General features: G+C 57.1%; 106 protein-coding genes and 5 pseudogenes (1 of these 111 only partly in view). 59 read left to right on the top strand and 52 right to left on the bottom strand.

The window, feature by feature from the left end; genetic code table 11:
* Positions 1-330 precede the first annotated feature (330 nt).
* Together GA0061101_RS21020 and GA0061101_RS21015 are read right to left on the bottom strand one after the other, a co-directional pair.
* Positions 331-1,689 (bottom strand): sensor histidine kinase, encoded by a 1,359-nt coding sequence (locus GA0061101_RS21020; RefSeq protein ID WP_092574802.1) that lies wholly within the window; start codon positions 1,687-1,689, stop codon positions 331-333.
* Positions 1,676-2,353, bottom strand: coding sequence for a winged helix-turn-helix domain-containing protein (locus tag GA0061101_RS21015; RefSeq protein WP_092574800.1), 678 nt, complete (start codon positions 2,351-2,353; stop codon positions 1,676-1,678). Before GA0061101_RS21015 ends, GA0061101_RS21020 begins: the two co-directional genes overlap by 14 nt.
* A gap of 350 nt (positions 2,354-2,703) precedes the next feature.
* On the opposite strand from GA0061101_RS21015, the gene GA0061101_RS21010 reads away from it, so the two are divergent.
* The gene (locus tag GA0061101_RS21010) at positions 2,704-3,297 is read left to right on the top strand and encodes a YqaA family protein (RefSeq protein WP_092574799.1); all 594 of its coding nucleotides are present in this window, start codon (positions 2,704-2,706) and stop codon (positions 3,295-3,297) included.
* 92 nt (positions 3,298-3,389) lie between these two features.
* On the opposite strand, the gene GA0061101_RS21005 is transcribed toward GA0061101_RS21010, so the two are convergent.
* The 3 genes from GA0061101_RS21005 to GA0061101_RS20995 form a co-directional block, all read right to left on the bottom strand.
* Positions 3,390-4,415, bottom strand: coding sequence for an iron ABC transporter substrate-binding protein (locus tag GA0061101_RS21005; RefSeq protein WP_092574797.1), 1,026 nt, complete (start codon positions 4,413-4,415; stop codon positions 3,390-3,392).
* Between the two features lie 224 nt (positions 4,416-4,639).
* Entirely contained in the window at positions 4,640-5,947 is a 1,308-nt protein-coding gene (locus tag GA0061101_RS21000; RefSeq protein WP_245297529.1) for a sensor histidine kinase, read from the bottom strand.
* 25 nt (positions 5,948-5,972) lie between these two features.
* Complete coding sequence (locus GA0061101_RS20995) at positions 5,973-6,656, bottom strand: response regulator transcription factor (RefSeq protein ID WP_092574794.1); 684 nt, start codon at positions 6,654-6,656, stop codon at positions 5,973-5,975.
* Positions 6,657-6,795: 139 nt separating this feature from the next.
* Between GA0061101_RS20995 and GA0061101_RS20990 the strand changes: the two genes are divergently transcribed.
* From GA0061101_RS20990 to GA0061101_RS20960, 7 genes are all read left to right on the top strand, one after another.
* Positions 6,796-7,467: a response regulator transcription factor gene (locus GA0061101_RS20990; RefSeq protein ID WP_092574792.1), complete on the top strand. Its 672-nt coding sequence runs from the start codon at positions 6,796-6,798 to the stop codon at positions 7,465-7,467.
* A 196-nt stretch (positions 7,468-7,663) separates the two neighbouring features.
* Complete coding sequence (locus GA0061101_RS20985) at positions 7,664-8,809, top strand: efflux RND transporter periplasmic adaptor subunit (RefSeq protein ID WP_280951435.1); 1,146 nt, start codon at positions 7,664-7,666, stop codon at positions 8,807-8,809.
* Positions 8,806-11,901: an efflux RND transporter permease subunit gene (locus GA0061101_RS20980; protein ID WP_092574789.1), complete on the top strand. Its 3,096-nt coding sequence runs from the start codon at positions 8,806-8,808 to the stop codon at positions 11,899-11,901. Before GA0061101_RS20985 ends, GA0061101_RS20980 begins: the two co-directional genes overlap by 4 nt.
* A 176-nt stretch (positions 11,902-12,077) precedes the next feature.
* Entirely contained in the window at positions 12,078-12,338 is a 261-nt protein-coding gene (locus GA0061101_RS20975; protein ID WP_092574788.1) for a DUF1344 domain-containing protein, read from the top strand.
* A 243-nt stretch (positions 12,339-12,581) separates the two neighbouring features.
* Positions 12,582-13,166, top strand: a complete 585-nt coding sequence (locus GA0061101_RS20970) for a phosphatase PAP2 family protein (RefSeq protein ID WP_141694106.1) — start codon at positions 12,582-12,584, stop codon at positions 13,164-13,166.
* Between the two features lie 598 nt (positions 13,167-13,764).
* Positions 13,765-14,019, top strand: coding sequence for a hypothetical protein (locus GA0061101_RS20965; RefSeq protein ID WP_092574785.1), 255 nt, complete (start codon positions 13,765-13,767; stop codon positions 14,017-14,019).
* 35 nt (positions 14,020-14,054) lie between these two features.
* Positions 14,055-14,846: a COG4705 family protein gene (locus tag GA0061101_RS20960; RefSeq protein WP_092574784.1), complete on the top strand. Its 792-nt coding sequence runs from the start codon at positions 14,055-14,057 to the stop codon at positions 14,844-14,846.
* Positions 14,847-15,204: 358 nt separating this feature from the next.
* Here GA0061101_RS20960 and GA0061101_RS20955 read toward each other — a convergent pair whose 3' ends face one another.
* Together GA0061101_RS20955 and GA0061101_RS20950 are read right to left on the bottom strand one after the other, a co-directional pair.
* Positions 15,205-15,747, bottom strand: a complete 543-nt coding sequence (locus GA0061101_RS20955; RefSeq protein ID WP_092574783.1) for a phosphatase PAP2 family protein — start codon at positions 15,745-15,747, stop codon at positions 15,205-15,207.
* 578 nt (positions 15,748-16,325) lie between these two features.
* A complete protein-coding gene (locus tag GA0061101_RS20950) occupies positions 16,326-16,700 on the bottom strand; it encodes a hypothetical protein (RefSeq protein WP_092574781.1) in 375 nt (124 codons plus the stop codon).
* Between the two features lie 242 nt (positions 16,701-16,942).
* On the opposite strand from GA0061101_RS20950, the gene GA0061101_RS20945 reads away from it, so the two are divergent.
* Complete coding sequence (locus GA0061101_RS20945) at positions 16,943-17,602, top strand: response regulator transcription factor (protein ID WP_092574780.1); 660 nt, start codon at positions 16,943-16,945, stop codon at positions 17,600-17,602.
* A complete protein-coding gene (locus tag GA0061101_RS20940; protein ID WP_092574779.1) occupies positions 17,599-18,900 on the top strand; it encodes an ATP-binding protein in 1,302 nt (433 codons plus the stop codon). Before GA0061101_RS20945 ends, GA0061101_RS20940 begins: the two co-directional genes overlap by 4 nt.
* Before the next feature lie 540 nt (positions 18,901-19,440).
* Here the strand turns inward: GA0061101_RS20940 and GA0061101_RS20935 are convergent.
* Entirely contained in the window at positions 19,441-20,454 is a 1,014-nt protein-coding gene (locus GA0061101_RS20935; RefSeq protein WP_092574846.1) for an ABC transporter substrate-binding protein, read from the bottom strand.
* Positions 20,455-21,001: 547 nt separating this feature from the next.
* Between GA0061101_RS20935 and GA0061101_RS20930 the strand changes: the two genes are divergently transcribed.
* Genes GA0061101_RS20930 through GA0061101_RS20915 form a run of 4 tightly spaced genes read left to right on the top strand, consistent with a single transcriptional unit; the run spans position 21,002 to position 25,597 of the window.
* Complete coding sequence (locus tag GA0061101_RS20930) at positions 21,002-21,604, top strand: hypothetical protein (RefSeq protein ID WP_092574777.1); 603 nt, start codon at positions 21,002-21,004, stop codon at positions 21,602-21,604.
* A 12-nt stretch (positions 21,605-21,616) separates the two neighbouring features.
* Entirely contained in the window at positions 21,617-22,279 is a 663-nt protein-coding gene (locus GA0061101_RS20925; RefSeq protein WP_092574775.1) for an ABC transporter ATP-binding protein, read from the top strand.
* Entirely contained in the window at positions 22,272-22,946 is a 675-nt protein-coding gene (locus GA0061101_RS20920; protein WP_245297527.1) for an ABC transporter ATP-binding protein, read from the top strand. The genes GA0061101_RS20925 and GA0061101_RS20920 overlap by 8 nt, the downstream gene beginning before the upstream one ends.
* The gene (locus tag GA0061101_RS20915) at positions 22,943-25,597 is read left to right on the top strand and encodes an ABC transporter permease (protein ID WP_092574771.1); all 2,655 of its coding nucleotides are present in this window, start codon (positions 22,943-22,945) and stop codon (positions 25,595-25,597) included. Before GA0061101_RS20920 ends, GA0061101_RS20915 begins: the two co-directional genes overlap by 4 nt.
* Before the next feature lie 286 nt (positions 25,598-25,883).
* Here GA0061101_RS20915 and GA0061101_RS20910 read toward each other — a convergent pair whose 3' ends face one another.
* The 3 genes and pseudogenes from GA0061101_RS20910 to GA0061101_RS20905 form a co-directional block, all read right to left on the bottom strand.
* Complete coding sequence (locus GA0061101_RS20910) at positions 25,884-26,129, bottom strand: divalent metal cation transporter (RefSeq protein WP_208865022.1); 246 nt, start codon at positions 26,127-26,129, stop codon at positions 25,884-25,886.
* Positions 26,130-26,339: 210 nt separating this feature from the next.
* Positions 26,340-26,477, bottom strand: coding sequence for a hypothetical protein (locus GA0061101_RS39490; protein ID WP_167669581.1), 138 nt, complete (start codon positions 26,475-26,477; stop codon positions 26,340-26,342).
* Between the two features lie 847 nt (positions 26,478-27,324).
* Positions 27,325-28,266 (bottom strand): annotated as a pseudogene (locus GA0061101_RS20905) (IS630 family transposase).
* Positions 28,267-28,534: 268 nt separating this feature from the next.
* Between GA0061101_RS20905 and GA0061101_RS20900 the strand changes: the two are divergent.
* The gene (locus GA0061101_RS20900; RefSeq protein ID WP_141694105.1) at positions 28,535-29,101 is read left to right on the top strand and encodes a hypothetical protein; all 567 of its coding nucleotides are present in this window, start codon (positions 28,535-28,537) and stop codon (positions 29,099-29,101) included.
* Between the two features lie 549 nt (positions 29,102-29,650).
* Here the strand turns inward: GA0061101_RS20900 and GA0061101_RS20890 are convergent.
* The 3 genes from GA0061101_RS20890 to mprF all read right to left on the bottom strand — a co-directional run bounded on the left by GA0061101_RS20890 (position 29,651) and on the right by mprF (position 34,774).
* Positions 29,651-30,694 carry an extracellular solute-binding protein gene (locus GA0061101_RS20890; RefSeq protein ID WP_092574767.1) on the bottom strand — a complete coding sequence of 348 codons (1,044 nt, stop codon included), beginning with the start codon at positions 30,692-30,694 and terminating at the stop codon, positions 29,651-29,653.
* 208 nt (positions 30,695-30,902) lie between these two features.
* Positions 30,903-32,186 (bottom strand): virulence factor family protein, encoded by a 1,284-nt coding sequence (locus GA0061101_RS20885; RefSeq protein ID WP_092574765.1) that lies wholly within the window; start codon positions 32,184-32,186, stop codon positions 30,903-30,905.
* Positions 32,187-32,308: 122 nt separating this feature from the next.
* Positions 32,309-34,774, bottom strand: a complete 2,466-nt coding sequence (gene mprF, locus GA0061101_RS20880) for a bifunctional lysylphosphatidylglycerol flippase/synthetase MprF (protein WP_245297531.1) — start codon at positions 34,772-34,774, stop codon at positions 32,309-32,311.
* Between mprF and GA0061101_RS40220 the strand changes: the two genes are divergently transcribed.
* Positions 34,662-34,904 (top strand): hypothetical protein, encoded by a 243-nt coding sequence (locus tag GA0061101_RS40220; RefSeq protein WP_245297533.1) that lies wholly within the window; start codon positions 34,662-34,664, stop codon positions 34,902-34,904. The genes mprF and GA0061101_RS40220 overlap by 113 nt on opposite strands.
* A gap of 826 nt (positions 34,905-35,730) precedes the next feature.
* On the opposite strand, the gene GA0061101_RS20870 is transcribed toward GA0061101_RS40220, so the two are convergent.
* The gene (locus tag GA0061101_RS20870) at positions 35,731-37,263 is read right to left on the bottom strand and encodes an alkaline phosphatase family protein (protein ID WP_092574761.1); all 1,533 of its coding nucleotides are present in this window, start codon (positions 37,261-37,263) and stop codon (positions 35,731-35,733) included.
* A 793-nt stretch (positions 37,264-38,056) separates the two neighbouring features.
* Between GA0061101_RS20870 and GA0061101_RS41110 the strand changes: the two are divergent.
* Positions 38,057-38,401: pseudogene (locus tag GA0061101_RS41110) on the top strand (MarR family winged helix-turn-helix transcriptional regulator); the annotation flags it as partial.
* 292 nt (positions 38,402-38,693) lie between these two features.
* On the opposite strand, the gene GA0061101_RS20855 reads toward GA0061101_RS41110, so the two are convergent.
* Positions 38,694-39,398 (bottom strand): hypothetical protein, encoded by a 705-nt coding sequence (locus GA0061101_RS20855; RefSeq protein WP_092574757.1) that lies wholly within the window; start codon positions 39,396-39,398, stop codon positions 38,694-38,696.
* A complete protein-coding gene (locus GA0061101_RS20850; RefSeq protein ID WP_425350006.1) occupies positions 39,395-39,757 on the bottom strand; it encodes a hypothetical protein in 363 nt (120 codons plus the stop codon). The genes GA0061101_RS20855 and GA0061101_RS20850 overlap by 4 nt, the downstream gene beginning before the upstream one ends.
* 91 nt (positions 39,758-39,848) lie before the next feature.
* On the opposite strand from GA0061101_RS20850, the gene GA0061101_RS20845 reads away from it, so the two are divergent.
* The 8 genes from GA0061101_RS20845 (at position 39,849) to GA0061101_RS20805 (ending at position 47,484) form a co-directional block, all read left to right on the top strand.
* Positions 39,849-40,145, top strand: a complete 297-nt coding sequence (locus tag GA0061101_RS20845; protein WP_141694104.1) for a hypothetical protein — start codon at positions 39,849-39,851, stop codon at positions 40,143-40,145.
* Between the two features lie 291 nt (positions 40,146-40,436).
* On the top strand, positions 40,437-40,856 hold the full coding sequence (locus GA0061101_RS20840) for an SMI1/KNR4 family protein (RefSeq protein WP_092574754.1): 420 nt from the start codon (positions 40,437-40,439) through the stop codon (positions 40,854-40,856).
* Positions 40,857-41,077: 221 nt separating this feature from the next.
* Positions 41,078-42,319 carry an ankyrin repeat domain-containing protein gene (locus tag GA0061101_RS20830; RefSeq protein ID WP_092574753.1) on the top strand — a complete coding sequence of 414 codons (1,242 nt, stop codon included), beginning with the start codon at positions 41,078-41,080 and terminating at the stop codon, positions 42,317-42,319.
* A gap of 587 nt (positions 42,320-42,906) precedes the next feature.
* Positions 42,907-44,196, top strand: coding sequence for an amidase (locus tag GA0061101_RS20825; protein WP_245297526.1), 1,290 nt, complete (start codon positions 42,907-42,909; stop codon positions 44,194-44,196).
* A gap of 32 nt (positions 44,197-44,228) precedes the next feature.
* Positions 44,229-45,014 carry a transporter substrate-binding domain-containing protein gene (locus tag GA0061101_RS20820; protein ID WP_092574750.1) on the top strand — a complete coding sequence of 262 codons (786 nt, stop codon included), beginning with the start codon at positions 44,229-44,231 and terminating at the stop codon, positions 45,012-45,014.
* An 82-nt stretch (positions 45,015-45,096) separates the two neighbouring features.
* A complete protein-coding gene (locus GA0061101_RS20815; RefSeq protein WP_245297525.1) occupies positions 45,097-45,807 on the top strand; it encodes an ABC transporter permease in 711 nt (236 codons plus the stop codon).
* Between the two features lies 1 nt (position 45,808).
* A complete protein-coding gene (locus GA0061101_RS20810; RefSeq protein ID WP_092574747.1) occupies positions 45,809-46,495 on the top strand; it encodes an ABC transporter permease in 687 nt (228 codons plus the stop codon).
* 38 nt (positions 46,496-46,533) lie between these two features.
* A complete protein-coding gene (locus GA0061101_RS20805) occupies positions 46,534-47,484 on the top strand; it encodes a LysR family transcriptional regulator (protein WP_245297524.1) in 951 nt (316 codons plus the stop codon).
* Between the two features lie 21 nt (positions 47,485-47,505).
* On the opposite strand, the gene GA0061101_RS20800 is transcribed toward GA0061101_RS20805, so the two are convergent.
* Together GA0061101_RS20800 and GA0061101_RS20795 are read right to left on the bottom strand one after the other, a co-directional pair.
* A complete protein-coding gene (locus GA0061101_RS20800; protein ID WP_092574744.1) occupies positions 47,506-48,654 on the bottom strand; it encodes an aminotransferase class V-fold PLP-dependent enzyme in 1,149 nt (382 codons plus the stop codon).
* An 8-nt stretch (positions 48,655-48,662) separates the two neighbouring features.
* Positions 48,663-49,679 carry an ornithine cyclodeaminase family protein gene (locus tag GA0061101_RS20795; protein WP_092574743.1) on the bottom strand — a complete coding sequence of 339 codons (1,017 nt, stop codon included), beginning with the start codon at positions 49,677-49,679 and terminating at the stop codon, positions 48,663-48,665.
* A gap of 285 nt (positions 49,680-49,964) precedes the next feature.
* Here GA0061101_RS20795 and GA0061101_RS20790 point away from each other — a divergent pair, with 285 nt between their 5' ends.
* The 3 genes from GA0061101_RS20790 to GA0061101_RS20780 all read left to right on the top strand — a co-directional run bounded on the left by GA0061101_RS20790 (position 49,965) and on the right by GA0061101_RS20780 (position 52,323).
* On the top strand, positions 49,965-51,095 hold the full coding sequence (locus GA0061101_RS20790; protein WP_092574742.1) for an NAD(P)/FAD-dependent oxidoreductase: 1,131 nt from the start codon (positions 49,965-49,967) through the stop codon (positions 51,093-51,095).
* Positions 51,092-51,442: a RidA family protein gene (locus GA0061101_RS20785; RefSeq protein ID WP_092574740.1), complete on the top strand. Its 351-nt coding sequence runs from the start codon at positions 51,092-51,094 to the stop codon at positions 51,440-51,442. The genes GA0061101_RS20790 and GA0061101_RS20785 overlap by 4 nt, the downstream gene beginning before the upstream one ends.
* A 137-nt stretch (positions 51,443-51,579) precedes the next feature.
* Complete coding sequence (locus tag GA0061101_RS20780; protein WP_245297522.1) at positions 51,580-52,323, top strand: amino acid ABC transporter ATP-binding protein; 744 nt, start codon at positions 51,580-51,582, stop codon at positions 52,321-52,323.
* 173 nt (positions 52,324-52,496) lie between these two features.
* On the opposite strand, the gene GA0061101_RS41105 is transcribed toward GA0061101_RS20780, so the two are convergent.
* From GA0061101_RS41105 to GA0061101_RS20720, 11 genes are all read right to left on the bottom strand, one after another.
* Positions 52,497-52,829: a DUF1636 family protein gene (locus GA0061101_RS41105; protein ID WP_092574738.1), complete on the bottom strand. Its 333-nt coding sequence runs from the start codon at positions 52,827-52,829 to the stop codon at positions 52,497-52,499.
* The gene (locus tag GA0061101_RS20770; RefSeq protein WP_092574737.1) at positions 52,826-53,599 is read right to left on the bottom strand and encodes an ABC transporter ATP-binding protein; all 774 of its coding nucleotides are present in this window, start codon (positions 53,597-53,599) and stop codon (positions 52,826-52,828) included. Before GA0061101_RS20770 ends, GA0061101_RS41105 begins: the two co-directional genes overlap by 4 nt.
* Positions 53,596-54,666 (bottom strand): FecCD family ABC transporter permease, encoded by a 1,071-nt coding sequence (locus GA0061101_RS20765; RefSeq protein WP_092574735.1) that lies wholly within the window; start codon positions 54,664-54,666, stop codon positions 53,596-53,598. Before GA0061101_RS20765 ends, GA0061101_RS20770 begins: the two co-directional genes overlap by 4 nt.
* Positions 54,666-55,802: an ABC transporter substrate-binding protein gene (locus GA0061101_RS20760; RefSeq protein ID WP_245297521.1), complete on the bottom strand. Its 1,137-nt coding sequence runs from the start codon at positions 55,800-55,802 to the stop codon at positions 54,666-54,668. Before GA0061101_RS20760 ends, GA0061101_RS20765 begins: the two co-directional genes overlap by 1 nt.
* 68 nt (positions 55,803-55,870) lie before the next feature.
* Positions 55,871-56,239, bottom strand: a complete 369-nt coding sequence (gene copC, locus GA0061101_RS20755; protein ID WP_092574733.1) for a copper homeostasis periplasmic binding protein CopC — start codon at positions 56,237-56,239, stop codon at positions 55,871-55,873.
* A 145-nt stretch (positions 56,240-56,384) separates the two neighbouring features.
* Positions 56,385-56,978, bottom strand: a complete 594-nt coding sequence (locus tag GA0061101_RS20750) for an SCO family protein (RefSeq protein ID WP_092574732.1) — start codon at positions 56,976-56,978, stop codon at positions 56,385-56,387.
* A gap of 53 nt (positions 56,979-57,031) precedes the next feature.
* Positions 57,032-58,054: a ubiquinol oxidase subunit II gene (cyoA, locus tag GA0061101_RS20745; RefSeq protein WP_245297530.1), complete on the bottom strand. Its 1,023-nt coding sequence runs from the start codon at positions 58,052-58,054 to the stop codon at positions 57,032-57,034.
* 97 nt (positions 58,055-58,151) lie between these two features.
* Positions 58,152-59,105: a copper uptake system-associated protein gene (locus tag GA0061101_RS20740; RefSeq protein WP_092574731.1), complete on the bottom strand. Its 954-nt coding sequence runs from the start codon at positions 59,103-59,105 to the stop codon at positions 58,152-58,154.
* 64 nt (positions 59,106-59,169) lie between these two features.
* On the bottom strand, positions 59,170-60,543 hold the full coding sequence (locus GA0061101_RS20735; protein WP_092574730.1) for a PepSY-associated TM helix domain-containing protein: 1,374 nt from the start codon (positions 60,541-60,543) through the stop codon (positions 59,170-59,172).
* 228 nt (positions 60,544-60,771) lie between these two features.
* Positions 60,772-61,176 carry a hypothetical protein gene (locus GA0061101_RS20725; RefSeq protein WP_092574727.1) on the bottom strand — a complete coding sequence of 135 codons (405 nt, stop codon included), beginning with the start codon at positions 61,174-61,176 and terminating at the stop codon, positions 60,772-60,774.
* A gap of 163 nt (positions 61,177-61,339) precedes the next feature.
* Positions 61,340-62,089, bottom strand: a complete 750-nt coding sequence (locus tag GA0061101_RS20720) for a GntR family transcriptional regulator (protein ID WP_092574726.1) — start codon at positions 62,087-62,089, stop codon at positions 61,340-61,342.
* A 123-nt stretch (positions 62,090-62,212) separates the two neighbouring features.
* Here GA0061101_RS20720 and metC point away from each other — a divergent pair, with 123 nt between their 5' ends.
* From metC to GA0061101_RS20685, 7 genes are all read left to right on the top strand, one after another.
* Positions 62,213-63,376 carry a cystathionine beta-lyase gene (gene metC / locus GA0061101_RS20715; protein ID WP_092574725.1) on the top strand — a complete coding sequence of 388 codons (1,164 nt, stop codon included), beginning with the start codon at positions 62,213-62,215 and terminating at the stop codon, positions 63,374-63,376.
* A gap of 126 nt (positions 63,377-63,502) precedes the next feature.
* Positions 63,503-64,435 (top strand): LysR substrate-binding domain-containing protein, encoded by a 933-nt coding sequence (locus GA0061101_RS20710; protein WP_280951433.1) that lies wholly within the window; start codon positions 63,503-63,505, stop codon positions 64,433-64,435.
* 150 nt (positions 64,436-64,585) lie between these two features.
* Positions 64,586-65,491 carry an ABC transporter substrate-binding protein gene (locus GA0061101_RS20705; protein ID WP_092574724.1) on the top strand — a complete coding sequence of 302 codons (906 nt, stop codon included), beginning with the start codon at positions 64,586-64,588 and terminating at the stop codon, positions 65,489-65,491.
* Positions 65,492-65,566: 75 nt separating this feature from the next.
* Positions 65,567-66,457: an amino acid ABC transporter permease gene (locus tag GA0061101_RS20700; RefSeq protein WP_092574722.1), complete on the top strand. Its 891-nt coding sequence runs from the start codon at positions 65,567-65,569 to the stop codon at positions 66,455-66,457.
* Entirely contained in the window at positions 66,454-67,239 is a 786-nt protein-coding gene (locus GA0061101_RS20695; RefSeq protein ID WP_092574720.1) for an amino acid ABC transporter ATP-binding protein, read from the top strand. The genes GA0061101_RS20700 and GA0061101_RS20695 overlap by 4 nt, the downstream gene beginning before the upstream one ends.
* A 79-nt stretch (positions 67,240-67,318) precedes the next feature.
* Complete coding sequence (locus tag GA0061101_RS20690; protein ID WP_092574718.1) at positions 67,319-68,653, top strand: M20/M25/M40 family metallo-hydrolase; 1,335 nt, start codon at positions 67,319-67,321, stop codon at positions 68,651-68,653.
* Positions 68,654-68,735: 82 nt separating this feature from the next.
* Positions 68,736-69,944 carry an MFS transporter gene (locus GA0061101_RS20685; protein WP_092574716.1) on the top strand — a complete coding sequence of 403 codons (1,209 nt, stop codon included), beginning with the start codon at positions 68,736-68,738 and terminating at the stop codon, positions 69,942-69,944.
* Between the two features lie 201 nt (positions 69,945-70,145).
* Here the strand turns inward: GA0061101_RS20685 and GA0061101_RS20680 are convergent, their stop codons facing one another.
* The 3 genes from GA0061101_RS20680 to GA0061101_RS20670 are packed head-to-tail and all read right to left on the bottom strand — an operon-like array spanning position 70,146 to position 72,750.
* Positions 70,146-70,949: an ABC transporter permease gene (locus GA0061101_RS20680; protein WP_092574715.1), complete on the bottom strand. Its 804-nt coding sequence runs from the start codon at positions 70,947-70,949 to the stop codon at positions 70,146-70,148.
* Positions 70,950-70,951: 2 nt separating this feature from the next.
* Positions 70,952-71,752 (bottom strand): ABC transporter permease, encoded by an 801-nt coding sequence (locus GA0061101_RS20675; RefSeq protein ID WP_092574714.1) that lies wholly within the window; start codon positions 71,750-71,752, stop codon positions 70,952-70,954.
* Positions 71,749-72,750, bottom strand: coding sequence for an ABC transporter ATP-binding protein (locus tag GA0061101_RS20670; protein ID WP_092574713.1), 1,002 nt, complete (start codon positions 72,748-72,750; stop codon positions 71,749-71,751). The genes GA0061101_RS20675 and GA0061101_RS20670 overlap by 4 nt, the downstream gene beginning before the upstream one ends.
* 525 nt (positions 72,751-73,275) lie before the next feature.
* Between GA0061101_RS20670 and GA0061101_RS38765 the strand changes: the two genes are divergently transcribed.
* The 3 genes and pseudogenes from GA0061101_RS38765 to GA0061101_RS20665 all read left to right on the top strand — a co-directional run bounded on the left by GA0061101_RS38765 (position 73,276) and on the right by GA0061101_RS20665 (position 74,834).
* Positions 73,276-73,461, top strand: coding sequence for a hypothetical protein (locus tag GA0061101_RS38765; protein WP_141694103.1), 186 nt, complete (start codon positions 73,276-73,278; stop codon positions 73,459-73,461).
* Positions 73,446-73,641, top strand: a pseudogene (locus tag GA0061101_RS40215) (hypothetical protein); the annotation flags it as partial. The gene GA0061101_RS38765 and the pseudogene GA0061101_RS40215, both read left to right, overlap by 16 nt.
* A gap of 398 nt (positions 73,642-74,039) precedes the next feature.
* Positions 74,040-74,834, top strand: coding sequence for an HD-GYP domain-containing protein (locus tag GA0061101_RS20665; protein WP_092574711.1), 795 nt, complete (start codon positions 74,040-74,042; stop codon positions 74,832-74,834).
* A 158-nt stretch (positions 74,835-74,992) separates the two neighbouring features.
* On the opposite strand, the gene GA0061101_RS20660 is transcribed toward GA0061101_RS20665, so the two are convergent.
* The 3 genes from GA0061101_RS20660 to GA0061101_RS20650 form a co-directional block, all read right to left on the bottom strand.
* Positions 74,993-75,361 carry a DUF4189 domain-containing protein gene (locus GA0061101_RS20660; RefSeq protein WP_092574710.1) on the bottom strand — a complete coding sequence of 123 codons (369 nt, stop codon included), beginning with the start codon at positions 75,359-75,361 and terminating at the stop codon, positions 74,993-74,995.
* A gap of 561 nt (positions 75,362-75,922) precedes the next feature.
* Positions 75,923-76,900 carry a hypothetical protein gene (locus tag GA0061101_RS20655; protein WP_141694101.1) on the bottom strand — a complete coding sequence of 326 codons (978 nt, stop codon included), beginning with the start codon at positions 76,898-76,900 and terminating at the stop codon, positions 75,923-75,925.
* 194 nt (positions 76,901-77,094) lie between these two features.
* Entirely contained in the window at positions 77,095-78,288 is a 1,194-nt protein-coding gene (locus GA0061101_RS20650; RefSeq protein ID WP_092574707.1) for a hypothetical protein, read from the bottom strand.
* A gap of 39 nt (positions 78,289-78,327) precedes the next feature.
* On the opposite strand from GA0061101_RS20650, the gene GA0061101_RS38755 reads away from it, so the two are divergent.
* The 3 genes from GA0061101_RS38755 to GA0061101_RS20640 all read left to right on the top strand — a co-directional run bounded on the left by GA0061101_RS38755 (position 78,328) and on the right by GA0061101_RS20640 (position 79,979).
* Positions 78,328-78,651 (top strand): hypothetical protein, encoded by a 324-nt coding sequence (locus GA0061101_RS38755; protein WP_141694100.1) that lies wholly within the window; start codon positions 78,328-78,330, stop codon positions 78,649-78,651.
* 617 nt (positions 78,652-79,268) lie between these two features.
* On the top strand, positions 79,269-79,550 hold the full coding sequence (locus GA0061101_RS20645) for a DUF1796 family putative cysteine peptidase (protein WP_141694099.1): 282 nt from the start codon (positions 79,269-79,271) through the stop codon (positions 79,548-79,550).
* 15 nt (positions 79,551-79,565) lie between these two features.
* Entirely contained in the window at positions 79,566-79,979 is a 414-nt protein-coding gene (locus GA0061101_RS20640; RefSeq protein WP_092574705.1) for a hypothetical protein, read from the top strand.
* Positions 79,980-80,386: 407 nt separating this feature from the next.
* Here the strand turns inward: GA0061101_RS20640 and GA0061101_RS20635 are convergent, their stop codons facing one another.
* The 4 genes and pseudogenes from GA0061101_RS20635 to GA0061101_RS20610 form a co-directional block, all read right to left on the bottom strand.
* The gene (locus tag GA0061101_RS20635) at positions 80,387-81,745 is read right to left on the bottom strand and encodes an MFS transporter (RefSeq protein WP_092574704.1); all 1,359 of its coding nucleotides are present in this window, start codon (positions 81,743-81,745) and stop codon (positions 80,387-80,389) included.
* Between the two features lie 422 nt (positions 81,746-82,167).
* Positions 82,168-82,613, bottom strand: a pseudogene (aac(6'), locus tag GA0061101_RS20630) (aminoglycoside 6'-N-acetyltransferase).
* Between the two features lie 1,155 nt (positions 82,614-83,768).
* Positions 83,769-84,065, bottom strand: a complete 297-nt coding sequence (locus tag GA0061101_RS20615; protein ID WP_245297519.1) for a helix-turn-helix domain-containing protein — start codon at positions 84,063-84,065, stop codon at positions 83,769-83,771.
* A gap of 776 nt (positions 84,066-84,841) precedes the next feature.
* Complete coding sequence (locus tag GA0061101_RS20610) at positions 84,842-85,249, bottom strand: winged helix-turn-helix transcriptional regulator (RefSeq protein WP_092574698.1); 408 nt, start codon at positions 85,247-85,249, stop codon at positions 84,842-84,844.
* 148 nt (positions 85,250-85,397) lie between these two features.
* Here GA0061101_RS20610 and GA0061101_RS20605 point away from each other — a divergent pair, with 148 nt between their 5' ends.
* On the top strand, positions 85,398-86,357 hold the full coding sequence (locus tag GA0061101_RS20605) for a zinc-binding dehydrogenase (protein ID WP_092574696.1): 960 nt from the start codon (positions 85,398-85,400) through the stop codon (positions 86,355-86,357).
* 92 nt (positions 86,358-86,449) lie between these two features.
* On the opposite strand, the gene GA0061101_RS41100 is transcribed toward GA0061101_RS20605, so the two are convergent.
* Entirely contained in the window at positions 86,450-86,890 is a 441-nt protein-coding gene (locus GA0061101_RS41100) for a hypothetical protein (protein WP_167669578.1), read from the bottom strand.
* 141 nt (positions 86,891-87,031) lie between these two features.
* On the opposite strand from GA0061101_RS41100, the gene GA0061101_RS20595 reads away from it, so the two are divergent.
* Complete coding sequence (locus tag GA0061101_RS20595; protein ID WP_092574691.1) at positions 87,032-87,295, top strand: DUF6894 family protein; 264 nt, start codon at positions 87,032-87,034, stop codon at positions 87,293-87,295.
* Positions 87,296-87,783: 488 nt separating this feature from the next.
* Positions 87,784-89,082 carry an NRAMP family divalent metal transporter gene (locus GA0061101_RS20590; protein ID WP_092574688.1) on the top strand — a complete coding sequence of 433 codons (1,299 nt, stop codon included), beginning with the start codon at positions 87,784-87,786 and terminating at the stop codon, positions 89,080-89,082.
* 207 nt (positions 89,083-89,289) lie between these two features.
* Here the strand turns inward: GA0061101_RS20590 and GA0061101_RS20585 are convergent, their stop codons facing one another.
* Both GA0061101_RS20585 and GA0061101_RS20580 read right to left on the bottom strand, forming a co-directional pair.
* Positions 89,290-89,700 carry a hypothetical protein gene (locus GA0061101_RS20585; protein WP_092574687.1) on the bottom strand — a complete coding sequence of 137 codons (411 nt, stop codon included), beginning with the start codon at positions 89,698-89,700 and terminating at the stop codon, positions 89,290-89,292.
* A 399-nt stretch (positions 89,701-90,099) separates the two neighbouring features.
* A complete protein-coding gene (locus tag GA0061101_RS20580) occupies positions 90,100-90,948 on the bottom strand; it encodes a 5-formyltetrahydrofolate cyclo-ligase (RefSeq protein WP_342587924.1) in 849 nt (282 codons plus the stop codon).
* Between GA0061101_RS20580 and GA0061101_RS20575 the strand changes: the two genes are divergently transcribed.
* A complete protein-coding gene (locus GA0061101_RS20575) occupies positions 90,893-91,798 on the top strand; it encodes a LysR family transcriptional regulator (protein ID WP_092574685.1) in 906 nt (301 codons plus the stop codon). The genes GA0061101_RS20580 and GA0061101_RS20575 overlap by 56 nt on opposite strands.
* 52 nt (positions 91,799-91,850) lie before the next feature.
* Positions 91,851-92,972 (top strand): HPP family protein, encoded by a 1,122-nt coding sequence (locus tag GA0061101_RS20570; RefSeq protein WP_092574684.1) that lies wholly within the window; start codon positions 91,851-91,853, stop codon positions 92,970-92,972.
* A gap of 52 nt (positions 92,973-93,024) precedes the next feature.
* Here GA0061101_RS20570 and metB read toward each other — a convergent pair whose 3' ends face one another.
* Positions 93,025-94,182, bottom strand: coding sequence for a cystathionine gamma-synthase (metB, locus tag GA0061101_RS20565; RefSeq protein ID WP_245297518.1), 1,158 nt, complete (start codon positions 94,180-94,182; stop codon positions 93,025-93,027).
* A 225-nt stretch (positions 94,183-94,407) separates the two neighbouring features.
* Between metB and GA0061101_RS40190 the strand changes: the two genes are divergently transcribed.
* On the top strand, positions 94,408-94,683 hold the full coding sequence (locus GA0061101_RS40190; protein WP_037199815.1) for a DUF6522 family protein: 276 nt from the start codon (positions 94,408-94,410) through the stop codon (positions 94,681-94,683).
* A gap of 75 nt (positions 94,684-94,758) precedes the next feature.
* Here the strand turns inward: GA0061101_RS40190 and GA0061101_RS20555 are convergent, their stop codons facing one another.
* From GA0061101_RS20555 to GA0061101_RS20540, 4 genes are all read right to left on the bottom strand, one after another.
* Entirely contained in the window at positions 94,759-95,106 is a 348-nt protein-coding gene (locus GA0061101_RS20555) for a DUF488 domain-containing protein (protein ID WP_037199816.1), read from the bottom strand.
* Between the two features lie 110 nt (positions 95,107-95,216).
* Positions 95,217-95,486 carry a hypothetical protein gene (locus GA0061101_RS20550; RefSeq protein WP_037199817.1) on the bottom strand — a complete coding sequence of 90 codons (270 nt, stop codon included), beginning with the start codon at positions 95,484-95,486 and terminating at the stop codon, positions 95,217-95,219.
* Positions 95,487-95,560: 74 nt separating this feature from the next.
* Positions 95,561-95,983 carry a MarR family winged helix-turn-helix transcriptional regulator gene (locus tag GA0061101_RS20545; protein ID WP_092574832.1) on the bottom strand — a complete coding sequence of 141 codons (423 nt, stop codon included), beginning with the start codon at positions 95,981-95,983 and terminating at the stop codon, positions 95,561-95,563.
* A gap of 42 nt (positions 95,984-96,025) precedes the next feature.
* Positions 96,026-96,484 carry a MarR family winged helix-turn-helix transcriptional regulator gene (locus tag GA0061101_RS20540; protein WP_037199818.1) on the bottom strand — a complete coding sequence of 153 codons (459 nt, stop codon included), beginning with the start codon at positions 96,482-96,484 and terminating at the stop codon, positions 96,026-96,028.
* Between the two features lie 112 nt (positions 96,485-96,596).
* On the opposite strand from GA0061101_RS20540, the gene GA0061101_RS20535 reads away from it, so the two are divergent.
* The 3 genes from GA0061101_RS20535 (at position 96,597) to GA0061101_RS20525 (ending at position 101,519) form a co-directional block, all read left to right on the top strand.
* Complete coding sequence (locus GA0061101_RS20535; protein ID WP_092574682.1) at positions 96,597-98,417, top strand: chloride channel protein; 1,821 nt, start codon at positions 96,597-96,599, stop codon at positions 98,415-98,417.
* A 93-nt stretch (positions 98,418-98,510) separates the two neighbouring features.
* Positions 98,511-99,140 (top strand): carbonic anhydrase, encoded by a 630-nt coding sequence (locus tag GA0061101_RS20530; protein ID WP_092574681.1) that lies wholly within the window; start codon positions 98,511-98,513, stop codon positions 99,138-99,140.
* 444 nt (positions 99,141-99,584) lie between these two features.
* Positions 99,585-101,519 (top strand): methyl-accepting chemotaxis protein, encoded by a 1,935-nt coding sequence (locus GA0061101_RS20525; protein ID WP_092574679.1) that lies wholly within the window; start codon positions 99,585-99,587, stop codon positions 101,517-101,519.
* A 602-nt stretch (positions 101,520-102,121) separates the two neighbouring features.
* On the opposite strand, the gene GA0061101_RS20520 is transcribed toward GA0061101_RS20525, so the two are convergent.
* Positions 102,122-103,294, bottom strand: a complete 1,173-nt coding sequence (locus GA0061101_RS20520) for a DUF2252 family protein (protein ID WP_051964122.1) — start codon at positions 103,292-103,294, stop codon at positions 102,122-102,124.
* Between the two features lie 317 nt (positions 103,295-103,611).
* On the opposite strand from GA0061101_RS20520, the pseudogene GA0061101_RS40185 reads away from it, so the two are divergent.
* Together GA0061101_RS40185 and GA0061101_RS39480 are read left to right on the top strand one after the other, a co-directional pair.
* Positions 103,612-103,791 (top strand): annotated as a pseudogene (locus GA0061101_RS40185) (DUF2934 domain-containing protein); the annotation flags it as partial.
* A gap of 73 nt (positions 103,792-103,864) precedes the next feature.
* Positions 103,865-104,041 carry a hypothetical protein gene (locus GA0061101_RS39480; protein WP_167669577.1) on the top strand — a complete coding sequence of 59 codons (177 nt, stop codon included), beginning with the start codon at positions 103,865-103,867 and terminating at the stop codon, positions 104,039-104,041.
* 65 nt (positions 104,042-104,106) lie between these two features.
* On the opposite strand, the gene GA0061101_RS20510 is transcribed toward GA0061101_RS39480, so the two are convergent.
* Positions 104,107-105,486, bottom strand: a complete 1,380-nt coding sequence (locus GA0061101_RS20510) for an MFS transporter (protein ID WP_092574677.1) — start codon at positions 105,484-105,486, stop codon at positions 104,107-104,109.
* Positions 105,487-106,081: 595 nt separating this feature from the next.
* Here GA0061101_RS20510 and GA0061101_RS20505 point away from each other — a divergent pair.
* On the top strand, positions 106,082-106,798 hold the full coding sequence (locus GA0061101_RS20505; protein ID WP_037199823.1) for a FadR/GntR family transcriptional regulator: 717 nt from the start codon (positions 106,082-106,084) through the stop codon (positions 106,796-106,798).
* Between the two features lie 325 nt (positions 106,799-107,123).
* On the opposite strand, the gene GA0061101_RS20500 is transcribed toward GA0061101_RS20505, so the two are convergent.
* On the bottom strand, positions 107,124-108,119 hold the full coding sequence (locus tag GA0061101_RS20500; RefSeq protein ID WP_037199824.1) for a LacI family DNA-binding transcriptional regulator: 996 nt from the start codon (positions 108,117-108,119) through the stop codon (positions 107,124-107,126).
* Between the two features lie 172 nt (positions 108,120-108,291).
* On the opposite strand from GA0061101_RS20500, the gene GA0061101_RS20495 reads away from it, so the two are divergent.
* The 6 genes from GA0061101_RS20495 to GA0061101_RS20470 all read left to right on the top strand — a co-directional run bounded on the left by GA0061101_RS20495 (position 108,292) and on the right by GA0061101_RS20470 (position 113,620).
* Entirely contained in the window at positions 108,292-109,239 is a 948-nt protein-coding gene (locus tag GA0061101_RS20495) for a sugar ABC transporter substrate-binding protein (RefSeq protein ID WP_037196945.1), read from the top strand.
* A 125-nt stretch (positions 109,240-109,364) separates the two neighbouring features.
* Positions 109,365-110,486, top strand: a complete 1,122-nt coding sequence (locus tag GA0061101_RS20490; RefSeq protein WP_037199827.1) for an ABC transporter permease — start codon at positions 109,365-109,367, stop codon at positions 110,484-110,486.
* Between the two features lie 2 nt (positions 110,487-110,488).
* On the top strand, positions 110,489-111,283 hold the full coding sequence (locus GA0061101_RS20485; protein ID WP_037199829.1) for an ATP-binding cassette domain-containing protein: 795 nt from the start codon (positions 110,489-110,491) through the stop codon (positions 111,281-111,283).
* A gap of 81 nt (positions 111,284-111,364) precedes the next feature.
* Positions 111,365-112,168 (top strand): TIM barrel protein, encoded by an 804-nt coding sequence (locus tag GA0061101_RS20480; RefSeq protein ID WP_092574676.1) that lies wholly within the window; start codon positions 111,365-111,367, stop codon positions 112,166-112,168.
* Between the two features lie 42 nt (positions 112,169-112,210).
* Positions 112,211-113,203, top strand: a complete 993-nt coding sequence (iolG, locus tag GA0061101_RS20475; protein WP_092574673.1) for an inositol 2-dehydrogenase — start codon at positions 112,211-112,213, stop codon at positions 113,201-113,203.
* A 129-nt stretch (positions 113,204-113,332) separates the two neighbouring features.
* Entirely contained in the window at positions 113,333-113,620 is a 288-nt protein-coding gene (locus GA0061101_RS20470) for a MurR/RpiR family transcriptional regulator (RefSeq protein ID WP_037201447.1), read from the top strand.
* Positions 113,621-113,652: 32 nt separating this feature from the next.
* Here GA0061101_RS20470 and GA0061101_RS20465 read toward each other — a convergent pair whose 3' ends face one another.
* Positions 113,653-113,935, bottom strand: partial view of an NADPH-dependent F420 reductase gene (locus GA0061101_RS20465; protein ID WP_342587923.1) — the 3' end only. The gene runs 485 nt beyond the window's last position; 283 of the gene's 768 nt are visible here — the last part of the coding sequence; the start codon falls outside the window, past its right edge — the gene reads right to left on this strand; it ends in the stop codon at positions 113,653-113,655.

Raw genomic sequence — 113,935 nt, 5'->3', positions numbered from 1 at the left:
CATATAGTGATCGCCGCCGTCGCAGGCAGGAGTGTCGTCACTCTTCTACAATCAGAAGCTGTAGTGGTGACCCGTCGGCCTAGCGGGAGCCGTCATTGGTGTCGGCTGGAACTATCTTTCCAGCTCCATAATTACCTGGCGGCGCAGGGTGACTTGCCAATTTTTGATACGCGAGGCCATCGACGCCGCCCTTTCTTGAAACCTTCTTGTTCATCCTCACCGAGAGGCAGTGACGGTTCAACTCGTTTCGGTCAACGAGACCTGCGACGTCGTGTCTGAACGCTCTGTGACTCCGGGGGTGACCTCGAGTGGAATTCGTCACGGGTGGGATCAAGCTTTTGGAAAATATAATGCAACCCGCAGTCCTGGACTACGGTCCTCAAGCGCAATGCGGGCCGCGTGAAGATCGGCGATCGCCTTGACAAGACTGAGGCCCAATCCGTTGCCTGGCGTCGTTCGGCTCTTGTCCAGTCGGTAGAGGCGCCGGAAGACAAGCTCGCGCTCCTCTTCAGGTATGCCTATTCCGCTGTCAGCGACACACGCGCGATAAAAGCCCGCTTCATAGGTGAGCGACATGATAATCGTGGTGTCGCGAGGACAATGCGTTATCGCGTTTTCGACGAGGTTGACGAAGAGTTGGGTGAGCAATTCTCGGTCGCCATTGATTATGCAGGGACGGGCGACAAGGGGTGCCAATTTCAGCGTCTGAAAGTTATCTTCCGCAACGTCCGTGTAAATCTCAGCGACAGACGTCATCACCTCCCAGAGGTCGACCGCTTTGAAACGGGTCTTTCGCGCGCCTGCTTCAATTTGTGAAATCCGAAGCAGAGCCTCAAAAGTGGCATTGATTCTGGCAATCTCATCCCTGGCGTCGAACATGAGATCTTCGACATCCTTGGATTCGTCCAGTCGTTGAAGCGACTGCTCAATCGTTAAGCCGAGCCGATTGAGCGGCGTCTTCAGATCGTGGGCGATGTCCGCACTGACCTGCCGCATACCTTCGACAAGTCCGGAAAGGCGCGCAAGGGCCTGGTTCATGTGTGTGGAGACAACGTCGATGTCGTCGCCTCTACCAACGATGGGAATGCGCCGGGAGAGATTTCCGGCTGAGACTTCAATCATGGTTTGCTCTATGGAATCAAGCCGTCGTTGCGTGCGTCTCGCCAGCAAGGTTCCCCCAAAAACCACTGTTGCCACTATGATAATCGCCGCCCACGAGAAACTCATCAGCGCAATTTGCTCGATGCGATCGATTTCGCGATAGCTTTGACCAACAACCAGATTGTTGCCACCGACGCTGCCGGCCATGACCCTAATCGGATCTTCTTCTTCCAAGCCCAGCTGCGCCGCGGGTATGGCCGAAAGTCCCGGCTCGATGTGGGCTGCACTGACATTACCTGCAAGCTTCTCCCCCTGGGGATCGAGCAGGAGAAAAACCTGATCTTCCGGCCGCTTCAGGGTCGAATAGGTAGACACGGCTGCAACGAGATCTTCGAGGTCGTTGGCGGAAAAAGTCGATGCGACGACTGAATATGTATCTTTGATCGACACGTCGAGCGACCTTGCGAGCTCGCGCTTCATAAGACCGTAGGCAACCAGTCCGGTAATGAGGAATGCGACAATGAAGAAGAGCCCGAAGGAAAGCGCAAGCCGAAAAGGCGTACTGCGTAACAACCTACCGCGGTGCATGTATGCAGTATCCGGTATTTCGGACCGTGTGGAGAAGGGCCTCCTCGAACGGTTTATCGATCTTCGCCCGCAGCCTGCTGATATGGGTTTCGACGACACTGGTCTTCGGATCAAAATGAAAATCCCACACACGCTCTAAAAGCATTGTTCGTGTCAAAACCCGCCCTTCGCCGCGCATGAGAACCTCTAGGAGGGTAAACTCACGGGGTTGGAGGTCAATGGAAATTCCTTGTCTATGGACCTGGCGCTTTGCGATATCGAGCTCCAGATCCGCGATTTTTAGAACGGTCTTCTGGTCCTGAACCGGCGGTCGGCGCGCCAGTGCATTGAGACGTGCGATGAGTTCGGAAAAAGCAAATGGCTTTGTGAGATAGTCGTCGCCACCGGCCTCAAGTCCCTCGACCCGATCATCGACGCCGCTCAGCGATGTCAGAAAGAGGGCTGGTGTCTTGATCTTTGCCGCCCTTGCGGCCTTCACCAGCGAGAGCCCATCCAGGCCGGGGATCATCCGATCGACGACGAGAATGTCGTATGGCTCCCTGGTTATCTGGAAAAGCGCATCGATACCATCTTTGATAATTTCGCAGCTATGGCCGGCCTCGTTGAGCCCGCGCGCGATATAGTCCGCGGTTTTCGGATCGTCTTCCACCAAGAGAATCTTCATGACCTGTTGGGCCCCTCATCTACGCGACTGCTCTATCGACAAGATGTGCCCTAAGAAAGTGTCCACAACCTGAACGGCATCTTACAAATCCGTAAGATCGCCGTGCGGTCATAAGCCATTCTTACGAAACATTAAGTTCCAGGCAAAGATCTCGTAAGGAGAGTGCCATAGCGTCGCCGGAACTTGCTGCCCCGCGTGCTTAGTACGCAGTATGGCAGGCATCTCTACAGTTTGCACAATATCATCCCGCGATTAAAGGCAAATCGCCTGAATTCCTTGAGGTATCGCAGCTTATTTTTCATCAGCAGCACCCAAAGGCAACCAAACCACGAATATGCCGAAAGAAAAAAATGCTACATCGACTCTATGCGTGGGCAGCCGGCCTAAGCACCAGCAAATCAGCGGAAGCCTGGCTCGCCGGGATCGCCTTTGTCGAAAGTTCCGTTTTCCTGGTTCCCGCCGATGTACTTTTTATCCCGATGGTATTGGCTCGCCCTGAACGGGCCTACCGACTGGCCGCTGTCGCAACGATTGCGTCAGTCGCCGGCGGAATTGCGGGTTGGCTCATGGGATTTTATGCCTATGAAGCAATTGCTCGACCCGTGCTTGCTTTCTATGGAAAGCAGGAGGCCTTCGAACATCTGCGCTCCTATGTCGACACCCGATGGATTGCCTTGCTTCTTTTGAGCTCTGGATTTACACACTTCCCGCCAATCAAGGTTGTGACAATCCTATCGGGCGTGGTGCACGTAAATCTGCTCGTTTTCATATGCCTGGCAACAATCGCGAGAGGCGCAAGATTCTTTCTGCTCGGCGCTTTGCTGCAGCGCTATGGGGCAGTCGCATTGACGTTCATCAAGAAAAGACGCTCATCAATATTCGCCATCTCGGCGGTGGCGGTTGTCGTCGCGTTGCTGGGCTACGGGTTGGTAAGGCAATTGTAGCCACGATCGTTGCTATTTACGAGCGATGAGGCCGCCCTCGAGAAGAGCGGCCAGAGACTTTCAGTCTATCGTTTAATCACACGACTTAGCGGTTACAGGATTCCTGCCGCCGTCATCAGGTCGGTAACCTTCTTGCTGTTCAGCTTGGACGGCTCGACCTTCGGTGCCTGCAGGTCCGTCAGCGGCACCAGCTTCGGGTTGGAAGCGTCGCCATTGCCGACGGCATATTCATAGGAGTCGCCATCGCGCAGAACGGCCTGGCCGCCCTTGCCGGTGATCCACTTCAGAAACGCCTGGGCTTCCTTCTGATGCTGGCTGGAGGCCAGAACCGCACCGCCGGAGATGCTGACAAATGCGCCCGGATCCTGATGCTTGAAGTAGTGGAGGGCAACGTTCTTGCTGTTTTCAGCGGTCTTGGCCTGATCGCCGAACCAGTAATAGTGATAAATCACCGCGCCTTCGATCTCGCCGGCATTGACAGCCTTCATGGCAACGCTGTTGCCCTTGTAGAAGCTGGCGTTTGCCTTCATCGCCTTCAGCCACGAGCGGGTAGCATCCTCGCCCTTCAGCTCCAGAAGCGCGCTGATGATCGCCTGGAAATCGGCGCCAGCCGGAGCGCCGCCCCAGCGGCCCTTCCACTTCGGATCGGCCAGATCGAGCAGCGACTTCGGCAGATCGGCTTCCTTCAGCTTGGTCTTGTCATAGGCGAAAACCGTCGAGCGTGCGGCAACGCCGACCCAATTGCCATCGGCTGACTTGAAGGTTTCCGGCACCTGAGCGAGCGTCGCGGCATCGACTGGCGCAAAGAGCTTGTTGGAATCGACCAGCGTCATGCCAGGCGAATTTTCCGTCAGATAGACGTCTGCAGGGGAAGCGGCGCCTTCCTGGATGATCTGGTTGGCGAACTGCATGTCGCTGCCGTTGCGAATGGTAACCTTGATGCCGGTTTCCTTGGTGAAGCCGTCGGCCCATGCCTGCGTCAGCGTCTCGTGCTGGGCGTTATAGACCACGATGCCCGTGGGTTCGACAGCGTTGGCCACGCTGGAGGAGAGGATTGTCCCGGCAAGCGCTGTCGTGAGAGCAAATAGAGTACGTGTGACAAAGCTAAGAGATTTCATTGACTTATGGCCCCCAATCGGTTGATCTTCGAGCTACAAATCTCATTGTTGACTATTATATTCAAGAATTTTATTTGCCTTGGCCGGATATTTAATTCCAGCATCTTGCGATTGGCTTCAGGTTCCTTTCAGGTAAATATGCGCCGCGCCAACAGCGAGCGATCCTCTTGCCGCCTGCGAGCAGATCGCTGGTTCAAGGCCCGAGCTATCCCAATCTGATTTTTCTAATGGAAGGTAAGACGGACACGCGTTCCTATCGCCGGAGTCGTGATCTCCAGGCGCATCCCGTGGAGCCTGGCAATTGCCGCGACAAGGCTTAAGCCCAACCCGTTGCCAGGGGCGTGTCGGCTTTTTTCGGCTCTGTAAAACCGGCGAAGCACGGCTTCGGCGTCCTCAGCGCGGATCCCTATGCCTGTATCCTCGACAGTCACCGTTGCTAGGTGACCGGTCCCGTCGACGTGGACGGTTGCACGCCCTCCCTTCGGTGTGAACTTGATCGCATTGTCGATCAGATTGGCGATCGCTTCAAAGAGCAGGCTAGGGTCGCCAGAGATGATTGCAGGCTCTTCCGTGCCTGAGGTGCATGTCAGTGTGACGCCGCATTCGTCGGCAGCCGGCTCGAAGAGATCAACTGCATCGCCTGCGATCGCCTTGAGATCAATATCAATGAAGCCAGATCTCCGCAGACCATCCTCCACCTCCGATATCCGCAGAAGCGCGCCAAACGTTTTGAGAATACCGCGAATTTCCTCGAGCGCTTCGTCGACATAGCCATGATACTCATCAATGCTGGTGGCGCGCCGGCGCGCGCGCTCCAAGCTACCCAAGAGGCGCGTCAGCGGCGTTCGCATGTCGTGGGCAATGTTGTCGCAAACGCCCTTCACTTCCTGCATCAGGCGCTCGATTTCGTCGAGCATTTCATTAACAACCTTGGCAAGACGATCGATATCGCCCCCGGCGCGACCTGTCGGCAGTCGGCGCTTGAGGTCACCCTTCATGATCTGCACGGCAGCGCCGGATATTTCGTCCAGCCGCCGAACCGCGCCCAACCCAACGGCGATCGCGCCAACGAGTCCCAGGATGGCTGTCGCCAGCGAGGCAAATAGTGTGGCATTTTCGAGCCGTTCGCGAAATTCGCGTTGCTCATGCAGACTTTGCGCGACGAGAATAGAGCCGCCATCAGGGCGCCGATGCAGATAGCCCCTGTAATGGGCTCCTCTTGATGTGCCATGGTCAACAAAATCGAAGGGGGCCTCAAACGTCGGTTTCTCCGGGTAGGTAAGCTTGTTTCCCGCGACCAGCTTTCCGCTCTGATCGAAGAGCGAGAACGGCCGCTCGATAGTTGTCGAATCCTGGCTTCGCGCCGATAGACGCAAGACGACTTCGTCGGTGGGAAGGATTTGGAGCGATTGCATCTCGCGCGTGAGCCATTCATCGCTTCGCTGATCGAGAAAGTCGCGCATCTGCCAGTCGACAAACAGGAACAACGCACTCGCGGCCGCGCCAAAAACAAGCAGGAAAGCTAGCGCCAATCGGAAGCCGCTTGTCCGAAAAAGTTCAATTGGCCGCATCGAGAACATAACCTGAACCACGCAGAGTTCGGATCAGAGGGGTGAAACCCGGGAGATCGAGCTTCTTGCGAAGTTTGCTGATATGGACGTCTATGACGTTGGTGGCTTCACCATAGCGATAATGCCAAACCTCTTCGAACATCATTGTGCGCGTGACGATCTGGCCGGAATGCCGTGCCAGATATTCGAGCAATTGATACTCTCGAGGGAGAAGATCAATGGCGCGGCCCGCCCGGCTCGCGGTGTGCGTCAGTAGATTGATCTCAAGATCGCCAACTCTCAGAACTGTTTCCTGGGTCGTATTCGTCCGCCGGCGCATCAGGACGTCCAGCCGCGCCGTGAGTTCGAGCGCTTCAAATGGCTTTGTCAAATAGTCGTCGCCACCCGCCTTGAGACCGCGTACACGCTCGTCGACAGCAGAGAGCGCGCTCAGGATCAGAACCGGCGTCTGTACAGAGGCCGCGCGCAAGGCAGCCAGCAAACCAAGGCCATCCAATGTACCGGGCAGCATCCGGTCGAGCACGATCGCATCGAATGTGCCAGAAATGGCATTGATGAGGCCATCGTGGCCATCGATCGCCCGCATGACGGTGCAGCCGTGATCGACAAGTGCTGCCTCGATCTCCGATGCTGTTCCCTGATCGTCCTCCACTACGAGTATCTTCGACACATTTCCTCCAAGAACGCTGGCTACCTTCCCCGCATTATCCAGATAAACAACCTATCGTGAATGCCGGTTCGCCCGGACATTAAATCAATTTCATCTTCGCAAGCGCTGGGAATGACGTGTTGTCTATAATGAGGATTGAATGCGCCTGCTGGTAGTGGAAGATGATGACCGAAGTGCGGCCTATTTGAAGCGGGGGCTCTCGGAGGCGGGCCACGTCGTGGATGTGGCAACCGATGGCGAGCTCGGTCTCGCGCTCGCGATGGAGCTGATTTATGACGGGCTGGTTGTTGATCGGCTCCTGCCCAAGCTTGACGGCGTCGAGCTGGTCAGGCGTCTTCGAGAGATGAAGGTCAATGTGCCTGTGATCATGGTCAGCGCATTGGCCAGTTCGATGGATCGGGTCGAAGGGCTGCGTGCCGGCTGCGATGACTATCTCGCCAAGCCCTTCTTCTTCTCGGAGCTACTTGCCCGCATCGAAGCGATTACCAAGCGCTTCATAGCTGAAGGTCATGAAAGCACATTGGTCGTCGGCGAACTGTCTCTGGATATCAGGCGGCGGATTGCTCGCAGGAAGGAACGCGTTATCGATCTTCAGTTCAGAGAGTTCCTCCTTTTGCAAACCCTCATGCGAAATGCGGGTTCGGTGGTAACTCGTACCATGCTTATGGAAGCAGCCTGGGACTATGCGTTCGATCCCCGTGGCAACATCGTCGATATGCATGTCCACCGTTTGCGCAAGAAGATCGACATGGGGGCGATGACGAGCATGATCACCACGGTCCCAGGTGCCGGGTACCTCATCAAGCCTTGACACGTATTCGCGGCGAAACATAAAAAAAAATTCATGCTGGCGCGAATTACCCGCCATTTGCAATCCGCCAAATTCCAGAGCAACCCTCGGAGGGCTGTCGTCCCGCCGAGCACTTCTAAACGCTTGATGGAGTATTGCAGTGGATCATCCCCGCATAGGGTCAAATGGATCACGTAAAAGATTGTATCTCCTGGGGATGTGCGCTGTCGCGGTTGTCGGGTCGGCTGCCGCGTATCTGGTCTCTTGGCCGCAGCCTGGTCTGAGCAAAACCAGAGCGCCTGCCGTCGAGCGCGCGCCGGTTCCGGTACAGACAGCCAAAGCGACTACGAGGGATTTGCCAGTCATGCGCAGTGGCCTGGGCGTGGTCTCACCTTTGACTGCCGTCGATGTGAAGGTCCGGGTCGAAGGTCAGCTTCAACGCATAGCCTTCGCCGAGGGGCAGGACGTCAAAGCCGGAGACGTTTTGGCGACGATCGACCCGCGGCCCTATGAAGCGGCGGTGGCGCAGGCGCAGGCCGACTATGATAAGGAACTCGCCCAGCTGGAACAGGCCAAAATCGATGACGCCAGAGCGCGGAAGCTCACGACGACGGGCAGCGGCACGACCCAGGCCGCCCAAACCGCGGCGGCTCAGGTCAAAGTCATGGATGCCACGGCAGCCTCGGGAAAGGCGGTACTGGATACCGCGAAACTCAATCTTGAATTCGCAACCATCACGGCTCCGATCAGCGGCAGAGTAGGCTTGCGCCAGCAGCAAGAGGGCGCCATCCTCCATGCCACTGATACGAGCGGCGTGGTAACCGTCACGCAGATGCGTCCCATCGCTGTCGAGTTCTCGCTGACGCAGGATGATCTTCCCGATTTGATCGCGGGCCAGGCGAAGGGGCCGTTGCTCGTACAAGCATTCAGTCGCGACGGCGCCAAACACCTGGCTGATGGGAAACTAAGCGCGGTCGATAGTCAGGTCGACTCTTCGACTGGCATGGTGAAGTTAAAGGCCGTATTTGCCAATGATGACCTAACACTTTGGCCGGGTGAGCTGATAACCGCAAACATAAGATTGCGTACTGATCCGAATGCGACAGTCGTGCCGTCTTCGGCGATTCAGAATGGCCAGACTGGACCGTATGTCTTCGTGGTGAAGCCCGATAACAAGGTCTCGACCGCATCGGTGGCCACGGGCGGCGCCTATTCAGGTCTCGTCGCGATAACGCAGGGCATCGCAAGCGGCGAAACGGTCGTAACCTCCGGTCAATCCAGGCTTTCAGACGGAACGTTCGTCTCGACCGAGAATGCTGACGGCAAAAAGTTGGCAGCGGTCGGCGAGGAGAAGGTCCAATGAACATTTCTGCTATTTTCATAAACCGCAGGATCGGAACATGCCTGATGGCCGCAGGCCTTCTGATCGTTGGTTCCATTGCTTACAACTTGCTGCCTGTCGCGTCATTGCCGCAGGTCGATTTCCCCACGATCCAGATTTCGAGCTCTCTTCCTGGGGCAAGCGCGGAAACGATGGCGACTTCGGTTGCAACACCATTGGAAAACCAACTTTCGACGATCTCGGGTGTATCTCAAATGACGTCGACGAGCTCGTCCGGGCGGACTTCGATTACGCTGCAATTCGATCTGAACAGGGATATAAACAGCGCCGCACAGGACGTTCAAGCGGCAATCAGTGCGACCAGCGGTCAGTTACCCAAGGATCTCCCCGCTGCTCCGACCTTCCACAAGAGCAATCCGGCGGAAGCGACGATTCTCACTTTGGCGCTGACGTCCGATCGAATCCCGACGACCGAACTCGATCACTATGCGGAAGACATCATCGCCCAGCAGGTTTCGCAGATGAATGGCGTCGGGCTCGTGGACTACCACGGGCCGCAGCGGCCGTCGATCCGAATTCAGCTCGATCCGGACAAGGTCGCCGCGCGCGGGTTGACGCTCGAAGACGTCCGAAACGCTGTCGGCGCTCAGACCGTCAACCAGCCCAAGGGGCAACTGGTCGGCAATGGAAGGACCACCGTCTTGGATGCAACCGACCAGATCATGGACGTCCAGGCGTTTCGTTCGATGGTGATCGCCTACAAGAATGGATCGCCCATCCGAGCTGGCGACATCGGGACTGTTGTATCCGGTCCGGAAGATGTCAACCAGGCGGCGTGGTTGCAGGATACCCGTTCGGTCATGCTCGACGTTCATAAAATGGCGGGCTCGAATGTGCTGGACACCATACAAGGGATCAAAGCCAAGCTGCCGCAGATGGAGGCGGCGCTACCAGCGGGCATCAAACTCTCGGTCGTTGCTGACAGGTCGGGCATGATCCAGACCTCGGTGGATGACGTGAAAACAACGATCCTGATCACCATTGGGCTCGTGGTGCTGGTGATTTTCAGCTTCCTGCGGAATCTGTGGGCGACGATCATCCCGGCGGCAACCATTCCGCTGTCTTTGATCGGCACTTTCGCCATCATGTATGTTGCAGGCTATAGTCTCGACAATCTGTCGCTGATGGGACTGACCATCGCAGTCGGGTTTGTCGTCGACGATGCCATCGTTGTCATTGAGAACGTGATGCGTCACGTCGAAGAAGGAAAGTCCACGCTCGAAGCGGCTATCGAAGGGTCGCGGGAGGTGGGATTCACCATCGTCTCCATGACCGTCTCCCTGGTGGCTGTTTTCATCCCCATTCTTCTGATGGGTGGCATTGTCGGCCGACTCTTCCGCGAATTCGCGGTGACGATCAGCGTCGCGATCATCATTTCGGGGCTGGTGTCGCTGACTGTCACGCCGATGATGTGCGCCTGGCTGATCAAGCACGACCATAATCAGCCGCATGGTGCCCTTTTCCGTTGGTCGGAAACCTTCTTTGAAAGGTGCACGGCGGGGTACGGCAAGGTGCTCGATGTCGTCCTGCGCTACCGCGCCGTCACGCTGGCCGTCGCTTTGGCGACCATGGTAGCCACCGGATGGCTTTACGTTTCCATACCAAAGGGATTTATCCCACAACAGGACACCGGATGGGTTCAAGGGCAGGCGCAGGCGGCCACAGACATTTCTTTCGCGGATATGTCGACCAAGATGCAGGCGCTTGCACAGGTCGTGATGGCTGATCCCGCCGTCGACAACGTTGCCTATTGGATCAATCCGAGCCCCTCGGCAAGCGTCGGCCAGATTCAAATAAACCTGAAACCAATCGGCACACGAGACCCCGCCTCAGCGGTGTTGGCGCGTCTGCGAGCGGCAACGGCGGGCTTGGAAGGTTTGACCGTTGGTCTTCAGATTCGCCAGGACATTCAGATCGGCGGGCGCGCGTCGGCCTCGCAGTATCAATACACTCTTCAGGATCCGGATACAGCGGAGCTCGACAAATGGGCCGCGACGATGACCAAGGTGCTGAAGAGCCTGCCAGAGCTTCAAGACGTGATCTCCGATAAGCAAAAGGCAGCCACAAGCGCCACGCTCGATATAGATCGCTCGACAGCCTCGCGTCTGGGTGTAAACGTTTCTCAAATCGATCAGACGCTTTATGATGCCTTTGGGCAGCGGCAGATCGCGACGCTATATACACAGGTCAGTCAATATCATGTCGTGATGGAGCTTGCGCCAGAATTTGCCCTGTCGCCCGAGGCGCTATCGCATCTCTACGTGAAATCGTCCACCACCGGTAAACTCGTACCGTTGAGCATGCTCGGATCGCTGAAAACTGGCGTTTTGCCCGTATCCATAAATCATCAAGGATCCATGCCGGCAACGACGATCTCCTTTAATATCAAACCCGGCAATGCACTGAGCGACGCCGTCACAGCTATCAAATCGGCCGAGACCAGCGCAGGCATGCCAGCGACGGTGATGGGCTCGTTCCAAGGAACAGCACAGGCCTTTCAGGACTCGCTGCAAAGCCAGCCCTGGCTGATCCTGGCGGCCGTCGTGGCAGTCTACATCGTGCTAGGTATTCTCTATGAGAGCGCGATACATCCGCTCACGATCATTTCCACGCTGCCTTCTGCAGGCCTCGGTGCGCTGTTGGCTCTGAAGCTTGCCAATCTGGATCTATCGATCATGGGAATGATCGGAATCATTCTGCTGATCGGGATTGTCAAGAAGAATGCGATCATGATGATCGACTTTGCCCTGGACGCCGAACGAACCCAGAATTTGGCGCCACAAGATGCCATACGCCAAGCCTGCATGCTGAGGTTCCGGCCCATCATGATGACGACGTTCTCGGCATTGTTCGGGGCAGTCCCGTTGGCATTGGGAACCGGGCCTGGATCCGAATTGCGCGTACCTCTCGGTATTGCGATTGTTGGCGGGCTTGTCGTATCGCAGGCGCTGACCCTGTTTACGACACCGGTGATCTATCTGGCGTTCGACAAACTGCAGGGAAGGCGTGCGACTCAGCCATCGCATTTGCAGGCCGCGGTCGGTTCGATCTGACGGAAAATCGCTCCGCGAGCCAATGGCACTCGATATCTCATGCGATATCCAATTTGTAAGAATTAGGCAAAGTGCCGAGAAGAATCGCAGCTTAGATTTCGCGGGCGGTTGGCGATGCCGGCCTAAGGCCGCTCAAGGCTGCAATAGTGAGTCCTGTAAAATCAAAGGAGTGAATTATGCTGAAGAAGTCGTTGGCGATCGCTGTTATCGCCACCTCGACCCTCACTGCGGGAATGGCGATGGCCCGTAATGAAACTGGAACGATCACCAATATCGACGTCAAGGCGGACCAGATTACGCTGTCCACGGGGACAACGGTCAAACTGCCTGAGAACATTGAGGCCGAGTCGTTCAAAGTCGGCGAGAAGGTCTCGGTCCGATACGCGGTCCAGAAATCCGGCGTCTCACAGGCTTCAAAGGTGACTCCCGCAAAGTAGGCGGTGCTTTCAAAGGCGGTTGCATGGCAATGCGATCTCGCCGGGGACCGGGCACGTATAGCCCGGTCCTGTTCGCCAATCCTTCAGGGCTTTGTCAGCGATGTCGCGCATATCAGTATCGATATTGGTAGATCGGCAAGGAAATCAGTGTATCGAGACAGTCGAACCGGCAACGCTCCGGCGTTGGTAAGAATAGCAGCTGTGATTTGCGTGGGTATTGCTTGCGCGCTTGCCGTGGGCGTCATGAGCGGTCAGACTTGGCCTCTCGACAACGAAGTTCTCCTTGCCCTGCGTAGGAGCGCGGATGCGCAGCTTCCTATCGGCCCAACATGGCTGCCCGACGTCATGATCAATCTCACCAATTTTGGCAGTTCAGCGGTCACAGGGTTCGTCGCAGCAGCATTGGCGATGTTTCTGCTCGCAAACGCAGCATATCGAGAGGCTGCATTCATCGGGCTCCTTTTCGGTGGCGCAGAACTGCTGGGCAACGGTATCAAACCTCTGATAGGTCGGGCGCGGCCTGATGTTGTTTCGCATTTGGTGACCGCAAGCGGACAGAGCTTTCCCAGCGGTCACTCTACGCTCTCTTCCGCAGTCTATATTGGCCTCGCGTTGCTCTTTGCCTCGCGGCTGCAGTCAAGGACAGGACGACGGGCATTTCTGGGCTTGGCGATTGTGATGACGGGCTTGGTGGGCTTTTCGCGCGTTTTTCTCGGCGTTCACTTTCCAACCGACGTTATCGGGGGATGGGGCATGGGGGCAGGGTGGTCGCTTCTGCTCTGGAGCATTTGGGTCCGTTGCAGGCCACAAGCGCCTTCGAAAGATTGAATGCGGGCAAGAGGTACGCCGTCACCAGCGTTGCCTCCCGCGTCGGATGCTCGTGGCGAAGAATCGATGAACGCTAAGGCAAATGAAATCCTCTCCATGTTTGTTCCGTCGATGGAAGGAACATAGCGTCAAGAACGTTATCTCGGCTTTATCCTGACAGCAGGCGAGCCGCCCCGCTATAAGGCTGTTCCCCAACATCTTCCCATTTTTGTCAATAGACTGCACAGAATGCTGACCAAGGAGGGATACCCAACAGGGCTCGTGCAGCCAACGTCGTTCCATTGGCAGGTTGCGTCGGCGTTCTTGCAGAGAGCCTTGGGCGCCCAGTCCGAAGTGCTCTCAGGTGATGGCGTTGGGGAGAGATAAATCAGCGAAACGGACCGGGGAGCGGTCCCGCACTATGACATCAATCCGAGCCCAACGCTCGGGAAGACAGGTTCTCTTCGATCGAAAGACATGGGTCGCGCCTATGGACTGCCTTGGCCACTTTACGAAACTGTAAACTGACAGACAGGTGCGGGCGAGAATTGGAGGTTAGCAGTGACCGGGCCTGGCGTCTTAGGGCCTCTCACAAATATCGATCAATAGGACAAATCCGATGAAGAATCTCATTTTGCCAATCATTGTGCTTGCGGCCGGCATTTATGCGGCAAGTGCGGCGCAGGCTGCGAACGTGCCATGCGAGGAAGCGCTGAAGGAGTTACGCGCGGCAGAAGCCTCAGCGAAGCCGAGCGATGCCGACAAAGCAAAGATTTCCGAACTGGAAGCAAAGGGTGTCGAGCGTTGCAACGCTGATGACGACAAACGCGCCGATGAATTCTTCAGCCAGGCGATGAAGATCCTGGGCAAGTGACGTTTGCTCGATCCACGTGAAAGAAGGAGGAGGCTATGCCTTCATCAACGACCTCAAGTGACCCGGCACCCAATCGCGTTCCCGATGTAACGGTCGATTTTTGGATCATAAAGCTCCTGGCGGTCACCATGGGCGAAACGGCGGCTGACTATCTGGCGGTCAATCTCGGCCTCGGCCTGCCGATGACATCGGCCATCATGTGCGGGTTGCTGGCGGTCGCACTCATCCTGCAATTCGCGCAGAAGAAATACGTGCCCTGGGCCTATTGGCTTGCCGTCGTCATGATCAGTGTCGTTGGCACGCTGGTCAGCGATAATCTCGTCGATAACTTCGGGATCGCGCTCGAGACGACAACGATCGGCTTCGGCATCGCTCTCGCGGTTACTTTCTGCGCCTGGTACGCGAGCGAGAACACGCTATCCATCCACACGATCTTCACGACAAGGCGCGAAATCTTCTATTGGTTTGCGATCCTCTTTACATTCGCGCTGGGGACTTCATCAGGTGATCTTGTGGCTGAACGGTTCGATCTCGGTTATTTGACCACGGGCTATATTTTCGCCGGGGTTATCGCTCTCGTGGCGTTGGGATATTACCTTTTCAAGCTCAACGGCATTCTCGCCTTTTGGCTGGCGTATATCTTTACCCGGCCACTTGGCGCATCGTTTGGCGATCTGCTTTCGCAACCCAGGGAGTACGGAGGATTGGGGTTCGGCACCACGATCACCAGCCTTCTCTTTCTCGGTGCCATCGTCCTGATCGTCGCCTACATGACCATCAATCGCCGACGCAGCAAAGATGAATCATTGGTCCTCGACAGCGAATGATCGTCATCTAAGGTGGGTCGGCGTTTGCGGAAAGTCGGTGGGGGAGCCTTCCAACTTGAAGATAGTGAACGCTGCGCAAGATGGTCGACAAGGAATCCCGGTCGGCCATTATACTTGTAACGAGGGTTGCGACCCGGATCGCCACTGAGGGTCTGGAAGATCCGCTTTGCCGGCGATTGGCTCGAATTTTGCGAGGTCGCCGAGCGTCTGTGAGGCGGCGGCAATCGCCGGGGCCGCCGGTAGGAGGGATGCGACGGGCGCGGCAAAAGCCAGCCGAACGATGATAATTGCCTTCTTCGCGAGCCATAATTCGCCGCGAGATCCGGGGTTGTCGTCGACTCTTCGCCCTGTAACTCGACTAGAGAATCGACTTAACCATGCGATCGAATTTCGTGTCTTCACGATAAAAGGCTTGAACGAGCGCGGTCGATAGCAGAGCCATGAAAACTCCACCCACCAGGTCGGAAACATAATGGGTGCCGACATAAACCCGGGACAGGCTGATAAATAGCGCCACCATCATGGCGACGATTGCCCGTCGTCTTAGCCCCTCTGCAAGGAGGGAGAAGGCAATTGCGAATGTCGCTGTGGCATGATCGGATGGAAATGAAGCGTCGGTGCTCCGACCGATGATGAGATGAGTGACCCCAAGCTCATAAGGTCGCAAGCGATCTATGAAAAGAATGACAATCTGATTTAAACCAAGTCCAAGCAAAAAGGCCAGGCCGCAGGCTATGCAGGCATGCCGGACATGGTCTCTATCTTTGCCGGACCACCATTGCAGGACGACAAATAGCACGAGAAGCGGAGCGCCGAATTGTGTCACCGCTATAACCACCGCATCGAGGATATAATTTGATCCGGCCCAGCTGTTGATCCAACGCGTTACAATTTCATCCATATTCAGATCCTGGCTTTGAAGAGGCAATTCAAAGCTTCATTGAGAAGGTATATTGAATCGGCTTGTGCAGAGGCAGTGACCTCTTCGGGCAATTGCAATTCGGCGCAACGCTCTGCGATTGTTTTTCTTAGCAAGCCGAACGAGCCGGGTCCGCTTGACGGATTCCCGAGGGCAAATAAGCATTGCTCCGGTCTGGATAATAACTCGACGACGACATCCTGCCCTGAGAAACTGATGTTTCTGCGCGAGGAGCGCACTCTGGAAAGGTCATTTCTCAACAATTCTCGCAGTGCTTCTCGTCTTCTCAGGAGGCTGTTATAGCCCGATCCGCCGGTCGTTAATTCATTCACAGTCATAAGCCGGTTCGGATCTCCGTCGTCAATGCAAAGGGCATGCTTACTCCGGATAATTAGCGCAGACTTAGGCCTACTCACAGGTAGGGCGCGCCTTGACAAACATAATTCCAGGGTAAGTTTTGCGCTGCATCCTGTTAGCAACCAGATGGAGGTTGCAATGGCAGCTGATCGGATTCATCGCTATTATGTTGATAGACATGGACGCTCCCCGAGACGCGGCGATCAATACGTGTCGGCAATGCGCGCATTTGCCACGCTCGTAGGCATGCTCCTTGGTATCCGGCACTTATCGTCGTCGGCGTTGTCATAGCTCTCTTCCTGGTCACCTATCCATGAATCGAAATTTGCCGCTCGCCCGCTTGCACGCGCTTCCATTGAGCTCATCAGGGCGGATGAATGGCGGCGCGAGACGATCGGTGCAGCAATTTCCCCATCGTCCGCGCCGCCCGCTATTGCCCGATCACCGGAGAGCACCAGCGCGAACGGTCCCGGCGGGTCTGCCGGCACATCACGTTTGCCGTCGACCGCATCCCAGCAACATCCGGCCGCATGGCGCCGGCTCCAAATGAATTGAGCGCTGATCCAAAGGCGTTGCATGTCGCCGCGCTAATCGCGACGCGCGCCCTGTCTCCCCGATAAGTCCTTCACCAGCAAGGCGTTACGCGCAGAGGCTCAAGTCAGCTGCGCGAACATTGTGGTATAAGCCTTGCATCGGGTTGCAAGCGGGGGAAAAGTTGCATCCGATTCTTAGATGCGACTTAGTGATTTTGGTCGGTGCCAACTCCGAACCAAATACTCGAATTCATGAGTTCGGAAAGTGCGCGGGAGATTGAGAGCGGATGAGAATTCTCGTTGTGGAAGATGATCCCATGCTGGCACTCGGCTTGCGACGCGCGTTGACGGATGTCGGCATGTCGGTGGATTGGGTCGCGGACGGTCGATTGGCCGAGGAGGCGATGAGACACGATTCGCACGCGGCAGTTCTTCTGGATTTGTCTTTGCCCGCACCCGACGGCCTGACTTTGTTGCGCGATGCGCGCTTTCGAGGGTCGAGCGTGCCGATCGTGGTCATCACCGCACGCGACGACCTCGATGTCAGGCTGAAGGGACTGGATCTCGGGGCGGACGACTTTGTGCTCAAGCCTTTCGAGCCGTCGGAGATCATTGCCCGACTCCGCGCCGTTATCCGGCGTCGGGCGGGCCATGCCACGTCGAAGATCGGAACCTCAAGCGTTGTTCTCGATCTTGCGACACACGAACTTTCCTACAACAGCGTGACGGAAGTTCTTCCCTACCGTGAATTTGCGCTCATGCGGGCACTCCTTGAGCGGCCCGGTGTAATCCTGTCACGATCGCAACTGGAGGAAAAAATCTACGGGTGGGGAGAGGAAGTCGAAAGCAATGCCGTTGAGGTTCTGATTTTCTACATTCGCAGGCGTTTTGACAAACAAGTCATCCGGAACGTCCGTGGTGCTGGTTGGATGGTTCCAAAGTCATGATCTCGCTTCGGACCGCAACGGCAAGCTCGCTGTCGATCCTTTTCACCATCATCGCTGTCGTCTTTGGCGCAGCATCCTACCTGTTCACGATGAATGAAAGCGGCGATTTTCTCGACCTCCAACAGCGTCAGATCGCCCGCTACGTCGGCGACTTGACGTTCATCGCACCCGATCGGGCAGCCCTGCCTCCTCACGACAGCGAAGACGATTATGTCATAGAAGTGAGCTATGCCGATGGTCGCGTTGCCAAAAGCTCGGACCAATCCATCGTTATTCCAGACCGCGCGGAGACCGGATTTTCCGAATTTTCGGATGGAAAAAGGGAATGGCGGGTCTTTTCGATAATCACACCAGAGAGAACCGTACAAGTGGCCCAGCAGATGGCTGTCCGCAAGGAGTTGGCCACCGATGCCGCGGCAAGGGCTACCATTCCCTTCCTGGTGGCTATTCCTCTTTCCTGGCTCTTGGTCGCCTTCGTAACAGGGCGTATTTTTCGCAACCTGGAGCATCTTGGTAAAGAATTGTCCTTGAAGGCAACCATGGACGCAATTCCAGTCGATCTAAGCACAATGCCTCGCGAGGTCTGGCCTTTCGTCCGTTCGATGAATGAGCTTATAGCCCGTCTTGCCGTCGCGCTACGGCAGCAACAGATGTTTCTTTCAGATGCCGCACACGAATTGAGGACCCCGCTTTCGGCATTGACATTGCAGATTGGCAATCTTTCGCAGAGCAGGGGTCCCGATCTTGAGGAACGGCTCTCCGAGCTGCGCGCGGGCGCCAGACGCGTCTCCGCGCTGACCGATAAGCTTCTCAAGATCAGCAGATATGAGGGGGAGCCCCTTGCAGCTCCGACGCAGGTATTTGACCTGACGGAGACGGTCAAGGACGTGGTTTCCGGGCTCTTGGTCGCCGCCGAGGAGAAGCAGCTCGATCTCGGCTTTGCGGCCCTGGCTGATGGGGCCTGGGTTCGGATCGATAGCGACGACCTGAAGACATTGATCGAGACGATCGTCGACAACGCCGTACGCTACACCCCGAACGGGGGCGCGGTAGACATTACGGTTAAAGGCGGAGCCTCCCCGTTACTGATCGTCTCGGACAATGGCCCTGGCGTTCAGGAGCATGAATTGCCGCGACTTACGGAGCGATTTTATCGCGGCTCGGGCAGGGGCGAGGGCACCGGTCTCGGTCTTGCGATCGTCGAAGCCATATGCGACCGTTATGGCTTGTCCCTGAAACTGATCAACCGCGACGACGGACCTGGCCTTCTCGTGACCGTCGGATTTCCGGCCCCGTAAATCCGGAATGTTTCCATCGATCGGTTCAAGGAACCAATCCTGGCGCGGTCAGGGATGCATGCGCTTGGCGAGATTCATGTGCCTATCAATAGACCGGAGCAATGGTGTCCGCACGAATGGAGAACTGGGTTGCAGATACTGCTCGTGGAAGACAACATTCTCTATGTCGTTCGATGTCATTTGTCTTGACCGGCGGTTTCCGGACTGCGACGGGTTCGACCTGCTGCGTCGCGGATTGGCACAATGCCCGACGATCATCATGTCGGCCTTCGACCAGTTGCCAGATCGGCTCGATGCGAAGCGATTGGGGGGCTTGCTGACTATCTGATCAAGCCCTTTCGCCTGGAAAAGTTGACGCACCGGATCAGCCTGTTACCGGGCTTCCCGGTCGCTATTGCAACTCAGAGCCACTAGTGAAATCGAAGCCCACAAAGCGATAGCTTCATTCGGATTGGCACGTTTACCTGGGGGTCGAGGCGGGAGATCCAGCATAAAAGCCGCCTCCGGGATATCGATCCCGGAGGCGGCTGTTCAGATTGCCTACTTGGCGTTCTTGACGAATTCCGTCGTATAGGTCTTCGACAGGTCGATCGTCTTACCCTGCACATTCTTGGAAAATTCCGAAAGAACGGCAAGAACGGTCTTCGGGCCATCTTCAGGCATAACGCCGTCCGGCGTAAACATCGCTTTGCCGTTTTCGAGCGCCTTCACGTAGCCTTCCTTATCGCCGACATAAAAATCCTTCGGCATCCTGTCGGCGATCTCGGCGGCGGAATGGGTGTTGATGAAATGCAGCGTCTTGACGAAGGCGTTCGCCAGCTTCTGCGTTTCCTCCTTGTGGTCCTTGATCCAGGACGCCTGCATGTAAAGCGAGGCGGCGGGATAGGTGCCCCCAAGGACCGCCTTGGTTCCGGCCATTGTGCGCATGTCGATGAGAACCTTGGCTTCACCGGTCTTCAACAGGTGCGAAATCGTCGGCTCGGTGGTCATTCCGGCCTGGATGGCGTCCTGTTGCAAGGCGGCGATGAAGGTCTGTCCGGCGCCGACCGGAACCGAGGTGAAGTCACTGAGCTTAAGGCCGCTCTTGACGCCGAGATATTGCGTCAGGAAATTGGTGGAGGAACCGAGACCGGTAACACCGAGGCTCTTGCCCTTGAAATCGGCCGGCGACTTGATCTCGGGGTGCTTGCTGGACACCAGCTCCACCTCGCCCGGCGCCTGGCTAAACTGCACCACGGATTCGACGAATTTGCCTTTGCCCTGAAGATCTATGCAATGATCGTAGAAACCGACGACGCCCTGGACGGCGCCCGCGAGCATCTCGTTTTCCGCATCGACGCCGGCAGGCTCGTTGAGAAGCTCGACGTTGAGCCCTTGTTCCTTGAAATAGCCGAGCGCTTCGGCAAGCTTGGCCGGTAGGTAGATTTGTTTCTCGTAACCACCCACCATGATCGAAATCTTGTCTGCCGCATGCGCTGCCGTTGCCGCCAGCGAGCCAGCGGTCATGACGAGGGAAAGGGCTACGGTATGAAAAAGCGCGCGCGATGAACGCATGAAAGTCTCCTCCTGTTTGAATGCCGCGGCAACACCTGGTCGCCGCCTTGGCATAAGCTTCCTCCACGAAGCCAGACACGCTTGCACGAGCAACCTTTCAGTCAGCTTTCAGTGTGCGGGAATCTCACAAGGCGATATTACGATTTTGTTTCGTTGCCGCGAAGGAGACGGCTGGTCAGGAAGGAAGGCACTATTGCGATCACGGAGGCCAGCCGGATGTTTGTCGTCATTGCTATGTAGTGAGGTGTGAGACGAGAGGCACAGCCCCCTAGGTGAAAACATAGTTGAGTGGGAGCCGGCAAATCCTAATGAGCGCGCCAAGAGGAGGCCCCTTCGATATTCTGCCCGCTCTGGAGTTAGCGTTTCGGTGGCCGCGGTCACCGTTGCGTCCGCACACAAGGTGAGGATCACCATAAATCCCGTCTGTCGATTGTTGGTTGGCTCTGACCTTTTTGAGAAACTTTACGATTGTGTATACTTCCAGCGAACCGTTCGTAACCTAACCATTCTACATTGGTGCATCTCTTCACATGAAAGGATCGCAGCAATGGAAAACATTGCCACCAATACGCGCCGGACGGTCATTGCAACCGTTGTTTCGTCGCTAGCCTGCTTTGGCCCGATTTCCATTCTTGCCGAGAGTTCGCCAGCCTTTTCCGCCGAAAAGGTCATTCAGGCAGAAAAGAACCCTCCCGGCGACATTCCTGACACGCAGGTTTTCATCGACTACGCGTCTCCGCATCACTTCATGATGAAGGTTCCCGAAGGTTGGGCGCGCTCTGACCGCGCCGATGGTGCGAGTTTCGTCGACAAGTTGGACGGTGTGATCGTCTCGGTCTCAAAGGCGGCGACGGCGCCGACCATCGAAAGCGTCAAGACCAACGAGGTCCCAAACCTCAAGACCGCCGGGCGGGCGGTGACGATAGCATCCGTCGAAGCCGTGAAGCTGCCTGCGGGGCCGGCGATCCGCATCGTCTACAATTCCAATTCGGAGCCGAATGCGGTGACCGACAAGCAGGTTCGTCTGGAGAACGAACGCTATCTCTATTTCAAGGATGGCGAGCTGGTCACAGTCGAACTCTACGCACCAAAGGGCGCGGACAATGTCGACCAATGGCAATTGATGTCGAAATCGTTCCGCTGGAACTAGGGCTGGGCTCAGATGTCCTTGCTTGTCGCGCATGAACTCTACCGATTTTTCCACACAGGCGAGGACGAGACGTTCGCGTTGCGCGGTGTTAGTCTATGCCTGTCGCAGGGCGAGTTCGTTGCCTTGATGGGACCTTCCGGCAGCGGCAAGTCCACGCTGCTGGCATGCCTGACGGGATTGGACGAGCCGGATGGTGGCCACGTCCTGGTGGACGGCATGCGGCTGACCCGACGATCCGAGGCGGCACGGGCACGCATCCGCGCCAGAAATTTCGGTATCCTGCTTCAGTCCGGTAATCTGTTCCCGCATTTCAGCGTGGAGCAGAACATCCGCTTCCAGATGAGGCTGGCCGATAGGACGGACGATCCGCGCGTTGATGAGCTGGTCGAGATGGTGGGGTTGCGACATCGCGCGCATGCCTTCGCTACACAGCTTTCCGGCGGGGAGACGGCGCGTGCCGGTCTCGCAGTCGCTCTTGCCGCCAATCCGCCGATCCTCGTCGCCGACGAACCTACCGCCGAGGTTGACGCTGACACGGAATCGCGACTGATCGATCATTTCGAAACAAGGCGCCGCGCCGGTCTCACCACTTTGCTTGCAACCCATAGCACGGCATTGGCTCGAAAGGCTGACAGGATCATCCGGCTGCACGATGGGAGGGTGGAGGATGACTGACATACTGACGATCTGCCGGAATATCGGCCGGAAATTTTCAAGCGGCGGCGAACATCTCTCCGTGTTGCAAGACATAAACTGCGAAATCCGTGAAGGTGATCGCATTGTCTTGGCCGGCCCATCCGGCTCGGGAAAGACAACCCTGCTACATATTCTTGGTGGACTGGACCGCCCAACAAGCGGTGAGATCGAATGGCCGTCCTTGGGCACTATCGAGCAGCTTCGTCCCCGTCGGATCGGCTTCGTGTTCCAGTCGCCTAGCCTGTTTCCGGCCTTGACGGCGGCACAGAATGTCGACCTCCCGGCAGTCCTCGCCGGTGTGGAGACAACACCCGGCTACAGCCGCAACCTGCTGTCCTACTTCGGTCTTGGCGAGCTTGCGGACAAGCTGCCTGAGGAATTGTCAGGAGGCCAGGCGCAAACGGTCGTAATGGTACGCGCCTTGGCCCTTCGGCCGAAACTCGTCTTGGCCGACGAACCCACCGGACAGCTGGACGGCACTACGGCCCGGTCCTTCATGGATGCGGTGCTGGAGCACGTGGAAGGAATTGGGGCTGCCCTGGTCGTTGCCACGCATGACGAAGCGATTGCCACCCGGATGGCCACGCGCTGGACGGTGGATCATGGCCGGTTGATTTGCGGTAAAATGAAAGTGGTGGGAACATGATGTTTGTGCTGTGGATCCGAGGCGTCCTTGCCCATCGGCTCGCCCGTGTTGCGGGTTCAGCGGTCGGTATCGCACTCACGGTGGCGCTTCTTGCCATATTGGCACTGTTCCTGGTAAGCGCGGGGGCTTCCATGACCTCCCGCGCGATATCGGCCGTGCCTATCGACTGGCAGGTCCAGCTCGTGCCGGGTGCTGATCAGGACTCGATACAAAAGACACTGGAGCAAACAGCGCTTATCCAGACGACGCATCGGGTCCGCTATGCCAACGTCGCCGGATTCGAAGCCAGCACCGGCGGCACTGCCCAGACGACAGGACCGGGACAGGTGATCGCCTTCGACGAAAATTATCTGCGCGATTTTCCCATGGAAATCCGGTTCCTTTCCGGAAGTCGCGACGGCGTCCTCATCGCGCAGCAGACAGCCGCCAACCTGCATGTCGGGCCTGGAGACAGTGTCACGATCCAGCGGATAGACTTGCCGCCACTGACTGCGAAGGTAGACGGCGTGGTCGATCTTCCCGACGCCGATGCGTTGTTCCAGGCCGTCGGCCAGCCGCCCCAGACAGCTCCGCAGGCGCCTCCGGATAACGTGCTCATCCTGCCATCGGCCGAATGGGAGCAGATCTTCGGTCCACAGGCGAAGGCGCGTCCCGACACCACCCGTCAGCAGTTGCATGTCAGGCTCGCTCACGACGCCCTGCCGCCGGATCCCGTGCCGGCCTTCACTTTCGTCACTGGCGCCGCAAGGAACCTGGAAGCAAAGGTCGCGGGACAGGCACTGGTAGCGGACAATTTGGGCTCCCGCCTCGACGCGATACGCGAAGATGCGCGGTACGCATCCGTCCTGTTTATGTTCCTCGGATTACCCGGTGTTGCATTGGCGCTCGCTCTGACCTTCGCGGTAACGTCATCGGGCGCGGCACGCCGTCGCGTCGAGCGGGCGCTGCTGCGCGTTCGTGGTGCCGCCTCGCGGACGATCCTTGCCTTGTCCGCCGCCGAGGCAACGGTCGCCGCGGTGGCCGGCACCGTGTGCGGAGTTGCATTGGCGTTGTGGTCGAGCCCTTTGGTACCGGGACTGCACATGATTCCAGGCGTGACCGTTCCGATCCTGGGCCTCGTGGCCGCCGTGGGGCTCGTCACGGGTTTTGTCGCCTATCTCTATCCTGCCTGGCGCGACATGCGGTTGAGCACGGTCAGCGCGGCGCGGCGCTCTGTAGACGAGGTCGCACGGCCGCTTTGGCAGCGCTTGTGGCTGGACGCGCTGCTGCTTCTGGCGGCGAGCCTGTTCTTCTGGCAATCGGCAAGCACTGGATACCAGATCGTGCTCGCACCGGAAGGCGTGGCGGCGACGGCCGTGGACTACAAGGCGTTTATCGCGCCCGCCTTATTCTGGCTTGGGACGGCACTGCTGACACTGCGATTGTCGAACAGCGTGATTGCGCGCAACGGTTCATTTCTTCGAGCTCTCATAAGGCCAGCCTGTGGTGTGCTCACGCCGATTGTGGCCGCCGCGTTGTCCCGGCAAACACGCCGGCTCACCGCAGGCATCGCGATGACTGCGCTAGCAATCTCGTTTGCCGTCTCAACTGCAATTTTCAATGCTACCTACAATGCACAGTCGCGTGTGGACGCCGAGCTCACCAACGGAGCCGACGTCACCGTATTCGGCACGTCCGAGAAGCCCGCCGATGCCCATCTGACCGCGCTCGCCGCCTTGCCGGATACGGCCGCCGCCGAACCGATGCAACATCGCTTCGCCTACGTCGGTGCTGACCTTCAGGATCTCTACGGCATCGATCCTCTGCGCATCGGGCGTGCCACTAGTCTTTCAGACGCCTATTTCAGCGGCGGCAACGCCGCAGCCACACTCGCTAAGTTGGCCGCGACACGAGACGGTGTACTGCTGTCGGAAGAGACTGCTCAGGATTTCCAGCTTGAGCAGGGCGACACGATCAACTTGCGTCTGATGAACACCCGCGACCATCAATATCATCCGCTGCCGTTTAAGTTCATCGGAGTCGCGCGAGAGTTTCCGACCGCGCCGAAGGATTCCTTCCTGGTGGCCAACGCCAGTTACATCGCCGAAAAGACCGGTTCGGCAGCCTCGGAATATGTGCTGATGCGAGCGAAGGGCGACCCGGTAAAGCTCTCCGCACAGGCTTCGACCCTCTTTGCGTCCGATCCGTCAATGAAAATCACGAACGTCGGCCAGGCCGCGCATCTTATCGGTTCGAGCCTGACCGCCATCGATCTGGCCGGTCTGACGACGATAGAGCTGGTATTCGCCGTAGTGATGGCTGCTGCAGCAGGCGGACTAATGCTGGCGCTGGGCCTCATCGAGCGGCGCCGGAATTTTGCCATTCTAAGTGCCATCGGCGCTACCCGGCCGCAACTGTCGGCATTTCTATGGAGTGAAGGCCTTCTCGTCATTGCCGGAGGCATCTTTTTCGGCATGCTGTCTGGGATAGCGACGGCATGGATGCTGGTGAAGCTGCTGACCGGCGTGTTCGATCCGCCACCCGAAGCTCTGTCGATACCCTTGGACTATATCGGTATGGTCTTGCTTTTGATGGTTGCAGCCGTCGTCACGGCAGTTCTGGCGGCAAGACCGCCACGAGGGCATGACGCAGAATATCTGCGGGATTTGTAAGCGTCCGTCTGCGCGCCAATGCTCCGTTGGCGATGGCCGGCACGAGCATTGTAGCGTTATCCAGGTCGCCATTGATCTGCGATGATTTCGTATGACCAGGCAGCGCGTGATCCGCTCTATCGCCCTCGTCGTTTTACTGCTGAAGTCATTTCCCACGCCGTATGCCTCCACCTGCGCTCTTCGCATGGCCTGCGAATGGTCGAGGATACCGTTATGGCGATCGCCGAAGTCACATTACTGGACAAACCATATAGCTAATCGATGCTGGCGACACTGATGATTTCCGTCACCATCGTCCGGCCGTTGCCGCCACGAGCCCAACCGCCGCAACCCACGACCAACCTGTGCCAAATTCCTTGCGGATCAGCTCGCCGTGCCCCTGGCCCGTATAGATCCCTAGACGGATGGTCAGTTCCTGGACCATATAGAGCAGCGGGATCACGACAATTAACGGAGGCAAAAGCCGGTAGCCGCATTTGGCGCCGCTTTGCGCTGCCGTGACGACGTTACCGACATCTGTGTCTGCCAGCATGACCAAAAGACCCGGCCCCGATACCGCGGTAGATCGAAAGGCACGTAAAAGGGATTAACCTTGAATAATCGAAATTTTAGTCGTCTCTCGCCACATGGATATTTCAAAAATAAAGCGATGTGGATGAATTTGTCAAAAGCCCGGCGGGATTCACGCACGTGGCAATGCGTGAAAGACGTCTGCTTGTCGCCTTCGATACTTAGGCCCCTGTCAGTCGTCGTCTTCCTCACCATAAGCCCATGCGGCTCGCACAAGTAGGACGGCGAGATAGAAAATGCCAAAGAGGATGACGGCTGCGATCGCGTAATCAATATTCTCCACCAGCTTTGGATGATATTTCTCGAGCATTCGCTCATATTATAGGCTACGATAGCCAGAGCGGTGAGACTACCCGCCAGCACCACCACTACATTTCTTCCGAACAATGTCACAATCTCTCGCCACATTCGAGCCCCCGACGCTTGATTCAGGCCGTGTAAGATTCCGCTGCGACCATAGCAGCGGACTGTCGCTTAAGTCCTATCACAACTCTTGGGAATTGTGGTGCAGGACATGTCGTTGCACAGCGGGGGTCGTTGTAAAAAGACTGCGCAAGGACCCATACTAAACACGCTGGGCAAAACATATTGAACCATACTATACCATGTCTTCATTCGCCGCTGGCCGCCGCCCCAAACGCCATCGAGCCAAGGCCGGTATTGCCATTTGCATTCTTCATCTTTTGACGATGCCATCACTGTCGTCCCACTGCTGACCTCGTCATCATTCCCGTGCTCTAAGGGCTGGTGAAAGCATGGCGGCTGCCAGCAGCGGCTGATGATTGCCTCTTCGAGGGGAGCGAATAAGTAGGGAGGCGGACGAATGAGACTGGGAGACGGTCGAAGATCTGAGGGTTTCTATGGATGACCGATCCTGATCAGCTTCTTGGGATTTATCGACTGTTGTTGAGCTGACACAAAGACCGAGCGCAATTCATGTTTCGGTCTGTCACCACGCCAGGGCGATAGGAAACGAGGTTGGTCACAACAGCAATCGCTCTTCAGTCGATATCGCTAGCGTATTGAATTCCACCGAGATCTGAGCCGTCTTTCTGCTGGGCGCCGACCCGGCCGTGCGGAGGCTGGTCTATGAACTGCTTCACTATTTCGAACTGATCGTGGCCCATCGCGAAATGGCAAACTAGAGCGCGTCCATTTTAATCCGGGTCATATCCGGCTGCTGCGAAATAGTTGGCACATTCCTGCGGTTTGAAGACCGTGACGATTTTGCCAACGGTATGCCACAAGGCCTCAACGGAGCGCTCGGCCCTTGCCCGCAGAAGGGCTTTGAGTTGGAAAAGGCCATTTCGATGGGGTTGAAGTCGGGACTGTTGGGCGGAAGATAGAGCAGCTTGCCGCCAACGGGGTCGATAGCCAGCCGAACACCGTCGGCTTTATGCGCAGGTAGATTATCCATGATGACAGTATCGCCCGTGCTGAGTGTTGGCACAAGAACCTGCTCGACGTAGGCCAAGAATGCTGCGCCGTTCATCGGACCGTCGAGCACCATCGGTGCCGTCATGCCGGAAAGCCTCAGTACACCTGTAAAGGTGGTCGTTTTCCAGTGTCCGTGGGGAACGGCCGAACGACAGCGTTCACCGCATAGGGATCGTCCGCGCAGCTGAGCCATCTTCATGGAAAGGCCGGTTTCGTCGATGAAGACGAGCTTGGCAGGATCAAGATCGAGCTTACCTTCAAACCAGTCCTGATGCCGTTTCAAAAGGTCGTCTCGCTCCTGCTCCAACGCATGGGTGGTCTTTTTTAAAGGTCCAGCCGCGCTTGCGAAGCCACACGTCAAGAGCACTACGGCCGATCGATACGGATTTATCCGTGCTCAGGCGCAGGACCATCTCATTGAGCGAGATGTCTTTCTCCACATCAATCAGACCGATGATAAATGCCTCATGCGCATCCAGCCTGGAGCCAGAACGTCGGCCTTGTTTGCCTGCTGTCAATTGACCCTGTCGCGCATTGGCGATCCAGGCAATCGCTGTCGAAATCCCAATCCAAAATCGCGCAGCCGCCGAGCGTGCGGACATCCGGTCTGCGGAAGCCGCAAGAACACGGCTGCGAAGATCATCACTTAATGCACGTGACATCCCTACCTCCTGATTCGAAGGAAGGAAATCACGGCCAATTGAGCCTGTCACCCAAATTCTGATTCCGCGTTCAATGGACGCGCTCCAGCTAAATTTTTAAGCGAAATTCAACAGGCGGCCACCTATACCTGCCGTTCAGCGCATCAGGCGTTGCACTGCTCTTCCACCCGCTGAGCATCTTCATGGCATTGAAACCATTTTATTCCAGATTTGAACGATCAGGTCGGCAGAAGAGATCATACCGGCTATTGCCACTAGATGAGGGCACATGAAAATCTCGGTCTGTCCGCCGATGAAAACACTCCTCGCGGCGCTCCTCGCCGCAGCGCAACCGTTCACAGCCAACGCCGCTGCAGTATGGCTGGGTTCAGCAAGCCAATGGTCTATCGGATACGTATCAGATAGCTCCCAAAGCTATTGCACGCTCTTATGGGATAGTGAAACAGGAAAGACAGTCGAATTTCGCGAAACCCTGAAAGATGCCACATGGATCATTACGGATGAAGCGTGGTCTTTGCCGGAGCATTTGGCCACCCACGTGGCAATCAAGGGCAGGAGCAACTCAATAGAAGTGCCGGCTGCAGGGGCGGGCGGCAAAAGTCTTCGCATCTGGAATCTTGCGGAGAATTCGAACGCCGACGGCGTGCACGGAATTATTCGCTCTGCACTTGCCGGAATGGCAGACCTTCAGGTTTCGTTTCAAGGCAACGAGCCCGACTGGATAATCCCGACATCCCGTATCTATCCGATGCATGCGACGTTCACGTCCTGCCTCCAACGTCTTTTTGCGAACAGCGCCGTAAAAGCCGAAAGTGCCGCGACGAAACCTTATTAGGTCGCTATCCAGATTGTTGCATACTGCGGCAGTGTGAAATCCCGGCGGCCGCCATGACAAGAAGATCTACGGCTCAACGATGATTTCGATGCAGGCTCGTCCGCCGGGGGCTAGCAGGCATACGGGTATGCACGGAAGAGGACCTTGCTTTTAAGAAGGGTCTGATCCGCCCAAAATAGGATTTGCGTCAGGCGCTCGTTCGCGGAGCATGTAGGGGAAATCCGACAAGCTTCCCATCAAACAAACGAAAGGCTTCTTTTGCCGGTAGCGCCTTGCCAAAGAGACAGCCTTGGCCGAGATTACAGCCCATGGCCATAAGATCGCTCAACAGGTCTTTCGGCAGTCGTGAGGATATCAAGACCTTTTCCAAGACCAACGATTGCTCGCATGATCTTTTCCTTCTTGCGTTAATCACCGAGATCCGACACGAAAGCACGCTCAATTTTAATCTTCTCAAAGACGAGGGCTTTATAAACTTCGCGCCCACATCATACATTTTCATCAATCCAAGCTCATAGCGCACCGAACCCGGCGCGTCTCCATTTTCGGTCAGGATTTTAAATGGAGAGCCCACAGTTTTCGTATGTCGGGCAGAGACTGCAAAATTTCGGGGGCATTTAGGTCCCATAGGTTCTCCGCCTCATGGCCTACCAGTTCGATCTGGCTCGATAGATCTGAATTGAGTTCGACATCCGATACGACGGGGGCCATCCCAAACGTCTCGGCGATTGATTGTTGCGCTTGCCTTGAGAGCACCGCGTCAATGTATTTCTGAGCGCTGGATCGGTTTCTTGAATGAGCCGGCACGGCGGCTTCGACGTTCAGATAGTAAGTCCCTTCGTCGGGAACGTTTTTCTGAAGTGAGAGGCCGAGCTTCTTTAACGCGAAATACCGTGTGAGTGGACCAAACATGACAGCGATTTCGCCTGTTCTCATCGCGGACATCGCGGCATCCGGTGTTTCATAAACATGGACACCAAGATCGCGCCAAGCGCGAAAGCCGGCGTCAGCGTGACTGACGCGCCCCCGAGCACCGCCATGCGCGGCAGATGCAATGAGCGCAGCGTCGATTATGTCCGAAGTGACAATGCCGAGACGCTTGGCCACAGGCCGATCCCAAAGGTCCGCAAGAGAGGTCGGCGTGCGGGGCGCTGCGGGAGTAGACATGATCGCGATCGGTGACCGCATGATCAGGGCTTTCCTTGCGCCCACCTCGTGCCTGACAGAAGCGGCCAGCCTTGGGATATCCTTTGAATTCAGTTCGTTGAACTCACCAAAGCCAGCCAGCTGCTTCATTTCAAAGTCGCGCGCGCAAATGACGTCGGCCCAACTATGGAAGGTCTCGGTTCCGAGATAGCGATCGGCCATGTTCATACTCAATGAGCGATCACTCAAGACTTCGGCGGCCGCCAGGCGCCTGAAGGAGGGGTCTACCTCCTTCTTCAAGGCCGTTTGAACCAGCTCGTCGGAAGCTGAGACCATCAGCGTTGCCGATGCGGCCGCAGCAACTTTGCCAAGGAGCGGCAGGTATAAACTGCTGGCAAGCAGTCCAAGAAGGTGGCGGCGTATGGGTTTCACAAGCGTTGATCTCAAACGTGGTTCTCCTTTTTCTGAACAGAGGTGCTCTCTTTTTTACTCTCCGAGAGAATACGGGCAGCAAAGCACCAATCCTCCCCCTGGTCTTTCAAAAAGGTCGCAGTCGCCGTCATCCCGACTACCATGCCGATCGATGTTAGGGTTGCCGAGCCCCAATCAGGCCGACTTTGCCGTCGAGCTTCTAGCCGCCACCTCACACCGCCGCCTAGTAGCGTTCAGCGGCTACATTGCTGTCTCGATTTCCTGCAACAGCAAGTCGCCGCTTGGCGCCATTGACAATGTCATGCGCCAGCACATCGTAGCGTCCATCGAAATGATGGCCACCGGAGGTTTTGATGAGCTCGCTTCCCGTTCCTTGAAGCTTCAGGCAGACGCTGTCCGTTTCCAATTCCCCGTAGAAGCACTGTATCATCTGCGCCTGTAGTTTCCCCAGGGCTGGCAAGGTCGGAGCGTCGCCGTAGCTGTTGCCGAGAAATGCCCCCACGGAGATCTGATAGTTTGCTGTATTTGAGACGCCGAGAAGCGATATCTCCACGATCTTCTTTTTGTCGCCGACCGGCAGCAGGTCATAGGCTTTCGGCAAAATATCGGCTCCAAAAGAATAGCCCACCAAAATGACGTGCTCGGCACCCCAGAGCTTCGTATAGGTATCGATGATGCGCGCCATGTCCTTCGCCGTCTCATCTGGTTTCTTTTTCGACCAGAAATATCGAAGCGAATCGACACCAACGGTGGGAACGCCGTCCTTCTGAAGGACATCACCTATCGATTTATCGATATCTCGCCAGCCGCCGTCTCCCGAATAAATGATCGCCATCGTTCCAAAGCTCGGTGCAGTGGGCAACTGTATCAGCGGCAAATCGCCGACGGAGTGATCGCTCGCGACCGCCACGCTGAGCGCTCGGTCGACGGCGGACAGCACCGCCTGATGGGGGTTTTCGGTAAGGTCCTTCGTCTGGATCGCGAAGCCTTGCTTCTTCAACTCAAGCACATGGGTGCGACCGTCGGTCGAAGCGGCGGCTGTGTAACCGACATCAACCGGGTTCCTGAGGCCGTGTGGCGACAACCCATAAATCGAGCCGCCGCTAACCGAAACACGTGGCGCATCCGTGCAGAGCGGCTTGACCAATGGAAGTGCTATCGTCGGATCGATGGCCACCGTCTGCTTGATGGTGGCATCCGGAGTTTGGGCGGCGATGGCGAGAACAAGAGCCCCGCTTGTTCTCATGCCGGCAATGATCGGCGACTGATAATGGGTGTCGTCAATGGCCCGCTGTATCTGGCGGCTCAAGGCTTCGATATCGGAAACAAGATAGATGCAGTCATTGGCAGGGCGTGCATTCAGCGTCGCCAGAAGTGTCTTCGTATCGATGCCGACGACGATCATTTGCTTGCTTTGCAGACTTGCCGCGAGAATATCCTCGTCAGCTCCCCAGCCCTCCTTGTCGGAGAACAGGAATACTTCACCTCGGACGGGGCCGGTCGGCAAAATAATTCGGGGTTTGCCCAAAAGGCCCGCGTCTATCGGGACATTTGATAAAGCGGGATTGCTGTCCGCAAACACCGCCGCAGCGCACCAGAAAAGCGCCAGAAAAACCAGGATATATCGTCTCACTTGCGCACCATACCCTTAAAGCCACCGCTGATTAATGCGGTGATGTCGGCAAGGGCGAGGGGCGGGCTGGTTCCGTTCGAAACCGCCAGATATCGCGGTTGCCATTGCGGCTGAAATTTTGCCTTGAAGGTTCTTAGACCGATAAAATGATAGAAGCGCTCTCCACGCTCATAGACGACGCGCGCGATGCGATGCCAAAATGGTGCGGCAGGGCTGTTCGAGAGCCCGGAAAGAGGGGCCATGCCGATATCGAACGAGAGATAGCCCTTGCCTTTCAGGTGAAGTATCAGACTGACGATGAGATACTCCATCGTTCCAGACGGGGCGTCTGACATCGAACGCATCAAATCTATGGTCACCTGGTTTTTAAGCGATGTGCGCAAGATCGTTGCGAAAGCGATGATCTTACCATCACGTTTGATGATTGCGACTGGCTGTGCACAGACGTAATCGGCGTCGAAGGCACCAAGCGAGAAACTTTTCTCCCGTGATTTCTGCGCTGCAAGCCAGCTGTCGGAAATTTCCCGCAGGCTGTGGATTTCATCCGCTACCTCATCAGGTTCCAAGAGGAAGAAGGACAATCCATCTCGTTGCGCGCGATTGACGGCATGCCGCAAGCTTGCTCGTTTCGCTCCACCAAGATCAAATGATTTCAAATCGATGTGGGCTGCCTCTCCGATCTTGTAGGCCCTCAGGCCGGCGTCGGCATATAGGGAGAGATTCTGTGGCTGGACCTGATAAAACACCGCTCTGCCGCCCGCGCGCTGCGCCATCTCGACGAACTGCCAAATGAGGCTCGCGGATGCATCCCGTGGTCCGACAGGGTCGAAGAGGGCGACCCAGGACAGACCATGGCGGCTGAACATGATGAAAGCTCTCCGATCGTTTGAGAATAAGACCATCTTGTCGCCCATCCGTACGAGGTTGGCATCAGGATAAGGTTGGCTTGCGACGATCGCTATCGCCTCATCGATCTCCGCCTTGGAGGGGTAACACGCCTTGCCCTTCGCGGGTCGCAACAGTGTCCAGCCAGCAAGCGCTCCCGCTCCGATTAGCAGACCAAGCAATGCACGAAGGCTGCGAGGCGCCTCGTCGGTGAACTCGAAATCCCACCACAATCCGTTTTGGTAGTCGACGTCGCTGTAAACGAGGAAGAGCACAACAATGGCACTCATCAGCACCGTCGCGATCGCCACAAGCCAGGATGTTGAGAGGGGCTGATGCATCAAGGATGCGGGTCGGGAAAATTGGCGTCGTGAGGCGATCAAGGCCGCGAGTAACAGCAGCAGTATGGCTGATTCACTCAGTGCGATCGCCTTCAGAAGCGAAAGGACAATCGCCGCGCCGACACTTGCGCTCGCGGCCCACCAGGCGCCATCCAAGCGATGCGCCAGCCCTCGCGCTATCACGATCAATCCGAGGCCAAGGACACTCTCGAGGAAGTGAGCACTCTCGACGATCGACAGCGGAAGGTATTTTGCAAGCAGGTCGAGCCTGGCAATCGAGGCTGGCGTCACGCCGGAAACGATCAGTGCCACACCCATCGCAAAGGTCAGTGCGGAAAGAACATTGGGTGACAGACGCAATCCGACTCTGGCCAACCATGACGCTCGCTTCGCCATTCTGCCGCGGCGGAACTCAGCCGTGCCTATCAGTCCGGCCGCCAGGAGGAAGGGGAGGCCGTAATATATCAATCGATAAAGAAGGAGAGCGGAGATTACGTCACCCATTGGGGACGTCCCTCCCAACACGGCGACAATCACGGCCTCGAACGCGCCCAGGCCCGCCGGGACGTGGCTTGCGATGCCCAATGCAATCGCAACGGAGAAAACGGCGACAAATGCAGGAAAGCCGATGTCCATATGGGGCAGGAGAACCCAGAGGGCCGCCGCAGCACTTGCAACGTCGGCAACCGTGGCGGCAAACTGAACGAGCATGATTCTGGGCCGCGGAAGCGCCATTGAACGGCCGCGCCATAGGGGCACAGAGCGGCCGGATGCGGACAGCGTGAACACAGCCGCCAGGCCGATCAGGAGCCCGCCGCCGATCATCGTGAGCGCTTGGGGAGAAACATTAATCGATCCGGCGATATCCGCCGGGTTCGACACGAGTCCAACGGCCATCACTGCGGCGACGCCGAGGCCAAAAGCCAGCGTTATATAGGCTATGATGTTTCCGATATCGGCGGGCTTGAGGCCAAGCCGGCGATAGTGGTGATAACGGATCGCGCCGCCTGACAACGGACCGTAGCCGACAAAGTTGCCCACGGCATATGCGCAAAATGATGTGCGAAAGACGTCGGCACTAGGAATCCGAAGCCGTAGGTGCCACAGAGCCGAAAAATCATAAATGCTGAGGCAAACAAAGCTCAACAGCGTAAAGCACGCCGCAGCGACGACGTCGTATGGTGGTGTCCTAAAAACACTGGCGACTATATCCTCGAAGTTGACGTTTTGCACCAATCCGGAGAAGGAGGCCCACAGAACGACAAGAATGGGGACGCCAATGGCCATGGAAAAAATTGGCTTCAAGGCGGATATCAGCTTGCCAATCAGAGCCGGCGGCGATTTCTCATTGTTTGTCATGGAATGATGTTCAGGGATGGTCAAGCTGCCTCCCACTCTCTAATTTATTGATTCGACGCTTCTTTTTTCAATTGCCTCTCTCCGTTGGCTCTAGCCTTCGAAACAGACACGCACGACCAGAGCCACCCGAGCTGCAAGTGATCTCTGTCTTTCAGGAAGGGTTGAAGCTAAATGACAAAGCTTTCGGCGTAATGGCCGCTTTCATACAGATCGGTAAGGTCTGGGCGAAAACGTATCATCACCCTTCGCGGGCGGAGCAGAAATCGGAAATGGAGCTACATCGCATGGGCGGGAGCTTTGACCAGAAACCGGTTCGGCCATTTCGAAGCCGCATCCGTATCTAAGCGTCAAACAGGCGAACCATTATGTCGTATGCTCAAGACATTTCCGACAGACTCGCCGCGGTCGATGCTCTCTACCGGTGCGGCGAGGACCGGATAGATCTCATTCAGAATGAGGAAGTTTTGTGCCGTTCCTGTCGCCATGCGGCTCCGCCACTAGCTGGTACACCCGCAGGCAGATCAATCAAGCTCGCGAATACACGCTGAATAAGGTGGAGTCCGGCGTCAACAAGGCGATACGCGCGGATGTCGCGGAATCCAGGGTCGCCAAAGGCGAATTCCTTCCTCTGTATAACCTTTGAGGTGTGGGGTGGGTACGACACGGTATTTTGCCTGCCGCTGCGGTAGAGCCCATGCGGCTGCGAACGACCTGTGAAGGACTATTTTCGATCGCAGTCGCATAGAGCGAAAACGTGGAATTTTGATCCATTTACCAATTCTGTCAGGCACGGTCCTGGAGCCAAGCAGCGCTCCAGAACCTGCTATCGAGGCCTAGAAACCAGAGCGCGGCAGTGGCTGTGTGCCCTCCTCCATGACGGCTTGCAGCTCTGCTGGATCGAGGCCTAGCGCACGCAATATTGTCGGCGCGACCTGTGTTGTTTGAACCTGCGCAGTGATTGCCTGGCCCTTTATCGCCGGATTGCTTAGAAGAAGAAGAACATTTCGATCATTTGCGTTACTGCCGCCATGTTCAGCAATCTTTGTCCCAGACGTATAAACGACGCCCGGATTTACAGTGACGATAAAATCAGGCGTACGGCTGTCCTTGGAGGGGTCCTGATAGGCAATCGCCATCTGATTTGGCGTCATGATTTGCCCAACGCCAAGCGTTTTCACCGCCTTATCAAGATATGCCGTTGCATCGGCAGTATTTTTTTCACGATCCTGCGGCTTTAGCCAGATCAGCGCGGCATCGTCGGCGATGTGGAAGCCATAACCAGGCGTTTTAGTATATGGATCATCGTCCAGCGCTTGAAAGGTGGTCGGATCAATCGGCGATTGGCCGTGCTTCGACGCCAAGATTATCAATGTGCTTGCTTCAAGTTTGTTGTCGCGAAGCGCGGATACGAGTTGACCAAGCGCAGTATCGACGTAGTCAAGTTGCAGAGCCAAACCATTGTTCGGCGCAGCCGATGCGTCGGAATACCCGCCGACAAGGCCGGCATCGTCAGCAGGGCCGGATTTCGGTAGCTTCTGTCCAACACTCACAGCTTGAAAGTTCATGCCGAACAGGGTTGGAACCGCCTGCTTGGTTGTGCCAGTGCTATCGAAGCCATGCATCTCATTGATCACAGCTTTGACGCGGGCGTCGTCAAAATCGCGCTCGGCTTTGAAGCTGCCGGTTGTCTTCACTTTTGTGCCGGGGATAACAGAATCCTGCTCCAGCGCAAAAAGGTCATCCAGACCCTTGCCCGACGGGCCGGCAAGCCATTCATAAGCCGGATGTTTGTCAGACCAAGCGGTGCGGCCACCATGCTTCTTCACGATCTCAAACACATTGTTCACCCGCACAAAATCATGCGGATAGACGACCGTGCATTTGCCGTTCACCATCGCCAAAGGCAATTTCACTGGGTCGATCTGCGTCATCGGCAGCCCTGGCTTGCCGCCCGCATCAAGTCGGGTAGAGTCAACATCGATGTTCTCGGCAAAAGCGACCTCTGCACCAGGGGCGCCCTGACAGTTCGAACCCGGAGCGAAGTAAGTCCGGTCATAGCTGTCGTCATAAAAGACGCCGGTGACCGCCGGGGAGCCGCCGGTCACTTGCGCAACCATGCCTGGAAAGGAGTCAGATGGATTGGACGTTAGTGCATTGGGATAAAATAGACCGGTTTGGGCAAGATGAGCGAGAGTGCTCGTCGGGTGACCTGCGACGTAATTTGCCAGATCGATGGCATGCATGCCATCGATGCTAATGAGCAAAACATGCTGATAACTTGCCGGAGCAGCCTGAGCTTGAACCATCCCAAACGTTGGCATCATCGCAGTGGCACCCAGCAGCATCGCGCGGAAAAATTTCCTCATCGGCTCTATCCTCCTCATCATCACTTCACACAAGAGCGCTAACACCGGCCAATGACAGCGATGTGAAACCTCAGACTTGTCCTGGTGGACACCAGAGTCGGCGGCGGGACGAAGGAGTGATGTTAAATTCCACGTCGTTTTTGTGAAACGGCTCAGAACATTCACCCCTTTCGGATGACATCTAAGCTATTGAGTTCACCTAGTAATTTAGCGGCATTGCGGATCAGCGCCAGCAATTAGTTGACCCTAGCCAATGTATCAATTTTCTAAGCGCTTCCAAATGGTTGTCGTGGACACTCGTGGGGTGAATATTCTGAGCCGATTCACACGTTTTCCGACACCGGCGCCGACGGCACAGGGTTCGTTCCGATGCTTGACCGATCTGGCTGATTTATGGTTGGAGGACATGGTCGCCAAGGCGTTACAGTTCTTGTGCGCTCCAGCAACCAAATCCTTATCGATCTTGGAGGGACATGACCTCTCGTTCGACTGATGGATAGCTGTCGCAACGCGGATGTCCTATGGCGATGCAAGTTTTATTGTACAAGTTGATTCTGTTTAGCGCTCGGATAGCGTGACCTGCGAAGTTGTCGTGACGAATCCGCGCCTCTGCACACCGCCACTGATCACCGTCCGATGCCAGGGGAGACCCATTCAAAGATGTCGAAACCCACGCTCGAAGGAGCAGCAATAGCTGAATTTATCCACGCAATTTTTTTGGCCAATGGCCGGATCATACGGGCCGGCGATGCTTTGCTTCGCGACCTGGGACTGACGGGGCGCTCGTTGGCAAGTCCTAGCAGCGATCAAGGATACGCCAAGAACAGTCGCGCAAATCGCCCGGCAATTCGAACTGAGCCGGCAAGGCGTGCTTTGGCTTGTTCGTAGCTTGCTAAAGGATAACCTTGTCAAATATGTCAACAACCCCGACCACAAGCGAGCAAAACTTCTCGTTTTCACAGAACGAGGCCGCCAGTTATATAAAGAAGTTGAGTGGCGTCAGCGCATTTGGACACACGAAATTGGCACGAGTTTCAATCTGGAGAACCTTCAATCGACGACGCAGTGTATCCGCCGTCTCGGGGAATCCATCAAGGGCGGCGACGGCAATGATGACGAATCAGAAATTGGATCGTGAAGCCCAGTACTTGCCGCTTCGCTCCAGGCTGGCGATCGACGTGCTCGCCGCCCAACTTCCCGCGAGCTTTGGAGGCTAGGCCTGCGGGCATTGAAGGTCGCTGGCTGTGAACAGGCTCGGAACAATGACCCCGTTGGGATCCTCTGCAACAGTTTGAAATTTATGGGGAAATCGGAACGTTCATGGGATCACGGCCAGCGCCGGTATGTTCTCTATTTTCTGTAAAGAACGTAATATATTGCCAATAACTTAAGCCACTCTTCATGGGGTCGCCCTTGGATGCTCTTCACACCTATCCGCCGGGAGCTGGATTTGCTCCGATGATGATCATAAAAAGCACGAGAGCCCCGGTCTCGACCCCGTCTCTCAAGGCCGTCAATGGTCGCAACATAGTATTGAGCCGCCGGTTCCGTTCCAGTGCCGGCTCATCATCTGAAACAACCAATGTTTCAGAGACAGTTGGTGTCGTCAGATCGACCCCGGTATACGCTTCGCGGCTGTTTGCGGGGTACTGCCGTCCTGACAATTCAGTGCTCCAGATCATGTACAGCGGTGTGTCGAAATCACCGACAACATTTCCGTTGGAAGGCACGAAGCCAAGAGTTACCAGGTCAGCTCTGAGATCGTCAGGCAATATGCCTTTTCTTGTTTTGCTGAGGTTGGAATCATAGCCACCAAGCATAATGCTGATCTTGGCTGTCGCCATGCCCGTCGACCGCACTCTTATTTTGTCGAGATAGGCTCGGGTTCCACCGAGCGAACTGAGGCGATCATATCGTGCCGATGACAGCTCGTTCAGACGGTTTGGAGGCAGAGTGAAATCATAATCGTGGACGAGCGTTCGCAAAAGCAGGCGCTCACCCGAATTGCTGACGTTGAGCGCGACAACAGCTTCGTTCGTTTCCACAGGAACATCGGGATAGGTCGGAACCAGAAAGGAAATTCCGATGATCGCAACCACCAAAATGAGAGGGAGTTTCAAAAGTCTCTTCGTCAAAGCTTTTTCTCTTGAATGCTTGCCACTTCGAACGGATTGAATTTGTATTGGTCTTCTTCGTATCGAGTGTTGTGACGAGCCGCCAGGGCTGCTTCAACGCCTTCCCGCGTCATTTCATCGGCGATATCATCAATCAGAGCAGCGATCTCGAGTTGTTCGGCATTGATTGACGGCTGCTGATCATCTTTTTGGACGACCGTGATCAGCACATCGGGCAATCCGATCAGATGAAAGCCGACGCTGGCCATCTTGCCCAACCCAAAAGCAGGCATCCTGGATTTCGAAGAGATCACCGTCGACGATCCGGCAAACTGATAATGCGCGGAAAACACCATCCCGGTTGCTCGCTTATCCATCATGATCTGCTTCCAGAACCATTGCCATAAGCTCCGAAGCCCTATCAAACAACAGATAATAACGACATCTCCTGTGCAAGTCGAAAGGCACACAATGCGCATTCTTCTCATTCTTGGTTCATTGATCGCGGGAACGATTGCCGGTATTTTCCTGTGCGGGATGATCTGGCGAACTTCCGCCCAAGAAGGAACAATGGCGATGATGATCGGGGGAACCACGCCGGTTGTCCTCGCGGCCTGTTCGTATCTCATCACCAGGATGGCTGACGGTCAGCGGCCAAGCCCTCGCAATGCGCGGACATGGCTCACTCTCTTTTGTATAGCAGCGGCCGGGGCGGGACTTTTCCTGTCGGCAATTATCGCTGTTTTCTTGTTGCTCCAGCACGGTTAGAGATCGCTACCTGTAAATCAATGCCGAAGATTTCCCCCCCAAACAGAAAGGAAACAAGTGCATGACTTTGCAAGAAAATTTGTAACCTGTTTAGGGTCATCATTGCCGATCATGACGCCGGGCGGTTTCAACTTTGAATTTCCGTTCAGTGTCTTGCGCGGCAACGTTAAGGGGTGAGCCCTCGGTGCTGATCCACGCCGTTGCCTGAGAACAGCGTTTTCACTTCGTGCAGTGTGGCCGCGCGTTGTTTTAAGGTGCGTGCTTAAGATTGATCCGGCCATCGGAAATGGAATGACAGACAAGATTGACGCATTGGAAACTTTGATCGAATTGGGTCGCAACCCAATGACGGGTGTCTACCTCAATCCCGTAGCGGAAGAAGACGCTCTCGATCAGATGCAGGTGGCTGCTCGGCGGGACTTAGACGAGTTGGTGCCGGAGGCGTATGTCGCCTTGCTCCGACTAACGAACGGGATACAGATCAACTGCGCATACTTCAAAACGGCAGAGGACCTTGTGCCTGAGAATCTGGACCTGGAAAGTGCCGAGGTTATTGTTCTTGGCCACGCTGGGAATATGGCACAGTTCGTTTTCGATCGACGGGATCGGCAGTTTCATACGATCAATATGGGGTTCCCGGACGAGCGGTTTGAAACCTTCGATTCATTCGCGGATATGCTGGCGACGGTGCTACGAGAGCAGTGTGGATGAGCTTAGAAGCCTATCTGCCGTACGGTCCCATCAGTGTCGCCGTCTGGAGCCAGGTCGCTGAGCGCCAATCGCGTATTTTCTGGAGGCGCGATTGCTGGGCGTGGATGGACGCTGCGAGCGGGCTGATGGGGTCGGTCACTTGATTGCCCATCGATTGATCGATTTAAGCTCGTTGCTTGGCGCACTGGACAGCCGAAGCGGAAGCATCCCTAGGAAAAAGCATGGATAGCGAAGCAATGAGTTCAAAACCGATGCATCCGCTGCTGGCCCTGTTGCTTACGGCGGCGGCCCTCTGCCTGTTCGGGCCGTTGCTGTTTCTTGCGCTTGTTAGCGGCCAGGGCGGCTACTCGGCGGCAGTCGCGGTCGTGGAACTGGCCATGGTCGCCTGTCCCATGGGTGCGATTATGCTTGTCGTCTATGCCGTGCTGGACAAACCATGGAAGCGTCCGTTCCCGCGTTCCTGGTTCTTCTGGCTGCAAGTGCTGGCGATAGGGATAATCGGCATGAGCGTCGCCTCGGGCTTTCTCGAAGATTGGCAGCGCCAGCGCCAGCAGGCTTGGGATTACGAAGAAGAGCAACGTGCCAAGGAGCCCCGGGGCGTCATGCAGGCCGCGCTATTCCATGACGACGACGCAAGCTTCGCCAAGGCATACAAGATCTGCGGGAAATCCTGCCCGCGTGGGGAATGGCTACCTAAGGCCATCGTCGCGCAGGCACCACGCATCCTCGGCGTGCTGCTGGAGGGTGCGACCAAGCGAACCTATGAGAAAGAGTTTCTGAACAGAGCTTACCTCATGGGTATCTGCAAGGAGGGTGCTTACTACGAAGGCTATTTCGCCCTGCCAGGGCGGGCGGGTGCCAGTGGCAACATGGCCGTGATCGAGCGGTTTCTGCCGCAATGGGACCGGGATCAGGTGCAGGAAGCCTTTGCCGGCGCCGCCTTCGGCAACCACGTAGACACCATGCGCGCGTTGATCGCACATGGCGCAAACCCGCACCAGCCAATGAACGAGAACCCTCCTGCAGAGGTCGCCTTCGACAGTGTCACCAGTGCGGCGGTGCGCTCAGGGGCCATCGACGCCTTGCGTTGGCTCGGCGAGCAAGGCGTCAGGGTCGGCAGTGACAATGAGCAGGACCAGGTCTGGACATCCTTCGACGAGTGGATCGAACACAGCCCGAGCGCCGTCTGGATCGGACAACTCGAAGCCATGCTGGATGCGCTGGCGAGACTCGGTGCTGTGCCCGCGCATAGCAGCCATGGCGGGTCGCTAGGGCGCGCCGCAGGGGCCGGCGACGCTTTGCTTGCCCATGCGTTGCTGCGTCATGGCGCCGTGGTTGAGAGCATTGATGATGACGACTTGCGGGCGGCACTGCAGGCGTTGCTGAAGAGGCCACCGGATCAACTGGGCAGCGATGACGGCACGCACATACTTTTGTGCCACGATGACTCGGCACCTGATTGAAGCACGCAGGCCATGCCTATTCCATGCGGTAAAACGATGACCCATCCGATGCCTCGTGGATATCGACCCGATCATTCATGGAACCGATGACCATCTCCGCATGAGAAGTATGAAGCTGGAATACTCCAGCCTCAGCTGGTCCAGAAACCTGGGGCGTTCACGCGTTCTCTTTTTCGCTGCGCGGCCATCTTCGAAGCGACAATACTTCGTTTCCTCGGCAAGGCGGAAAATTGGCGCGAACGTCTAAATTCATATTGTTCCGTAGTTTAGTGCCCAGAAGCCTGAGAAGCCGAAGGTTCGATTCCTATCAAGACCAGGGACCTTTCTGACTTAGGCGCAGCCCTCTGTCGAATCTTTGTGCAACGCTTCCTGTCAACATCACGGCGTTGCGGCGCGGGTGGATTGGGCGCCCCACGTCGAGAGTCATAACTATTGGTAATCAACCAACCGTCCGCAGGAATTAGGAAGCTCGGGGCCGACCTGTTAGCGTCCAGCTAGCAGAAAGCGCGACATGAGAGCAACAAGACCTGATGGCGAAGCACCTTCCCCAAACGATTGCACAGATACATGTCAGCTTCGCTGCCGGCATGTCGCCTGTGACCTTGGTTGAAGACTGCCTGCGCCGGATCGATGAGCTAAACGGCAAAAATCGGGCGATGATCTTCGTCGCGCGTGATGAAGCACTGGAAGAGGCCCGAGAGGCAGAGGCAGTAATTCGAGCGGGCAAACGCCTCGGCTCGCTGCATGGCATCCCGATCGCCGTGAAGGACGTGATCGATGTTCGTGGCTGGCAAACGACCGCTGCGTCCCGCCTGTTTGATAGCGACGATACCGTGAGCGACGCCCGTTGCGTGGCGAACCTGAGATCGGCAGGCGCGATCATCATCGGCAAAACAAATCTCCATGAGCTGACTGCCGGCAATCACGACAATCCCTGGTACGGCAAGGTGGTCAACCCCATCGATCCGGAGCGAGGCACTGGCGGAACGAGCAGCGGGTCTGCGGCTGCGGTGGCGGCAGGCTTCTGCGTCGCTGCCATTGGCACAGATACCGGCGGATCAAACCGATCAGTTGCCGCCGCGACCGGGCTCGCGGGCTTCAAACCGACCAACGGTGTCATTGACCCGACTGGCACTCTGCCGACCGCACCGACATTCGACACGATCGGCCCGATTGCTGCCAGCGTGGCCGACGCCCGTTTGCTTCATTATGCGATGGTCGGCATGGATCCACCGGACGAGAGAAGCGTTTCGGTGTCGGGCCTTCGGATCGGTGTGTGCCCAGATTTATACGCAGCAGCTGTTGATCCCGCGACCATAGCCGCACATGACGCCTTTCTGGCTTCCGCACAAATGGCGGGCGCTCAAATCCAGGCCCTCCCATTCCAGTTCGCCCGCGAGGTCCGCGAGGCAGGGCTAACGATACTGATGTATGAGTTCAGAACTCACTATGGCCGGCTCGTGGAAGCGCAGCCGGAGCGGGTAGGGGCAGCAGTTCGCAACTTCCTATCGACGGGCGCCCCGATTTCAGAAGCTGGCTATCGATCAGCGCTCGCCTACCGGGCGCAAATCCAGGGCGAGTTCCAGAACCTCATGTCGGAGGTCGACGTTTTGGCAACACCAGTCGTTCCCGGTTTTGCACCAAGACTGTCGGACGAAATGACGGCAGTGGGAAACGAGTTCGTGCCCTATGGTTTGGCGGGCGGTCACTTCCGTCGCTGGGCCAACTTCTTCGGTGTTCCGACGCTCGCAATGCCAGTGCCGACAAAAGGCGCGCTTCCAGCATCCATGCAGATCACCACACCTCAAGACACGGACGACTACCTGTTTTCCGTGTGCAGTGCTCTGAGCCGATTGGGGACCGGCTCGGCTTATTGAATCCAACATCCACAAAAAAGGGGAATAAAAACATGAAAAAGATTGCAATCGTACTATCCGTCATCGCTGCAACGTTCGGCGTGGCCAAGTCGTCCTCCGCTGCTGACGACGTCATCCGTTTCGGCGTGGCCGCTGAACCTTACGCACCTTTCTCGGTCAAGGACGCAAGCGGCAAATGGCAGGGCTGGGAGATCGACCTGATGGACGCCGTCTGCAAGCAGATGAAGGCGAAGTGCGAGGTCGTTGACGTCGCATGGGACGGCATCATCCCGGCACTGCTTGCCAAGAAGTTCGATGTCATCTGGAGCTCCATGTCGATTACCGACGCGCGCAAGAAGGTCATCGATTTCACCGACAAGTATTATTACTCGCCCAATGTCCTGGTCGGGGCAAAGGCTGACACGCGCAGCTTCGATGTGGCAAAGCCCGACAGCTTCAAGGGAATTGCGGTCGCCGCACAGAGCTCGAGCCTACAGGCCACCTATATGCAGCAGAAATTCAATGGCATCTCCGATCTGAAACTCTATCCGACGCTCGATGACGAGATCGCCGACATGCAGGCGGGCCGCGTCGATCTCATGGCGGCCGCAGGGATACAGATCCAGGATTTCCTCAACAAGCCCGAGGGCCAGGCCTACGAGATCAAGGTGACCTTGCCGCATGAGACGATGTTCGGCGACGGCGACGGCGGCGGCCTGCGCAAGGAAGATACCGCGCTTAAGGACAAGCTGAATGCCGCTCTCAAGGCCGTACATGCGAGCGGCGAATATGACGCGATAACCAAGCGTTATTTCAACTTCGACATCTATGGCGAATAATGATCGGGTCTGGGTTTGGAGCAGGCACTTCGTGGCCGGCTCTTTTCCTTACACGGCGAATTGAAGCGACATGGATGCAAGTATGAACTGGTTATCTTTACTCGGCTTTGGCGCTCAAGGCTGGAGCGACGAGCTGCTGAAAGGCGCGTGGCTCAGCATCGAGATTTCCGTAAGCGCCTATCTCATCGGATTGATCCTTGGACTGTTCGGCGCCATTGCCAAACAGTCGAAGAGCGTCGTCGCCAGGTCTGTTGCCAGCACCTACACGACCGTCATTCGATCTGTGCCGGACATTCTCGTTATCTTTCTGATCTACTACTCGGCGACCGATGCCCTAAGCTACCTGTTGAGCATGTCCGGCCTGTCGGTCCAGTTCCAGCTCAATGGCTTTGTCGCAGCCGCGATCGCGCTTGGCGTGGTCCAGGGCGGCTACAGCACGGAAGTGCTTCGTGGCGCAATCGTCGCCGTGGCTCGCGGCCAGACCGAAGCAGCCTTTGCAGTGGGGCTGACGCGCAAACAGACGTTCTTCCTGGTGATCATCCCACAGATGTTGCCGCTGGCGCTGCCGGGGCTGGGTAATTTGTGGCTCATCGTCCTCAAGGAAAGCTCACTGGTGAGCCTCATTGGCTTCACTGAACTGGTGCTGGTCGGCAAGATGGCCGCCGGCGCCACGCGACACTACCTGCTGTTCTATGCAGCGGTTGGCGTAGTCTTTCTCGTAATGTCTGGCGTGTCGTCGCTTGTGTTTCATTATTTCGAAGTGAAGGCTTCTCACGCCTGGAGGCGCACATAAGATGTCTGATTTCGGATCTTATCTCTCAGGCGAACTTCTCACGGGTTTGCAGACGACCATCGTGCTGTTCATCGTTTGTGCCTTCACGGGCAATCTGTTGGCACTTCCGGTGGCACTGGGCCGGATATCCACGCGGGGCTGGATCAGATATCCCGTCATGGGCTTCATGCTTGCCTTTCGCGGTACGCCGCTGCTGGTTCAGCTTTATATTTTCTACTTTGGCGTCGGCCAGATCCTCGCAACCGTCCCGGCAATCCGATACAGCGCTTTCTGGCCGCTGTTTCGCAGTGCAAACGGCTATGCTTACGTCGTGCTTTCGTTGAATACGGCCGCCTATTGCGCGGAAATCTGGAGGGGCGCCATTCTCGGCCTCCCGACCGGGCAAAACGAGGCGGGTCGCTCGCTTGGCCTGTCCAAAAATCGCATCACCCGATCGATCCTGCTCCCGCAGGCATTCAGGCTGGCGCTGCCGGCGATTGGCGGTCAGAACATCCTACTATTGAAGGGGACGGCGCTGACCGCTGCGATCACGGTTTTCGAGACGATGGCAGCCGCCAACCTTGTGCGCGCCCAGACATTTCGGACCTACGAGCCGCTGCTTGCGGCCGCACTGGTCTACTTTGTCCTGGCCTTCATCATCACTTCCGGCTTCAAATATATGGAAACCCGGATGGCTTCCCGATACTAATCGGGGCTTCTTTTTGTTTCTCGCCAACGGAGGCTAGGGTGATCCCAGGCGATGTGGATTTCACGCCACGTGAAGTGGAAGTCTTTGCGGCGGTCATGTCGCACGGAACGACGACAAAGGCAGCCGATGCCCTCGATATCACTCAGCCAGCGGTCAGCAAGATCCTGCTGCAGCTGACAAACAAGGCCGGCTTTCCGCTGTTTCGCAACCATCGTCAGCGCTTGATCCCGACGCCCGAAGCCCACATGCTTTATGCGGAAGTGCGCCGACTGTTCGAGACGGTCCGCGGGATATCTCAGATCGCCAAGGAAATCCGGGAGCTGCGGAGTGGCCGGCTCAATATCTCGGCGCTACCTGCCTTCGGACTGACGCTTCTGCCCTCTATCGTCGCCAGCTTCACCAAGCAATACCCGGATGTTTCGGTCACCCTGGATATCCGAAGCTCGTCGACGATCATCCAGCGCGCCGGCCGCAATCAGCTAGATATAGGCGTTGCGGCGGAGGTCAACGACGACACCCCGTCAGTCGTCCGACGTGCCCTTGTCGCCACGCCTCCGGTTTGTGTCATGCCGAAGGGCCATCCCCTTGGGAAGCTCTCGGTCATTCAAGCTGACGATCTCGACGGTTTGAATTTCGTTTCATTGGGAGTGGGTGACCCCATGCGCAAACAACTTGATGAGCTGTGCGAGAGTAGGGGCATCAATCGGTCACTGAAGGTTGAGGCCGCACTGTCCAACACCTGCATCAACCTGGTGGCTAACGGAGTGGGCGTGACTGTTGTCGACCGTCTGTCGGCATGGATGGCAAGAGATCTGCCGATCGAGATTCGCGATTTCCAGCCGCATTTGGACATCAATCTGAGTGTTTACAGACCATGGGGCACCATCGCCTCAACGGCGGCGGACACCTTCATCGAGCACCTGATCCAATCGACGCGGGAATACATGAATATCGTCGACCGGGAGATCAAGGCGCTCGGCGAACGCTAGCGCCTTGATCATGTTACGCGTTCAGGCGGTCAGGGTATCGACGAGCTCAAACAGTCTGTGGATGTCTTGTTCGTCATTGTAGACGTGGGGCGTGATGCGCATCTTTGTCCCGCGAACGGTAACAAATGCCTTATTATCCCTCAGGTTCTTTGCCAGATCCGGCCGGAAGCGTTCACTAAGTTCCACGACGGAGATGTGTGGAGCACGAAGGTCCTCACGGGGACCTTGAAAGCCTCGTGCCTCTGCCTCCCGCCAGATCAGCTTGTTCAGATGCACCAGGCGTTCGAAGACAGCAGATGGTCCCCAACCCTGAAGAAGCTCGAGCGAGCGAATGGCGATCGGCAGCACGGCGAAATCCGAGCGCTCGCCCATGTCGAAGCGGCGGCTTCCCGGCAGATAGTCCGGCATCGTCTCAAGGTAGAAGTCCGATCTGTCACCCCCTTCACGGTTCCAGGAGTGAAATTCGATCGGTTTGCCAGCTTCCTGCCATTTCTTGTCGGCGTAAAGGAAGGCCAGGCGATAGGGACCCAGCAGGAACTTGTAGGTCGCAAAAGACAGGAAGTCAGGGCGCACCTTCGAGACATCGAAGGGCACCGCGCCGACCCATTGCGTTCCATCCATCACGAGTGCCGCTCCGACAGCATGCGCGGCGTCGGCGACCACCTGGATATCGACACTCATGCCCTCAAACCAATGGACTATGGTGCCGGCCACGACCGACACCGGAGCTGCCGAGTTCTTGATGGCTGCCGCGAGTGCGGAGCCCCAGTCATCGTCAGGATTCCGCGGCACCGTCAAAACAGTGGCGCCCTTCTTTTCCGCAAGCTCGTACCAGGCGTAGCGGTGTGAAGTGTGCTCGTTATCCATCATGATGATGACCGAGCCAGGCGCGACGTGTACGTTCGCAGCGGCGACGGCAATCCCATAACTGGTTGCCGGAATAACACCGACGTCGTCGATCGATGCCCCGATGAACGATGCTGCAAGCCCCCGGGCTCGCTCTACCTCGTCATAATAGGAGTTGATGGTCATATCCCATGGGGCGGCCTTGACCAGAACCCCGTCGCGACCCGCTTCCGCGGCGACATTTGGGATCGGCGACATGTAGGCTGCATCGAGATAGGTTACATCGTCGGGGATCGAAAACAGGTGTCGTTGGCTGGGAAGCATGTCAATCCTCACAATGATACTTCGACGCCAAGACCAAGATCTCTCGCCTTCTGGAAAATGAAGTTGGCAAACACGATGTCCTGCGCGGGGACGCCGAGCGAGCGATAAAGCGTAATCTCAGATGGCGCGTTTCGCCCGGAGATCGTACCATTCAACACAGCGCCGATCTCGCCGATCAGGTTTGCCGGGCCGATGATGCCTTTAGCCAACGGCTCGAAGATGTCCGAGGCCGCTGCCATTGCCATGGGCATGTAATCGACCCAGATGCGGGAGCGTTGAACGCATTCGAGGTCGACTTCCTGGAGCGCCGCGACACTCGCGCCGACCGCATTGATATGGGTTCCGGGCGCCAGCCATTCCCCCATCAGCACCGGTGACTTGGCCGATGTGACGGTACAGACAATGTCCGCTCCATCCACTGCCGCCCGTGCCGTCCCATAGGGAATCGCAGGGATGCCCTTGCTGGTCTGATGGTCAGCGAAAGCCTTTGCCTTCTCGGGGTTTCGACCCCAGACGCGAACACGGGATATGGCGCGGACCGCGCTGATCGTGGCGATATGCCGTTCGGCTTGCTCGCCATATCCGATCAGTGCAAGCTCGCACGCGTCGGGGCGCGAAAGCGCACGCGTCGCCACCGCGCTTGCCGCCGGCGTCCTCATACCGGTTATGGCGCTGGCATTAATCAGGGCGACGGGCCGCCCGGTCTGCCGATCGAAAAGCAGAACGCCACCTTGGTGAGAGGGCAGCCCATGCTCAAAGTTGTGCGGGTAGACCGACTGAACTTTGGCGCCGAACGGCTCGGCTTCGCTTGCTGAGCCGTACATGACGGAGAGGCATGTCCCGGCCATGCCGGGGAAGGGTAAGGTCCGCCGGATGTCTTGCTGTGCTGTCTCGTCAGATGTCCGTCTCAACGCAATGTCGGCAAGCGCGATGGCCTCCTCGATGGAAACCAGAGACTCGGCGGTTGGCCCGTCAATGACCAGAAGGCCGTTCGAATATCCTTGTCGGGATGGAAGTGAAGACATTCTAGCCTCGGGCTGATGGCAAACAAGACAAGAGATACCACCAAAGAAAAGCTGGGGGCCGGCAAACTTGATAACCTGGAAAGCCAAGCTTCTGCCCATTTCTCATAGTCTTGCGGCTCACCGTGGATCCAGCCGACCTTCATAACTATTGCTTATAAACCGCACTCTTGCGGTTGTTTGACCCTCCGGTCCTTCGTCACCCATACATGCTGACATCACCGCATTTACTGCCGTCCATCGAGAGGGCAGCAAAGCCGGTCGAACTGATGTCAATAGGAGAACAATATGCGCGTCGTAGTGATAGGGGCCGGGATCGTTGGGAGTTCCGTGGCCTACGAGGCGGCTAAGGCCGGGGCTGAGGTTACGGTGCTCGAAGCCGGCAAGATTGCCGGGGGAGCATCGGCCACCAGTTTTGCGTGGACCAATGCGACGGGCAAAAGGCCCCAGCCCTACTTTGCATTGAACGTCGCGGGCATGCGGGCGCATCTCGACCTTGCGCGTGAATTTGGTCATGCCCCGTGGTTCCACCAGACCGGCAGCATCGAATGGTATTCGAACGAGAGCGATTGGCCAGCCCAGCTCGACAATGCTGACCAGATGCGCGACTGGGGCTATGGCGTCGAATGGATCAGCAAAAGCCGGCTGGCTGAACTGGAACCCGAAATCGATCACTCTGCTATTCAGAATTCGCCGATCGTCTACTACCCGGAAGAGGGCTGGGTGCACCCGGTCCTTTACGCCGCCTGGCTTTTGCGCGCGGCGAAAGAGAAGTGGGACGCCGATATCCGTCCATTCACCAGCGTAAAATCGATCGATGTCCGCAACAGCGTGGCAAAGGCGGTCAAGACCGTAGACGGATCAATCTACGAGGCCGACGCCATCATCAATTGCACGGGTAGCTGGGCTGCCCATGTTCTGGACGGTGTGCCCGCCATCCCGATGGCTTCGAACATGGGTATTTTGGGCTTCACCTTGCCCATCGCGACCACGCTTCGTCGCCAATTTCACATGGACGATCTCGATGTGCGTCCGGACGGCGCAGGCCGTCTTGTGATCCACAAAATCTCGGTCGACTCTCTCGTGACCGAGATGCAGCCCCTGGATCCCGCGGGTGCAGAGGCCTCCCTCCTGCTCCAAGCTGTCCGAAAGGTTCTGCCTGCGGTTCAGCCAGACGACATGGAATCCATCCGCACGATCGTGCGCCCCATTCCCGGCGACAACCTGACTTGCAGTGGTTGGGTTCCCGGCTTTGAGGGATACTACGTTGCCATCACCCACAGCGGTGTATCGATCGCGCCTCATCTGGGCAAAGCCGTGGCGCAGGAAGTGGTCGGCGGGCGTCTCCACGACAGCCTTACTGATTTCCGCCCCGATCGTTTCCTAGCCGCAAAGAATGGAATGGGACAAAGATCATGACGATCACCCGCATCGCCAAAACAGAACGACTGAGCCGGGTCGTCATCCATGAGAAGGTCGCATATTTCTCAGGCCTGACGGCCGATGACAAAAGCAAGGATACCGTCGGTCAAACCGAACAGATCCTGGCCAAGGCTGACGCATTTCTTGAGAAAATCGGATCCAACCGATCGCTGCTGCTCAGCGCGACCATCTGGCTGCGCGACATCGAGGATTTCGACGCGATGAACAGGGCCTGGACCGCCTGGATCGACAAGGACGAGCCTCCGGCACGTGCAACCGTTCAGGCGGTTCTAGGCCTGCCGGATATCAGGGTCGAAATCCAGTTTACGGTTGCTCTGCCGTAAACAGCCGCTTGTTCGTGGGTATAGTCCAGCACCGAACATCAGTCAGAAAAAAAACCAGGCGGAGAGGGCTTGCCCGCTCCGCTTTTCGCCAAAAAAGAGAATAGATCTTGTCTGAATCTCAAAAAAAGAAGTTGGACATGTCCGACACCGAAGTGGCGGTCGAGATGAACAACATGAACAAGTGGTACGGCGATTTCCACGTGCTGCGCGACTTCAACCTCAAGGTCATGCGCGGCGAGCGCATCGTCATTGCCGGCCCATCCGGCTCGGGTAAATCGACGCTAATCCGCTGCATCAACCGTCTGGAAGAGCATCAGAAGGGCAACATCTTCGTCGATGGCACCGAGTTGACGAACGACCTGAAAAAGATCGACGAAGTGCGCCGCGAAGTCGGCATGGTGTTCCAGCACTTCAACCTCTTCCCGCATCTGACGATCCTGGAAAATTGCACGCTGGCGCCGATCTGGGTGCGCAAGATGCCGAAGAAGCAGGCGGAAGAGATCGCCATGCACTTCCTCACCCGCGTCAAGATCCCGGAGCAGGCCAAGAAATATCCGGGTCAGCTTTCGGGCGGCCAGCAGCAGCGCGTGGCGATCGCCCGCTCGCTGTGCATGAACCCGAAGATCATGCTGTTCGACGAGCCAACCTCCGCGCTCGATCCGGAAATGATCAAGGAAGTGCTCGACACCATGGTGGCCCTTGCCGAAGAAGGCATGACCATGCTGTGCGTCACCCACGAAATGGGCTTTGCCCGTCAGGTCGCCAACCGCGTCATCTTCATGGACCAGGGCCAGATCGTCGAACAGAACTCACCGAAAGAGTTCTTCGACAATCCGCAGCATGAGCGCACCAAGCTCTTCCTTGAGCAGATATTGCATTGATCGATTTATGATTTTCGCGATGAGGTGATCCGTTGAAATTGGGACTTGTGCCCAATGCCTTAAAGTGTCGGACGATAAGGCCGTCAAAGTATCCACCGGCCTTGACTATTGGCCGCCAGGCAGGACCCCATATGCGTTGGTGCGCTGCGATTGCCGCATTGAATGTCAATCGGTTAACCAGCAATCGGCGGAAGCCGGCCAAGAAAGTGCCGATGCAATCCTCGCGGCCGTTTGGACTTTTCGATCAGACCGTCGGGGCTTTCCTGCCAAAGGACGATGAAGTCAATGAGACTATCGAGTGCGTCGCTTGTGCTGATTGCGTTGAATAACCAGCTCCACTTTCCGTCAGCCGCGATTGAGGCGCGGCCACGCACTCCACAGCCGCCAAGACATGGATAGGTCTCGATCGTGATTGCTGCGGCGGGCAGATGCCGCGCAAGCCGCTCCGAGATCGTTGCGACATCGAAGTTCTGGCATGTCGAGCACAGGTGCAGGGTTGAGGTCATCTTGGCGTGCGATAAGCAGGTGCAAGCGGCGCTATTACGGGGGTACCGTTTGAGGTTGCCAGGATCTCGGCGTCAACACCGTAAACAGTGCCAATCGTCTCGCGGGTCAAAACGCTGGCGGGTTTACCACTGCAGGCAAGTTTGCCCTCTTGCAGCAGCAGCAATTGGTCACAATAGCGCGCGGCCAACGTGAGATCGTGCAGCGCAATGACAATCAGCGCGTTCTTTGTTTTAGCATAGGCTTTGAGGATATCCAGGACCACCAGCTGCCTGCGTAGATCCAATGCACTCGTCGGCTCGTCCAGAAGCAGGATAGGCGGTCTGCGGATCAGTCTTTGGGCCAGAAGCACGAGCTGCTGCTGCCCGCCCGACAAGGTTCCGATCGGGCGGGCACCCAAATCCTTCATGCCGACGAGCTCAAGAGCCTCGCCGGCTGCGTCGATATCGTCGGTCGTGAGTGTCCAACGCAGGCGATCAAGCCTGCCGAGCAGCACAATTTCCAGCACCGACAGCTTCGCGCGGATGCCAAGGGTCTGGGGCATGAATGAGAAGTCCGAGGGGGTAAGACGCCGGTCCTGCCACTGAATGGTGCCGTCGCAGCAGGGTATGACATTGGCGATAGCCGCCAGGAGGGTAGACTTGCCGGCGCCATTTGGGCCGCAAATGCCGACAATCGCGCCGCAGGGCATATCGGCAGAGACGTCGGTTATGATCCTTGTGCCGGCGCGGGCGACACAGAGCTGGTCGAGACTGAGGATGTTAACCGTCATCTGAGTTCTCCCGCTCCCCGCCGCATGATGAGAGCGAACAGAACCGGTACCCCGACGACGGCGGTAACGATGCCGACGGGGAGAATGGCGCCGGGTGAAATGATCTTGGAGACAATTGAAGCTGCCGCAAGCATCACTGCACCGGCGAGAGCCGACAGGGGAAGCAGGATGCGCTGGTCTTCTCCAGCGATGGCGCGTGCTGCATGCGGCGCGATCAGGCCAACAAATCCGATGGTCCCGACGAAGGCGACGGAGGCTGCGGTCAGGAGCGCGATGATCCCGAATGTGCACCGTCGTAGCGCATGAACGTCAGCGCCCAGACTGGTCGCGTGGGCGTCGCCGAGTTTCATGGCGGTCAATGTCCACGTATCACGCAGCAGGATCGGTGTCGTGCCGATCAGGACGATCAAAATGACCGCAACGCTTGTCCAGGTCGCCTTGAGCATGCTGCCAAACATCCAGAAGACGATCTGTTGCAGCACTTCCGGCTCGGCAAGATATTGCAGCAGCGACTGGCAAGCCTCGAACATGAACATGATCGTAATGCCCCCGAGGATGAGGATCTCGGCGTTGGCGCCGCGCAATTTCGCGAGAACATATAGCAGGGCGCAGGCGATCAGGGTCATGACCCAGGCCGATAGTGGCGCCAGAATCCAGGCGGCAATAGGCACGCTTGCACCGAACAATATGGCAAGTGCGGCTCCGAAACCAGCGGCTGCCGAAAATCCGAGCGTGAAGGGACTTGCCAGCGGATTGTCGAGAATGGTCTGCATCTGCAAGCCGGCGATGCCGAGTCCCATGCCGACCAGCGCAGCCATCAACGTCATCGGCAGCCGGATCGACCAGACGATGACGGCGGCGGTGCGGTCGGGGCCAGACGGCCCCGCCAGCAATGCCGTCAGGCCCTCGCGCGCCGTCAGCGGGGAGAGTCCTGTCAGAAGATCGACAACCAGTAGAGCGAGCAGAAGCAGTGCTGCAGCGATCGTCAGCACGATGCGCCGGTGCATGCTCCTGCGATAAAGAGCATGCAAATCGGAAGTGCCGCCTCCAGCTCTGTCGTAAGCCATCACGGCTGTCCGATCCGGATCATGAATGTGCCTTCCGGTTTGACCGGCAGATAGTCATGATAGTAGGCGGTAAGTTCGGCCTGCGGGTCGACGTCGCTGAAAGCAATGGGGTAAAGGGCCTTGGCGATATAGCGCAGGAAGGCATAGTCGTAGAGGGTTCGCGTTCCCCCGTGGTAAATGGCGTAGACCTCGCCATTTTTGACGGCAGGCAGATCCTGCCATCCGGCTCGCTTGAGGAATGGCAACGCGCGTGCCCGGGTGACGTCCGCTCCAATGCCGAAGCCCATCAAGACCGCATCGGGAAGGCTGGTCCACTCCGATCCGGTGATGAAGATCGCGTCAGGTTTCGAGGTCAGTATATATTCGGGATTGAGCGGACCGTAGCCGGCAATCTGCCCTGCCGCGATATTCAGGCCACCGGCAGAATCAATAACACCAGCCCACATGCCCTTTCCATAGGTGTTGCCGTACTCGCTGGCGCCTTTCTGGCCGAGCTCCACATAGACCTTCGGCCTATCTGACTGGCCGGCACTTTTGACCCGCTGCAGTGTATCTGCGATTTTGCCCCTGTAGAGCGCCACCAGCTTTTCGGCGCGATCCTCGGTTCCCATCACTTTGCCGATGATCAAGGTGCTGGCGACATGTTTTTCGAGAGTCTGGGCATTGTAGTCGACGACGACGAGGGGAATGCCTGCCTGTTCGATCGCATCGGCCGCCGCGCCGAGATATTGGTATTGCCCATCGGACAGGATTGCCACATCTGGTCTGGCTGCAATAATCTTTTCGGCCGACATGGTCCCGGAATCCGCGTCGCCGATATCAACCAGATCGGCGATCTTGGGAAACACCTTGAGGTAAGCGGCATATTGCGCCGGTCGGTAGCCCTTCCAGTAATTCAACGACACCGCCTTCAGCCGATCGATAGCTGTCGGACCGGTGATGGCGATATAATCCTCGAAATAAAAGCCGAGCATCACATGCTCCGCCGGCTTTTCCAGCGTGATGTGGCGACCGCGAACGTCGACAATGTCAATAGCGGCATGCGCAGCCGTGACGACCGCGAACAGGCTGACAACGGACGAGATGATCGTGAGGCGGACCAGCATCCAGCCTGTCTTAAATGGATTAAAGGACATAGCGATCTTCCGAAAAGGAATGCTTGGAAATAAAGCCGTCCGCGTGATCGCGGACGGCTCGGTGTTCATCAGGGTGCAACAGTGAAACTGTAGGTGCCGTTGGTCTTATGACCGTCCGTCGAGAGTGCATGCCATTCGACGGTGTATTTGCCGGGCGCGAGCTTGTCGGTGACAGGCACCATCAATGTCGTGTCCTTGTTCATCAGCATGCCTTCGCCGATCTTGACGGCCGCCTTTTTGGGGCCGGTAACCTTGATGCCGCTGAATTTAAGGTTGAGGTCTTCGGTGAATGTCAGGTCGAGTTCCGAGGGCGCTTCCTTTACCGTGGCATCGGTGGCGGGAACGGCAGATTTCAGATGCGCGTGAGCCAGGGCCTGGCTCGCAAAGCCAACGCTCACTGCGGCCGCCAGTAGCAATAGTTTTCTGATCGGGGGCATATCGATTTCCTCTCTTGTTGAAGATCCGCAAAAAGCCTGCGGATCGCGCGATGACGATCTTGAGATCGTCGCTTTCCCGTTTATGGCCATGCCAGACGGAATTCTGATGTGTCGAACACCGCCGAGCCTTGCGGCGTGATTTCCCTCACTGGAGCAGGTTCTTGATCTTCTGAAGCGCCACAACCGCATCCTCCTGATAGGCGATAGTGCCTCTGAGGTTGCCGCTTGCGTCGACAAGCAAGACCGAAGCGGTGTGGTCCATGGTGTATCCGCCGTCGGGGCTCGGGACCTTCTTGGCATAGACGCGCCAACCCTTGATCGCCTTCTGCATCTCCTTCGGATCGCCGGTAATGCCTGTAATCCGATCGGTGAAGTTGCCGGTGTAGGTATGCATGATCTCGGGCGTGTCGCGCTCCGGATCGACGGAAAAGAAATAGGCTTTCAGGCTGTCGCCTTGTGGCCCCAACGCCTTGAACCAGCCGGCCATGTCGTAGAGGGTCGTCGGGCAGACATCCGGGCAGTGAGTGTAGCCGAAATAGACAAGGGACGGGTGACCGAACAGTGCCTTTTCGGTAATGGGCTGCCCACGGTCATTTGTCAGCGTAAATGGTGAGCCGATATTACCCGCCATCGGTTTTGCCTGCGGTGTCATCAGCAATGTGGCGTAGGTGATCGCCCCGACACCGATCACGATCATCAAGACAACCAAGATCCTGATGTTAGTTTGTTTGTTCGACATGGCATTTCTCCTGGTTGTATGCGGCGACGGCCTACGCCGCCTTACTTCCCCGCTCAGTCGATCCGGGTTCCATCAAACCGGCGGGTCGCCGTCTCGAGGCTTCCACCCGGTCCCGTCCCCGTGGGCGTGCAAAGCGCAGCCACGAAGGGTTTCGCCGGCCGATCAGGCTGCTTGCTCCACGGCTCGGACTTGTTCGCAAGGCGAATGACGTTGTTGATACCCTCCATGCCGCCGCCGCCGTTGGCGTCGATATGCATCATCTCGTTCATGCACATCTTCGACTGGTCGACGCACATGTTGAGAATGGCGTCGTAGAGCTTGGGGTCGAGGGAGGAGAAATATCGAACGGGATCCTTCTCGCTCGGCTGTTCGAGCTTCAAATATTCAAAGCGACCGAAACGGTTGCCTTCGCTTCGAACCTTCTTCACCCATTCGTCGAAGTCAGCCTGACTGAAACCATGGAACTTGAAGCGCATGTTGGAGAAACCGGCACCGCTATAGTTGGCGGAAAATCCTTGATATTCCCCAGCCTGGTTGATGACCGCATGCAACTTTGTCTCCATGCCGGGCATGGCATAGATTTGCCCGGCCAGAGCCGGCACGAAAAACGAGTTCATGACCGAAGAGGAGGTGATCTTGAAGTTGATCGGCGTATCGACGGGTGCTGCGAGTTCGTTGACCGTGGCGATACCCTGATCGGGATAGAGAAAGAGCCACTTCCAGTCGAGCGCCACCACCTCCACGTTTAGCGGTTTGATGTTCGCGGGAATGGATCTCGTGGCATCGATGCGGTCGAGCGGCCGATAGGGGTCGAGCTTGTGCGTGCTGATCCATGTCACCGAGCCCAGCGCGATGATAATGGCAAGTGGCGCCGACCAGATGACGAGCTCGAGCCTGGTCGAGTGGTGCCATTCGGGTTCATAGGTCGCATTCGTGTTCGACTGGCGATATTTCCAGGCGAAGAACAAAGTCAAAGCGATCACCGGTACGATGATCAACAACATCAGCATGGTGGAAATCGCAATGAGATTGCGCTGCTGCACGGCGATATCGCCGGATGGGGCGAGAACGACCATATTGCAGCCGGCAAGCATCAGGAACGGAACGAGGGCGAGGGGCTTTGCGTTCGCAACCAATGCCTTCATCAGGCCTTGGCCGCTTCGGTCGATAAGGCTACTTGGTGTGGCCGGCATGGTCGCCTCCTGCATTTGCGGCATCGGCACGGTCCATCATGACCATGCCTTCGAAGCTCGAAAACAGCGCGAGCGTCTTCGCATCGAGCTTGGCCTCGGCGACAGAAAGGTCGGTCGCGATGGCGTGTGCGTCGTCCGGCGCCACGCCGATCTTCTGAAGGGCGTCGGCATCTTTTAGGCTATCGCCGCTGCAAAGATGCACGGTCCATCCGGCGTTGCCCTTCTTGAGCAAGGCACGTCCGCCGCGCCCGTCCTGTACCCATCCTGCCACTGCCCAATCTCCGTGCGCGACAACGGGCTGAATGGTCAACGGCTTGCCCGGGGTTTCGAACATCGCCTTCAAGGTGGCGGGGATATCGTTTTGCGGATCCCCCGATGAATGCTTTTCATTCATGTTCATGCCCTTCATGCCCTTCATGCCCTTCATGCCCTTCATGTCGGGCATGTCTGCGTCGGGGCTCGCGTTCGCACCCGGCTTGCTCGCCGCTACGGAACCGACCGGGAAGTCGACTTCGACCGATCCGGCCTTTTCAAATTTCAGCGTCGTTTTGACCGTCTGGCCCTCGATAAAGCGGTCAGTGATCTTCATGAACATCACGTGGTAGCCGCCGGGCTTCAGCTCGACGGTCTTTCCCGCGGGTATGAGCAAACCATCCGGAAGCTCGCGCATGATCATGACGTCATTGTCCATTTTCATCTCATGAATCTGGACGGTTGCGGCGCGGGGCGAGCTGGCTGCGAGCAACCGATCATCTGTGTCGCCGGTATTTGTGATCGCCATGTAGCCGCCGCCGACAGGTGCGCCCGGCACCATGGCGCGGACGTACGGATCGGAGATTGTGAGATTGCCGATTTTGATGTCTTCGGCAGCGGCGACGGATGATATGAGGGATGCCAGTCCGAGGACGGCAACAGCAAGAGCGCGTTTCAACACGATCGGTATCCTTATTACAAAAAAGGAGGCGAGCAGGCGGAGCAGCCGGCTCCGCGGGCTCTCGTCAGGAAAAGAAGCGCGAAAGCGGCGGCACGAAGCGAACCACGAGCTGATCGAAAAGCAGCATTGCGACGATGGCCGCTCCGGTCAGCGGAAATGCCGCTCCGAAGACGATAGCGATGAGCCAAAGGCCGACATAGACAGACTTCTGTGGCGGCATCGGCGGCACGCCCAGGCGGCCGGCCGGCCTTCGTTTCCACCACATGGTCACGGCCGTGACGCAGCACAGGATGATGGCGAGACAGGTCGCCAGCATCAGGAGCTGATTGAACAGCCCCCATTCCTGCCCCTGATGGACGTTAATGCCCCATTCGATCGCCTTGCCGAGCGCCGGATACTGCTCATAGGGGATATCGACCAGCGGCTTTCCCGAATATTGATCGATATGGACGGTTCGCTCGTTACCGAGGTCGCCGAAGTAATGGCTCGCGGTATAGACGCCGGTTTCGTCTGCCGGAATCGCAAGATCGGAGCCGGCAACCATGCCCAATCCATGCATGATCTCGACGGCCCTGTTGAGGCCAATCGGTTTTGCCGACTGTGCCGCGGCGATATCGGAGAGCGGAACGGGTGCGTTTTCGACGACCCATCCGGCGCGGCTGACGACGTCTTGTGTGACCTTTGTCGATTTGGGAACGTCGTCCCAGAGTGCTGCCGGCGTTCCGAGATCGTGGGCGGTGAGCCAGGCGTTGACGTTGGCGCCCCAGTAGCCGGACCAGGGCATACCGCTGAAGGCCAGGAAGAAGATCAGGATGCCCGCGATTGCGCCAGTGGCGGCATGCAGGTCGCGCCAGAAGACGCGCCGGGATGGAGTGCCGCGCACCGTCAGCACGCCGCCGGTCTGCTGGCGAGGCCACCACAGATAGATGCCCGTCACCACGAGAACGAGGGCGAAGCCCGCAACGATCTCGATGATGCGATTGGTCCACTCCCCGAAATATTCCAGGCTGTGGATGCGCTTGACGACCCAGCCAAACTCCTGCTTGGAATCGACCGATCCCAGAATGCTGCCGTCATGCGGATTGACATAAACGATGGTCGATTGTCCGTCCTTGGAGACGGTTACCCAGGCTGACCGGCCGACGGCCGAAGCTTCATGATAGGACGTAGCCGTGGACCCCGGGAAGGCTGCAAGCGCTGCCTGCGCGATCTGTTGCGGCTCCAGCATTGGACCGCTGTCGGCCACGACATAGCGATGCGAATAGAAGGTATTGGCGATCTCATCCTTGAACAGGTACAGCGATCCGGTAATCGCCAGATTGAGCATGAAAGGAATGACGAGGAGGCCGGCGAAAAAATGCCAGCGCCAGATCGCTCGATAAAGCGAGATATTTTGAGTTGCTGCGGCGGCGGGCTCTGCAGCGGTGAAGGCAGACATGAAAATCCTCCGAAGATCGATGGGCTACCGCAAGGGTCGATCTGAGGAGGTGACGATGATGGATCGGGAGTTCAGGACGAATTTGTCTTGCACGATCCGCGCAACCATTTGGTTTGGCGCATTCGGCAATCTTCGCTGGAAAAACCTGCATCCTCAGACGTCACGACCAGAGGTCGCACGGGCGGCAGCCATTGACGACAGGCATCGCGGCTTCAGCCACGACGCCGGTTAGCCAATGATCTTGAGGATGGGTGGTGCGCGTGGCCCGCTATTGGGCGGATAAAGTTGCCGATGGAAAGCCTCCGATTTTGCAACGACAATATCCTCGCGTATGGAGGAAAAACGTCCGCAAATGTCGGAGGGAGGTGCAGGTAAAACGGCCGCCGAGGCAATCCGGCAAGCCTCGCACCCAGGTGTAAAGGCCTTTCCGTGGACTTTGCCGTCAGCATCCTTGTAGGTGACGCAGAGTACGGGAAAGGATCCGTCCGGAAGCCTGTATTGAGCAAGCTCTATCGGCGATATTTCGTCCGCCACCGCGACGATCGGCTGATGCGCGAAGCCGACAGACAACAGGGCCATGGCGCATAAAATACGCACCAGCCATCGTGTCGTCCCGAAAATCCGCTTGCGCATACGAGTTCCCACCACCGCCTCCGCGGATAAGGCCTGCAGTCATAGGGCAGAGCCATGGCAAGCGCAATGCGTCAATTCGCTCTGCCGTCCAGCAGGCCGTGAGTCTCATTCTGTACGACTTGAAGGCGCAATCGGTATGGCGGCTGGGCACGAGATCGGCCGCTCATATATTCGCGAACCGATAGGAACGGCCAATCAGTCGGCCGAGCAGTACGGCTTGTCCCCGCATGCGGAGTTCCTGTTGTAATTGGATGCAGGGCTGGTCTGACGGAAACCCTCCGATCCGTCGGTGCCACGACGAAGGCATAAGCGCGCTGATTTCCGCGCGAACTTCACCTTGGGGCAAAATGCCTTGAAGGTATTGAAGCGCCGTTCCATGACAAAAGTCCTGTTTCAGGAAATCGGGTGCGCAATCACAGCGAACGGAGGTCTCCTCGATCTGCGACCAGGAGCTTTCTCCGGGGCGGACCGCAAGCAAATAGAGTATCGGATCTCCTAGACGGACACCAAGGCGGTCGGCAACTTCCGGCGATGCGCCGTCGACGTCCAGGCGGAGAATTCGCACCTGTCCCTCATCCGCAATATCGCAGTTCCGCCCACTGGCTGATCGGAATATCGTATCTGGAACGGGATCGGTGCCTTTGACAAAGCAGCCGACCCCATGGACCGAAACGATTGCACCACGGCTGCGGACCTCCTGCATCGCGCGCGACGCCGTCATCTTGCTGACGCCGTACAGCGACATGAGCTCGGTCTCGGATGGGACACGGTGGCCGGCCGCCCAACGCCCGTTTTGAATGTGCTCTAGAACCGTATTGGATATTTCGCGGTAGCCTATGCGAGGCGGCGTCCGCACATTCGCTGTCAATGGAATACGCCTTCCAATCGATGAGGATGAGCAAGTATTGGCCATCCCATCATACCTGCATTCGCGGCTAGCGACTTATAACCTCAGGTCATGAACTCATGCCCTCGGGTCGCTTGCGTGGCCCTGCGCGATGCGGTCTATCTGCCGCCAAGATAGAGAGGAATTCCCATGCAGGATTTGACACGTTGCGTTCACCACCCCGTCGTTTCCCACGAGGGTTTCGCCAGTCTCGCAGTGCCTACATTTAGAGCGTCCACCATTGTCTATCCGGATGCGAAATCGTTTTCCAATCGCAGCAAGCGCGGTTTTGACGGCTACACTTACGGCCTCCATGGAACGCCAACAACGCGAACCCTGGAGGCACAGTTGACACTGCTGCATGGCGGGGTCAGAACGGTCCTTGTGCCTTCAGGGCAGGCAGCGGCGTCGATGATCCTGCTGACGTTTCTGATGCCTGGCGACCGTGTGTTGATCCCCGACAGCGTCTACTCGCCTGTTCGCTACTTTTGTCAGGACTATCTGCGACCGCGCGGCATAGATTATGGCGTCTACGATCCGTTGATCGGAGCGGGCATTGGCGACCTGATCGATGAGCATACAAAGCTCGTCTGGATCGAGTCGCCGGGCTCGGGAACGATGGAGGTGCAGGATGTGCCGGCCATCATTCAGGCGGCGAAGGCAAAGGGTGCGCTCGTCGCCTGTGACAACACCTGGGCTTCACCGCTGCTTTTCAAACCTCTTGCGCACGGAGCGGATTTTGCCGTCGAGGCCCTGACCAAATATATCGGCGGTCACTCGGACCTTCTGCTTGGCTCGATCACCGTTTCCGATATCGAGCTCAGACAGAAGATCAAGCTTGTCTTGCGCGACATGGGGATAGGGGTTTCGCCCGACGAGGTTTCGCTTGCGCTGCGAGGGATCGAAACCATGGGCGTTCGACTTCGCCATGTCGGCAAGGTCTCGGAGGAGTTTGCGCATGCGCTCCAGGAGAGCGCTGTCGTTGAAAGAGTGTTGCATCCGGCACTTCCATCCTGCCCCGGACACGAGTTTTGGAAAAGGGACATGGGCGGTTCGTCCGGTGTCTTCAGTGTGGTTTTAAAGCCTGGCGCGGACGCCAATCTCGAAGCCGCGATGACCGAATTGAAGATCTTTGCCATCGGCGCATCGTGGGGCGGAACCCGCAGTCTGATAGCGACGACGGCGCTGAAAGAGGAACGGACAGTCATTCCTTGGACGTCCAAGGGTGTCGTCTTGCGCATTTGCATCGGGCTCGAGGACGAACGGGACCTCTGGAAGGACCTGTCGGACATGCTTGCCAAGCTTGCGGCATAGATAACGTCTCTATTCAATTTATGAGAACACCAGCCTTCGATTTTATCGAAGGCTGGTGTTCTCGTTGCGCGTTTGGTCTCCTATGGCAGCCTGCATTTGCACCAAGGCAGTCGCCCCGACCGTGACATGAACGCGCCGAGGCTCTATCTGTTGGGCATCACATCTCTTGATAGGGCCTCCTCATTGAACCACAGGCAAATTGAGATCTTTGCAGCCGTCATGCGAGCCGGAACCGCGTCGAAAGCCGCCGATCAGCTTGGCATCACCCAACCGGCGGCAAGCCGTGCCTTGGCCGAGATGGAGCGTGGGCTTGGCTTCCGGCTGTTTGACCGGATCCGCCAACGGTTGGTGCCGACGCCCGAGGCATGGCGGCTCTACAAGTCCATTGAAGCCTCTTATAGGGGTTTGGATACGATCCGCGCGGAGGCGGCCCGTATCCGCGATCAGGGAACGGGCGGACTCCGGGTTGCCTCTCTGTCGTTGCTGGGGTCCACATTGGTTCCGCGGGCGATTGGGCGCTTCAGACTGAAGCATCCCGACATCAGCATCACCTTTCATGTCCTGCTTTCTCGCGATGTCCGTGATCTGGTCGCATCCGGTCAGTTCGATGTCGGTCTTGCGGCCGATGAAATCGACCTCACCGGCGTAACGCATCAGCTATTTCTGTCGCCGCAAGCAATGATTGCGATGCCGACCGGGCACCCGCTTGCCGAAAAGCAGACTATTCGGCCAACCGACCTCGATGGTCATGCCTTCATCGCATATGTACCGGAAGACCGGGCGCGCCAGCGCCTGGATAATATCGTTGCTGATGCCGGCATCAAACTTAATATCGCCGTCGAGACCATCTATGCGTCGACAGTCTGTGCCCTTGTGACCGAAGGGGTGGGTATCGGCCTCGTTAGCCCCTATGTTGTCAGCACTCTCGACAAATCGCGCGTGGTTCTTCGTCCCTTTGAGCCCGCCGTCGAGGTCAAGACGCTGCTGATCCTGCCACCGGACAAGCCCAAGTCGCTGCTCGTGCGCGACTTCATAACGGCGCTGATGGAATCCCGCTGATCCGCTCAAGTTCATAATCCTGACGCATCATGTCATGCGGTGGCTTGCCTTGTTCTGTCCGCGCGAAATCATACTATCGCGGCAATGCCAACGAGACCTCGGCAAAACACAACGAGGCAAGGCAGGATCTCCAGACAAGGGAACAGGATCATGCAACAGATACTCCGACGCATCACTTTTGCGAGGCTCGCGCCCGCTTTGCTTGCCCTTCCGCTCTCGCTTGCATCGCCGCTTGCGTACGCCGCCGACGACTTTGACGCCGCTTCCATCTCGAAAGACAGTGCGCTCATCGCGCGACTACCGACGGAGATCGCTGCGAAGGGCGTGCTGACCATCGGCTCCGATACCACCTATCCCCCCGCAGAATTCCTGGGTGGCGACGATGGCCAGACACCTGAGGGTATCGACGTCGACCTTGCCAAGGCGATCGCGCAGAAGCTCGGCCTCAAGCTCGAATTTCTGACGGCACAATTCGACAGCATCCTGCCGGCCATCGGTCCGCGCTACGATCTTGGCATATCCGCTTTCACGATCACCAACGAGCGCTACAAGGCGGTCGACTTCATCAGCTACTTCAACGCCGGCAAGCAGTGGGCGATCCAGGCCGGCAATCCCGCGAAATTCAATCCGGACGATCCATGTGGAAAGGCTGTTGGTGTTCAAACCGGTTCCACGGGCGAAAAAGCCGTTAAGGGCTTTAGCGACGATTGTGTCGCCGCCAAGAAGAAGGCGATCGAATTGATCTCCATGCCCAAGCAGACCGATCTCGTGACCCGCCTCATCAATGGCGCGGTCGACGCTGTTTATGCCGGTTCGACCAATATCGGCTACGCTGTCAAGCAGACCAACGGGCAGCTCGAAACGATCGGTGCGATCACCTATCCGTCGCCAAACGGGATCGCTGTCGCCAAGGGCCAGACCGCCTGGGCACAATTGGTTGCGGATGCGATCAATCAACTCATCGCTGACGGAACCTATCAAAAGATCTTGACGAAGTGGGGCATCGTATCCGCAGCCGTCGACAAGGCTGAAGTCAACCCGAAGGTTTCGGAATAGGTCGCCCAGCATGATCCGGAAGCGGCTTGGAGAACGCTTGCCGTTCCGGATGATCGCGACAAAGGAAATAACAGCATGACATCGCAAATCCAGAATGAAGCGATTGAGTTGAACAAGCCGATACCGGTGCGCCACTACGGTCGATGGGTCCTGACGGCCTGCCTTGTCGCGATCGCACTGGGCGTCGCAAACAGTGTCGCCACCAACCCCAACTTTCACTGGGATATTGTCATTCAATATCTGTTTGACCAGCAGATTGTTCGAGGGGTCGGTTGGACGCTGATCATTACCGTGGTGGCGATGGCGGTGTCGATCGCGATCGCCGGCACGCTGGTCATCATGCGGGATTCCGGCAACCCGGTCCTGTCCGTGCTGAGCTGGCTGTGGGTCTGGTTCTTTCGCGGCACGCCGGTCTATACGCAGCTTGTCTTCTGGGGCCTGCTCGCGGTGCTTTATCCCCGCATCTCCTTGAACTTGCCGGTAACAGGGGCGTTGTTCGACCTTCGCACCAAGGATGTCCTTACGCCCGCATTGGCGGCGATCGCCGGTCTCGCCTTTAACGAATCGGCCTATCTTGCCGAAATCTTTCGGGCCGGTTTCAAGGCGGTCGATGGCGGACAGACCGAAGCCGCAGAGGCTCTGGGGATGCGGCGCATGAAGATCATGTTCCGCATCGTCATCCCGCAGGCGATGCGAATGATCATTCCACCGACGGGCAACGAGACCATCGGCATGTTGAAGACCACGTCGCTGGTCCTGGCCGTCCCCTTTGCCTACGACCTGACATTTGCCGCCAATACGATTTCGAATCGTCTGTACATGCCGATCCCGCTCCTGGTTGTGGCTGGGCTCTGGTACCTGACGATCACGACCATTCTGATGTGGGGCCAATCCTACCTTGAACGGTATTTCGGCCGCGGTCTCGACCGCACGACCATCAAGATCCAGGCGAAGGAAAGCCAATGACCGCAGCTGCGAACATTTCCTTGTCTCCCTGCGTCGAGGTTCAAGGCGTGCACAAATTCTTCGGTGAGTTTCAGGTACTCTTCGACGTCAACCTCAAAGTCCGGCGCGGCGAGGTCTGCGTGGTCATCGGCCCGTCCGGCTCAGGAAAGTCGACCCTTTTGCGTTGCGTCAATCACCTCGAAACGATCGGTGCCGGCCGCATCCGGGTCAACGGCCAATTGATAGGCTGCGAGGAAAGACAGGGACGCCTCTATTGCCTGAAGCCGGGCGCGATTGCCGCGCAGCGCCGCAATATCGGCATGGTCTTCCAGCGGTTCAACCTGTTCCCGCACATGACGGCATTGGAGAACGTGCTGGAGGGCCCGGTCCATGTCAAAGGCATACCCCGGAAGGCAGCTCGACCTCTTGGCCTGGCGCTGCTGGAGCGCGTTGGCCTTGCCGACCGCGCCTATCAATACCCGGCGCAACTCTCCGGCGGACAGCAACAGCGTGTTGCGATCGCAAGGGCAATGGCGATGGAGCCTGAAGTACTCCTGTTCGACGAGCCGACCTCGGCGCTTGATCCCGAGCTTGTCGGTGAAGTCCTCGACGTCATGAAGGCATTGGCGACCTCGGGCATGACCATGATCGTTGTGACCCACGAGATCGGCTTTGCCCGCGAGGTTGCCGACACGGTCGTGTTCATGGATCAGGGCCGGATCGTCGAGGCGGGAAGCCCCCAGCAGGTTCTCGATGCGCCGAAGAACCCAAGAACGCAGGCTTTCCTGTCAAAGGTCCTCTGACGCCGATACCCATTGGACCAGGCGGTGAGGCTCCGGGCGAAACCGCGCCATCGCTTAAAAATCTGAAAGGTAGAACATCATGCAAACCTCGGTCTCCACACAAGCAGCGACGAGCGTCGCAGAGACGGAAGCAGTGGATTTCGTCCGCGACCTCATCCGCATCAGGTCGGTCAACACAGGCGATCCGCAGACGATGGGTGATGGGGAAGCCATAGCGGCGCGTTACATCCGGGATCGACTGACCGAAGTTGGCCTAGCCTCGACTTACATAGAGCCGATCGCCGGCCGAGCCAATGTCGTTTGCCGCATTGATGGCAGCGACAAATCCCAGCCGGCGCTTATTCTGCACGCGCATCTTGACGTCGTGCCGGCCGACGAGACGGAATGGTCGGTCCCGCCGTTCTCCGGAGAAATCCGCAACGGCATGCTCTACGGCCGCGGCGCGGTCGATATGAAGAACATGGCAGGCATCATGCTGGCGCTAGTCAGATCAATCGCCCGGAATAAATTCGTTCCGAAGCGCGATATCATCTTCATGTGGTTCGCCGACGAAGAGAACGGCAGCGTCTACGGCTCCGCGTGGCTCACCGAAAAGGAGCGGCACCTGTTCAATGGCGCGTCCGAAGCCATCAGCGAGGTCGGCGGTTTCTCCATCACACTTCCGAACGGCAAGCGAGCTTATCCCCTTGCGACGGCCGAAAAAGGCGTAGCTCGTATCAAGCTGACGGCGCGCGGTACGGCGGGTCACGGCGCGCTCGTCAATGATGACAATGCAGTGACGCGGCTTGCCGCGGCGGTCGAGCGCATCGGCACTCACGAATTTCCCATCCACCGAACGCCGCACCTGAACGCGCTGTTGGAAGGGCTTGAGACGCTTCTCGACACCAAATTCGAGGATGACAGGATCGACGAGCAGCTCGACCAGCTGGGTTTCTTCGCCTCCACGATCAGGGCATCGCTTCGAAACACTGCCAATCCGACGATGATCAACGGCGGCTACAAGCGAAACGTCATCCCATCCAGCGCCGAAGCGATCATCGACGGGCGGGTCTTGCCGGGAACGAAAGACGAGTTCGTACAACAGGTCACAGAGCTCGTTGGACCGGGGATCGATATCGAATGGACCTTCGGATGGACAATCGAATCTCCCGTAGACGGGCCTTTGATGGAGAAAATGTGCGCGGCGATCCGGGCGGAAGACGCAGACGGTACCGCCATTCCGTATCTTCTTCCCGGCGGAACGGACAACAAGCTTCTGTCGAAGATCGGCATCCATGGCTACGGTTTTGTACCCATGCGGGTACCGGCTGATTTCGACTATTGGGGCCTGTTTCACGCGGTCAACGAGCGCATACCGGTTGACGCGTTGGCGTTCGGCGTCAGGGTTCTCGACCGGGTGCTGAAGGCCTCCTGAACGAGAGGCCACAGTCGTCTTGGTGCTATCTGCGGCGGCATTCGCTTGATATCCCGTTCTCCTTCAGTCTTTTGAGCATCCCATGCAAATTCTCCAGCCGCTCCGCAATACGGTCTTTGCCGGCATTTGGGTCAGCTATTCGGTTTCTGTGGCGGCGACCGCCATCCTGCCGACGATCCTCACCTTGATGATCCTCGACTGGCACGATGGCATCGCTGATCTCGGCATCGCACTGTCGGTCAGAACACTAGGCTTCGTCGTCGGTGCCGTTGCCGGCGGCTACTTCGCCGACCGACTGCCGCGCCAGAAAGTCCTCTGCGCGGCGTCGGCGCTTCGCAGTGCGTCGACCCTTGCGATTGCATTGTTCTTTCATGACAGGATCGACGCGATTTCTGGCTGCCTGTTTTTCTCGGGCGCCGGCGAGGGGATATTTCGAAGTGCCTATCAAGCGACGATCGCCGACGTGATCCCGCCGGAACTGCGACAAAGCGCAAATGCCTTGACGACGCTCAGTTTCCGTATCGCCCTGACAGCCGGCCCTCTTCTCGCTGTGGCCATGCATGCCAGTTTTGGGGCAAGGTTCGGTCTGTGGGCGGCGTCTCTCCTGTGGGCATTGTCAGCGGCAATCGTATTCGGGCTTCAGCGTCGGCTCGCCGGTCGACAGCCGTTTGGCGAGCGAGCTTCCACAAGTTTTCTGGCAGACTATCGTGACGGCCTGGCGGAGGCCTTTCGTCACCGCTGGTTCATCACTGGTTTGGCGGTGTTATTGGTCTGGCTTGGGCTTGGAAACAGTATTCAGCAATTGACGTTGCCAGTCGTCAGCCGGACCGACCTTGGCGGCGATGCCTTCATTGGCATTGCGCTGGGTGCATATTCCATCGGCGCTCTTGCAGGAGGACTTCTTGTTGGAAGCTTTCGCATGTCTCGGCCCGGCATCCTGGCGTTCTTTGGTCTGTCACTTTATGGGTTAGTGCCGCTTTCGCTCTATAGTCATTCGGCGACGCTGATTGTTATCAGCTACTTCCTTGGTGGCGTCGGAATCGAATTGTTCAACATCCCGTGGTTCACGGCGATCCAGAACCAGATCCCCAAGGATATGTTGGGGCGGGTGTCCTCGATCGATTTCCTGGTTTCCTATGGGGCCGCGCCACTTGCGCTTGCCGCGATGCCGAGTCTGTTGTTGGCGATCGGTCAGGAACCGGCTCTCCTCTGGGTCGGCATTATTGTCTTGGTGCTCCCCGTATTTGCCTTCGCTGTGCCTGGGGTATTCGAGTTCAAGGAGCCTCGGTAAATGACGGCAGACGGTGTCGGGAGTGTTGACTTTCCCGATATGCTTTTAGAGAACGAGACGTAAGCGTTTCACATTTTTCGATCGTTCCAGCAGCTGTGAATCTACGTCCCTGGTTCGATCCTCTTCAAGACCTGCAGCTCGAGTTTCTATCGTCTGTGGCCGATTTACGCGCAGATTTTTGATGTTTATCCCGCTGATCAATTAGCTGCCGGCGCCTTGGTATTTGCTGTTGGCATACCGCCAGTAAACCACGGCCAGCACGACCCAGATCGGGCCAGCGAGGAGAGCCACAAGCCCACCCCAGTCTCCGAGGATCGGGATCGGTTTGTGCAGCAGGGCGGCGACCGGGACCGAGCTTGTGAGCGCGAGCGGAACTGCGGTGATGAGGATGGTCTGGATGCCGCCGGGAAAAATGTTGAGTGGGTAACGCGTTAATTCCCAAAACCCGAAGAAAATCGAGAACAGGTGGTTGGAGCGCACCCATATCAGCGCCGTGGCGCCGATAATGGTGATGAGTGCAGCCGTCAGCAGCGTCGCGCTGAGGAGCGCGGCAACGAGGAACGACGCGGACCAAACCGACCAGGCGAAGTCGACGGACAGAACGGCCCAACCCATCAACGCCACCGCGAGGATGACGTGGCCGGCGTAGCCGATATTGAGCCCGGAAAAGACTAGATAGGCCCAAGGGCTGAAGGGCTTGACCAGCAAGGTGTCGTAGGTGCCGAGCCGCACCAGTTCTTCAAGGTCGCGCAGTTGCACGAAGCTCATCGCAGCCCCGAGCGAATAAGCAAGCAGTTGGAAACTGAACAATAGTGCCAGCTCCGGCCAGGTCCAGCCGCCGAGTGTGTCGAAGCGGGCAAGCAGGATTCCAATGGTAGCGAAGACGCTGGCATAGGAGAGGATCTGCGCAAAACGGTCGAGCCAGAAGGCGCCGCGATACTCCATCTTTGATCGGATATACATCCGGACCAGCAGCGGAAGGATGCGCAGGTGATGACGCAGCACGATCAACCTCCCTGCACGGTGATGCGGCCGGAGGCAAGGCGCCAAAGCCAAAGAACGCCAACAAGAAACAATACGGTCCAACCAAGGCCCAGGCCGAGATTGAGCCAGACATCGGCAGTGGAAAGCCTGCCGAGATAGACGGCGTTGGGATAATAGACCACCCAGGCGAAGGGCAGGTGGCGGGCAGCCGTGGCCAGTGGCTCAGGAAAGAACCAGAACGGCACCAGCAGACCTGAGAATAATTGCAGCAGGGCGCCCAGGATCCAATCAAGCGAGAAGCTCGTCATCAGCCAGAAGGCGATGAGGCCGAAGAGCGCCGACATGAGGAACAGCAGTGTAAAGGACAGCGCCCAAAAGGCGATGAACATCAGGGCGTGAAACAAGCTCGCCGGCGCCAGCATGCCGTAAAACAACGCGGTGAAGGCGACGGTTGGAATGACCTGCGTCATTAGGCGATAGCCAAAGCTTCCGCATTCATTGGCGAACAGATAGAGCGGATAGGACAGGGGCTTGAGCAGCCAGACCACCACGTCGCCGGTCTTCAGCGACCGGCCGATCTCGCCGATGATTCTTTCAGGGCGGGTCGCGCCCATTACAGCGCCGCCCAGTAGGGCATAGGTCACCATTTGTTGCAGGGAGACCCCGTCGACCATGGTTGCGCTCACGCCCGCATAAGCTGCCTGCCAGATGGCGACACGCGCGAAGACCTGCACGAGTTTGCCGAAGATGTTGGCCCATACTTCGTTACGGTAGGCGAGCTGCGAGTGGAAGGCGCTGCGGGCGAAGGCGAAATAGGCGCTCATGATGCCAGGGCCTCGGCGTTGCGGCGCTGGTAGAAGGTGCGGATGACCTCTTCGATGTCGGGCTCGTGCAGCGCTACGTCCTTAAGACCGCGGCCGCTGCCTACCTCCGACAGCACCGCGACGAGCGATATTTCCTCCCGCTCGATGAGATAGTTCTTACGCAAGCCCTCGTCGCTGACGAGTGTAGCGGTTCGCAACGGTAGCGGTCCGGGATCGCTGACAAATTCGAGGGTTAGTCGCCGGGCCGAGCCCAACGCGGCGCGCAAGCTCTTCAACTCCCCGTCGAAAATGAGCCTGCTATGATCGACCATGATCAGTCGCGGGCAGATGGTCTCGATGTCCTGCAGGTCATGGGTGGTGAGAATGATCGTGACGCCGCGCTCTCGGTTAATCTCGGCGAGAAAGCGCCGCACGGCATCTTTGGCGACTACGTCCAATCCGATGGTCGGCTCATCCAAAAAGAGGATCTTTGGGTCGTGTAACAGTGACATCACGATTTCGGCGCGCATGCGCTGGCCAAGGCTGAGCTGGCGCACCGCACGGTCGAGGAAGGGCGTCAAATCCAGCAACTCGCTGAAGCGCTTCAGATTATCCGCATAGCGAGCGGCGGAGATATCGTAGATGCGCTGATGCAGGGTAAAACTGTCGATTAGCGGCAGGTCCCACCACAACTGGCTGCGCTGGCCAAAAACGACTCCGATCTCTCGCGCATTGTCTATGCGCTGCAGATGCGGCGTCCGGCCGAGCACCGACAGCGTGCCCGCGCTCGGCACTAGAATGCCGGTCATCATTTTGATCATCGTGGATTTTCCGGCGCCGTTAGGGCCGAGATAACCTAGGGCCTCGCCGGCCGCGATGTCGAAACTGATATCAGAAACAGCTACAACTTCGTTGTATTCGCTGGTCACCAGCGTCTTTAGCGCGCCCAACAGGCCGGGAAACCTTTTGTGCTGCCGGAAGCGTTTGTTCACGCCTCGCGCCTCGATCAGAGCTGTCATGTGTGTTCACTCTAGCGTTTGTTCAAGCCGATTCGGCGGCGGTGAGAGCTTGATTAAAGCTAACCTCGATCTTCAGAAGTTCAAGTAAAAGTTGCGGATCTGTCACTTGATCGAGCGGTGATCGCGCAGGCCGCACCGCTACCGGAAATCAGGCAGCGGCACCCGGACCGATTTTTTTATGCGCAATGGCGCGGGCACGATGAATGTGAATGGTGAGAGCAAAGCAGCTGCGATGCGGTGCGACGTAAAGATTTCGGCTCGTCATTGACCGGCGCGGACCCAGGGGCCTGGTTTCCAATAATGTCTGCGCCCTATTTTTATATGCCGGTGCCTCGATCATCCGACCTAGTGGAAGCTGCTTGGGATTGCACTATCGGCTCTTCCCACGAAAATTGGCAAATTCGCTTGCCGCCCCATTCGACAATGCGTGTTCAAGGCTAGAGACTATCAATTTTGCAACACCCCGCCACTACCTGTATTTTTCGAAGTTCGTATGGATGGACAATAGCGGACGTTGGCGGTGATATGAGATCATTGTTCGGGTCTTGCTTCGAAAGCGGTGCGATGGGGTTTGTAAGCTGGCGGCTCGTCGGGATGCTCAGATTGCATAGCCAGCGCAACGCTGGCACCCTCGGTGGTCTGTACGAGCCGTGGGTCAATATTGCTATTGATCGCTTCGAGCATGAGATCGAGGCGCGGCAAGAAGCCTGATCGCGTCATTCGCCAACGGCGTCATCTGCGACCGGGCAGCGGTCCAGAACGCAATAACTTCGATGTGGTCGAACAGCCAGACTGAGGGACAGATCACCAAGCTTAAACTCACCAAGCGGCAGTTTGTGCGGGCGCAGGAAGCTGGATCTGCTCGAGGCACGTATTGTCAGAGCACCCTGATGTCATCGAGATTGCGTCAGGCCCTATCCCGTACCGCACCGGACGACAGCTCAATCCGCGAATTGCCATCAAATTCAAAAATAGCAAATTTCAATTGAGAATACGTGCCTACACTCAGGTATATCTAAATACAAATTGATCATCTCAGCTTTATTGCTGCGGTCATCTCAGTTCGTTGGCAAATAACTCTTTATGAATTCTCCTATCGCAAACGTTATACCCGTGTGTTATATTCGCTCGCAAGCAATTTAAATGTGAAGCAATCTCAGTATCTTCGACGCGGATAAGTGGATTTATTAGGCGGATCACCCTTCGTCAAAGAATAGAATGCTCGGCGACGGCAGGATCGTCTGGAAATCCACTTTTGTGGCGCCTGGCGCGCGGAAATCGAGGCTGCAATGCTGCGTCATGAGTTGAACGGGGTTATGGACTCGCGGAAGGGGTTTAGCTTCGAGCCAGACGTCTTTCGAAGTGGGGAATTGCCTGCATATGTCGGCGCTCTCGATGCGCCGCCCAAGGCAGAACAGATCAGGTTTGCCCAACGGCTGACCGCAGAATTGCGACCAGGAATCGAGAGCCTATTTGCCTCGATAAGGCTTGATCGCGCCGTGCGTATTGAAGCTACGCTCAGGATTGTTGGACGACTTATGTCATCAAGCACCAGCACGCTGATCAACATAGCAAATCTGGAATACGCGGGAGAGAAGATTGAACATCATTCGCTGGTCGTCAGCGCCCTGATGATCGCTTTCGGCAGACATCTCGGCCTCATCCGGGAAACAGTAAGACTGCTCGGCTTGGGCGGTCTGCTCCACGATATCGGAAAATTGATCCTGCCAGGTCGACTGCTGCAAAAATCTAGCCAATTTTCGGCGGCGGAACTGATGGCTATGAGGACGCACCCTGACTTGGGACATCAAATGATTGCCCACGCCGCCAACGTCCCGAAAGCAGTATTGGATATTTGTCGCCATCATCATGAGAGGTTCGATGGAACCGGCTATCCGCACCAGCTTGCGGGCAAGGACATTCCTGACGTTCCCGCATCGCATCGATCTGCGACGTATATGCTGCACTCACCGCCACAAGGCCATATAAACGCGCGTGGTCTCGTTCAGAGGCGATTGGCACAATGCTTGGATCGAAAGGCCACTTTGATCCTGAGCTTCTGGCCTCATTCGTGCATATCCTGACCGTCGGTTGCGCGTCCCGCTAGATAATCGGGTCGTCGCCGTCAACGCCAGGACGCCTTCGACCGGCCCCGTCAGGCTCAACGCCAGATCGAGCATATGGATCGCCTGCCGTATGACGCTCTCCCTTGGAGACACCAGGTTCGAAAATGTGTCGAATGCTATTTCGAGCAGGTCCAGCTCTTGACGTGACAGCCGCTATCATTTGCGTCACAGTTCCCAAGCGCAATGTCTTGTGCTTGGTTGCGGCTCGCGCTCCAACCATAGCCATAGCCCAGGTTGCTGCCGACGGCGAGTGCACCGCACGCATTGCGGAAGTAGACGACCACCCTGCAATCATCGGCGTAGGAGGAGCATCCGGACAACGCTTCCTCCTCGGCGCCATCCCGCGAAGAATAGTTGTGGGAAGAGCCGTACGAGCCTGTATTTTTCGAATAGGCAATCGCGCCGAATTGCGCAGCGGAAGCAATGCCTGTGCTGAGGGTGAAGGCCAGCGCGACAGCCGCTGCAGTCGATTTCCTGGACGTCATGTGTCTAAACCCCAAGTGAACATTGAGCGGTCTCCGGATGGTCGTTGTCCGAGTTTAATAGCCGCAACCGAATTGTGCAGGTGCTTGGCAAAGTCCGTCAACGCACCATTTTTGGGCGGGTTATTTTTTCTAGGGCATTGCTCAGATCGGGCGGCGCAGGCCGTGGCGAATAGCGTATGGTTCGTCCCGAACCGCATCGGCCGATTGCGCCCTCTTGGCATCTAGATGTCTGCACCAGATCTTTCTACGCCAGCGCACGGATCATCCGTCTTCTGGAGGGTGTCTGGGTTTGTACAACCAGCTCTGCCCGTGGCAACTGGCAAATGCGATTGCTGCCCATTCGACAACGCGTGTTCAAGGCTACAGACTATCAATTTTGCAACACGATAAGACCGTTCTCGGAACGCACCGGGGCGTTGTGAGGGGATGGCTGCGACCAAGCCGGCGAGCAAACGACAGGGCCGCGAACACCGCGACCCAATGTGGCCAATTCAACTTATGGAACATGCGGAGCACCGGCATACAATAGTTCGTGGTTAGAAACCTTGGGCATGCATTTCCTCAATGCGCGGTGATCGGCCCAATTGCGAGTTGCCCGGTCTTCGTGAGTGAACCACATCGGTAAACATCGAAGCGGGCCTCGCCAAGCCACGAATAATAGATCAGTCCGGTGAGGCGCTTTTCCTGAGTCAGCTGGCGAAAATCCCCCATCATTTCCTGGACCAGAAGGCTACGCGCGCGCTCGTCGGACGGGCAACTCTTGCTATCGTTGGGGAAACCCCATTCCGTCACCCAGCATGGTTTGCCGCTCGATGAGCCGGCGGGAGAGCATAGCGGCAGCGCGAGCTGCTGCAACCGTCGCAGGCGATGGATGGCGGAAGCCTTTTCGCCCGGCCCGTCAGCCCACGGGTAGGTGTGAAGATTGTAATCGTCGACGAGCTTGTCCAAACCGTTGTTACGAAGAAACGTCATGGTGGCGCCGGGGCTGACGCCGTCATAATTCTTAGGCGTCGGCCAGGCGCCCTCGGGTCCGGTGTCGACAAGACTGAAAGGCAATAGCGGCGCTTGTCGGCTGAGGCTCGAATGATCCCGAACATCCTTGAGAGCAGCCAAAACCCTCAGATATTGCAGATAGCCTTTGGCGACCTTTTGGCCCTCGGAATCGTGACTAAGATCATCGAGACCGAGCACGCGTCCCTCGCCAGGCAAGCTAAAGTCCGGATTGTTGCCGGCCATATTGATCTCATTTTCCAATTCGATCCCGGCCAGGGCGATCCCAGCGGCGTCGAGCTTGTCCATGAACTGCTGGAAATAGATGCGGGAAAGGTCGGGGGCGAGGAACGAAATCGGCGGACCTGCCCACATGCCCGGGAACTCTTTCGGCCGATAGGGTCGCACCGCAGCGCCTGGTGCGTATTTGCCGTGGAATATCAGAACCACCCCAATGTTCTGCGCATGGGCGCGCCTGATAAAATCGAGGTTCTCGTCTTCTTTGTCCTCCATCCCGAACCGGATGATGTGCACGCCGGCGGCCTTCATATGAGCCAATGCCGCGTTCTGATCCGCGACGCTGAAAGAGGTGGGATGAACGAAGTTGATACCGGTCAGAATGGCGTCTGCCTGCGCTGTTGCTGGAGCCAAATATAGAACCAGAACCCCGGCAAGTCCCATGAGGAAGCCGGCGACGGTTTTTTGGGAGCGTGTCATGGTTTCATCTCCGCACCAATTGGCGACTATTGAATGAGGTCGTAGCCGAGCAGCGTTTCCATTTGGCCTTTGCCGTCGCAGTCCGGTCGATTGGCTGCAAAATGCGAATGTTCGGTGTCGGAGTAACACTGGTAGAGCGGTTGGGTGTTGGTTTCCTGCCGGACATAGACCCAGCCCGCCGTGCGCAGTCGCTGATACGCGTGGGCTTCGCAAAAGCCTTTCTTGGCAAGCAGATGATCGAGATGTCCGGGGTGGGCACTGACACAATCTTCCAACTCCGAGGATGGTTGGCCAGTTGGGGCGACCGTCATCAGATAGCCCGACTGCGCTTCAAGCCTGTAGATGGTATCATTTCCCGGCACCGCCGCCGTCGTGGACCAGCGGTCGTGTAAGGCTGCATCATACCAGCGCGCGAGCAGCACCCCGACCTGTGGGGATCCCGGCGTATCGGACGCCGACACGGTCACATCGCGGAAGACCAGATATTTCCGATTGCTGCCTTCGTTGGGCTGCATGTAGGCGTAGACCAGCATCCACGAATTCGCGAGTTGATTGGCGCCGGTCGTGGCGTCGAGGATCACCGGATAGAAGATGAGTTCTGATGGAGCGGGACGTTTCCACTCTCTGGGGTCGACAGCAAGCAGCGGCTCGGGCAGCGGCGTGAGCGTGGTGTGATCGCGGCTCAGAAACAATCCGAGGCCGCCCTTTACCCAGCCCGTCAGCACGGTTTGGCCGGTCGTCGTCCAGCGGGCCGCGCTGACGCCCGATCCGTTCATGAGGCGTGTCGCTTCTCCTCCCAATCCAGGCTGTTCCCATTTGCCTTGGAAGAACTTCATCCAATTGCCTGGACGTTGGCTGGAAACCGGCGCGCGTGCGACGATCAGCGCTCCATCTCTCGGGCGGAAGCAATAGGCATAGTAATAGCCGTCTTGTCCATTGATGCCGGTGCAATCGCCTTCACCGGTATTCTTGTTTGCTGTCGGATCGTCAGTGCCAGTGATGATTTGTCCAAGGCTGTTCCAAGTCAGGCCATAATCGATTGAGACGGCAAGGGACATGGATTTGTGCGTTTGGCCCAGCTGGTATTTGCATGCGGTTTCATCATGGATAAAGCCGATGACCGTGGTGCCGATAAGTTCGGCGTGGTTCAGCCATTGTCCGCACGCGTCGTATGTTCCAGGCTTGCCTGGACGCAGCACGGTACGCTCGGGGCCGCCCATATCCCCTGGAGACCGTCCATCTATGGCGCGAGTATCACCATGGGCGTCAAAGCCACGAAAGCCTCCACCGGGTATCTGGATCTCGGTAAAGCGATTATCAGCCATGTCAGCAGCCGGCCCTCGGACGACGTGTGGAAGCCCGACCCTAATCCGGATGCATGTATTGCAGGGCTGGTCGCTTATCGGCGCGATTTCAGCGGCCGCAGGATTCCAGCTCACGGCAAGGATGAACAGAAACAGCTCGATCCGGGGCCGGTGACCAAACGCGCGCGCCATGGAAATACCTTTCGTGATCACGCTCTGGTTTCAGCTTGCGAGCAATCCCGTGCCATCCGGGCTGGGGAGGCGCTTACACCTAGATGAGCTAGGCCTTTCAGCAGAATTGCCGCTGAAGCCGACGGAAATATGTCGCAGCCTCACGCCAAGAACGGCAGAGCCGCTCAGCCCAGGCACGTCCGACAGGAGATCCGATGTGAATTGGATCTGAAAGCTGAATGCTTGCGGCCCAAGCATGCGCTAACATCACACCCGGATCACCCAACGGGAACACTCCACGACTTAGACGATCTCAGCCACGGTCGGAAGCACGAATGGTTTCGCCGAGCCCGATACTCCCACGCGGTCGTTGACTGGAAAGCCGAGCGTGCTTCAGTGTGGCGATACAATCGCTGGGCAAATGGCCGCATGACTTGGTTCGCCTTTCTACACTGTACGTTGGATGGCTTTGGGTAAGCATGGCATCGGAGGCACATGGATCGGGCGAACGGTAACGCTTGCGGAGTTGAAAGGCGTTAGCAGTATGGATCATATTCGAGAGTGACAGCTCCGTAGTGCTGCATCCCCTGACCGGCAGACGCCTGATCAGGCTTCAATGCACGGACACCGATGACAATAGTAGCATAATCGAGGCGGAGACCCTCTTCACAAAACGCCACGAACTGTGCAAACAAACCGAACCCGCTTTCTTTTCGGATATCTACATGTCTGTCGTCAGCGAAAATCAGGCTTTTATTAGCGTCGGCGTTTCTTGCCAAACCGCTCAGCAGCTGCAGCGGCATGTCGGGTTCCTTTCCTCACTCTTAGATGATCGGCTGCGCGAAACGTCCGGGTTCTTCAATTGGGTTTTTGTCAGCGCGGCAGATATCGCAAAAGTCGCGGACCGCCTGCTGTTTGGGCCGATCACCGCCCAATCCCTCTATGTGCCCGTCCATGCTCAAGAAGCCCTGCGGTTGGAGGATTTCAAAGTTTGGTTTTGGCACTAGAAGTTAAGCGATGAGGTGAACCAAGACGACGTTGAGAGAATTGCGGCAAAATATGAGCGTCTTCGCAATAATTTTTTGAAGCTGCTTGAAAAACCTGTCCGCTATATTGTCCTCAGCAATACGCAGAACAATATAGAGGAGTTCTATCCCTATAAGACCCAGGGAATGAACATCTCTCTCGATGCTAACATTGTTTCGGAGATTGCCTGCGCACCGCGGGCAATCAACCAATATGGCCGCGCTGAAATAATTGTATTGAGCTATCCGCGGTCATGCCGGCCGATCTTCGCTATGCGCAAATTCCCTCAAACGCCAAAAGTCGAGGTAACCGCTCTCAGCTCGAAGGTAGTGTTGAATTCCACAATGATTTTGAGCCAAGGGGTTAATGTTCGGTGCTGGTTTACACGCAGATTGGTAGCGTGGATGTAATTTGCAGCAAGAATATCCAGGTACCCATGCGTATGAGAGACAGAACTATGTCACTCCTCTCATAGATCTCGCCAGCCTCGACAAACTAGACGCACGCCCAGATTGTACCATAGACGGGAGAAAAGCTTGAATGTATATCGCAGGTGCGGAATAATACGGTTGCGCCGCAGTATAAACATGGAATGTGTCTTCTTTGTTCTGTTTACATTTATGAACATAGTAGCATATTCTAATTCGAAATTTCCTTTCGAAGGGAATTACTCGGCTAGTGTCCCGGCCACGACGCTTGTTTTTCTACGGTTTTCGAGGATTTTTTTGCCGGCTGATACCGTTTCTGGGCAGGCGTGATGGGTCAACGTCACGGTACGGTTCTGATGCTCGGAACTACCCTATCGGCCACATCCGGTTTACCCTTCCTTGAAGAGACGAGCGGACAGCATTGCGACGGCTGCCGCAAAAAGAAGACCTGCTGAGATTGCCAAGGCGGTGTGCGCACCGGTAACGAAAGTGTCGGGTTGACCAATCAGCGAACCAAACAGTGCCACGCCCAGAACGCTGCCGGTTTGCCGCGTCGAATTAAGGACACCGGCGGCAATGCCTGAGCGCGCCTTTTCAACGCTTCCCAAAAGCGCGGATGTGAGGGGTGGCACCAGCAAACCGAGACCGGCTCCGATCGCGACAAGCTGCGCGCAAGTTGCCCAATAGTTTGTGCCATGTCGGATGCCGAGCAATGCAAGGCATCCGCAGGCCGCCATCACCGCGCCTATGGCGATAGTCGCCGGCGCACCGATGCGTTCGGATACGCGCGCGGCCGCCAGATTGACCGGCAAGACCGCGCCCATCATGGGCAGGAAAGCCAAGCCGGTGGCGAATGGCGACATTCCATTGAGGCGCTGAAAGTACAGACTGAAGACAAAGATCAGCCCGTAGAACGCCACGTTGACCAGAAGGCCGACGAGCGATGTCAGGGCAAACATACGATGTTTGAACAGTGAAAGCGGCAGCATCGGCTGCGATCCGCGCAGTTCCTGCAAAATGAACAGGATAATCAACACGGCGGACGAAACGAAACCCGCGATGATCAAAGGACTGCCCCAGCCCATCGCACCACCCTCGATAAGTGCGCCGGCAAGGCAGCCCAGCGCCGCGATTGCCGCAAGCTGACCGTATAGGTCGATTTCGCGCTGAGGCGACCGAGCGGTTTCTTGGGCGTAGCGCCAGGTCAGCCAAAGACCGATGAGACCGATGGGCAGGTTCACCAGAAAGATCGACCGCCATCCCGCCAGAAGGATCAACCCGCCGCCGATAAGAGGCCCCGCCGTCAGCGCAAGGCTCGCTCCCGCAGCCCACATGCCGATTGCGCGGCCACGTTCTTTTTCATCCGCATAGGCATGGTTTAAAAGTGCGAGTGAATTTGGGACCAGAATTGCGGCGCCAAGTCCCTGTATCGCCCTTGCGGCGATCAGCAGAGGAACCACCGGAGCAAGCGCGCACGCTACCGACGCGAGGGTGAAGATGGCGAAGCCCGTCATAAAGACTTTCTTCGCCCCGATACGGTCGCCCAAGGCGCCCGCAGTGAGGATGAAGGCAGCAAAAGCGACGGTATAGGTGCTGACCACCCATTGCAGTTCGGAAACATCACCCCCGAGCGATGTCCCCATACTGTTCAGGGCCGTGTTGACGATTGTGACGTCAAGCTGAACCACACCGTAGCCAAGGCTCATGGCCGCGAGCGTCAATGACTTCGAAAGCTTCGAGCGGGGCATCCGATCTGATTGGGTCGTGGAGGAAAGATCCGAATGTGATGGAGGAGTGCTTCGCATAGATCACCTGGAGGTGTTGCAGCTAGTTCGATCGATGCGTTGCCGACGCGTGGCGTACATTGGCAGCGACGAGCACCAGCCATCCCGTCCAAATCAACGCATAAATATGGGTTTGGATCCTTTCAATGTGACGATGTGACTGGTGACAAGGAGAATCGGCCAATAACAGCGGCGCAACGTTCTTTCCTTATACCGCTAACTAGATGGTCTCACCGACGCGATGCTCGTCGACGTCGAGGCGAGCAACTTAAGGCCCGAATGCGCGTCCTCAATATCGCCGCGGCGGCAAAGAAATCCACGTCCAATGCGTATCACCAGGAACGAATTGGGCCGAGGTCGGCATAATAGTCTGCCTTACGGGGTCACTACAAAATCTGGCGGAAAAATACGACGCGCTCGGTTTCCTCGAAGCCGAGAGCTTGAAGAAGCGCGTGGCTGTCGACCTCATCGAACGCGGCATCGGAGGCAAATTCACTGCAGTCCAATGATTTTCCGAAGGCTCGAACTGCTTCGAAAAGTCCCCGTGCTATTTTCGCACGCCTGTAAGTGGGGTCAACATAAATCCCCTTTAGAAACAGGACAGGAGAAGAAGAGCATCCGTTGACGTAGTCGCGCCGTAGCGACGCCTCGGCGAAACCCACGAGATCGCCAGAGGAAAGCTTGGCCACGAAACCGAATGCGTCCGTGACGCTTCCATCGAGCATTGCCCGTAGTTCGTCAGTATGCTTCTGAAGCGGGGCCCAGGCCATAGAGCGGAGCGCAACCGGGCCCATGCATCTATATGGACGATCTCACCCCGTCTGATATCCATAGAATGGCCTTCCTATAACCGCCGCACTCTTCGCCGACCGCAGATGGCAAAGGGTAAGCGCTACTATTTCAATTTCAATGGCCGCTTACGACGGACACCGTGGAACAGGAAGCACTGTTTTACGAGTTAGCCGAACGGAAGCGTCCTACGTCGTCGTGCTCGCTTGACCGAGCGCCAGCGGACCCTATCTGCAAAACCTGATAGGAGGTGCGAGATGAGAAACCCGCAATCGGATACGGACTTTCGCATGCTTTCCGAGGCCGTCAACGCATGGTTCACATTCTATTCGGTCGAACCGGACGAGCAAGCGTCGAACACTTTGACAAGTGCGGCTCTAAAGCTCTTCGACGGTGGTTGCCGTACGGTTGAAGACCTTTCTACCATGCTAATTGGAACTTATGTCGGGGTATGGGCCACGCGGATCAACGCTCCGACTTCTGCGTCTATCCACTAGAAGTCGTCTCTGTCACCTTGCTGCCGAGCGATCCCATAGTGGTTCGATGGGACGCCATTTGGGAACCACAGGCGCTAATGTCGCGGATCCGAGGGCAAACCTCCGTTGTCGAAGTTTCCGTTGCTCATGGCGTCGTATTTGTTCAAGCTTTTAGCTCCGCCACGGGTTCCGAACGCCGTTAATTCGACCATCATCGCTTTCGCCCGGTTGATGGCGCTATCTTCTTGGGAAGCTTCGCCTTCTGGTACAATAACGGTGACCCGCTCTCCCTGGTCGCCGATGAAATCGACCTTCCAGAAGTCTATCCGTGTGTAGCTTTCGTGTTCGTCAGATGCATCGAGAATTCCTCAACTTGCCTTTCCGGTCGTCCATTACTTGGCCTGGGACGAGCAACCGTTCCGGCTCCCGTCGGCGGCTCTCTTGAGGGAAGCAGGACCCGCGCACGTCGCAAGTAAATGAGCGCTCACCGCGGCCATCCCTCACGCTTGCAGAGGCTAAACGTTGACAGCACAATAGGGTTCCGGTGACCGTTCTTCTGACACCTGCGCCGAAACGATGGCGCGGCCGTTCGATCATAGGGCATTACGTCATTGAGAAGACTATATGTTTGTTAGTGATGCCCTATCCGGCAGGATGGTCGTCAATAGCAACACGCGATGTCTGCAGGAGTGATCAGGCTCTGCGGCTTGCATTCGCGTCCTTTAACGTATGAACCGAAGTTCCGTCGGCGTTTTTCCCCGATAGCGCTTCATGGTGGTTGCCAGGTGGCTTTGATCGGAAAAACCCGCCAAATAGGCGATTTCGGAAAGCGGAAGTCGGCCTTCGACAAGCAGCTTTTCCGCAAAATCCAGGCGCAGATTAATGACATACCGATGCGGCGGCATGGCAAACGTCTTGGCAAACCGCACGATGAAATGGTTCGGCGAAATGCCGGCGACCGCCGCGAGCTCCGCAACAAGTATCTTTTGCGAAAAATTTCGCTGGAGATGCTCTTGCACGCGTTGAGCGCTTCTCGCAGAGAGGCCTCCCTTGACCAATGGAGGCTGCTTCATGCGACTCGCATAGGAACGAGGCAGATGCATGTTGGATAACGTATCAACCAATAAGGATGAATATCACTCAAAATTTCCGCCGCAATGCACTCGAATGAGCAGCCTAACCGGCATAACCACTTTTCGCGGACTTGCATTTTGAGGATTTAAACCGACCATATGTTGATTGGCCCGCTCTCGAACCTCAATTGCCTGGTTCATTCTGCACCGCTCCGCCCGGACGAACTCTGCAGGGCTAACGCTAGGCTCAATTCAACGTACGATTGAATTCAGCCTGACCCCGACCTGCTCATCTAAGGTTACACATATATCTGCGCGTGGCATTAATTAATAATACAATTCCCCGCATTTTAATGCGGCGGGCTGCGGATATGGTAAAAAAAGCGATTGGCGACGAGCGCCGATCGCTAAAAGGCAGAAGAACGGGAAACAGCTTCAGACTGTATATTTCACAATCCCTTATTCGCCTCGACGTTGACGGGCCCTCGGCGAGATTCGCCTGCAGCCCGGCTTCGCCGCACGGTATCCGTCAGCCTCGACAATTCTCAGCAATCACCTATGGGCAGCGATCTCGAAGTTCTCGAACGCGAAGTTTGCAAAGGAGTTCTTCAAGATCTCCTCGCCGGCGACGGTACGACCAAGCGCTTCCATCGCCGGCAAGGTCTTGACAGTGTCAACTAGCCCGATATCGGAGGGATGGTTGCCTGGCCACACTCATCGCGCTACCCATTCGCCCCATCGTGATGGTCAAAAATCGCTCTCGCAGCGGTGATGCGCTGCTCATTGTGCTGCGCCCAGACAACGATATGGCGCAGCGGCTCAACGAGTGAGTGGCCCAGTGGCGTTAGCTCATATTCTACCTTTGGCGGCGTCGTTGGATAAGTCCTGCGGGAAACCACGCCGCTGCGCTGCAATCCTCGTAGCGTCAGAGTGAGCATTCGGTGCGAGATGCCGTGGATTGCTCGCAGAAGTGCGTTAAAACGCACTGGTCCTGCAACCAAGGCACCAACGACCAAGATCGTCCACTTGTCGCCCAGTCGTTGAAGGATTTGCGCGTGAGCCAGACAGCTCTGCTGACCGTGCGGGCCAAGTTCGGCAAGTTCGTTCAACCCAATCCCTTTATCCGTCATTCGAAGCTCCAAGCGCGGTCATCGATGTTCCCTATGAACATAACTGTCCATTCTTGCAGGCTCTGTAAAGCACGTTACGTTTCTGACGAACGTTTCGTCCGCAAGAGATCCGACGACTTTTAACGCTCGTCGCACATGGAGGCAGCCTATGAGAGCAGTTGTGGTCAAAAATTTCGGTGGTCCTGAAGGACTATCGATTATTAGCTGTCCTGATCCAATGCCAGCCGAAGGACAGGTCGTGATCGCCGTGGAGGCTGTCGGCGTTGGCTCAGTCGATAAAATGATTCGTAGCGGTGCGCTGGCCGCCTTCGGATTCAGGGAAGGATTTATTCCGGGGAGCGAGGTGGCAGGAAAAATATCTGCGGCCGGCGTTGGCGTTGATGTTTCATGGATAGGAAAGCGCGTGTGGGCATTCACCGGGTCTGGTGGTGGCTACGCAGAGAAGGTGAGGATGCCAGTCGAGGACATTGTCATACTGCCGTCTAATCTGTCGCCAGTGGATTCGGTAACGCTCGGAAGCTCTGGGATCGTGGCACACTTTGCCATTCGTCACGCCCATTTCGTTCCAGGAGAGTCGTTACTTGTGCGTGGAGCAGCTGGAGGCATTGGCGTCATGGCGGTCCAACTCGCTGTTCGCGCTGGCGCCGGTATCATTGCCGTCACCGCCTCTTCGCCCGAACGGGGCGACTGCCTGCGCAAACTTGGAGCCAGCATCGTCCTTGATCGAACTGGCGATGGCCGGGGCTCGCCATCGGGGTATGACGTGATCATAGACATCGTTGGCGGGCCGGAACTCGCATCCTACTTTAGCCGGCTCAATTCCAACGGTCGCATGGTGGCAGTTGGTGCCATCGCCGGTTTTCCTCCAGCGGATTTTGCTGCGGGGATGTATGCAGCTTTCCAGAAATCACTTTCATTTGCCACCTTTAGCGCACATACGGTTGAGCCGGCAGCTCGACGTGCAGTTGTGGCGGAGTTATTCGCTGCGGCAAGTCGGAAAGAACTGAAAGCTGTCGTGGCCGAGGTATTCGCCTTGGACCAGGTCATTCCTGCACATCGCAAGATGGAGACGGGAGATGTATTCGGTAGGTTAGCCCTCATTCCATAACCATCCGTCCGTCATTCGATTATTGTGGAGATAAGGGGAACCAAATCGTCGTCCGGCTGTTGGTCAGGGCGAGACTAAAAGAGGTCTCGCAACTAAGCTAGAGGAGAAACACCATGACCAATAATAGAGGCGGCTCCCACGAACAGCACGTCAAGGCGGGCGAACAGAGCCACAAGAATACCGATACGAAACAGGCTTCGTCGCAAAAGGACCAGCAGTCCGGCGGCGAACGCGGCGGCTCTCATGAACAGCATGTGAAGGCTGGGCAACAGAGCCATAAGAATTCTTAAGGAATTCGGAAGAAGCCCGCATCGGCGGGCTTCTTCTCCAAGATGGCCCGTGCCGCTCAGGGGAAAGAAGGCAAGGACGGCCTTCTTCATCATCGGGATCAAACCTAAGGTCACGTTCAACGTCTGGAGCGAGACTTCGAGCTCCTTGGAAAGGCGGCAGGCAGCAACAAATGCGAAGCGATCCAGCGGATCATCGTCGAAGCCGACTAGATGATGGAAGATACCCCGCTCGATGCCGGTCATTTCTCGTCAGCGCAAGCCATCGAGCCTTAGGAGATCGCCCGCTATGGCACACTTATCGAGTGGGTTAAGCAACTTGGACGTAAAGATGCAATGCCTCATATTGTTTGCGTGCGTTGCTGCCACACCTCTTTGGATCAGGAAATGACGGTATTTTACTTTTTGACGCGAGACAGCGAAAGCGCCTGGGAGGACGAGAATGGTCTGGACTTTCCAGATCTGCTGGCCGCTGTTGATGAGGCAAAGAAGATACTCGCGGAAATGGCTGCGGACGGAATTCCAAGAAAAGACGGGGAACGGCTCGTCGTTGAAATCGCTGGGCCGGACAGGATCCCGGTGGTGCAGTTGGCATTGACCATGACGATTTCGTACGTTGCCGTAGAAATGCCGAAGGCTAGAGGTCAATAGCGGCACCCATCTCGAGGAATATTCAAGCGGCCCGTTTTCAGAAAAGGCTCGGTCGCCCTGAGCCATTGCCGTCTTGGATTGCTGGAGGATTGGCCTCGCGCTCGCGCTCCTCCTCCGCTCATTGCCAATGTTCGAGACGACAACCGTCGGGCCGCCAGCCCTTCTTCCTAGATTCTGTGAGCGCGCTTGCGGCACTTGCCCTCGTTCTTGTGTTCATTGTCGGCCATTGAAGTTTCTTCTTTTCTGAAGGCGGGCTATCTGATGATCCGCCTCCTCTCGAACACGCAAATTGAGACGCGAGCCGAACGTTCTTCCGAGGATTAATAGTGTGAACGCGAACGCAGGGACGGAGCGACCACAGGAACCAAGGTCTTGAGCTCATATCGTTTTTCGTCTCCTTCTTGTTTGGAACAAACAGGCGGCAAGCGCGATTCATTAGAACTGTGGCCGGCGCAAGCGCGCCGTGTCGGCGTTTGCTGGGAGACTCCATGAGCGACTACGATTTGGACGACAGGAGTGTTCTTGTCGAATCTTCAAAACCACGAATCTTGGAAATCCTCGGCCCCGGGTTGGTCACCGGTGCGTCGGACGATGACCCGAGCGGGATAGCGACCTATTCGCAGGCCGGAGCACAGTTCGGCTATGCGGCCAGCTGGACCTTGATATTCACGTATCCGCTGATGGTGGCCATACAGATGATCAGCGCGCGCATCGGAAGGACCACGGGTCGCGGGCTGGCAGGCAGCATGGCGAAATGCTATCCGGGCTGGGTCGGCGTCGCCGTAACAGTTCCCCTTCTGATCGCCAATATCATCAATCTCGGCGCAGATCTTGGCGCAATGGGAGATGCGGCGCATTTGCTTATCAATGGCTACGCGCTCCTCTATGTCGCCGCTTTCGGCATCATATGTATCCTTCTGCAGGTCTTTCTCAAATACAAGCGCTATGTCGCTGTCTTGAAGTGGTTGAGTCTGGCATTGCTTTCCTACATCGCAACGCTGTTTGTCGTGCATGTGGATTGGTCGAGCTTCGCACGCGGGCTCGTATTGCCGACATTCAAGATGGATCCGAGTTATTGGTCGATGATCGTCGCCATCTTCGGGACGACCATCAGTCCTTATCTCTTTTTCTGGCAGGCCTCTCAGGAAGCGGAGGATCTGAAGGAAAAGTCCCGTGAGGAGGCGCTGATCGAGCACCCGCAGGAGGCCAAGAAAGCGAATACACGAATTACTCTGGATACGTTGATCGGCATGGCCGCATCCAATGTCGTCGCGCTCGCTATCATCACGACGACCGCCGCCACGCTCAACAAGGCGGGTACGACCAACATCGAGAGTTCCGTCGATGCCGCGAAAGCCATCGAGCCGCTAGCCGGGCAATTCGCCAAGATTATCTTCGCAACAGGCATTATTGGAACAGGGCTGTTGGCCGTGCCGGTTCTCGCCGGTTCGGCGGCATATGCTGTCGGCGAGGCGGCGCGCTGGAAAGTGGGGCTGTCACGGGAGCCGAGCGAGGCGAAGGCCTTCTACACGACCATCGGGCTGGCGACCGTGGTTGGGCTGCTGTTGAACTTCACGCCGATCTCGCCGATGAAGGCCCTGTTCTGGAGTGCGGTGATCAACGGTGTGGTCGCCGTCCCCGTCATGGTGATCCTGATGCTGATCGCCTCCAATCCAAAAGTCATGAAGCAGTTTGTTGTCAAAGGCGTTTTGAAAAAATTTGGTTGGGCTTCGTGCCTCGCCATGCTCGCTGCAGTGATTGGTATGGCGGTCACCGCATTTCTCTAGGGTGCCGCAATTTTCTTATCCATCAGCTTCGCTGTGCTGGTCAGTTTGATAGCGGCTTTTGGCGCGAGAGACTACCGTAGTGGAAACGTTCATTTGATGTACGGCACGGCTGGCGAAAGCCGGACTACGTTGCACTTGGTGGAGAGGCTAGCGGTCTCGTTTTCATCCAAGGCGTGCTTTTTGCGCGGCTCTCGAACGTCAGGGGGGTTAGTGGGTATGCGGTGTCAACTGCAGATAGGTGGCAAGACTGAGGATCGATAGTCCGACAATGGGACTGGAAAAGCTTTTGCTGATGCCCGCAAGCCCCAAGCCAAGTAGGACAATTGCGGCTCCCAGCAATAATCCCTGGTCGGCAATGGAGAGGCCAAGCGCGGACAGGCTGACGGCTGCGGCCACCATCGTCATCGGCATCTCGTTTTGAAGGATGTCGTTCCGGCCGGAAAACGTGAGCAGAAACCTATTCCAGCTCAAGCCAAGCGCGACGCTCAAAAGCAATGAAGGCAAAATTTGCAACATGAATATGGTCTCTTCAGGCGGCCTTCCGATGAAGACGCAATTCATATGCCAAAGCAGAAAGACCACGTCCCAAGAGATAAACGGGCGGCCGGCGGTGGCCATTGCCTATTTTAAGAGCGATTGCCGCTCTGCTTCGCACTCTCGCGAAAGCCTATGACTTAAACCCTTGCGAGAAACAACAGCATGGAAATTGACGACAGCATGACTGGTGCCGGATCGGTTGCCTTTGAAGACCAAAGGCATGAGAGACCAATGCCGAAGCCAAAAACGACCCTACCGCTTATTGGACCATAGTAAAGGAAGCCGAAACCAGTTGCCGCGACGGCTACACTGGATGCAACGCTCGTCTTGAACGATAGTAGTAGTCGTGTTTGAGCCTTCGGGTCGAAGACCCGAATAAAGGCATTCCAGCTCCAAGCGATTGAGAGAACCAGCAACAGCTCGTTTACCAGATTGGCCGGCATGAATAGAGCCCTTGTGGAAAAGGTATTGCGCAGGAGTTCATCGACAGTACGCTCCGACCTGGGTGATGATCACATCCATCGGAATATCGTGAGCAAGGGGGTGAATGGTTTCGATTCTTTGCGATTCAAAGCCGACGCCGATGATCAGAGGCTTGCGGTCGAGGGCGGCGAGGGTTCTATCGAAAAATCCACCTCCGTAACCAAGCCGGAATGAGCGTGCATCGAAGCCGACGAGCGGTGCTATGACGACGTCTGGAACGGCTTCTTTGCCTTCTGCCGGCACCGGGATGTTCCATACCCCGCGTTCAAGCCGCTCATCCATTTTCCATGATCGGAAGAGCAGGGGCTTTGCTTTGGCGATGACCACAGGCAGCAGGCAATCCGCGCCGCGGGCCGTCAAGGCCGCCATCCATCCTCGAAGATCCGGCTCTCCCAGGAATGGCCAGAACAGGCTGACATGCTTGCCAGCGACATCCGTGACGATCTGATCGAGATAGGCCGCGATTAAGCGCGCATAGTCTTTGCGTTGTGCGAGCGACAAGGCCTTTCGCTCGTCGATCAGCCTTTGCCGTTGCACCTTTCGCCATGCGAAAATATCCGGGACCCGGTCCTCGCTGGACGAGATACCGCTATAAGCCGGGTCGACTTCCTGCAGCATGCAGGCGGGTGACGCGTATTCGTGGGCTATTTCGTCCGTTTGATCTGATTTTGCCATCCGCTCCTTAACGCTCCCATTCCATGGCTCGATGTCGAAACATGCTTGAGCTGCGACAATGATTTTTATATAGGGAATGATAGAGCAACTTAATTCCTGAATCGAGATCTTTCCGTTGGACCTTTCATCGATAGAGATATTCCTCGCCGTCGCCAGTGAGCGAAGCGTCACCAGGGCCGCGAAAGCTCTCGGGCGCGTGCCATCGAATGTGACGACGCGGACCCAGCAGTTGGAGGACTATCTTGGCGTCTTGCTCTTCAGCCGCGACGGCAAGAAGATGACGCTGACGAAAGAAGGCGAGACGTTTCTGATTTATGCCAATCGGCTTGCCGCGCTTGCACTTGAAGCACGTCAGGCGGTCAGGCCCTTGCGCCCATCGGGCACATTGCGTTTGGGAACGATGGAAAGTACAGCGGCAAGCCGATTGCCCGCGGCACTTAGCCAATTCAATCAGATGTGGCCGGATATATCGCTCCAACTAACCCTTGGCGCGTCCCGTGATCTTGCCCGAGATGTTCTGCTAGATGTTTTAGACTGCGCGCTGATCGCCTGGCCACCCAAGGCGATGCTGGATGAAGATGCAGGTCTTGATGCTGAACTCGAACAGCTTGAGGCCGAGCCGGTGTTTGTCGAGGATCTATTGCTTGTATTGCCATCCGGTCATCCATCGATCCGATCGGCCGCCGACTTGCGGGTCCGATCAATTGCGGCTTTGGAACCCGGATGCACCTATCGAAGGATCGCCGAAGGTTGGGCACGCAAGTCGAGCGCTTTGCAAACCACCGAGCTTGGCTCCTATCATGCGATCCTGGCTAGTGTGGCGACCGGCAATGCGGCCGGCGTGATGCCAAAGTCGGTTCTTGATCTCATGCATTGGCCAATGCCGTCGCCGACGCATCAACTCGCGACCGTCGATACGGTCCTCATCTATCGTAAAAACGATCGCCCGAGCGCGTTCAATGCGTTTCATGAAGTCCTTGGCACCGCCAAGGGCAGGGGGCCGCGGCTGATGATGACCTAGGCGAGGTTCTACCCATCATTGACGAATTGCCCTTCCCAAAACTGGTTTCACCATGCAGCATTCAGATTCCCAGAAGGCGGGATCCAGCCGGTTCCGCTTGTTTGCCCCGATCCTTGCCGGCGCAACCTTACGCGAGCGATTGATCGCTTGTCTTGGCGCCCTGATCGGCATCGGCCTTACCGGCGTCATCAGCGGCTATCTTTTCGGGCAGGGGCCACAACTTCCGCTCATCGTTGCGCCAATGGGTGCGTCCGCGGTGCTGCTTTTTGCGGTGCCTGCAAGTCCGCTTGCTCAACCGTGGTCGATCATTGGCGGCAATACCATTTCCGCCATGATGGGTATTATCGCAGCCTACCTCATTCATGATCCGATCATCGCGATCGGCGTCGGCGTCTCGCTTGCGATCGGTGCGATGTCGTTCACCCGGTGCCTGCATCCGCCAGGCGGTGCCGCCGCCTTGACAGCCGTCCTCGGTGGCCCGGTCGTTGCAGGCTGGGGGTTCCTGTTTCCATTTGTGCCGGTTGCCTTGAACTCTTGCATACTCGTTGGCCTCGGGCTGCTGTTCCACAAGCTCTCCAGACGCAATTATCCCCATGTCGTCGCAAAGCCCGCGAAGAATACCCATCAGACGCGCGATGTGCCGCCGCCTTTGCGCGTAGGTTTTCAGGAGGAAGACCTCGACTCGGCGTTGGAAGTGCTTGACGAGACCTTCGATATCGACCGGGCAGATCTCAGCCGGTTGTTGCGGCAGGTCGAACAGCAGGCGGCGGTGCGATCGCATGGAGACATTCGCTGCGCCGACGTCATGTCGCGCGATGTCATCGGCATCGACTGGGATGCCGAGCCGGATCATGCACGGCGACTTCTGCTGAAGCATAATGTCCGCACGCTGCCGGTGAAGGACCGAGAGGGCCGGTTGCTTGGAACGGTCGGTTTGCGCGAGCTGTCGGAAAGCAATGGCACCATCGCGCAGGCGCTCTCGCGGCCCGCCATCGCCGATGCCGGGGATCCAGCTTTGTCGCTGTTGCCTGTTCTGACGGATGGGCGCACGCACGCCGTGATCGTCGTGGATGCCGACCGGCAAATCCTCGGTCTGATATCACAAACGGACCTGTTGAGTGCCATGGCGCGGCTTCTGCCAAACAAGAACGCCGCGTCCGTCAGTGTTGCTTGAAATAGGCGTGAAGCGTTCGAGGCGGCTTCCCCGAGCGCATGTGACTGGCCGACTACTCGATGTTCGCCAGGCTGAAGGCGAGATCCGACAACAGGTCCTCTTCTGCCTCCAGACCCACTGATACTCTTAGCAAGCCTTCCTTTATGCCGGCGGCGTGGCGAGCCTCGGCACCCATGCCGGCATGGGTCATGCTTGCTGGATGCGCAACGAGACTTTCAACGCCACCCAGGGATTCGGCAAGGGTGAAGATCCTCAGCCCCGCCACGAAACTGCGGACCGCCTCAAGCCCCCCTTTCAGTTCGAAACTCAACATGGCTCCGAAACCGGATTGCTGTCGTGCCGCAAGTTCGTGGCCGGGATCGGATATCAGACCAGGATAATGGACCACACCGACCCGCGGGTGCTGCGAGAGAAAGCGAGCGGCGACCATGGCTGTCGTCTGCTGTCGTTCGATCCGGGCAAAAAGGCTCCGAATGCCGCGCAGAGTGAGATAGGCATCGAATGGCGATCCCGTGACACCGATCATATTTGCCCAGGCCTTCAATTCTTCCACGTCATTCGAGTTTGCCGCGACGACGGCGCCACCAACGACATCGGAATGGCCGTTCAGATACTTCGTCGTCGAATGGATGACGAAGTCGGCGCCAAGGGTGATCGGGCGCTGCAGTGCAGGCGATAAGAAGGTATTGTCGACCACAAGGCGTGCCTGCACGGCTTTTGTCCGCTGGGCAATGACATTGATGTCGACGATGCGCATAAGCGGGTTGCTCGGCGTTTCAACAAAGACGAGCGTCGCGCCGCGGCTCAAGGCTGAGACCAGGGCTTCCTGGTTGCCTTGATCGACGAACTCGACGTCAAAATGCCCCTTGTCTTGCAAGGCGGCCAATAGTCGATAGGTCCCACCGTAACAGTCATGCGGCGCAATCACTCGATCACCAGGCTTCAGGAGCCCGAGGACAAGATTGACGGCGGCCATCCCGGATGAGGTCACCACGGTTCCGGCGCCACCTTCGAGCTTTGCCAGTGTATCGGCCAGCAGATCGCGGGTCGGATTGGACGTTCTGGAATATTCATAGGCCTGCGCTTGCTCGAACTGCCGGAAGGCGAAGTTGCTTGAGAGGTAAAGGGGCGGGGTGACGGCACCATAGGCGATGTCGTCGGCGATCCCGTTTGCGGCCGCAATCGTTCTGAAGTCCTTGTTGATCGACACCAATGAATTGCCTTTCACGAATTGGAGCTGGTGCTTGCGGCGTTGCGCGTCACCGGTAGATTGATGGGTCGCAAGCAAGCGCAGGAGGTATTGCTGGCCGTCAGACGCCGTCGAACATTGCTCCCTTGTCGCAACTATAATTTCTATTTTAAGAATGACAATGATTGATCATTCTCTAATATCGCTGAATAACGTTTTCACGTCCGAGGGAAAAGAGGGTCAACGATGTTTGTCGAGCGTGCGCAAAATGGAGACTTTATCGTAGACTCCTCGGAGATTGCCGATCGGTTCGGTCTATCACTGAGCGACTTTCGCGGCCATATGCAGCGAGGCTCGATTACGTCCTCAGTAGAGGTGGGCACAGCGGACAATGAAGGCACGAGGCGCCTGTCCCTGCGATTTGGCAATAGACTATGGCGCGTCGTTCTAGACGATGAGAATCAGATCCGCCACGAGGAGATGACTTTCCTTCGCAGCAGTGCGCGACCGTCCTCATCTTGATGCGGGCGCGGCTTTGGTCGTCACCGTCCAGACATTCTGTTCAAGCACGTCGTCGCGGACGAACACCATCTCGACTCACTGCCTGGTGATGAAATCCATCAGCACGATGGCGTGGTTGTGCTCAACATCTTTCGCTCCGTAAAGAAGCGTCGCCGTCGATTGGCCGATCTTCTCCCTGAGTTCGTCCACCGTCTTGGAGTTCCTCTCGAGCTCCTCCAGGTAGCGACGACGGAATTCGTTCCATTTGTTCGGATCGTGCTCAAACCAGCGCCGCAGCTCAGCGCTGGGGGCGATGTCCTTTAGCCAGAAGTCGATATGAGCGTCGTTTTTGCTGACGCCGCGGGGCCATAACCGGTCAACAAGGATCCGGATACCGTCACCTTCGACTGCAGGCTCATAGATTCGTTTGATGTGCACAGTCATGTTTCAATCTAGCGTCTCCCGAATTTCCATCAACGTTCTCGGTTCTTGCTTCACTCAAACGACTGGATCGATCCGTTAGTCGCGACCGAGCGCGCCGCCTGTCCATGCGGCTATGGATCCCGGTTGAAATCGCGGTCAACCGTATGCATCCAATGGCGCATGTGATCGAGCAGAAGCGCAACGTCGTATCGCCATTCCAAAGCGAGAAGCGTGAGGTCCATGGGACCGGATTGCAGCCTCCTATTGAGTGTTCTTTTGAGTTCGGCGAGTTCGTCGGCGGTTGGCGAATGCTGCGGCGGGTGCTTCCGTTTGCCACTCCGCGATAGACGCTCGGCGAACAGTTCTAAATCGGTCTTCGTTTCGACGATCGTCTCTGCCATTAAACCATCCTCCTGATTCGACAATATATCGCATTACGATATATTTCAATATCCAGATGGAATCGCCGCCGTCTCTAAGAGATTTTCGCCTGCAGGCGCTGAAGGATCCCGATCAGTTCAGGTGCCATTTCCCGGATTTCCTTCAGGTGGACAGCGCTGAGCCGCAGTAGGGCCGCGTCGGCCTTCGCGGTCAACGTCAATGTCTGCCGGCGCTTGTCCTGCGGATCTAAGTGCCGGGTCACCAAATCGGCAGCACTCAGTCGCCCAACGAGCTCTGTTGCCGTGTGTGGCGCGATCAGCAGACGGTTCGCCAGCAATCCGATGGTCATGGCGGCATCGACGGGATGCCCCTTGATCGCGAGCAGAGCCTGATGCTGCTGACTCGGAAGCCCTTCTTCCTGGGCGGCCGATGTGCTGAAATCCATAAATCTCCGTAGCGTGTAGCGCAGATTGGCAAGCGCTTCATAATCGCTACCACTCAAAGTTTCTTTCGTCATCGTCACGATCTCAGTATTTGCGTCGACCCTAGCCACCCAGATCTATGCCATCCAGGCGATTTTCTCCAGTTTGCGCCGATCCTGGAGGATGCGAAGTGCCTGCATCAGCTCCGGAGCCATCTCCCTGATCTCATGAAGATGCGCACCACTGAGCTTTGCCAGAATGCCGTCGGCCTTGTCCATCAGTCTCACGATCTGACGCCGGCCATCATCCTTGCTTGACAGACGCTCAATGTAGCCCGCATCGGAGAGCCTGTTCACGAGCTCCGTTGCCGAATGCGGCGCAATTAGCAATCGTTCGGCGAGCATGCCGATGGTCATCTCCTTTTCGGGTGGCAACCCTTTAATTGCAAGCAGTGCTTGATGTTGCTGTGGCGTCATGCCGAGGTTCGAAACTTCCGCATTGCTGAACTCGGTAAATCTTCGCAGCGCGTACCGCAGATCGGCAAGGGCCTCATAATCCCCCGGCGAAAGGGCATCCTCATGTGTTTTTGTGGTCATGTTCCAACTCCATCGGTCACAAACATATTGATTTATATCGTATCACGATATATGCGAAGCGCCGATGAGAAATATTCCTCCGCTGACAGCAGCGTGATCTGGAGACAACGCATTGAAAAACCCGGAAAGCAGACCACACTATCGTCAACATGACTTCACTGGCGGGCTTGCTCGACGAGAGGCTGGCGACTTCACCACGGACAAACGCGTCCTGCTCCTGATCGGCATGGCGATCATTGTCGGCACTGGCGGCGCATTGGCGGCCTGGGTATTGGTCAATCTGATCTCACTCGTGACGAACGTCGTGTGGTTTGGGCACTTCAGCACTCAGGCAGCTTCACTTGCCAATGCGCCACGATCGGCCTGGATGGTGGCGGCTCCTGTGATCGGTGGTCTGGTCATCGGCCTGATGGCTCGCTTCGGCTCTGAAAAGATCCGGGGGCACGGTATTCCCGAAGCCATAGAAGCCATCTTGATTGGCGGCAGTCGAATGTCGCCAAAGGTCGCCCTCCTGAAGCCGCTTTCATCGGCAATATCCATTGGAACGGGTGGCCCCTTCGGTGCCGAAGGGCCGATCATCATGACCGGCGGTGCGATCGGCTCGCTGTTTGCGCAATGTTTCCATATGAGTGCTGCGGAACGCAAAACGCTGTTGGTGGCAGGTGCAGCGGCCGGCATGACGGCGATTTTCGGATCACCGATTGCGGCTGTCATGCTGGCCGTCGAATTGCTGTTGTTCGAATGGAAGCCGCGCAGCTTCATTCCAGTCGCCGTGGCAGCTTGCGTCTCGATCTACTGGCGACCGCTCCTGTTCGGACAAGGCCCGCTCTTCCCGACCAATTTCCAAAGCCATCTTCCGTGGTGGAGTGTGTTTCTTTGCGTTGCTATGGGCATCGTCTCCGGCCTGCAGTCCGGGCTGCTTACGACGTTGCTTTACAAAATAGAGGATGCCTTCGAGCGGCTGCCGATCCATTGGATGTGGTGGCCTGCCGTCGGTGGTTTGGTCGTCGGTCTCGGTGGGTTAATCGAACCGCGCGCTCTCGGCGTCGGCTACGACATCATCTCGGATCTGTTGGGCAGCCACATCGTTGCCAAAGCAGTCCTTGCGATCCTGCTCGTTAAAGCAGGGATCTGGCTAGTCGCGCTATCCTCGGGAACGTCAGGTGGCGTGCTTGCGCCACTCCTCATTCTTGGCGGCGCTCTCGGTTGGCTCGTTGGACTGATTTTTCCCGGAGATCCCGGCTTCTGGGCCCTTCTTGGCATGGCGGCCATGATGGGGGGCACGATGCGCGCTCCGTTGACAGGGACTTTCTTCGCGATAGAGATTACTGGCGACATCAGCACGCTGGTGCCGCTGCTTGTAGCGACGGTCACAGCCTACGCCGTCACCGTTCTGCTGCTCCGCCGTTCTATCCTTACCGAAAAGATTGCGCGCCGCGGCCAGCACATCACCCGCGAATACGGTATCGATCCCTTCGAACTGACACGGGCATCCGAAATTATGATCCAGCAAGTCGATACCCTAGCGGCGAATATGAGCGTCGGTGAAGCTTGCAGCTTCTTTGCGTCTCCAGAAAAAAACCATCGCGTCTATCCGGTCGTGGAAGAGAGTGGCCTGCTTGCAGGCGTGGTCTCTCGCGCCGATGTGTTGCGCTGGCAGGGGGACGAAGGTCTGGCAGGCCAAAGTCTCAGAGAGAGTATTTCCGACAGCTCACTCCCCGTCGGTCATCCCGATGACACGGTGGGGTTCATTGCTGACCTTATGCTTGCCGCCGATACAGGTCGTATCCCGATCGTGGATCGCCAGACAGGCAAGCTCGTTGGCCTGATAGCCCGCAAGGACTTGTTGCGCTTGAGAAGCTCTCTGAAAACCGCCGAACTCGAGCGACGCCCATATTTTGGTGCCCGATCGGAGGCGGTTACGGATCAATAATCCTTGGGTTGCCTCAATGCACGGGGAGCCGCAATGTTTAGGCATGTGATCGATGGCGCACGGAGCCTCGGTTTCTGAACGGCGAGTTTTGTCATGATTGAAGACCTCTTTGCCAGGAACAGGGTGTGGGCTACTGAGCGCAAGGCTGAGAAGCCCAACTACTTCGAGAAGCTGTCGACGTTGCAGCAGCCGGACTATCTATGGATAGGCTGCTCCGACAGCCGTGTGCCCGCCAACGTCATCACCGGCCTGGAGCCGGGTGAGGTCTTCGTGCACCGTAACGTCGCCAACCTCATCCACCCCGCCGACCTGAATATGCTGTCCGTGGTGGAATATGCCGTGCACCAGCTTGGCGTAAGGCATGTCATCGTCTGCGGGCATTATGGTTGCGGCGGAATACGCGCCGCCGTCAACGAAGAGCGCTACGGCCTTATCGACCATTGGCTGCAGCCCGTGCGCGAGATGGCGGAACAGGCGTTCGAGTGCAGGGAATGCAACGCCTGGACGGACGCGGACCTCGACCGACTTTGCGAGGCCTCCGTCGCCGCACAGGTAAAACGACTTGCCCGTACCCCGACGCTCCAGGCGGCCTGGCAGGCCGGTAAAAATGTTGCGATCCACGGCTGGGTCTATGGTTTGAAGGACGGGCTACTTGCCGATCTCGGATGTACGGTGACCGGGCTTCTTGGCAATGTAACGGACAAATCGACACCGAACGGTTGAATGATTTCGGGCTGCATTCGCGAAGGATCGAAGGTGCAGCCATAACGCAGCGTCCTTCAATGCCACCGTTAAACGATAACGTGTTACTTCTTTGGATATGCTTGCTCCGTCCTCGATTGCCGAACTCGCGTTGTTCCTCGACTTTGCTCTCTTCATTGCTTGGATCTTGTTTTTCTTAAGCTCAATCATGGGAGTTTCGAGCAACATCGATGAACGATGTTTGACATGCTCCGATACGCCTTTGAGAAGGCTAATACTTATGGCCAATGCAAACTATTAAATCTTTTGTCAGGTTGGCGTGGTTATGTTCGTGTACAGCGCCGTCGGCGATGAGCAGGATGCTCTTTCTCTGTGATGTTCCAATCGGAAAACAGACAATTGTCGCCACACGCGAGTCTTTCATCGCGCGTATTTCCCGGCTCATCATGTTGCGCGAGCTATGCCATGTCACTTCTACAGAATGCCAAGATCAGAACAAAAATCCTGTCCATCATTATTCCGATCTGTCTGATCGGCATTGGAGGACTGCTCGTCCTATCCAGCCAGTACAAGAGCACTGTTGATACTTATTCGAGTTTCATCTCGAACGATGAGGCGGCGGCTGTGGAGATGGCGCGAGCCAGCCAGCGAGTAGTTGCACTCAGCTACAACGCCTATCAAATCCTGGTCTACAGCTCGAAAGATCAGGAAATGGCGAAGTTTACCAAGGATTACGACGAGAACAAGAGGGTCCTCCTCGACCGTCTGGCGACAGCCGGGCGACTTGTTCCCGCCGAAGCGACAGCGATTGACGCGCTCATTGTCCGGGCCAACAATATCATTGCCTTGACCGATCAGGCTGTAAAGGCCGGAATTGCGGATGACAACGAAACAGCCACGCGCCTACTGAAACAAGCAGATCCTCTGACCGGAGCAGAAGTGCTTGCGGTTCGCAACTGGCTCGATACCTTCAACAAGAACATTGCTGCCAAAAGCACTACGCTTGGCGCCCAGACAGCCGAGACCATCATCTATACCTTAATGACGCTCGGTATCATCTTTGCAGCAGCAATCTTGATTGCCGTGCTGATTTCTGCCCGTGGCATCACTGCCCCCGTCGAGCGGCTGCGTGCCCGTATGGTCTCGCTGGCAAAGGGTGAGACCGATGAAGCCATTTCGGGTATCGAGCGCAGGGACGAGGTCGGTCAAATGGCCGCCGCTGTCGCGATCTTCCGGGACAACGCTGTCGAGCGTATCCGCCTGGAGAAGGAGGCCGATGCCGACCGTAGTCTCTCGGAGAAGGACAGGCTCGAACGCGAAGCGCAGAAAGCCAAGGATGCGGCTGATACTCAATTTGCCGTCGATGGTTTGGCGAGCGGCCTGGCAGAGCTTTCGAATGGCAACGTGGTCTATCGCATTGAAAAGCCCTTCGTTGCTCACCTTGACCAGCTGAGGGCGGATTTCAACGCATCCATGGCAAAGCTCGAGGAAACACTGCGTGCGGTTGGCCAGGGCGGCCAGGCGATCGCCGCCGGCGCGAACCAGATCCGATCAGCCTCCGACGACCTCTCCAAGCGCACGGAACAGCAGGCCGCTTCGGTCGAGGAAACTGCCGCAGCTCTGGAAGAGATCACCACCACCGTCAAGGATTCTACCCGCCGGGCGGAGGAGGCAGGTGCACTCGTTGGCCGCGCTCGTGTCGGAGCGCAGAAGTCAGGCGACGTAATGCGCGAGGCGGTCGCGGCCATGGAAGCAATCTCGAAGTCATCGAGCGAGATCAGCAACATCATCGGCGTTATCGACGATATTGCTTTCCAGACAAACCTGCTTGCCCTCAATGCAGGCGTCGAGGCGGCTCGGGCTGGCGATGCCGGCAAGGGTTTTGCGGTTGTCGCCCAGGAAGTGCGGGAACTGGCGCAGCGCTCGGCCAAGGCGGCCAAGGAGATCAAGGCGCTCATTTCGACATCAGGCCAACAGGTCAACAGCGGCGTCGATCTCGTTACGAGAACCGGGCAGTCGCTCCAGCAGATCGTCAACGAGGTTGAGGAAATCGATGGCAACGTCCGCGCGATCGTCGAAGCCGCCCGCGAACAGGCGACCGGATTGCAAGAGATCAACACGGCCGTCAACAGCATCGACCAGGGAACGCAACAGAATGCCGCGATGGTCGAGGAATCCACCGCCGCGAGCTACAGCCTGGCCAAGGAAGTATCGGCCTTGAACGATCTGCTCGGGCAATTCACCCTCCAAGACGTTCGAAGCCATCACCGGCCGGTCGCCACCACCCAAAAGTCGGCTCCCGCAGTGTCGCCCGCCAGATCGCTCCGTGCAAAGCTTGCCGGCGCCTTCGGGGGGACGGGCAGCGCGGTAGTGGCGGCCACCGGTTGGGAAGAGCTCTGATCGGAAGGCACTGGTTGCTTTCCCGTATAATGACAACCTTGGTATGCGGCTTTGATAACAGCTCTGGACCCGATCCGCTTCGTTCGCGGTAAGCCTTCGCCGCGTGTTATTGTTAGCTATTGGAAAGGTTTACTCGACTTCGGTGGATTAGAACGGCTGGCGTATTCTACGCTCGGCATTGCATTTCAGTTGCGGCATGGCGCGCGAAAAGTGACGCGCATTGAGTGCTTCACGAGGCGTCTCCTCGAAAAAGTGGAAGAAAAAGCCCTCGACGGATGGAACACCGGCAGTCGCCATGAGTTCCGAAAGCGGAGGAGAGCGTGCCGTCTTCCTCCTCTCCGGGGTGCGTCGCGGTACCCCTATGCCGGCTCCTCGTCCGGCACCGCGGCGCACCTTAGAGGGCGTGCTCATCAGGATTGCGAATGTCGCGCTGCAAGCGCTCTACCGCAGCCACTTTATCGCGAACCGCGCGGGTAAAGCCGCAATCCGGTGAGCACGTGGAAGGCTATCGAGACCCGTTCTCATGTCGCCGTCTGCCAAGCCCGGCAACCTGTTTTATGCTAGGCCACCGTCTCAATATTTCAGTCGGATGGCAGCGACCATTAACGGTGCGTGAGCGCAAATCGCCTGCAATGCTCGAGATAGGCTTTGTCGTGAATGGACAGGAGTTCGATTACGCTCGACCAAAGCCATGATGGAGCATCTGGCTTTTTTCGGCGTGCATTCCTCAGTTCGACAGTCCATGATCGCCATGTCTGATGATCCATCTGTCGACCGTGAGCGTGACCCACAACTCCTCCGAGGTAGCGGGCAATTGCGCAGATTTCGTCGTCTGCAAGGCGGCCTACTTCGAACTTTTTATCTTGAGGCGCGATCTCTCGAACAATGACAGCATTGTTCATCACATGCGACGCGATCATCCGATCGCCGAGATTGGGCGAAAGTGCCTTTGCTCCTGTCACGACTCTTTCGGCGGGATCGGACGGCATCACAGCCCCGGCAGCCGAAGGGGCGCACGTCCGAACGGCTTGCTTGATGTCTAGCAACGAAACCGGTCCATGTTTGCCGTCTCGAACGAGAACCGCACATCGCAGTTGACCGAGCGAGCTGCAACCTTTGATCCAATAGGCGGCATCAAGCACACGCTCCTTGCCGCCTCTCAACCGTTCCGGTCCAAGGACACTCCTTGCCAATTCCGTCTGCTTGCAAAGCGCAAGAACCGCGGTGCGCTCGGTTCTGTGTAACGGCCATAAGCGCTTGCCGCGGGGAAGCAAAGGGTGCTTAGTCTGGAAATTCTCCATTGCAAGGTTTCGCCAGCGCCGCCGTGTGGAACGCCGCAGAAGTTTTCTAATGTCCCTTGGTTGATGCAGATGCGGAGTGCTTCCGTCTGCCTCGACGGAGGCGGTCTCATATCCGGCAATGAGCGCCTCCAACATTTTCGCAGTCGTAACCCCAGGCAAGTCCGAGCCGCGCGCAGCCGACGCGAGCGAAAGGCCCAAGCGAATGAGATCATCGACCGGATTGCCGATGACCGTCTGGTCAAAGTCCCGGATCTGAACCGCAACGTCACCGTCGCGGTCGGCCAACGCCCCAAGGTTGCCCAAGTGGCAATCTCCGCAGATCCAGATGTGAGGCCCGCAGGGGCCGGTATCAGCGCGTTGGTCCAGCCACTCATAGAATAGCTTGGTTGTTCCCCGTATATACGCTTCCGGGGATCGCGCCATCTTAAGGTCGCGCCGGTAATGCAAAAAAGAAGTCCGGTCCTTGCCACTCATCGGTTTACATTTGGTTGCGGCGCACCAACAAAGGAAAGGCGCGCATTCATGCGTCTGTAAGCCCGTAAACGAGGATATGAAGCCGATGGTTCCCTCATGGGATTGAGTGGTCTCTGACACCTCAACATGCCGAGCCAGTGGTAGCTGCATCCAAGTCGATATGACCGTGCTGGTATCCGTTACCGCAATGGCAAACGTTGGGCCAGCCGGCATTCCAAGCGGAACAATAGCAGCCATACGCCGTTACTAGGGTGCAGGGCGTCGCGAAGGAAGCGATTGCTTAAGCACGCCGGCAGCCCTTGTTAGAGGAGGAGCCATTGGGAACGGATAAGCACGAGCAGATTCGGCGACGAGCTTATGAAATATGGGAGAATGAAGGCCGCCCCGACGGCGCGGCGTCCCGGCATTGGTTGTAGGGGACGGATGAACTGGCCGGAGAGGACGAGCCCGAACCGCTAAAAGATCTTATCGCTGAGGATGACCATGACAATGAAGCAAGGGGGACCGAACAAGAACATCATACTATCTGGCCGATGAGCGAGTGGGATCTTGCGAAGCGTTGGCGACAGGTTGACCATACACATCCTGGTCTTCAACAAGTCCGAGCAGCGCCACTGTGCCTTCGAGCGAGCCGACTTTGCCTACGACGATAGGCGCGATCTCTATACCTGCCCTGCTGGCAAGGAGTTACGCTCACGGCAGGACATCGGCGACAGCGAATATGATGTACGTACCTCAAGCACTTGACGCAGCAAACCTTGACTGCGATCAACAGCAGAACAGATAACGACCTCGAAACAGTGCTAAGTCTTTCACTCAGTTCGGGCTTCGACCAACGTCGTTATTTCGCCCGCGCCCATCGATACCGCCTCGGATGGCAAAAGCGTGAAACGTTCGATAGGTCCGACCAGTAGCCAGTAGCTGACCACGGCACAAATCACATGGAGGCCGACATACAGCAGCGCGCCGTGAAACGAGCCGGTGCCTTGAATGATATAGCCGATAGCGACGGGAGTAATGATGCCGCCGACGCTGCCCGCAGCATTGAATAGCCCCCCGGTCAGTCCGATGGCTTCCTTCGGCGCCGTGTCTGCCACGACTGTCCAGCCGAGCGCCCCAAACCCTTTCCCGAAGAAGGCTGCGCACATGATCGCCACCACGATAAAATTGACCTCGGTGTAATTGCAGAGAATGATGCTCGCACTCAGACCCAGCCCAAGAGTGATTGGGATCTTGCGGGCGAGGCTCAATGAGTCGGTCCGGCGAAGCAGCCAATCGGAAAAGAAGCCTGTCGTCACCCCACCGATGCATCCGAAGATCGCCGGCAAGGACGCGACGAACCCAGCTTGAAGCATCGAAAAATGACGGGCTTCAACGAGGTAGCTTGGAAACCATGAGATAAAGAAGGTCGAAAGTGAAGCGATGCAATATTGCGCCAGGAAGATCCCGACGAGCATCCGGTTTGTCAGAATCTGCTTGATGGCCTGACGGGTTGCGAGTGGCGGCGGCGCATCGGCTGCCGGTTTCGCGCCGACATCCGTCAAGGCGCCTCGCGACTTGATATAGTCGAGCTCGGACCGAGAAACACGCGGATGTTGGCTGGGTGCGAAATATGTCAGGCTCCAGACAACGGCAAGGACGAGGCCCAGACCGCCCATCACCGAGAAAATCGATTCCCAGCCGAAATAGTGGTAGAGAGCGCCCATCAAGGGCGTGAACACCGCCAAAGCGAGATACTGCGCCGAGTTGAAGATCGCGCCAGCAATCCCTCGTTCGTCGGAAGGAAACCACGCAGCTATGATGCGCGCCGAGGCGGGTGCGACCGGGCCTTCGAGAATTCCGAGTATGAGGCGCAGGATGAAAAGGGCGACGACGGGAAAGGCAATCCAACCAACGCCGCTGACCAGGAATACCGTCGCCGACCATCCGGCAAGCGATACCAGAATGGCAGCCTTCGCTCCCGTTCGGTCGACGAGCCAGCCGGACGGCACCTGTGAAAGAAAATAACTCCAGGAGAAAGCCGAAAAAAGCCAGCCCATGTTGACCGGGGTGATGCCCAGGTCTCGCGCAATTCCGGGCCCCGCCACGGACAGTGTCGCCCGGTCTCCAGTACTCAATGCCAGGACGATTGTGATCAGCGCAAGGACGATAAATCGTTGGTAGCCGGAACGGACAGGCTCGCTCGGTGTCATAGTGTTTCCCTCCCAATACAGCCCTCATTCAGGGCATTTATGATCTTCTCTCCCAGAAGATCCGTGTCGAACGCTGCCGTCACATTTAGGCTGTCGATCCATCCGGCCTTGTTGGGACTTTCCGCTCCCAATGCGCATACCGGTCGGTTTCCAGATATTCTTCGTTGATCTCGGCGCCCCAGCCCGGTCGATCGGGCCTTAACTAGAAATAGCAGTCCTTCGGCAGATAGGGGTCGAGCACGCAATGGGCATCGCCATGGTTTGGCCGCCGAGTAGCCATGTACCGTTGGATCCGGCGGTTTCATTCGGTAGGCGACATTCCAGGGTCCGGAAATTCGGTTTAGAGGCGTGGGTGTATGACGCTCGGGCGCAATGTGATCGTCGTGGTCGAACGGAGTGACGAGAATGCCGGACACCTCGCGCAGCGCTTTTCTCAATGACGTGTTGACTTGGTTTGTGAAGTTCTTCCATCTAAAGGTGTATGGCGACTGCTAACATGTAATTTATATTTACAAGTTAGATTACAAGTCAAGGCGCGATGGAGACTTGATTGCGTCGATGGCAACCGGAGAGATGAGCGAGGGATTGCACTAAGGTGACAGGTCTGATTTTCACCCCGCAGAAAAGAGAGCGCTTGGGCGACAGGCTCTATGGCCAAATACTCGAGCAGATTATCTCGGGAGCCTTGAGCGAAGGCGATCGGCTGCCGTCTGAAAATCAGTTATGCCAGTCATTTAACGTATCAAGGCCGATCGTTCGTCAGGCGCTGTTGCGTTTACAAGCTGACGGTCTTGTCGCGTCACGCCAGGGAGCGGGAACCTTTATTCAAAAACAACCGCCGCAAAGCTTGACGCGCTTTGCCGAACCTTCCGACGTCTCCGAGATGCTGCGTTGCCTCGAGTTGCGGATGGCTGTCGAAAGCCAGGCTGCCGCGCTGGCGGCTCTCCGACATACCGCTTCTCAACTCGCGGATATTCAGAGCGCATTGACAGCAATTCGGGTAGAAATGGAGACCGGCAATCTAGCGGTCTCCGCAGACTTTGCCTTTCATCGCGCCGTCGCCACCGCGAGCGGAAATGAGCTGTTCTTGCAGGTGCTGCAATCGCTTCATGATCTGATCGAGCGCGGCATGAAAGTCGCGCTCAGCATTACGCGCGAAGGGACGCCAGAACGTGCCAAAAGGGTATTCGACGAGCACCAAGCTGTTTATCGGGCGATCGAGCAAAGAGATATGCAAGGTGCCGAACTTGCGATGCGGTATCATCTGGACCGCCTTCGACAACGCGTAACAGACAGCCAGAGAGATCGCTGACAGTTGCTGCTCGATAGATTGCTGACATCACGCGCGCAAAAAATCCTGTGGTCATGATTGTGGTATTCGAAAACTCAAGCATATCAATGCATCAGACATCCGCTCGCCAGACCAATGGCATCACGTACGTCTGACACAGCGAGCAGGCCGGTGAAGGTACAGATAGCCTCTCCGCGACCCTTAGTCGTTACACCCTGCCCGATCGTGGCCTCATCCGCTTGACAATTTCGCTCACTGGACCTCTTACGTTCAATTGCAAGAGTATCCGGTAGGCTCAAGGAGAAATGCGACCGCTGGTATTTCGTGGCCGATTCTTCGAAGTATTTTACGCCGATGATCTTGGCACAAGGCGTCCCGGTATGACAACCGTATCAGCATCGCGCTTGCTGGTTATCATCGCTACCAGCGCGTTGATCATTGCGTCGGTGGGCTGCTCGTAGCTGGTCAATTCGTAGGCGGGAGCCCAGCCGAGCTCGATATTATCGAAGCCAACGACCGCCAGGTCTTGTGGAATTCGAAGACCGAATTCGCTCCGGGCGACATCCATCGCTCCGAGTGCCAGAATGTCATTTTCACACATCAATACGTCGATGCGCGATGCGGGCGAAGTCGCGCTCAAATAAGTGCGGGCCGCCTCCGCGCCGGCCTCCGCGCTGTATTTCCCGGCGGCCAGCTCCGCGACGCCTTCGATACCTTTCCGCCGCCAGAAATTTATATAGTGATGGCGCCTGCCAAGCGCCGTCGACAGGGTTCTCGCTCCCGTCATAAAGCCGGGGCGGCGATATCCCTTGTCGAACAGGTAATCGACGATTTCGCCAAGAGCGAGCTCAGCATTGCAGGCGATGGCGGGGACGCCGAGGATTTGGCTGTCTCTCGCGAGAACGAACATCGGCGGGAAACCTGGGCCAAGCCTCCGATCTCCCAACGTCTCCTCGCGAAAGGCCGTGCCGAACAGGATTACGGCGTCAAATTGCCGCTGGCCGGCATTGATCAACGCGTGAACGTGATCGAAATGGCGGTTGATGTTGATCAAGACGGTCAGCAGACCCTCCGCCTGTAGGCGCGCGGTCAATAGTTCCAGAACCGGAAGCTTGTGCGGATTGGCGAAGTCGTCGACAAAGACGGCGACCTGATGCGTGGTGTTCGTGGCAAGACTGCGGGCGAGCAGGTTGGGCGAATAGTTCAAGGCCTCGGCCGCCTGAAGCACCTTTTGCCGGCTGACATCCGTAATGGACGCACCGGGCGTGAATGCACGGATAACTGTCCATTTTGACACGCCGGCGGCTTCCGCCACCTCTTTCGCCGTCGCTCGTTTGCGCATGGTTGCCTCCTCAATTGGAATGAATATTCCACAAAAAAATAAAAATGGAATGGATGCTTGATTTCTGTCGACAATAAAGTAGTTTTATCGAGCTTGCTACCGGGTGCAAGGGAGATTGCTACCGGTAGCAAGAGGAGGTTCGCGATGGAGCGGACTGTTTTGGGAGGGTAAAATGAAATTCGGTTTGAAATCGCTTCTCACGAGCGCAGCCATCGCTGCCGCGCTCATGTGCTCTTCGGCAATCGCCAATGCCGCAGACGTTCACATCGTTGCCGTCACTCACGGACAGGCGAACGATCCCTTCTGGTCCGTCGTCAAGAATGGCGTCAATGCTGCGGCGAAGGACATGGGCGTCAGCGTCGACTATCGCGCTCCGGAGACCTTTGACATGGTGTCAATGGGACAGCTCATCGACGCTGCCGTCAACCAGAAGCCCGACGGGCTTATCGTCTCCATTCCGGATGCCTCGGCGCTCGGTCCGTCCATCAAGAAGGCTGTCGCCGCCGGTATTCCGGTTATTTCCATTAATTCCGGTTCCGACGTTTCCAAGGAACTGGGAGCGCTTCTGCATGTCGGCCAGGACGAATATACCGCCGGCAAGGCCGCCGGCGCGAAGCTGCGTGAGATGGGCGGCAAGGAAGGCCTATGCGTGAACCAGGAGGTCGGCAACGTTTCGCTCGACCTACGCTGCAAGGGCTTTGCCGATGGTTTCGGCGGCAAGGTCACGGTTCTTCCGGTCAGCAACGATCCGGCTGATGTCCGCGCGAAGGTCAAGGCGGCGCTGAGTTCCAATACGGCTGTTGATACTGTCATGGCGCTCGGTGCCGGTACGGCCGGCGAGCCGTCTCTGGCGGCCGTCGAGGATGTCGGAATGACCGGCAAGATCAAGGTGGCGACATTCGATCTTTCGGCCGATTTCCTGAAGGCCGTGGCGGACGGCAAGGCAGCCTTTGCGATCGATCAGCAGCAGTTCCTGCAGGGCTATCTGCCGGTCGTATTCCTGGCCAACTATGCCAAATACGGGCTTATCCCGGGGGGTAACGTTCCATCCGGCCCGAACCTTATCACCAAGGAGAAGGCTGCTCAGGTGGTGGATCTCTCCGCAAAGGGCATTCGCTAACCGGAATTGCCGAAAGGCATTCTCCCAGAATCTCCTCCCCTAGATGGGGGAGGAGGTTTGGCTGACTGAGCGCGCTGCCGAGCAGCGCCAACGCTACCCTACATTATGTTCCCCTGGGAGGAGTTATGGCTTCACTTGAGCAGAAAACGGCCATCGCGCCGGAGGCCGATGAGCGCGTCAAACAAGTGAGTTTTCTGACGCATATGATGCGGCGGCCCGAGCTTGGTGCCGTGGCGGGCCTTGTTCTCGTCATCGTGTTTTTCTTTCTCACCGCCGATCGCACCATGTTCTCGCTTTCCGGCCTGATGACCATCATGGCACCGGCATCGCAATTGGGAATTCTGGCCATTGCCGCAGCACTTCTGATGATCGGAGGGGAGTTCGATCTCTCGATCGGCTCGATGGTCGCCTTTGCGGGACTGATCTTCGGCGTCATTCTCACGAATTTCGGACAACCGCTTTCGGTTGCCATCGTCATGACGATGCTCTTTGCGGCGTTCATGGGGGCGATCAATGGACAGATCGTCATTCATACGCGCCTTCCATCCTTCATCGTGACGCTGGCATTCCTCTTCATTCTCCGTGGCTTGACGCTTGTCGGCTTGAAATGGGCGACAGGCGGCTCGACACAGCTTCGCGGTATCGGCGTGCGGGTCAGCGACAGTCCGCTGCTTGGCTTCTTTTCCGGCGATGCGCTGAAGGGCGCCTTTGTCTGGCTCGCTGATCACGATCTGATCGACAAGTTTCCCAATGGCATGCCGAAAGTCACGGGTATCCCGGTGTCGGTATTGTGGTTCGTTGCGCTCGCCCTGGCTGCGACCTGGGTCCTTCTGCGCACCCGCACAGGTAACTGGATCTTTGCCGCGGGTGGTGACCCCAATGCGGCGAGAAATTCCGGTGTCCCGGTTCACAGGGTAAAGACCGGCCTCTTCGCGCTGACGGCATGTGCGGCAGCTCTGGTCGCCATCATCACGGTGCTCGATGCCGGCTCGACTGACGCCAGACGCGGCTTTCAGAAAGAGTTCGAGGCGATCATCGCAGCCGTCATTGGCGGGTGCTTGCTGACAGGCGGCTATGGTTCGGCGATCGGCGCCTTCTTTGGCGCGATCATCTTTGGTTCCGTCTCGATTGGCCTGACCTACACCAAGTTCGATTCCGACTGGTTTCAGGTCTTCCTGGGCTCAATGCTGCTGCTGGCAGTGCTCTTCAACAATTTCATCCGTCGCAAGGTTACCGGGGAGCGCTGATCATGTCTGACGTCAATAATCGAATACCGATCATCGAAGTGACCGATATCATCAAGCACTACGGCTCCGTGATTGCGCTTAACGGCGTATCGATGCAAGTGTCGGCCGGAGAGGTGCTTTGTCTCCTCGGAGACAATGGCGCGGGCAAATCCACTTTGATCAAGACGCTCTCCGGCGTTGTCCGCCCAAGCGGAGGCGAGTTCCTCGTCGAAGGCAAGCCGGTCAATTTCCGCAGTCCGCGCGACGCGCTCGATGCCGGGATCGCGACCGTTTATCAGGACCTTGCCATGATCCCGCTGATGTCGATCACTCGCAATTTCTTCATGGGGCGGGAGCCTCGCAAGGGTTTATTCCCGTTCCGTCACCTCGACCTTACGCATTGCAACGACGTCACGCGTGAAGAGATGCACAAGATCGGCATCGATATCCGCGATCCCAATCAGGCGGTGGGCACTCTGTCAGGGGGCGAACGCCAATGTGTTGCCATTGCGCGCGCCGTCTATTTCGGTGCCAAGATCCTCATTCTCGATGAGCCGACTTCGGCGCTCGGCGTGGCGCAAACCTCGATGGTGCTGAAATACATCCACCAGGTTCGACAGAATGGTTTGGGCGTCATTTTCATCACCCACAATGTCCGCCACGCCTATGCGGTGGCAGACCGCTTCACCATCCTCAATCGCGGCCAGACGCTCGGCACCTTTGCCAAGGCTGATATTGAGATGGATGCGCTTCAGAACCTCATGGCCGGCGGCAAGGAGCTGCAGCAACTGTCGGAAGAGCTCGGCGGCACGATCTAGCCTGCTCGCTTCCAAGGCGGTGATCGATCGGCACTCGGCGGCCGCCGCCTTTCACTCAATCATCAACCATGGAACACGGTCATGAACGACGGTTCGTCGAATGCCTCATCTCCCTTCACCCTCGCAGTTTGCGCCGAGATGATTTTCACGTCGCTTCCTGTCATCGACAGGCTCAAGCGCATCACCGAACTCGGCTTTCACGCCGAGATCTGGGACTGGACGAAACATGACATCGCCGCCCTTGCAAAATCCGGAGCGGTCTTCTCGTCGATGACGGGCTATGTGACCGGCACACTCGCCGATGACGAGGGCGCCGACGAACTACTGCGAACTGCGAAGCAATCGATCTCGATCGCCAGGGAGCTCAACTGCCCGCGCCTCAACCTGCATGGGACCGGTCTCGATGGCCAGGGTTTGCCGGCGGTCAAGGCGGACAAGGTGACGGGCGCCATGTGGCTCAAGGCGCGCGATACCCTTAATCGGATCGCCGACCTCGGCGAACAAGAAGGCGTCACCTTCGTACTCGAAAACCTCAATGAAGCCGTCGATCATCCGAAGACGCCGTTTGCCAAGGCGGAAGACACACTTGCTCTCGTCTCATCGGTAAATCGACCATCTCTGAAGCTCAATCTCGACCTCTATCACGCCCAGATCGGCGAGGGAAACCTGATCGCGCTGTGCCGTCGCGCTCTGCCCTATATCGGCGAAATCCAGGTGGCGGATGTTCCCGGTCGCATGGAACCGGGCACCGGAGAGATCAACTACAAGGCAATCGCCCGTGCGCTCAAGGATATGGGCTATCGCGGCACGATCGGCATGGAGGCCTGGGCCTCCGCCGATGACGAGACGGCGCTTGCCCGTTTCCGCGAAGCCTTCACGGTTTGAACATTTCGATAGTCAACACTTACATATCATGGAGAGATATCAATGATCAGGTTTGGAGTGATCGGCGCCGGCCGGATAGGCAAGGTGCATGCCGCAACCATCGCGGCGAACCCAAAGGCGAAGCTCGTCTATGTGGCGGATGCCTTCAAGGCATCGGCAGAGGCGCTTGCCGCGCAGACGGGTGCTGAGGTTGCCGACGCCGAGGATGTCATCAAGTCCTCAAATGTCGATGCGATCCTGATTGCGACGCCGACACCCAGCCATGCCGATCTCATCGAGGCGGCGGCGAGGGCCGGCAAGGCCATCCTCTGCGAAAAGCCGGTGTCCCTGTCGGTCGAGCGCATCAATGCCTGCCTCGACGTCGTCGAGAAGAATAAGTCGACCCTGATGATCGGCTTCAATCGCCGGTTTGACCCGAACTTCGCCAGTGTGGAAGCGCGCCTGCGCCGCGGCGATGTCGGCGACATCGAGATCGTGACGATCACCAGCCGCGACCCCACGCCGCCGCCGGCCGATTACGTCAAATCCTCCGGTGGTCTGTTCCGCGATATGATGATCCATGACTTCGACATGGCCCGCTTCCTCATGGGAGAAGAATTCGTCGTCGTGAACGCACTTGGATCTTCGCTCGTCGACAAGGCGATCGGAGCCGAGGGCGATGTGGATACCGCCGCGGTCCAGATGCAGACGGCGTCCGGGCGCATTGCCGTCATCACCAATTCACGCCGAGCGACTTACGGCTACGACCAGCGCATCGAGGTCCATGGAGCTGCCGGCATGCTTGCGGCGAGGAATATCCACGCAACCAGCGTCGAGCTTTCCAATGCGAACGGCGTCAGCGGCGATCCCGTTCAATATTTCTTCCTGGAACGCTATGCCCAGGCCTACGCCAACGAGATCAATGCCTTCATTGATGCGATCGACAGCGGCAACCGTTCGCCGAAGCCCGGCGGACTTGATGGCCTCCAGGCTCAGAAACTGGCGGAGGCGGCGACCGTGAGCTGGCAGACGGGGAGGCCGGTGCAGGTCGCTTAGCACGTTTCGACGCGATGCGGTGATGTCCTGACACTGCCGCATCGCTGCCGGGGGTGACGTTCCGCCTCGTGATATGCGCCGGGTCGCATTGAGTTTGCCGGAAGGCAATTCTTTGGAAGGTAAAGCGCAATGCTACAGGATAGAGACCACCGTCCTCCCGCGACGCTGCAGGAACTGAAGTACCGGATCGCCAAACGGCAGATCGTCTTTCCAAACAGTCTCGAGCAGGTCGCGAGGCAGATTATAGAACGGCCGGACATGATTGCTTTCGAAAGTGCCGCTGCGGTTGCGCGCAATTGCAGGGTTTCCCAAACGACCGTTCACCGACTTGCACAGCACATCGGGTTTCGAACATTTGGGGAGTTGCGCGCGATGATAAGAGACCATCTTCGCAAGATTTCCGCACATCAGCGCTAGGGGCCAGAGTGACGGATACAGGAGGTTGAGATCTACATGAACAAGGCCCTGTTCAACCGCACGAGATAGTCGGCAGTGGGATTGATCCTCGTATCGCCAAGCCTCTCCTGAACCGCAGCTACGGACAGGTCTCGTCGCTTTGGCAATCTTGATCTTTCCGCGACGGCAAGTGCATCGGGCATCTCGATGGCCTTTAGATCGGTGCAGTAGACAGGGGAGCCCGGCTGCTGACGCCATGATTCAGATAGCGATCCAGCATCGACCGCGTCGAATCCCGTATCGCCAACAAGCGCCATGGCGACATATCGATCACGT

Source organism: Martinezella lusitana, assembly GCF_900094565.1.
Taxonomy (GTDB): Bacteria; Pseudomonadota; Alphaproteobacteria; order Rhizobiales; family Rhizobiaceae; genus Rhizobium; species Rhizobium lusitanum.
Note: the sequence above shows the minus strand (reverse complement) of the source record. Positions and strands in the feature narration are given on the sequence as shown.

Excerpts from the sequence above, each read along its gene's own strand:
- GA0061101_RS20650 (WP_092574707.1), bottom strand. The coding sequence starts at position 78,288 with ATGGGCGGCCCCGAGCGTACCGTGCTGCGTCCAGGCAAGCCTGGAACA.
- GA0061101_RS20935 (WP_092574846.1), bottom strand. The coding sequence starts at position 20,454 with ATGCGTTCATCGCGCGCGCTTTTTCATACCGTAGCCCTTTCCCTCGTC.
- GA0061101_RS20470 (WP_037201447.1), top strand. The coding sequence starts at position 113,333 with ATGCTACAGGATAGAGACCACCGTCCTCCCGCGACGCTGCAGGAACTG.
- GA0061101_RS20595 (WP_092574691.1), top strand. The coding sequence starts at position 87,032 with ATGACGGTATTTTACTTTTTGACGCGAGACAGCGAAAGCGCCTGGGAG.
- GA0061101_RS20915 (WP_092574771.1), top strand. The coding sequence starts at position 22,943 with ATGATGTTTGTGCTGTGGATCCGAGGCGTCCTTGCCCATCGGCTCGCC.
- GA0061101_RS20815 (WP_245297525.1), top strand. The coding sequence starts at position 45,097 with ATGAACTGGTTATCTTTACTCGGCTTTGGCGCTCAAGGCTGGAGCGAC.
- GA0061101_RS40190 (WP_037199815.1), top strand. The coding sequence starts at position 94,408 with ATGTTTGTCGAGCGTGCGCAAAATGGAGACTTTATCGTAGACTCCTCG.
- GA0061101_RS41105 (WP_092574738.1), bottom strand. The coding sequence starts at position 52,829 with ATGACCTCAACCCTGCACCTGTGCTCGACATGCCAGAACTTCGATGTC.
- GA0061101_RS20495 (WP_037196945.1), top strand. The coding sequence starts at position 108,292 with ATGAAATTCGGTTTGAAATCGCTTCTCACGAGCGCAGCCATCGCTGCC.
- GA0061101_RS20965 (WP_092574785.1), top strand. The coding sequence starts at position 13,765 with ATGAAGAATCTCATTTTGCCAATCATTGTGCTTGCGGCCGGCATTTAT.
- GA0061101_RS20735 (WP_092574730.1), bottom strand. The coding sequence starts at position 60,543 with ATGTCTGCCTTCACCGCTGCAGAGCCCGCCGCCGCAGCAACTCAAAAT.
- GA0061101_RS20845 (WP_141694104.1), top strand. The coding sequence starts at position 39,849 with ATGCGCATTCTTCTCATTCTTGGTTCATTGATCGCGGGAACGATTGCC.
- GA0061101_RS20975 (WP_092574788.1), top strand. The coding sequence starts at position 12,078 with ATGCTGAAGAAGTCGTTGGCGATCGCTGTTATCGCCACCTCGACCCTC.
- GA0061101_RS20980 (WP_092574789.1), top strand. The coding sequence starts at position 8,806 with ATGAACATTTCTGCTATTTTCATAAACCGCAGGATCGGAACATGCCTG.
- GA0061101_RS20870 (WP_092574761.1), bottom strand. The coding sequence starts at position 37,263 with ATGAGGAAATTTTTCCGCGCGATGCTGCTGGGTGCCACTGCGATGATG.
- GA0061101_RS20925 (WP_092574775.1), top strand. The coding sequence starts at position 21,617 with ATGTCCTTGCTTGTCGCGCATGAACTCTACCGATTTTTCCACACAGGC.
- iolG (WP_092574673.1), top strand. The coding sequence starts at position 112,211 with ATGATCAGGTTTGGAGTGATCGGCGCCGGCCGGATAGGCAAGGTGCAT.
- GA0061101_RS20585 (WP_092574687.1), bottom strand. The coding sequence starts at position 89,700 with ATGGCCACCGCCGGCCGCCCGTTTATCTCTTGGGACGTGGTCTTTCTG.
- GA0061101_RS20940 (WP_092574779.1), top strand. The coding sequence starts at position 17,599 with ATGATCTCGCTTCGGACCGCAACGGCAAGCTCGCTGTCGATCCTTTTC.
- GA0061101_RS20770 (WP_092574737.1), bottom strand. The coding sequence starts at position 53,599 with ATGACGGTTAACATCCTCAGTCTCGACCAGCTCTGTGTCGCCCGCGCC.
- GA0061101_RS20820 (WP_092574750.1), top strand. The coding sequence starts at position 44,229 with ATGAAAAAGATTGCAATCGTACTATCCGTCATCGCTGCAACGTTCGGC.
- GA0061101_RS20990 (WP_092574792.1), top strand. The coding sequence starts at position 6,796 with ATGCGCCTGCTGGTAGTGGAAGATGATGACCGAAGTGCGGCCTATTTG.
- GA0061101_RS20670 (WP_092574713.1), bottom strand. The coding sequence starts at position 72,750 with ATGACAGCTCTGATCGAGGCGCGAGGCGTGAACAAACGCTTCCGGCAG.
- GA0061101_RS20825 (WP_245297526.1), top strand. The coding sequence starts at position 42,907 with ATGTCGCCTGTGACCTTGGTTGAAGACTGCCTGCGCCGGATCGATGAG.
- GA0061101_RS20765 (WP_092574735.1), bottom strand. The coding sequence starts at position 54,666 with ATGGCTTACGACAGAGCTGGAGGCGGCACTTCCGATTTGCATGCTCTT.
- GA0061101_RS41100 (WP_167669578.1), bottom strand. The coding sequence starts at position 86,890 with ATGACCGGCATCGAGCGGGGTATCTTCCATCATCTAGTCGGCTTCGAC.
- GA0061101_RS20530 (WP_092574681.1), top strand. The coding sequence starts at position 98,511 with ATGATTGAAGACCTCTTTGCCAGGAACAGGGTGTGGGCTACTGAGCGC.
- GA0061101_RS20780 (WP_245297522.1), top strand. The coding sequence starts at position 51,580 with ATGTCCGACACCGAAGTGGCGGTCGAGATGAACAACATGAACAAGTGG.
- GA0061101_RS20725 (WP_092574727.1), bottom strand. The coding sequence starts at position 61,176 with ATGCGCAAGCGGATTTTCGGGACGACACGATGGCTGGTGCGTATTTTA.
- GA0061101_RS20555 (WP_037199816.1), bottom strand. The coding sequence starts at position 95,106 with ATGACTGTGCACATCAAACGAATCTATGAGCCTGCAGTCGAAGGTGAC.
- GA0061101_RS21015 (WP_092574800.1), bottom strand. The coding sequence starts at position 2,353 with ATGAAGATTCTCTTGGTGGAAGACGATCCGAAAACCGCGGACTATATC.
- GA0061101_RS20800 (WP_092574744.1), bottom strand. The coding sequence starts at position 48,654 with ATGCTTCCCAGCCAACGACACCTGTTTTCGATCCCCGACGATGTAACC.
- GA0061101_RS20760 (WP_245297521.1), bottom strand. The coding sequence starts at position 55,802 with ATGTCCTTTAATCCATTTAAGACAGGCTGGATGCTGGTCCGCCTCACG.
- GA0061101_RS20525 (WP_092574679.1), top strand. The coding sequence starts at position 99,585 with ATGTCACTTCTACAGAATGCCAAGATCAGAACAAAAATCCTGTCCATC.
- GA0061101_RS20610 (WP_092574698.1), bottom strand. The coding sequence starts at position 85,249 with ATGACGGATAAAGGGATTGGGTTGAACGAACTTGCCGAACTTGGCCCG.
- GA0061101_RS20710 (WP_280951433.1), top strand. The coding sequence starts at position 63,503 with ATGAACGCGCCGAGGCTCTATCTGTTGGGCATCACATCTCTTGATAGG.
- GA0061101_RS20840 (WP_092574754.1), top strand. The coding sequence starts at position 40,437 with ATGACAGACAAGATTGACGCATTGGAAACTTTGATCGAATTGGGTCGC.
- GA0061101_RS40220 (WP_245297533.1), top strand. The coding sequence starts at position 34,662 with ATGCTGAGGCAAACAAAGCTCAACAGCGTAAAGCACGCCGCAGCGACG.
- GA0061101_RS20695 (WP_092574720.1), top strand. The coding sequence starts at position 66,454 with ATGACCGCAGCTGCGAACATTTCCTTGTCTCCCTGCGTCGAGGTTCAA.
- GA0061101_RS20635 (WP_092574704.1), bottom strand. The coding sequence starts at position 81,745 with ATGCCCCGCTCGAAGCTTTCGAAGTCATTGACGCTCGCGGCCATGAGC.
- GA0061101_RS20900 (WP_141694105.1), top strand. The coding sequence starts at position 28,535 with ATGAAAATCTCGGTCTGTCCGCCGATGAAAACACTCCTCGCGGCGCTC.
- GA0061101_RS20910 (WP_208865022.1), bottom strand. The coding sequence starts at position 26,129 with ATGCTGGCAGACACAGATGTCGGTAACGTCGTCACGGCAGCGCAAAGC.
- GA0061101_RS20690 (WP_092574718.1), top strand. The coding sequence starts at position 67,319 with ATGCAAACCTCGGTCTCCACACAAGCAGCGACGAGCGTCGCAGAGACG.
- GA0061101_RS20720 (WP_092574726.1), bottom strand. The coding sequence starts at position 62,089 with ATGGCCAATACTTGCTCATCCTCATCGATTGGAAGGCGTATTCCATTG.
- GA0061101_RS20685 (WP_092574716.1), top strand. The coding sequence starts at position 68,736 with ATGCAAATTCTCCAGCCGCTCCGCAATACGGTCTTTGCCGGCATTTGG.
- GA0061101_RS20850 (WP_425350006.1), bottom strand. The coding sequence starts at position 39,757 with ATGATGGATAAGCGAGCAACCGGGATGGTGTTTTCCGCGCATTATCAG.
- GA0061101_RS20510 (WP_092574677.1), bottom strand. The coding sequence starts at position 105,486 with ATGACACCGAGCGAGCCTGTCCGTTCCGGCTACCAACGATTTATCGTC.
- GA0061101_RS20665 (WP_092574711.1), top strand. The coding sequence starts at position 74,040 with ATGCTGCGTCATGAGTTGAACGGGGTTATGGACTCGCGGAAGGGGTTT.
- GA0061101_RS20645 (WP_141694099.1), top strand. The coding sequence starts at position 79,269 with ATGTCTGTCGTCAGCGAAAATCAGGCTTTTATTAGCGTCGGCGTTTCT.
- GA0061101_RS20660 (WP_092574710.1), bottom strand. The coding sequence starts at position 75,361 with ATGACGTCCAGGAAATCGACTGCAGCGGCTGTCGCGCTGGCCTTCACC.
- GA0061101_RS21020 (WP_092574802.1), bottom strand. The coding sequence starts at position 1,689 with ATGCACCGCGGTAGGTTGTTACGCAGTACGCCTTTTCGGCTTGCGCTT.
- copC (WP_092574733.1), bottom strand. The coding sequence starts at position 56,239 with ATGCCCCCGATCAGAAAACTATTGCTACTGGCGGCCGCAGTGAGCGTT.
- GA0061101_RS20480 (WP_092574676.1), top strand. The coding sequence starts at position 111,365 with ATGAACGACGGTTCGTCGAATGCCTCATCTCCCTTCACCCTCGCAGTT.
- GA0061101_RS20700 (WP_092574722.1), top strand. The coding sequence starts at position 65,567 with ATGACATCGCAAATCCAGAATGAAGCGATTGAGTTGAACAAGCCGATA.
- GA0061101_RS38765 (WP_141694103.1), top strand. The coding sequence starts at position 73,276 with ATGAGATCATTGTTCGGGTCTTGCTTCGAAAGCGGTGCGATGGGGTTT.
- cyoA (WP_245297530.1), bottom strand. The coding sequence starts at position 58,054 with ATGGTCGTTCTCGCCCCATCCGGCGATATCGCCGTGCAGCAGCGCAAT.
- GA0061101_RS20605 (WP_092574696.1), top strand. The coding sequence starts at position 85,398 with ATGAGAGCAGTTGTGGTCAAAAATTTCGGTGGTCCTGAAGGACTATCG.
- GA0061101_RS20950 (WP_092574781.1), bottom strand. The coding sequence starts at position 16,700 with ATGCAACGCCTTTGGATCAGCGCTCAATTCATTTGGAGCCGGCGCCAT.
- GA0061101_RS20520 (WP_051964122.1), bottom strand. The coding sequence starts at position 103,294 with ATGAGTGGCAAGGACCGGACTTCTTTTTTGCATTACCGGCGCGACCTT.
- GA0061101_RS20490 (WP_037199827.1), top strand. The coding sequence starts at position 109,365 with ATGGCTTCACTTGAGCAGAAAACGGCCATCGCGCCGGAGGCCGATGAG.
- GA0061101_RS20750 (WP_092574732.1), bottom strand. The coding sequence starts at position 56,978 with ATGTCGAACAAACAAACTAACATCAGGATCTTGGTTGTCTTGATGATC.
- GA0061101_RS38755 (WP_141694100.1), top strand. The coding sequence starts at position 78,328 with ATGGGCGTCAAAGCCACGAAAGCCTCCACCGGGTATCTGGATCTCGGT.
- GA0061101_RS20795 (WP_092574743.1), bottom strand. The coding sequence starts at position 49,679 with ATGTCTTCACTTCCATCCCGACAAGGATATTCGAACGGCCTTCTGGTC.
- GA0061101_RS21005 (WP_092574797.1), bottom strand. The coding sequence starts at position 4,415 with ATGAAATCTCTTAGCTTTGTCACACGTACTCTATTTGCTCTCACGACA.
- GA0061101_RS20920 (WP_245297527.1), top strand. The coding sequence starts at position 22,272 with ATGACTGACATACTGACGATCTGCCGGAATATCGGCCGGAAATTTTCA.
- GA0061101_RS20500 (WP_037199824.1), bottom strand. The coding sequence starts at position 108,119 with ATGCGCAAACGAGCGACGGCGAAAGAGGTGGCGGAAGCCGCCGGCGTG.
- GA0061101_RS20785 (WP_092574740.1), top strand. The coding sequence starts at position 51,092 with ATGACGATCACCCGCATCGCCAAAACAGAACGACTGAGCCGGGTCGTC.
- GA0061101_RS20945 (WP_092574780.1), top strand. The coding sequence starts at position 16,943 with ATGAGAATTCTCGTTGTGGAAGATGATCCCATGCTGGCACTCGGCTTG.
- GA0061101_RS20570 (WP_092574684.1), top strand. The coding sequence starts at position 91,851 with ATGCAGCATTCAGATTCCCAGAAGGCGGGATCCAGCCGGTTCCGCTTG.
- GA0061101_RS20960 (WP_092574784.1), top strand. The coding sequence starts at position 14,055 with ATGCCTTCATCAACGACCTCAAGTGACCCGGCACCCAATCGCGTTCCC.
- GA0061101_RS21010 (WP_092574799.1), top strand. The coding sequence starts at position 2,704 with ATGCTACATCGACTCTATGCGTGGGCAGCCGGCCTAAGCACCAGCAAA.
- GA0061101_RS20675 (WP_092574714.1), bottom strand. The coding sequence starts at position 71,752 with ATGAGCGCCTATTTCGCCTTCGCCCGCAGCGCCTTCCACTCGCAGCTC.
- GA0061101_RS20545 (WP_092574832.1), bottom strand. The coding sequence starts at position 95,983 with ATGACGAAAGAAACTTTGAGTGGTAGCGATTATGAAGCGCTTGCCAAT.
- GA0061101_RS20590 (WP_092574688.1), top strand. The coding sequence starts at position 87,784 with ATGAGCGACTACGATTTGGACGACAGGAGTGTTCTTGTCGAATCTTCA.
- GA0061101_RS20485 (WP_037199829.1), top strand. The coding sequence starts at position 110,489 with ATGTCTGACGTCAATAATCGAATACCGATCATCGAAGTGACCGATATC.
- GA0061101_RS20705 (WP_092574724.1), top strand. The coding sequence starts at position 64,586 with ATGCAACAGATACTCCGACGCATCACTTTTGCGAGGCTCGCGCCCGCT.
- metC (WP_092574725.1), top strand. The coding sequence starts at position 62,213 with ATGCAGGATTTGACACGTTGCGTTCACCACCCCGTCGTTTCCCACGAG.
- GA0061101_RS20970 (WP_141694106.1), top strand. The coding sequence starts at position 12,582 with ATGAGCGGTCAGACTTGGCCTCTCGACAACGAAGTTCTCCTTGCCCTG.
- GA0061101_RS20830 (WP_092574753.1), top strand. The coding sequence starts at position 41,078 with ATGGATAGCGAAGCAATGAGTTCAAAACCGATGCATCCGCTGCTGGCC.
- GA0061101_RS20655 (WP_141694101.1), bottom strand. The coding sequence starts at position 76,900 with ATGAAGGCCGCCGGCGTGCACATCATCCGGTTCGGGATGGAGGACAAA.
- GA0061101_RS20985 (WP_280951435.1), top strand. The coding sequence starts at position 7,664 with ATGTGCGCTGTCGCGGTTGTCGGGTCGGCTGCCGCGTATCTGGTCTCT.
- GA0061101_RS39490 (WP_167669581.1), bottom strand. The coding sequence starts at position 26,477 with ATGCTCGAGAAATATCATCCAAAGCTGGTGGAGAATATTGATTACGCG.
- GA0061101_RS20540 (WP_037199818.1), bottom strand. The coding sequence starts at position 96,484 with ATGACCACAAAAACACATGAGGATGCCCTTTCGCCGGGGGATTATGAG.
- GA0061101_RS20550 (WP_037199817.1), bottom strand. The coding sequence starts at position 95,486 with ATGGCAGAGACGATCGTCGAAACGAAGACCGATTTAGAACTGTTCGCC.
- GA0061101_RS20955 (WP_092574783.1), bottom strand. The coding sequence starts at position 15,747 with ATGGATGAAATTGTAACGCGTTGGATCAACAGCTGGGCCGGATCAAAT.
- GA0061101_RS20810 (WP_092574747.1), top strand. The coding sequence starts at position 45,809 with ATGTCTGATTTCGGATCTTATCTCTCAGGCGAACTTCTCACGGGTTTG.
- GA0061101_RS20930 (WP_092574777.1), top strand. The coding sequence starts at position 21,002 with ATGGAAAACATTGCCACCAATACGCGCCGGACGGTCATTGCAACCGTT.
- GA0061101_RS20790 (WP_092574742.1), top strand. The coding sequence starts at position 49,965 with ATGCGCGTCGTAGTGATAGGGGCCGGGATCGTTGGGAGTTCCGTGGCC.